The sequence below is a fragment of the Nonomuraea sp. NPDC049646 genome (genome assembly GCF_044465525.1).
Lineage (GTDB): Bacteria > Actinomycetota > Actinomycetes > Streptosporangiales > Streptosporangiaceae > Nonomuraea.
Genome location: NZ_JBITLU010000003.1, coordinates 335,497 through 445,263 on the forward strand (window position 1 = coordinate 335,497; position 109,767 = coordinate 445,263).

Annotated in this window: 113 protein-coding genes (1 of these 113 only partly in view); 55 read left to right on the top strand and 58 right to left on the bottom strand. The window is 72.7% G+C overall.

Going from position 1 to position 109,767, the window contains the following annotated elements; all coding sequences use genetic code 11:
- Positions 1 to 52: 52 nt before the first annotated feature.
- Together ACIBQ8_RS10510 and ACIBQ8_RS10515 are read left to right on the top strand one after the other, a co-directional pair.
- Entirely contained in the window at positions 53 to 1,507 is a 1,455-nt protein-coding gene (locus tag ACIBQ8_RS10510; RefSeq protein ID WP_397191778.1) for an LLM class flavin-dependent oxidoreductase, read from the top strand.
- 14 nt (positions 1,508 to 1,521) lie between these two features.
- Positions 1,522 to 2,706: a TerC family protein gene (locus ACIBQ8_RS10515; RefSeq protein WP_397176149.1), complete on the top strand. Its 1,185-nt coding sequence runs from the start codon at positions 1,522 to 1,524 to the stop codon at positions 2,704 to 2,706.
- Here the strand turns inward: ACIBQ8_RS10515 and ACIBQ8_RS10520 are convergent.
- Genes ACIBQ8_RS10520 through ACIBQ8_RS10530 form a run of 3 tightly spaced genes read right to left on the bottom strand, consistent with a single transcriptional unit; the run spans position 2,699 to position 7,957 of the window.
- The gene (locus tag ACIBQ8_RS10520; protein ID WP_397191779.1) at positions 2,699 to 4,159 is read right to left on the bottom strand and encodes an MFS transporter; all 1,461 of its coding nucleotides are present in this window, start codon (positions 4,157 to 4,159) and stop codon (positions 2,699 to 2,701) included. The two genes, ACIBQ8_RS10515 and ACIBQ8_RS10520, sit on opposite strands and share 8 nt — an antisense overlap.
- Positions 4,160 to 4,186: 27 nt before the next feature.
- Positions 4,187 to 7,270, bottom strand: coding sequence for an AAA family ATPase (locus ACIBQ8_RS10525; RefSeq protein ID WP_397191780.1), 3,084 nt, complete (start codon positions 7,268 to 7,270; stop codon positions 4,187 to 4,189).
- A gap of 9 nt (positions 7,271 to 7,279) precedes the next feature.
- Complete coding sequence (locus ACIBQ8_RS10530; protein WP_397176154.1) at positions 7,280 to 7,957, bottom strand: lipoprotein; 678 nt, start codon at positions 7,955 to 7,957, stop codon at positions 7,280 to 7,282.
- Positions 7,958 to 8,219: 262 nt separating this feature from the next.
- Between ACIBQ8_RS10530 and ACIBQ8_RS10535 the strand changes: the two genes are divergently transcribed.
- Entirely contained in the window at positions 8,220 to 8,555 is a 336-nt protein-coding gene (locus ACIBQ8_RS10535; protein WP_397176156.1) for a carboxymuconolactone decarboxylase family protein, read from the top strand.
- On the opposite strand, the gene ACIBQ8_RS10540 is transcribed toward ACIBQ8_RS10535, so the two are convergent.
- Positions 8,515 to 9,669, bottom strand: coding sequence for a PQQ-dependent sugar dehydrogenase (locus ACIBQ8_RS10540; protein ID WP_397176157.1), 1,155 nt, complete (start codon positions 9,667 to 9,669; stop codon positions 8,515 to 8,517). The genes ACIBQ8_RS10535 and ACIBQ8_RS10540 overlap by 41 nt on opposite strands.
- A gap of 46 nt (positions 9,670 to 9,715) precedes the next feature.
- Between ACIBQ8_RS10540 and ACIBQ8_RS10545 the strand changes: the two genes are divergently transcribed.
- The gene (locus ACIBQ8_RS10545; RefSeq protein WP_397191781.1) at positions 9,716 to 10,468 is read left to right on the top strand and encodes an SDR family NAD(P)-dependent oxidoreductase; all 753 of its coding nucleotides are present in this window, start codon (positions 9,716 to 9,718) and stop codon (positions 10,466 to 10,468) included.
- Between the two features lie 114 nt (positions 10,469 to 10,582).
- Here the strand turns inward: ACIBQ8_RS10545 and ACIBQ8_RS10550 are convergent, their stop codons facing one another.
- Positions 10,583 to 11,794: an ABC transporter ATP-binding protein gene (locus tag ACIBQ8_RS10550; RefSeq protein WP_397176160.1), complete on the bottom strand. Its 1,212-nt coding sequence runs from the start codon at positions 11,792 to 11,794 to the stop codon at positions 10,583 to 10,585.
- A 174-nt stretch (positions 11,795 to 11,968) separates the two neighbouring features.
- On the opposite strand from ACIBQ8_RS10550, the gene ACIBQ8_RS10555 reads away from it, so the two are divergent.
- Positions 11,969 to 13,051 carry a LacI family DNA-binding transcriptional regulator gene (locus ACIBQ8_RS10555; RefSeq protein WP_397176162.1) on the top strand — a complete coding sequence of 361 codons (1,083 nt, stop codon included), beginning with the start codon at positions 11,969 to 11,971 and terminating at the stop codon, positions 13,049 to 13,051.
- 5 nt (positions 13,052 to 13,056) lie between these two features.
- Here the strand turns inward: ACIBQ8_RS10555 and ACIBQ8_RS10560 are convergent, their stop codons facing one another.
- Positions 13,057 to 13,383 (bottom strand): hypothetical protein, encoded by a 327-nt coding sequence (locus tag ACIBQ8_RS10560; RefSeq protein WP_397191782.1) that lies wholly within the window; start codon positions 13,381 to 13,383, stop codon positions 13,057 to 13,059.
- 156 nt (positions 13,384 to 13,539) lie between these two features.
- On the opposite strand from ACIBQ8_RS10560, the gene ACIBQ8_RS10565 reads away from it, so the two are divergent.
- Both ACIBQ8_RS10565 and ACIBQ8_RS10570 read left to right on the top strand, forming a co-directional pair.
- Positions 13,540 to 14,415, top strand: coding sequence for an alpha/beta hydrolase (locus tag ACIBQ8_RS10565; protein ID WP_397191783.1), 876 nt, complete (start codon positions 13,540 to 13,542; stop codon positions 14,413 to 14,415).
- Positions 14,416 to 14,452: 37 nt separating this feature from the next.
- Positions 14,453 to 15,634 carry an acyltransferase gene (locus ACIBQ8_RS10570; RefSeq protein WP_397191784.1) on the top strand — a complete coding sequence of 394 codons (1,182 nt, stop codon included), beginning with the start codon at positions 14,453 to 14,455 and terminating at the stop codon, positions 15,632 to 15,634.
- On the opposite strand, the gene ACIBQ8_RS10575 is transcribed toward ACIBQ8_RS10570, so the two are convergent.
- Entirely contained in the window at positions 15,631 to 16,116 is a 486-nt protein-coding gene (locus ACIBQ8_RS10575) for a glutathione peroxidase (protein ID WP_397176168.1), read from the bottom strand. The two genes, ACIBQ8_RS10570 and ACIBQ8_RS10575, sit on opposite strands and share 4 nt — an antisense overlap.
- 187 nt (positions 16,117 to 16,303) lie before the next feature.
- Between ACIBQ8_RS10575 and ACIBQ8_RS10580 the strand changes: the two genes are divergently transcribed.
- Positions 16,304 to 16,699, top strand: a complete 396-nt coding sequence (locus tag ACIBQ8_RS10580; RefSeq protein WP_352324904.1) for a transglycosylase SLT domain-containing protein — start codon at positions 16,304 to 16,306, stop codon at positions 16,697 to 16,699.
- 334 nt (positions 16,700 to 17,033) lie between these two features.
- Entirely contained in the window at positions 17,034 to 17,489 is a 456-nt protein-coding gene (locus tag ACIBQ8_RS10585; RefSeq protein WP_397176170.1) for a transglycosylase SLT domain-containing protein, read from the top strand.
- A gap of 64 nt (positions 17,490 to 17,553) precedes the next feature.
- Here ACIBQ8_RS10585 and ACIBQ8_RS10590 read toward each other — a convergent pair whose 3' ends face one another.
- Positions 17,554 to 18,186 (bottom strand): TetR/AcrR family transcriptional regulator, encoded by a 633-nt coding sequence (locus ACIBQ8_RS10590; RefSeq protein WP_397191785.1) that lies wholly within the window; start codon positions 18,184 to 18,186, stop codon positions 17,554 to 17,556.
- Between the two features lie 89 nt (positions 18,187 to 18,275).
- Here ACIBQ8_RS10590 and ACIBQ8_RS10595 point away from each other — a divergent pair, with 89 nt between their 5' ends.
- Positions 18,276 to 19,394 (top strand): ferritin-like domain-containing protein, encoded by a 1,119-nt coding sequence (locus tag ACIBQ8_RS10595; protein WP_397191786.1) that lies wholly within the window; start codon positions 18,276 to 18,278, stop codon positions 19,392 to 19,394.
- 34 nt (positions 19,395 to 19,428) lie between these two features.
- On the opposite strand, the gene ACIBQ8_RS10600 is transcribed toward ACIBQ8_RS10595, so the two are convergent.
- Positions 19,429 to 19,908, bottom strand: a complete 480-nt coding sequence (locus ACIBQ8_RS10600) for a nucleoside deaminase (RefSeq protein ID WP_397176175.1) — start codon at positions 19,906 to 19,908, stop codon at positions 19,429 to 19,431.
- 221 nt (positions 19,909 to 20,129) lie between these two features.
- Here ACIBQ8_RS10600 and ACIBQ8_RS10605 point away from each other — a divergent pair, with 221 nt between their 5' ends.
- Both ACIBQ8_RS10605 and ACIBQ8_RS10610 read left to right on the top strand, forming a co-directional pair.
- On the top strand, positions 20,130 to 21,911 hold the full coding sequence (locus ACIBQ8_RS10605; RefSeq protein ID WP_397191787.1) for an ABC transporter ATP-binding protein: 1,782 nt from the start codon (positions 20,130 to 20,132) through the stop codon (positions 21,909 to 21,911).
- The gene (locus ACIBQ8_RS10610; protein ID WP_397191788.1) at positions 21,908 to 23,740 is read left to right on the top strand and encodes an ABC transporter ATP-binding protein; all 1,833 of its coding nucleotides are present in this window, start codon (positions 21,908 to 21,910) and stop codon (positions 23,738 to 23,740) included. The genes ACIBQ8_RS10605 and ACIBQ8_RS10610 overlap by 4 nt, the downstream gene beginning before the upstream one ends.
- Positions 23,741 to 23,759: 19 nt before the next feature.
- On the opposite strand, the gene ACIBQ8_RS10615 is transcribed toward ACIBQ8_RS10610, so the two are convergent.
- From ACIBQ8_RS10615 to ACIBQ8_RS10640, 6 genes are all read right to left on the bottom strand, one after another.
- Entirely contained in the window at positions 23,760 to 24,200 is a 441-nt protein-coding gene (locus ACIBQ8_RS10615) for a hypothetical protein (RefSeq protein ID WP_397176180.1), read from the bottom strand.
- Positions 24,201 to 24,366: 166 nt separating this feature from the next.
- Positions 24,367 to 24,672: a hypothetical protein gene (locus ACIBQ8_RS10620; RefSeq protein WP_358284985.1), complete on the bottom strand. Its 306-nt coding sequence runs from the start codon at positions 24,670 to 24,672 to the stop codon at positions 24,367 to 24,369.
- Between the two features lie 74 nt (positions 24,673 to 24,746).
- Positions 24,747 to 25,076, bottom strand: a complete 330-nt coding sequence (locus ACIBQ8_RS10625; protein WP_357964720.1) for a DUF202 domain-containing protein — start codon at positions 25,074 to 25,076, stop codon at positions 24,747 to 24,749.
- Positions 25,077 to 25,403, bottom strand: a complete 327-nt coding sequence (locus tag ACIBQ8_RS10630; RefSeq protein WP_352363977.1) for a DUF202 domain-containing protein — start codon at positions 25,401 to 25,403, stop codon at positions 25,077 to 25,079.
- Positions 25,404 to 25,450: 47 nt separating this feature from the next.
- Positions 25,451 to 25,837, bottom strand: coding sequence for a hypothetical protein (locus ACIBQ8_RS10635; RefSeq protein ID WP_352324105.1), 387 nt, complete (start codon positions 25,835 to 25,837; stop codon positions 25,451 to 25,453).
- A 45-nt stretch (positions 25,838 to 25,882) separates the two neighbouring features.
- Complete coding sequence (locus tag ACIBQ8_RS10640; protein ID WP_397176181.1) at positions 25,883 to 27,067, bottom strand: aminotransferase class I/II-fold pyridoxal phosphate-dependent enzyme; 1,185 nt, start codon at positions 27,065 to 27,067, stop codon at positions 25,883 to 25,885.
- Positions 27,068 to 27,240: 173 nt separating this feature from the next.
- Between ACIBQ8_RS10640 and ACIBQ8_RS10645 the strand changes: the two genes are divergently transcribed.
- Complete coding sequence (locus ACIBQ8_RS10645; protein ID WP_358284978.1) at positions 27,241 to 27,498, top strand: UBP-type zinc finger domain-containing protein; 258 nt, start codon at positions 27,241 to 27,243, stop codon at positions 27,496 to 27,498.
- Positions 27,499 to 27,553: 55 nt separating this feature from the next.
- Here the strand turns inward: ACIBQ8_RS10645 and ACIBQ8_RS10650 are convergent, their stop codons facing one another.
- The gene (locus tag ACIBQ8_RS10650) at positions 27,554 to 29,158 is read right to left on the bottom strand and encodes a Na+/H+ antiporter (RefSeq protein WP_397176182.1); all 1,605 of its coding nucleotides are present in this window, start codon (positions 29,156 to 29,158) and stop codon (positions 27,554 to 27,556) included.
- Positions 29,159 to 29,221: 63 nt separating this feature from the next.
- Positions 29,222 to 30,262, bottom strand: a complete 1,041-nt coding sequence (locus ACIBQ8_RS10655; RefSeq protein WP_397191789.1) for a hypothetical protein — start codon at positions 30,260 to 30,262, stop codon at positions 29,222 to 29,224.
- Positions 30,263 to 30,654: 392 nt separating this feature from the next.
- Between ACIBQ8_RS10655 and ACIBQ8_RS10660 the strand changes: the two genes are divergently transcribed.
- On the top strand, positions 30,655 to 32,628 hold the full coding sequence (locus ACIBQ8_RS10660; protein ID WP_397176184.1) for an ATP-dependent DNA helicase: 1,974 nt from the start codon (positions 30,655 to 30,657) through the stop codon (positions 32,626 to 32,628).
- A 218-nt stretch (positions 32,629 to 32,846) separates the two neighbouring features.
- On the opposite strand, the gene ACIBQ8_RS10665 is transcribed toward ACIBQ8_RS10660, so the two are convergent.
- From ACIBQ8_RS10665 to ACIBQ8_RS10690, 6 genes are read right to left on the bottom strand one after another with little or no spacing between them, the layout of a single operon-like run.
- Positions 32,847 to 33,599 carry an SGNH/GDSL hydrolase family protein gene (locus ACIBQ8_RS10665; RefSeq protein ID WP_397191790.1) on the bottom strand — a complete coding sequence of 251 codons (753 nt, stop codon included), beginning with the start codon at positions 33,597 to 33,599 and terminating at the stop codon, positions 32,847 to 32,849.
- A complete protein-coding gene (gene aroQ / locus ACIBQ8_RS10670; protein WP_352363963.1) occupies positions 33,596 to 34,030 on the bottom strand; it encodes a type II 3-dehydroquinate dehydratase in 435 nt (144 codons plus the stop codon). The genes ACIBQ8_RS10665 and aroQ overlap by 4 nt, the downstream gene beginning before the upstream one ends.
- Positions 34,027 to 35,097, bottom strand: a complete 1,071-nt coding sequence (gene aroB, locus ACIBQ8_RS10675; protein WP_397176186.1) for a 3-dehydroquinate synthase — start codon at positions 35,095 to 35,097, stop codon at positions 34,027 to 34,029. The genes aroQ and aroB overlap by 4 nt, the downstream gene beginning before the upstream one ends.
- Entirely contained in the window at positions 35,094 to 35,594 is a 501-nt protein-coding gene (locus ACIBQ8_RS10680) for a shikimate kinase (RefSeq protein ID WP_397176188.1), read from the bottom strand. The genes aroB and ACIBQ8_RS10680 overlap by 4 nt, the downstream gene beginning before the upstream one ends.
- Before the next feature lie 37 nt (positions 35,595 to 35,631).
- Positions 35,632 to 36,813 (bottom strand): chorismate synthase, encoded by a 1,182-nt coding sequence (aroC, locus tag ACIBQ8_RS10685; protein ID WP_358284964.1) that lies wholly within the window; start codon positions 36,811 to 36,813, stop codon positions 35,632 to 35,634.
- 43 nt (positions 36,814 to 36,856) lie between these two features.
- A complete protein-coding gene (locus ACIBQ8_RS10690; protein WP_397176189.1) occupies positions 36,857 to 37,438 on the bottom strand; it encodes a prepilin peptidase in 582 nt (193 codons plus the stop codon).
- A 266-nt stretch (positions 37,439 to 37,704) separates the two neighbouring features.
- Between ACIBQ8_RS10690 and ACIBQ8_RS10695 the strand changes: the two genes are divergently transcribed.
- Positions 37,705 to 38,088: a hypothetical protein gene (locus ACIBQ8_RS10695; protein ID WP_357992478.1), complete on the top strand. Its 384-nt coding sequence runs from the start codon at positions 37,705 to 37,707 to the stop codon at positions 38,086 to 38,088.
- Between the two features lie 23 nt (positions 38,089 to 38,111).
- Entirely contained in the window at positions 38,112 to 38,492 is a 381-nt protein-coding gene (locus ACIBQ8_RS10700) for a hypothetical protein (protein WP_397176191.1), read from the top strand.
- A 160-nt stretch (positions 38,493 to 38,652) separates the two neighbouring features.
- On the opposite strand, the gene ACIBQ8_RS10705 is transcribed toward ACIBQ8_RS10700, so the two are convergent.
- On the bottom strand, positions 38,653 to 39,189 hold the full coding sequence (locus ACIBQ8_RS10705) for an SseB family protein (protein ID WP_397176192.1): 537 nt from the start codon (positions 39,187 to 39,189) through the stop codon (positions 38,653 to 38,655).
- A 122-nt stretch (positions 39,190 to 39,311) separates the two neighbouring features.
- Here ACIBQ8_RS10705 and ACIBQ8_RS10710 point away from each other — a divergent pair, with 122 nt between their 5' ends.
- Positions 39,312 to 39,920, top strand: a complete 609-nt coding sequence (locus tag ACIBQ8_RS10710) for a nucleotidyltransferase family protein (RefSeq protein WP_397176193.1) — start codon at positions 39,312 to 39,314, stop codon at positions 39,918 to 39,920.
- Here the strand turns inward: ACIBQ8_RS10710 and ACIBQ8_RS10715 are convergent.
- Entirely contained in the window at positions 39,917 to 41,017 is a 1,101-nt protein-coding gene (locus ACIBQ8_RS10715) for a ring-opening amidohydrolase (RefSeq protein WP_397191791.1), read from the bottom strand. The genes ACIBQ8_RS10710 and ACIBQ8_RS10715 overlap by 4 nt on opposite strands.
- 180 nt (positions 41,018 to 41,197) lie before the next feature.
- On the opposite strand from ACIBQ8_RS10715, the gene ACIBQ8_RS10720 reads away from it, so the two are divergent.
- The 3 genes from ACIBQ8_RS10720 (at position 41,198) to ACIBQ8_RS10730 (ending at position 43,726) form a co-directional block, all read left to right on the top strand.
- The gene (locus ACIBQ8_RS10720; protein ID WP_397176196.1) at positions 41,198 to 41,866 is read left to right on the top strand and encodes an alpha/beta fold hydrolase; all 669 of its coding nucleotides are present in this window, start codon (positions 41,198 to 41,200) and stop codon (positions 41,864 to 41,866) included.
- 59 nt (positions 41,867 to 41,925) lie between these two features.
- Positions 41,926 to 42,606, top strand: coding sequence for a TMEM175 family protein (locus ACIBQ8_RS10725; protein WP_397191792.1), 681 nt, complete (start codon positions 41,926 to 41,928; stop codon positions 42,604 to 42,606).
- Between the two features lie 88 nt (positions 42,607 to 42,694).
- Positions 42,695 to 43,726, top strand: coding sequence for an aromatic acid exporter family protein (locus ACIBQ8_RS10730; RefSeq protein WP_397176200.1), 1,032 nt, complete (start codon positions 42,695 to 42,697; stop codon positions 43,724 to 43,726).
- A 139-nt stretch (positions 43,727 to 43,865) separates the two neighbouring features.
- On the opposite strand, the gene ACIBQ8_RS10735 is transcribed toward ACIBQ8_RS10730, so the two are convergent.
- Positions 43,866 to 44,402, bottom strand: coding sequence for a carboxymuconolactone decarboxylase family protein (locus ACIBQ8_RS10735; protein ID WP_352329931.1), 537 nt, complete (start codon positions 44,400 to 44,402; stop codon positions 43,866 to 43,868).
- Positions 44,399 to 44,950, bottom strand: coding sequence for a peroxiredoxin (locus tag ACIBQ8_RS10740; RefSeq protein ID WP_352329929.1), 552 nt, complete (start codon positions 44,948 to 44,950; stop codon positions 44,399 to 44,401). The genes ACIBQ8_RS10735 and ACIBQ8_RS10740 overlap by 4 nt, the downstream gene beginning before the upstream one ends.
- Positions 44,951 to 45,066: 116 nt before the next feature.
- Here ACIBQ8_RS10740 and ACIBQ8_RS10745 point away from each other — a divergent pair, with 116 nt between their 5' ends.
- Positions 45,067 to 45,990: a LysR substrate-binding domain-containing protein gene (locus tag ACIBQ8_RS10745; protein WP_397176202.1), complete on the top strand. Its 924-nt coding sequence runs from the start codon at positions 45,067 to 45,069 to the stop codon at positions 45,988 to 45,990.
- Between the two features lie 5 nt (positions 45,991 to 45,995).
- On the opposite strand, the gene ACIBQ8_RS10750 is transcribed toward ACIBQ8_RS10745, so the two are convergent.
- Positions 45,996 to 47,012, bottom strand: coding sequence for an aldo/keto reductase (locus ACIBQ8_RS10750; protein ID WP_397191793.1), 1,017 nt, complete (start codon positions 47,010 to 47,012; stop codon positions 45,996 to 45,998).
- A 147-nt stretch (positions 47,013 to 47,159) separates the two neighbouring features.
- On the opposite strand from ACIBQ8_RS10750, the gene ACIBQ8_RS10755 reads away from it, so the two are divergent.
- Positions 47,160 to 47,714, top strand: coding sequence for a TetR/AcrR family transcriptional regulator (locus ACIBQ8_RS10755; protein ID WP_397176205.1), 555 nt, complete (start codon positions 47,160 to 47,162; stop codon positions 47,712 to 47,714).
- A gap of 6 nt (positions 47,715 to 47,720) precedes the next feature.
- Here ACIBQ8_RS10755 and ACIBQ8_RS10760 read toward each other — a convergent pair whose 3' ends face one another.
- A complete protein-coding gene (locus ACIBQ8_RS10760; protein WP_397191794.1) occupies positions 47,721 to 48,890 on the bottom strand; it encodes a pyridoxal phosphate-dependent aminotransferase in 1,170 nt (389 codons plus the stop codon).
- Between the two features lie 40 nt (positions 48,891 to 48,930).
- Between ACIBQ8_RS10760 and ACIBQ8_RS10765 the strand changes: the two genes are divergently transcribed.
- From ACIBQ8_RS10765 to ACIBQ8_RS10785, 5 genes are read left to right on the top strand one after another with little or no spacing between them, the layout of a single operon-like run.
- Positions 48,931 to 50,637 (top strand): alpha/beta fold hydrolase, encoded by a 1,707-nt coding sequence (locus ACIBQ8_RS10765; protein WP_397191795.1) that lies wholly within the window; start codon positions 48,931 to 48,933, stop codon positions 50,635 to 50,637.
- A complete protein-coding gene (locus tag ACIBQ8_RS10770) occupies positions 50,634 to 51,575 on the top strand; it encodes a DUF418 domain-containing protein (protein ID WP_397176211.1) in 942 nt (313 codons plus the stop codon). Before ACIBQ8_RS10765 ends, ACIBQ8_RS10770 begins: the two co-directional genes overlap by 4 nt.
- On the top strand, positions 51,535 to 52,344 hold the full coding sequence (locus ACIBQ8_RS10775; protein WP_397191796.1) for a carbon-nitrogen hydrolase family protein: 810 nt from the start codon (positions 51,535 to 51,537) through the stop codon (positions 52,342 to 52,344). The genes ACIBQ8_RS10770 and ACIBQ8_RS10775 overlap by 41 nt, the downstream gene beginning before the upstream one ends.
- A gap of 4 nt (positions 52,345 to 52,348) precedes the next feature.
- Complete coding sequence (locus ACIBQ8_RS10780; protein ID WP_352322420.1) at positions 52,349 to 52,795, top strand: hypothetical protein; 447 nt, start codon at positions 52,349 to 52,351, stop codon at positions 52,793 to 52,795.
- Positions 52,792 to 53,187 carry a hypothetical protein gene (locus tag ACIBQ8_RS10785; RefSeq protein WP_397176214.1) on the top strand — a complete coding sequence of 132 codons (396 nt, stop codon included), beginning with the start codon at positions 52,792 to 52,794 and terminating at the stop codon, positions 53,185 to 53,187. Before ACIBQ8_RS10780 ends, ACIBQ8_RS10785 begins: the two co-directional genes overlap by 4 nt.
- A gap of 4 nt (positions 53,188 to 53,191) precedes the next feature.
- On the opposite strand, the gene ACIBQ8_RS10790 is transcribed toward ACIBQ8_RS10785, so the two are convergent.
- Together ACIBQ8_RS10790 and ACIBQ8_RS10795 are read right to left on the bottom strand one after the other, a co-directional pair.
- The gene (locus ACIBQ8_RS10790; RefSeq protein ID WP_397176216.1) at positions 53,192 to 54,676 is read right to left on the bottom strand and encodes a carboxyl transferase domain-containing protein; all 1,485 of its coding nucleotides are present in this window, start codon (positions 54,674 to 54,676) and stop codon (positions 53,192 to 53,194) included.
- Positions 54,677 to 54,749: 73 nt separating this feature from the next.
- Positions 54,750 to 55,907, bottom strand: a complete 1,158-nt coding sequence (locus ACIBQ8_RS10795) for a CaiB/BaiF CoA transferase family protein (protein WP_397191797.1) — start codon at positions 55,905 to 55,907, stop codon at positions 54,750 to 54,752.
- Positions 55,908 to 55,982: 75 nt separating this feature from the next.
- On the opposite strand from ACIBQ8_RS10795, the gene ACIBQ8_RS10800 reads away from it, so the two are divergent.
- The 3 genes from ACIBQ8_RS10800 to ACIBQ8_RS10810 are packed head-to-tail and all read left to right on the top strand — an operon-like array spanning position 55,983 to position 57,522.
- Positions 55,983 to 56,513, top strand: a complete 531-nt coding sequence (locus tag ACIBQ8_RS10800; RefSeq protein WP_397191798.1) for a uridine kinase — start codon at positions 55,983 to 55,985, stop codon at positions 56,511 to 56,513.
- A 47-nt stretch (positions 56,514 to 56,560) separates the two neighbouring features.
- Positions 56,561 to 57,076, top strand: coding sequence for an RNA polymerase sigma factor (locus ACIBQ8_RS10805; protein ID WP_397191799.1), 516 nt, complete (start codon positions 56,561 to 56,563; stop codon positions 57,074 to 57,076).
- Positions 57,073 to 57,522 carry a hypothetical protein gene (locus tag ACIBQ8_RS10810; RefSeq protein ID WP_397176222.1) on the top strand — a complete coding sequence of 150 codons (450 nt, stop codon included), beginning with the start codon at positions 57,073 to 57,075 and terminating at the stop codon, positions 57,520 to 57,522. Before ACIBQ8_RS10805 ends, ACIBQ8_RS10810 begins: the two co-directional genes overlap by 4 nt.
- On the opposite strand, the gene ACIBQ8_RS10815 is transcribed toward ACIBQ8_RS10810, so the two are convergent.
- The gene (locus tag ACIBQ8_RS10815; RefSeq protein ID WP_397191800.1) at positions 57,500 to 58,180 is read right to left on the bottom strand and encodes a histidine phosphatase family protein; all 681 of its coding nucleotides are present in this window, start codon (positions 58,178 to 58,180) and stop codon (positions 57,500 to 57,502) included. The two genes, ACIBQ8_RS10810 and ACIBQ8_RS10815, sit on opposite strands and share 23 nt — an antisense overlap.
- A 72-nt stretch (positions 58,181 to 58,252) precedes the next feature.
- Here ACIBQ8_RS10815 and ACIBQ8_RS10820 point away from each other — a divergent pair, with 72 nt between their 5' ends.
- A complete protein-coding gene (locus ACIBQ8_RS10820) occupies positions 58,253 to 59,122 on the top strand; it encodes an NAD(P)-dependent oxidoreductase (RefSeq protein ID WP_397191801.1) in 870 nt (289 codons plus the stop codon).
- A gap of 14 nt (positions 59,123 to 59,136) precedes the next feature.
- Here ACIBQ8_RS10820 and ACIBQ8_RS10825 read toward each other — a convergent pair whose 3' ends face one another.
- From ACIBQ8_RS10825 to ACIBQ8_RS10835, 3 genes are read right to left on the bottom strand one after another with little or no spacing between them, the layout of a single operon-like run.
- Positions 59,137 to 60,945 carry a hydantoinase B/oxoprolinase family protein gene (locus tag ACIBQ8_RS10825; protein WP_397176226.1) on the bottom strand — a complete coding sequence of 603 codons (1,809 nt, stop codon included), beginning with the start codon at positions 60,943 to 60,945 and terminating at the stop codon, positions 59,137 to 59,139.
- Positions 60,938 to 62,938 (bottom strand): hydantoinase/oxoprolinase family protein, encoded by a 2,001-nt coding sequence (locus tag ACIBQ8_RS10830; protein WP_397191802.1) that lies wholly within the window; start codon positions 62,936 to 62,938, stop codon positions 60,938 to 60,940. Before ACIBQ8_RS10830 ends, ACIBQ8_RS10825 begins: the two co-directional genes overlap by 8 nt.
- A gap of 6 nt (positions 62,939 to 62,944) precedes the next feature.
- Positions 62,945 to 63,283 carry a hypothetical protein gene (locus ACIBQ8_RS10835; RefSeq protein ID WP_397176228.1) on the bottom strand — a complete coding sequence of 113 codons (339 nt, stop codon included), beginning with the start codon at positions 63,281 to 63,283 and terminating at the stop codon, positions 62,945 to 62,947.
- A gap of 135 nt (positions 63,284 to 63,418) precedes the next feature.
- Here ACIBQ8_RS10835 and ACIBQ8_RS10840 point away from each other — a divergent pair, with 135 nt between their 5' ends.
- Positions 63,419 to 64,033, top strand: coding sequence for a thymidine kinase (locus ACIBQ8_RS10840; RefSeq protein WP_352322400.1), 615 nt, complete (start codon positions 63,419 to 63,421; stop codon positions 64,031 to 64,033).
- Positions 64,034 to 64,069: 36 nt separating this feature from the next.
- Here the strand turns inward: ACIBQ8_RS10840 and ACIBQ8_RS10845 are convergent, their stop codons facing one another.
- The 4 genes from ACIBQ8_RS10845 to ACIBQ8_RS10860 are packed head-to-tail and all read right to left on the bottom strand — an operon-like array spanning position 64,070 to position 66,854.
- Positions 64,070 to 64,474 (bottom strand): MarR family winged helix-turn-helix transcriptional regulator, encoded by a 405-nt coding sequence (locus tag ACIBQ8_RS10845; RefSeq protein WP_397191803.1) that lies wholly within the window; start codon positions 64,472 to 64,474, stop codon positions 64,070 to 64,072.
- Between the two features lie 34 nt (positions 64,475 to 64,508).
- The gene (locus ACIBQ8_RS10850) at positions 64,509 to 65,180 is read right to left on the bottom strand and encodes a DsbA family protein (protein ID WP_397191804.1); all 672 of its coding nucleotides are present in this window, start codon (positions 65,178 to 65,180) and stop codon (positions 64,509 to 64,511) included.
- A gap of 47 nt (positions 65,181 to 65,227) precedes the next feature.
- Positions 65,228 to 66,124 (bottom strand): hypothetical protein, encoded by an 897-nt coding sequence (locus ACIBQ8_RS10855; protein WP_397176232.1) that lies wholly within the window; start codon positions 66,122 to 66,124, stop codon positions 65,228 to 65,230.
- A 55-nt stretch (positions 66,125 to 66,179) separates the two neighbouring features.
- Positions 66,180 to 66,854, bottom strand: coding sequence for a carbon monoxide dehydrogenase subunit G (locus ACIBQ8_RS10860; RefSeq protein ID WP_397191805.1), 675 nt, complete (start codon positions 66,852 to 66,854; stop codon positions 66,180 to 66,182).
- Between the two features lie 96 nt (positions 66,855 to 66,950).
- On the opposite strand from ACIBQ8_RS10860, the gene ACIBQ8_RS10865 reads away from it, so the two are divergent.
- The 3 genes from ACIBQ8_RS10865 (at position 66,951) to cydB (ending at position 70,270) form a co-directional block, all read left to right on the top strand.
- Positions 66,951 to 67,862: a polysaccharide deacetylase family protein gene (locus ACIBQ8_RS10865; protein WP_397191806.1), complete on the top strand. Its 912-nt coding sequence runs from the start codon at positions 66,951 to 66,953 to the stop codon at positions 67,860 to 67,862.
- A gap of 170 nt (positions 67,863 to 68,032) precedes the next feature.
- Complete coding sequence (locus tag ACIBQ8_RS10870; RefSeq protein ID WP_397176238.1) at positions 68,033 to 69,376, top strand: cytochrome ubiquinol oxidase subunit I; 1,344 nt, start codon at positions 68,033 to 68,035, stop codon at positions 69,374 to 69,376.
- 12 nt (positions 69,377 to 69,388) lie between these two features.
- A complete protein-coding gene (gene cydB / locus ACIBQ8_RS10875; protein WP_397176240.1) occupies positions 69,389 to 70,270 on the top strand; it encodes a cytochrome d ubiquinol oxidase subunit II in 882 nt (293 codons plus the stop codon).
- 6 nt (positions 70,271 to 70,276) lie between these two features.
- Here the strand turns inward: cydB and ACIBQ8_RS10880 are convergent, their stop codons facing one another.
- The 9 genes from ACIBQ8_RS10880 to ACIBQ8_RS10920 form a co-directional block, all read right to left on the bottom strand.
- Entirely contained in the window at positions 70,277 to 70,702 is a 426-nt protein-coding gene (locus tag ACIBQ8_RS10880) for a hypothetical protein (RefSeq protein WP_397191807.1), read from the bottom strand.
- A gap of 56 nt (positions 70,703 to 70,758) precedes the next feature.
- Positions 70,759 to 71,769: a leucine-rich repeat domain-containing protein gene (locus ACIBQ8_RS10885; RefSeq protein WP_397191808.1), complete on the bottom strand. Its 1,011-nt coding sequence runs from the start codon at positions 71,767 to 71,769 to the stop codon at positions 70,759 to 70,761.
- Positions 71,770 to 71,777: 8 nt separating this feature from the next.
- Positions 71,778 to 74,129: an aerobic carbon-monoxide dehydrogenase large subunit gene (cutA, locus tag ACIBQ8_RS10890; protein ID WP_397191809.1), complete on the bottom strand. Its 2,352-nt coding sequence runs from the start codon at positions 74,127 to 74,129 to the stop codon at positions 71,778 to 71,780.
- A gap of 16 nt (positions 74,130 to 74,145) precedes the next feature.
- Complete coding sequence (locus ACIBQ8_RS10895; RefSeq protein WP_397191810.1) at positions 74,146 to 74,622, bottom strand: (2Fe-2S)-binding protein; 477 nt, start codon at positions 74,620 to 74,622, stop codon at positions 74,146 to 74,148.
- Positions 74,612 to 75,484, bottom strand: a complete 873-nt coding sequence (locus tag ACIBQ8_RS10900) for an FAD binding domain-containing protein (RefSeq protein ID WP_397191811.1) — start codon at positions 75,482 to 75,484, stop codon at positions 74,612 to 74,614. Before ACIBQ8_RS10900 ends, ACIBQ8_RS10895 begins: the two co-directional genes overlap by 11 nt.
- Positions 75,481 to 76,905 (bottom strand): uracil-xanthine permease family protein, encoded by a 1,425-nt coding sequence (locus ACIBQ8_RS10905; RefSeq protein ID WP_397176252.1) that lies wholly within the window; start codon positions 76,903 to 76,905, stop codon positions 75,481 to 75,483. Before ACIBQ8_RS10905 ends, ACIBQ8_RS10900 begins: the two co-directional genes overlap by 4 nt.
- A gap of 151 nt (positions 76,906 to 77,056) precedes the next feature.
- Positions 77,057 to 78,385 carry a uracil-xanthine permease family protein gene (locus ACIBQ8_RS10910; RefSeq protein WP_397176254.1) on the bottom strand — a complete coding sequence of 443 codons (1,329 nt, stop codon included), beginning with the start codon at positions 78,383 to 78,385 and terminating at the stop codon, positions 77,057 to 77,059.
- A gap of 103 nt (positions 78,386 to 78,488) precedes the next feature.
- Positions 78,489 to 78,698, bottom strand: a complete 210-nt coding sequence (locus tag ACIBQ8_RS10915; protein ID WP_352363868.1) for an RNA-binding S4 domain-containing protein — start codon at positions 78,696 to 78,698, stop codon at positions 78,489 to 78,491.
- A gap of 11 nt (positions 78,699 to 78,709) precedes the next feature.
- Entirely contained in the window at positions 78,710 to 80,320 is a 1,611-nt protein-coding gene (locus ACIBQ8_RS10920) for a PucR family transcriptional regulator ligand-binding domain-containing protein (RefSeq protein ID WP_397191812.1), read from the bottom strand.
- 130 nt (positions 80,321 to 80,450) lie between these two features.
- On the opposite strand from ACIBQ8_RS10920, the gene ACIBQ8_RS10925 reads away from it, so the two are divergent.
- From ACIBQ8_RS10925 to ACIBQ8_RS10960, 8 genes are all read left to right on the top strand, one after another.
- Positions 80,451 to 81,299 carry a DUF2877 domain-containing protein gene (locus tag ACIBQ8_RS10925; protein WP_397191813.1) on the top strand — a complete coding sequence of 283 codons (849 nt, stop codon included), beginning with the start codon at positions 80,451 to 80,453 and terminating at the stop codon, positions 81,297 to 81,299.
- Positions 81,296 to 82,636 (top strand): FdrA family protein, encoded by a 1,341-nt coding sequence (locus ACIBQ8_RS10930; RefSeq protein ID WP_397191814.1) that lies wholly within the window; start codon positions 81,296 to 81,298, stop codon positions 82,634 to 82,636. Before ACIBQ8_RS10925 ends, ACIBQ8_RS10930 begins: the two co-directional genes overlap by 4 nt.
- Positions 82,633 to 84,024 (top strand): DUF1116 domain-containing protein, encoded by a 1,392-nt coding sequence (locus ACIBQ8_RS10935; RefSeq protein WP_397191815.1) that lies wholly within the window; start codon positions 82,633 to 82,635, stop codon positions 84,022 to 84,024. The genes ACIBQ8_RS10930 and ACIBQ8_RS10935 overlap by 4 nt, the downstream gene beginning before the upstream one ends.
- Positions 84,025 to 84,226: 202 nt before the next feature.
- Complete coding sequence (locus ACIBQ8_RS10940) at positions 84,227 to 86,374, top strand: protein kinase (protein ID WP_397191816.1); 2,148 nt, start codon at positions 84,227 to 84,229, stop codon at positions 86,372 to 86,374.
- A 44-nt stretch (positions 86,375 to 86,418) separates the two neighbouring features.
- On the top strand, positions 86,419 to 86,991 hold the full coding sequence (locus ACIBQ8_RS10945; protein ID WP_397191817.1) for a TetR/AcrR family transcriptional regulator: 573 nt from the start codon (positions 86,419 to 86,421) through the stop codon (positions 86,989 to 86,991).
- A 65-nt stretch (positions 86,992 to 87,056) separates the two neighbouring features.
- Entirely contained in the window at positions 87,057 to 88,247 is a 1,191-nt protein-coding gene (locus ACIBQ8_RS10950) for a Cmx/CmrA family chloramphenicol efflux MFS transporter (RefSeq protein WP_397191818.1), read from the top strand.
- 15 nt (positions 88,248 to 88,262) lie between these two features.
- Entirely contained in the window at positions 88,263 to 89,078 is an 816-nt protein-coding gene (locus ACIBQ8_RS10955; protein WP_397191819.1) for an MOSC domain-containing protein, read from the top strand.
- 142 nt (positions 89,079 to 89,220) lie between these two features.
- A complete protein-coding gene (locus tag ACIBQ8_RS10960) occupies positions 89,221 to 90,429 on the top strand; it encodes an MFS transporter (protein ID WP_397176271.1) in 1,209 nt (402 codons plus the stop codon).
- A gap of 4 nt (positions 90,430 to 90,433) precedes the next feature.
- On the opposite strand, the gene ACIBQ8_RS10965 is transcribed toward ACIBQ8_RS10960, so the two are convergent.
- Positions 90,434 to 92,008: a bifunctional 3'-5' exonuclease/DNA polymerase gene (locus ACIBQ8_RS10965; RefSeq protein WP_397191820.1), complete on the bottom strand. Its 1,575-nt coding sequence runs from the start codon at positions 92,006 to 92,008 to the stop codon at positions 90,434 to 90,436.
- A 15-nt stretch (positions 92,009 to 92,023) separates the two neighbouring features.
- Entirely contained in the window at positions 92,024 to 93,511 is a 1,488-nt protein-coding gene (locus ACIBQ8_RS10970) for a metallophosphoesterase family protein (protein ID WP_397176274.1), read from the bottom strand.
- A 129-nt stretch (positions 93,512 to 93,640) separates the two neighbouring features.
- On the opposite strand from ACIBQ8_RS10970, the gene ACIBQ8_RS10975 reads away from it, so the two are divergent.
- Entirely contained in the window at positions 93,641 to 94,051 is a 411-nt protein-coding gene (locus ACIBQ8_RS10975) for a tetratricopeptide repeat protein (protein ID WP_397191821.1), read from the top strand.
- Here ACIBQ8_RS10975 and ACIBQ8_RS10980 read toward each other — a convergent pair.
- Positions 94,030 to 95,604, bottom strand: a complete 1,575-nt coding sequence (locus tag ACIBQ8_RS10980; RefSeq protein ID WP_397176602.1) for an FAD-binding oxidoreductase — start codon at positions 95,602 to 95,604, stop codon at positions 94,030 to 94,032. The genes ACIBQ8_RS10975 and ACIBQ8_RS10980 overlap by 22 nt on opposite strands.
- A 31-nt stretch (positions 95,605 to 95,635) precedes the next feature.
- Here ACIBQ8_RS10980 and ACIBQ8_RS10985 point away from each other — a divergent pair, with 31 nt between their 5' ends.
- The 6 genes from ACIBQ8_RS10985 to ACIBQ8_RS11010 all read left to right on the top strand — a co-directional run bounded on the left by ACIBQ8_RS10985 (position 95,636) and on the right by ACIBQ8_RS11010 (position 101,430).
- Positions 95,636 to 96,145 (top strand): TetR/AcrR family transcriptional regulator, encoded by a 510-nt coding sequence (locus ACIBQ8_RS10985; RefSeq protein ID WP_397176278.1) that lies wholly within the window; start codon positions 95,636 to 95,638, stop codon positions 96,143 to 96,145.
- Complete coding sequence (locus ACIBQ8_RS10990) at positions 96,138 to 97,625, top strand: glycerol-3-phosphate dehydrogenase/oxidase (protein ID WP_397191822.1); 1,488 nt, start codon at positions 96,138 to 96,140, stop codon at positions 97,623 to 97,625. Before ACIBQ8_RS10985 ends, ACIBQ8_RS10990 begins: the two co-directional genes overlap by 8 nt.
- A gap of 110 nt (positions 97,626 to 97,735) precedes the next feature.
- Complete coding sequence (locus tag ACIBQ8_RS10995) at positions 97,736 to 98,605, top strand: sucrase ferredoxin (protein WP_397191823.1); 870 nt, start codon at positions 97,736 to 97,738, stop codon at positions 98,603 to 98,605.
- 100 nt (positions 98,606 to 98,705) lie between these two features.
- The gene (locus ACIBQ8_RS11000) at positions 98,706 to 99,017 is read left to right on the top strand and encodes a WhiB family transcriptional regulator (protein WP_125634885.1); all 312 of its coding nucleotides are present in this window, start codon (positions 98,706 to 98,708) and stop codon (positions 99,015 to 99,017) included.
- Positions 99,018 to 99,344: 327 nt separating this feature from the next.
- Positions 99,345 to 100,565, top strand: coding sequence for an esterase-like activity of phytase family protein (locus ACIBQ8_RS11005; protein ID WP_397191824.1), 1,221 nt, complete (start codon positions 99,345 to 99,347; stop codon positions 100,563 to 100,565).
- A gap of 67 nt (positions 100,566 to 100,632) precedes the next feature.
- A complete protein-coding gene (locus tag ACIBQ8_RS11010) occupies positions 100,633 to 101,430 on the top strand; it encodes an alpha/beta fold hydrolase (protein WP_397191825.1) in 798 nt (265 codons plus the stop codon).
- A gap of 36 nt (positions 101,431 to 101,466) precedes the next feature.
- On the opposite strand, the gene ACIBQ8_RS11015 is transcribed toward ACIBQ8_RS11010, so the two are convergent.
- Complete coding sequence (locus ACIBQ8_RS11015) at positions 101,467 to 101,715, bottom strand: hypothetical protein (RefSeq protein ID WP_397191826.1); 249 nt, start codon at positions 101,713 to 101,715, stop codon at positions 101,467 to 101,469.
- 49 nt (positions 101,716 to 101,764) lie between these two features.
- Here ACIBQ8_RS11015 and ACIBQ8_RS11020 point away from each other — a divergent pair, with 49 nt between their 5' ends.
- The gene (locus tag ACIBQ8_RS11020; protein WP_397191827.1) at positions 101,765 to 102,397 is read left to right on the top strand and encodes a maleylpyruvate isomerase N-terminal domain-containing protein; all 633 of its coding nucleotides are present in this window, start codon (positions 101,765 to 101,767) and stop codon (positions 102,395 to 102,397) included.
- Positions 102,398 to 102,408: 11 nt separating this feature from the next.
- Here ACIBQ8_RS11020 and ACIBQ8_RS11025 read toward each other — a convergent pair whose 3' ends face one another.
- Together ACIBQ8_RS11025 and ACIBQ8_RS11030 are read right to left on the bottom strand one after the other, a co-directional pair.
- Entirely contained in the window at positions 102,409 to 102,642 is a 234-nt protein-coding gene (locus tag ACIBQ8_RS11025) for a DUF397 domain-containing protein (protein WP_352327185.1), read from the bottom strand.
- A 133-nt stretch (positions 102,643 to 102,775) separates the two neighbouring features.
- The gene (locus ACIBQ8_RS11030) at positions 102,776 to 103,657 is read right to left on the bottom strand and encodes a helix-turn-helix domain-containing protein (protein WP_397176290.1); all 882 of its coding nucleotides are present in this window, start codon (positions 103,655 to 103,657) and stop codon (positions 102,776 to 102,778) included.
- 231 nt (positions 103,658 to 103,888) lie between these two features.
- Between ACIBQ8_RS11030 and ACIBQ8_RS11035 the strand changes: the two genes are divergently transcribed.
- A complete protein-coding gene (locus tag ACIBQ8_RS11035; protein ID WP_397191828.1) occupies positions 103,889 to 104,260 on the top strand; it encodes an ATP-binding protein in 372 nt (123 codons plus the stop codon).
- 32 nt (positions 104,261 to 104,292) lie between these two features.
- Here ACIBQ8_RS11035 and ACIBQ8_RS11040 read toward each other — a convergent pair whose 3' ends face one another.
- Together ACIBQ8_RS11040 and rsgA are read right to left on the bottom strand one after the other, a co-directional pair.
- Positions 104,293 to 104,919 carry a phosphoribosyltransferase gene (locus ACIBQ8_RS11040; protein ID WP_397176293.1) on the bottom strand — a complete coding sequence of 209 codons (627 nt, stop codon included), beginning with the start codon at positions 104,917 to 104,919 and terminating at the stop codon, positions 104,293 to 104,295.
- Between the two features lie 89 nt (positions 104,920 to 105,008).
- A complete protein-coding gene (rsgA, locus tag ACIBQ8_RS11045; protein ID WP_397176295.1) occupies positions 105,009 to 106,106 on the bottom strand; it encodes a ribosome small subunit-dependent GTPase A in 1,098 nt (365 codons plus the stop codon).
- Positions 106,107 to 106,450: 344 nt separating this feature from the next.
- On the opposite strand from rsgA, the gene ACIBQ8_RS11050 reads away from it, so the two are divergent.
- Entirely contained in the window at positions 106,451 to 106,939 is a 489-nt protein-coding gene (locus ACIBQ8_RS11050) for a sigma-70 family RNA polymerase sigma factor (RefSeq protein WP_352363987.1), read from the top strand.
- Positions 106,936 to 107,655, top strand: a complete 720-nt coding sequence (locus tag ACIBQ8_RS11055) for an anti-sigma factor family protein (RefSeq protein ID WP_397176296.1) — start codon at positions 106,936 to 106,938, stop codon at positions 107,653 to 107,655. The genes ACIBQ8_RS11050 and ACIBQ8_RS11055 overlap by 4 nt, the downstream gene beginning before the upstream one ends.
- 54 nt (positions 107,656 to 107,709) lie before the next feature.
- Here the strand turns inward: ACIBQ8_RS11055 and ACIBQ8_RS11060 are convergent, their stop codons facing one another.
- A complete protein-coding gene (locus ACIBQ8_RS11060) occupies positions 107,710 to 108,033 on the bottom strand; it encodes an ArsR/SmtB family transcription factor (RefSeq protein WP_397176297.1) in 324 nt (107 codons plus the stop codon).
- An 87-nt stretch (positions 108,034 to 108,120) separates the two neighbouring features.
- On the opposite strand from ACIBQ8_RS11060, the gene ACIBQ8_RS11065 reads away from it, so the two are divergent.
- Positions 108,121 to 109,119, top strand: coding sequence for a zinc-dependent alcohol dehydrogenase family protein (locus ACIBQ8_RS11065; protein WP_397176298.1), 999 nt, complete (start codon positions 108,121 to 108,123; stop codon positions 109,117 to 109,119).
- Between the two features lie 55 nt (positions 109,120 to 109,174).
- Here the strand turns inward: ACIBQ8_RS11065 and glyA are convergent, their stop codons facing one another.
- A protein-coding gene (gene glyA / locus ACIBQ8_RS11070; RefSeq protein WP_352328178.1) for a serine hydroxymethyltransferase crosses the window boundary here: on the bottom strand, positions 109,175 to 109,767 show its 3' portion. The gene runs 661 nt beyond the window's last position; 593 of the gene's 1,254 nt are visible here — the last part of the coding sequence; its start codon lies off the right edge, out of view — the gene reads right to left on this strand; the stop codon is at positions 109,175 to 109,177.

Genomic DNA, 109,767 nt, shown 5'->3' on the forward strand with positions numbered 1-109,767 from the left:
GCCGTCCGGGGGACGGCGGCCGTACGACGATCGAGGCCGGGGGATGATGATCATGGAGGATGTCTGGTTCGGCGCGCTGCTCGCGCCCGAGGCGGCGGACGGCGACCGGGTCCTGCGGCACGCCGAGCTCGCCGACCGGCTCGGCCTGGACCTGGTCGGCGTCCAGGACCACCCCTACCAGGCGGGTTTCCTCGACTCCTGGACCCTGCTGGCCACCATCGCGCAGCGCACCGAGCGCGTCCGGCTGGTGCCCGACGTGGCCAACCTGCCGCTGCGCCCGCCCGCCGTGCTGGCCAGGGCCGCCGCCTCGCTGGACATCCTCAGCGGCGGCCGGGTGGAGCTGGGGCTCGGCGCGGGCGCGCTGTGGGACGCCATCGCCGCCATGGGCGGCCCCCGGCTCTCCCCCGGCGAGTCGGTCGAGGCGCTGGCCGAGGCGATCACCGTCATCCGGGCGCTGTGGACCCCGGGCGACCCGGTGACCTTCTCCGGCGGCCACCACCGGCTGGCGGGCGCGCGCCCCGGCCCGTTCCCGCCGCACCCGATCGGGATCTGGATCGGCGCGACCGGACGGCGGATGCTGGAGCTGACCGGCCGGACGGGCGACGGCTGGCTGACCTCGTCCTTCCACAGCCCGCCCGAGGCCGTGACCGCGCAGGCCAGGATCCTCGACGCGGCCGCCGCGGAGGCCGGGCGCGACCCGGCGGCGATCCGCAAGGTCTACAACCTCGGCGGCAGCCTGTCGCCGCTGCTCGGCGCGGGCTTCCTCGACGGTCCCGCCGCCCTGTGGGCCGAGCAGCTCACGGAGCTGGTGTTCGCGGCGGGCCTGAGCGGGTTCGTGCTGGCTCCGGGGGTGGAGGCCGAGCGGGACCTGCGGGTGTTCGCCGAGGAGGTCGCGCCCGCCGTACGGGCGGCCGTGGCGAGGGAGCGCGGCCGGCCCGCGCCCGAGCCGCCCCGCCGGCCGGTGACGATCCCCGACCTGGACGAGGCCGGCCGGCCCAGGGCGGCGGCCGGCGACCCCGCGCCCCTGGTCCCCGGCCAGGCCCGGCCGGGCCGCCGCCTGGTGGACGTGCACGACGGCTACCGCGCCCAGCTCCGCCAGGTCAGGGACGCGGTCGAGCAGGTGGCCGCCGAGACCGCGGCCCGGCGCCCGGACGGCGACCGGCTGGCGGTGCGCCAGAACCACTGGACGCTCGGCGCGTTCTGCGCGACCTTCCGCCGCCTGCTGACCGTGCACCACGACGTCGAGCACGGCACCACCTTCCCCGCCCTCACCGAGCGCGACCCCGCCCTGGAGCCGGTGGTCAAGAAGCTGGAGCAGGAGCACGAGGTCATCGCCGAGCTGCTGGCCCGCCTGGACCGGGCGTGCGCGGAGATGATCGCCGACCCGGCCAGGATCGACCGGGTCCGGGCCGGCGTCGAACGGCTCTCGCAGGCCCTGGCCTCGCACTTCGCCTACGAGGAGGAGGAACTGGCCGAGCCTGTCGGCCGCCTGGAGATCCGCCTCTAGCCCGAGGAGCGTTCGTGGACGTGCCCGCGCCCGTGTGGTGGCTGACGATCCTGGGGATCGCCGGCCTGCTGCTGTTCGACTTCTTCTTCCACGTGCGGCAGGCGCACGTCCCCGCGCTGCGCGAGGCGGCCGTCTGGTCGGCCCTGTACGTCGGGATCGCCCTGCTGTTCGGCGTGGGCGTGTGGGCGTTCGGCGGCGCCGAGCCGGGCGCGGAGTACTTCGCCGGGTACGTGACCGAGAAGGCGCTGTCGGTCGACAACCTGTTCGTCTTCCTCGTCATCATGGCCAGCTTCCGGGTGCCGCGCGCCGACCAGCAGAAGGCCCTGCTGTTCGGCATCGTCTTCTCGCTGATCGCCAGGACCGGGTTCATCCTCCTCGGCGCCGCGATGATCGAGACGTTCGCCTGGGTGTTCTACGTCTTCAGCCTGATCCTGCTGCTCACGGCGGGCAACCTGCTGCGCCCGGAGGGCGGCGAGGGCCACACCGACAACATCATGGTCCGCCTGGCCCGCAGGCTGTTCCGCGCCACGGAAACCTACGACGGCGACCGGCTGTTCACGGTGGTGGACGGCCGCCGGGTGATGACGCCGATGTTGCTGGTCATGATCGCCCTGGCCGGCACCGACGTGCTGTTCGCGCTCGACTCCATCCCGGCCATCTTCGGCCTCACCCAGAACGTCTACCTCGTCTTCACCGCCACCGCCTTCTCCCTGCTGGGGCTGCGGCAGCTCTACTTCCTCATCGACGGCCTGCTCGACCGGCTCATCTACCTCGCCTACGGGCTGGCGGTCATCCTGGCCTTCATCGGCGTCAAGCTCGGGCTGCACGCGCTGCACGAGAACAACGTGCCGTTCGTCAACGACGGCGAGCCGGTGAACGTCACCGAGATCAGCACCGGGCTGTCGCTGTCGGTGATCGTCGGCGTGCTGCTGGTCACCGTGGCCGCCTCGCTGGCCAGCCCCCGCGGCCGGGCGCAGAACGTGGTCTCGGCCGTCCGCCGGCACGCCCAGGACTACCTGGACGTCGAGAAGGACCCGGCGCGGCGCGAGGAGGTCTACCGCGACCTGCTCGCGGCCGAGGCGCGGCTGGGCGAGCTGCCGGAGCGGCAGCGGGCCGGCGTCGCCCGGGACGAGCGGCTGGCGGCCCTGGTGGCGCGGGCGCACGCCGAGCACGCGAGCGGGCCCGGCCCGGCTAGGTAGAGGTGGCCTGGCGGGAGGTCAGCGGGGCCGCGATGTGCTCCAGCGGCGTGCGCTCGGCCTTCACCCCGAAGACGATCTCCACCACCCCGGCCGCCACCATCATCCCGGCGCCGAAGCAGTAGCCCCAGAACAGCCGGGTCGGGTCGGGGTCGCGCTGGTCGCCGATGAGCGAGGCGAAGACCGTCGGCCCGAACGCCCCCGCGACCTGCCCGAGCGCGAAGAAGATCGCGATGGCCTGGGCCCGCAGCTCGATCGGGAAGATCTCGCTCACGGTCAGGTACGCCGAGCTGGCCGCCGCCGAGGCGATGAAGAAGATCACCGACCAGAGCACGGTCTGCGTGACCGCCGTCAGCATGCCCTCCTTGAACAGCCACCCGGTCACCGCCAGCAGCAGCCCCGAGGCGATGTACGTGGCCGAGATCATCTGCCTGCGCCCGACCGTGTCGAACAGCCTGCCCAGCAGCAGCGGCCCGAGCAGGTTCCCGGCCGCGAAGGCGAACATGTACTGCGGCACCGAGCCCGCCGGGACGCCGTAGAAGTGCGTCAGCACCAGCGAGTAGGTGAAGAACACCGCGTTGTAGAGGAACGACTGGCAGATCATCAGCGTCGCCCCCAGCACCGAGCGCTCCGGGTACGTGCGGAACAACGTCCTGGCGACCTGCGACAGCGGCGCGTGGTGCTCGGGGACGATCTCCAGCGCCTGCTCCTGCGGCACCGGCTCCAGCCTGACCCGGTCCTCCCGCTCGACCTCCCGCTCGATGCGGGCGACGACCCGCTCGGCCTCCTCCTCGCGGCCGTGCGTCATCAGCCAGCGCGGGCTCTCCGGCAGGTGCCGGCGCAGCCCCCAGATGGCCAGGCCGATCACCGGCCCGACCGCGAACCCGAGCCGCCAGGCCCAGTCGGGGTCCAGCGGCCCGCCGGGGTGCAGCAGCAGGAACGTGGCCGAGGTGGCCAGCAGCGACCCCAGCCAGTAGGTGCCGTTGATGGCCAGGTCGACGTGGCCCCGGTAGTGGGAGGGGATCATCTCGTCGATGGCGGAGTTGACGGCCGCGTACTCGCCGCCGATGCCCGCCCCCGCCACGAGACGCAGCACCAGGAAGCTCCACAGGTCCCACGACAGGGCGGTCAGGCCGCTGGCGACCAGGTAGATGCCGAGCGTGAGGATGAACAGCCTCCTGCGGCCGAGCCGGTCGGACAGCCAGCCGAAGTAGAGCGCGCCGGCCACCTGGCCGATCAGGTAGACGGTGGCCGACAGGCCCACCTCGGCGGAGGTGAAGCCGAGCGTGTCGGGGCGCTGCAGGAACGCCCCGACGTTGCTGGCGATGGTGATCTCCAGCCCGTCGAGCACCCAGGCCACGCCGAGCGCGATCACCAGCCGGGTGTGGAACGGCGCCCACGGCAGGCGGTCCATGCGGGCGGGGACCAGGCTGCGTACGACGCCGTCCTCGTTCATGCGTCCTTACTCTAAGTGATCATATGATCACCCATCGGCTCGGGTGCCGTTGCCGTTGCCCGTGCCGTCGTAGCCGAGCAGCCACATGGCCGTGTCCGGGTCCATGGCCGCGGCCAGCAGCTGGGCCCGCCGGTGAGCCTCGTCGCGCTCGCGTTCCGCCTTGGCCTGCGCCGTCCGTACGCCCCTGACCGCCACGAACGCGAGCCCGGCACCCACGATCACCCCGACGACCACGACGAACAGCAGGAGCAGCAGGGCCGGTGAGGCGAGCGCGGGAGCCGCCGCGACGTCGGCCCCCGCGCCGGGCACCGCGCCCGTCACCGCCAGCGCCGCGATCAGGGCCAGCGCGATCAGCCCGAGCAGGCTGGCCACGACCAGCCAGGCCCGTCCGGCGCGCCGGCGCGGCCGGGCCTCACCGACCGGGCCGCCGACCGCCCCGTCGACCGGCCCGCCGACCGGCCCGAAGCCCGCGTGCGGGACGGCGGCCGGAACCGCCGCCGCCACGGGGACCGGCACGGGAGCGGGCCTCGGGCCGGGCGCCCACGGCACGAACTCGGGCCGGTCACCGCCCTGGTCAACGCCCTGCCCGACGCCCTGCCCGACGCCCTGTTCGAGGCTCTGCGCGACGCCCTGGTCGATCCGGGTGACCTCGGCCGTGATCACCTGCGCCGCGGCGGCGGCGCCCGCGCCCGGGGCGGCGAAGGCGACCGCCCGCGGCGCGGCCTCCTCCTCCACCGGGCCGGGCAGCTCGCGCTCGATGCGGCTGTGCTCCTTGTGCGCCCTGGCCGCGTCGTGGTGGTAGTCCTCCAACTGCTCGTAGAGCTCGTCGGAGGCGTAGATCGTGCCGTCCACGAGCGGTCCGCGCTCGCCGCGGATGACGGCCACCACGTCGTCGCCGTTGAGCGTCTTGTGCGTCTCCAGGGCGTGCGCCAGGCACAGCACCTGCCTGCGGTGCTCCGCCAGCAGCCGCTCGGTCTGCTCCAGCAGCCGCACCAGGTTGAACTCGATGCGCTCGCCCAGCACGTCGGGGGTCAGGTCGGGCGCGGCGCGCACCGGATCGCGCTCGGTGATGCCGATGCCGCCTCCCCCGCCGCCCCGGCCGCGCATGGCCTTGCCGCCGTGGATCTCCAGCTCCTGGAGCGCGGGCAGCGACGTGACGCCGGAGCCCATCCCCCAGTACGACTCCATGAGCGCGGTGAGGAACGTGGCCGCGTGCAGGTCGCCGGAGACGCCGGAGGAGTTGTCCTCGCCGAAGAACATCCGCTCTCCGGCCAGCGAGGCCAGGGAGACCATGATGTCGGCCTCGTACTCGGACTTCCAGCGGGTGAACTGGTCCTCGGGCTTGATCGAGGCGACCATGCCCAGGTAGTCGGCGCCCTTCTCGATGGTGGCGATGTCGATCTCCAGATGGAACCGGGTCACGTACGCCACCACGGCGTGGCACGCCTCGTGCACGGCCACGGCGTGCCGCTCGCGCTCGATGTACTCGACGTCCTCGGGCGGGCCGAGCTGCTTGAGCCGCTTGGCGCGCAGCACGTCCGACCAGGTGATGACCTCCCGGCCGTCGCGGATGGCGGTGATCAGCGACTCGTTGACCAGGTCCTTGATCGTGGCCCCGGTGGCGTACGGCGTGATCGTGGCCAGCTTGTCGATCTGCTCCCCGGTGAGCTCGTGTTCGACCTTGTCGAAATAGCCCTGGTACGTCCGCACCCGCCCGGCCTTGGACGGGTAGCCGACCTTGTAGATGCGGTCGATGCGGCCCGGCCGCAGCAGCGCCTCGTCCAGCGCGTCGGGACGGTTGGTGGCCATCATGACGAGGATGCGGTATTTGGGCGGCGGCTTGGGCCGCATCCCGAGCAGCCGCCTGACCAGCCGGTTGAAGAAGCCGCGCGGCTTCTTGAGCCCGGACAGCTCGGTGAGCAGCGCCTGGAGGGTGCCGGGGTCGCCGCTGTTCATCATGCCGCCGCCGGCGAAGAAGCGCTCGCGCCAGGTGCCCGGCGGGCCGTCGGCGTCGGCGGCCGCGCGCCGGCCCTTGAAGGCCAGCACCGAGCGGCTCTCCTCCGACAGGTACGTCATCCCGTGGCAGCCGGAGTGCGCCGAGAAGCCGCCCTGCCCCGGCGGCCCCTGCTGGGCCAGCTTGCCGCGCTTGCCGAGCGAGTCGGCCTCGTCGAAGAAGACGATCACGCCGCCGTACCGCAGCGCCAGCTTGCGCAGCTTCCTGAACAGGCCCTTGACCTTCAGGATGCCGACGCCCATGAACATGTTCGTGAAGGCTCCCGGATCCACGAACACGTACGGCTTGCCGGTCTCCCCGGCCACGGCCTCGGCCATCAGGGTCTTGCCGGTGCCGGGCGGCCCCCACAGCAGCAGGCCGCTGGGCACGTACCCGCCGCGCCGCTCGATCTCGTCGGGCCGCTCCAGGAAGACGATGTTCTCCTGGACCCGCTCGACCACGTGGTCCTGGCCCCAGACGTCGGCGAAGCGGGTCTTGATGTCGTCGGGGAAGTACGTCTCCACGCCGCCCCTGGACAGGAACCAGAACAGGCCGACGAACTGGATGATGACGAAGAAGAACAGGAAGACGATCTGGAGCAGGAACGGCAGCGCCTGCCAGATCAGCGTCGGCGCCTGCAACAGGGCGACGAACGGGCTGACGTCCAGCACCGCCCCCGCCACGAGCGCGGTCAGCGTGACGAAGAAGGCGATCTTCAGGGCCCTGGAGATGCGGTACCTGGTCCAGTCGTCGAAGCGCCGGTGCGTCCACCGCTCGAACCCGCCGAAGACCTTCCGGCTCCAGAACCGGTGGTAGCCCGACCAGTGCTCGCTGACGAGGAAGTGCAGTTGCCGCAGGACCTCGGCGCCGAGCAGCCAGAAGATCCACTGGTACTCGTAGCCGATCTTCCAGGCCGCCTCGGGGAAGGTCACGACGCCCGTCCAGTCGGCCATCACCTTCCAGGTGAGGATCAGGTAGGCCAGGACCAGCGCGATGAGGAACTTGCTCCGGTCCCAGAACTGCATCTTCTTCCTGGTCACGGAGTCCGGGTCGGAGGGCCCGCTGCCGGGGGCGCGCAGCCCTTCGTGCTGAACGGTGCTCTTGTCTGGGGTGGTCACTGGCGCTCCCTATCCGGGCAGCCGGAGCAGCTTGAACGAACCCGCGATCTTGTCGAACTCGGCGCCGCGCTCGCGGTAGCAGGTCGCCCGGCAGCCGATGAGCATGACCGAGACCGTCGCGCCCTTCTCGTCGAGGATCGCGGTCTGGTCGAACGTCTGGACGTCGGCGCCGATCTGGTAGTTGAAGCGCACCCGTACGCCTCTGGCGCCGTTCTCCAGGGCGAGGACGTCGTCGCTGAGGAGCTCGAACTTGGCGAACATGGGCGGCCGGCCGGTGGTCATGGTCTGCTGCTCGTACAGCTCGCGCATCGGGTCCGTCACGGGCAGCACGAAGTCGCGCAGCCGGTTGAGCGAGATCGCGTCGCGCTGCTGCTCGGTGAGCTTGTGCACGGTGGCGTACACGAACGGGTCGGACGAGCTCAGCAGATGGTTGACCGACGGCTCGGCCGACTGGTCGAAGGCCGTGGACCAGACCCGCTGCGCGCGTGTCGCCGCGGCCAGCGAACCGGGCCGGTCACCCGTCAGATACAGTTCGATCGGAGTGGCGTTGAGCTGCTTGAACGAGGCGGGCACCTTGAAATAGGTGGTGCCTTCCCTGTCCCGTACGTAGGTGAACTCCGGCTGCCCGCACGCCTGCAGCAGGAAGACCGCGACCATGAGCGCGATCCAAGCCCGTGTCCTTTTCACCAGGGCTTACCTCCGCTTTACGGACCAACGCAGTTGTTGTGCCCGCTTTCATGCGGAATGAGGCCGGATGCACGGTGAGAAATCTTGACCAAATCTTGGCCATTGATTGGCTTTACTTGTTACAGATCACCAAATGATGGTATGGGCCAGGTCGCCACACTCTACGGTCGCCCGGGATACAACGTTCGTGCAACCCCCATTGGTAGACCACAGGAAGTAGCAAAGGATATGAGGACGCCCATCCCGAGCCCCGGAGCGCACCATGAAAGAACCCGCGATGGAGACCGTCGACTCCTTCGGCATGACGGCTGAGCGGCAGTTCGCCGACCTGTGGTCGAGGACCGCCCTGTCGGTCAAGGAGCGCCGGCTGCTCCTGCTCGGGCTGCTCGTCGGACAGGGGCTCGACGACCTGACCGCCGTACAGCTCGACGTCGCGCTGCGGGCGGGCGACCTGAGCGAGAGCGAGCTGCGCGAGGTGGTGGTCTTCCTGACCCACTACGCCGGCTGGACCCGCGGATCACGGCTCAACGACCAGGTCGAGGAGCTGATCGAGCGCGTCAGGCAGGCTCGATCCGGTAGAGCGGACCCCGCAGGCTGAGCGCGTAGAGCTCGCCGTCGAGCCCCTCCCCGAAGGAGGAGAGCTGCTCGACCCGGCCGATCTCGGCCGCCTTCGACGGCTCGGCCGCGGGCGCGGCCCTGACCCAGCCGGCGCAGAAGTCCCCGTACAGGAAGCTGCCGCGCAGCCAGGGCAGCGCGGCGCCGCGGTAGACGTACCCGGCGATCACCGAGCAGTTGCCGTCCTTGTGCAGGGGGTAGGTGATGACCGGCTCGGTCAGGCCGCGGCCCGTGCCGCCGCGGAAGGGCCGCCCGCCCTCGCGCAGGTTCCAGCCGTAGTTCTCGCCGCCCTTGGAGGCGGCCGGCTGGCGGTCGACCTCCTCCGCCTCGTCCTGGCCGACGTCGCCGATCCACAGGTCGCCGCTGTGCCGATCGAAGCCGAACCGCCAGGGGTTGCGCAGGCCGTAGGCCCAGATCTCCGGACGCGCGCCGTCCTTCCCGGCGAACGGGTTGTCCCGCGGCACCTTGTACGGCCTGCCGCGCGGGTCGATGCGCAGGATCTTGCCCAGCAGCGTGCCGAGGTCCTGGCCGTTGCCCTGCGGGTCGCCCGCGCTGCCGCCGTCGCCGAGCCCGACGTAGAGGTGGCCGTCGGGGCCGAAGGCGAGCTGGCCGCCGTTGTGGTTGGCGTACGGCTGGTCCTGGGTGAGCACGTCGCGCCGGCCGGTCGCGCGCCGGCCGTCGAAGGCCCATTCGGTGACGTGGGTGGCGCCGCGCGTGTCGGTCCAGTCGAGGTAGAGCCACCGGCCGGAGGGATGGAAGGCCACGCCGAGCAGGCCCTGCTCGTTGCCGCCGCTCACCTCGCCCGACAGGTCGACGAGGACGTCGCCGTCCGTGGCGCGCAGCCGGCCGCCCTGCTCGGCGACGTAGAGCCGGTCGTCGCCCTTGCGCACGGCCAGGGCGACCGGCCGTTCGAACCGGCCGAGCTCCCGGAAACGCACCTGGCCGCGCCCGGACGTGCGCTCCGGCCCGGCGCTCGCCGGCGTGGAGGCCGGAGCTGAGGACCCGGGGACGGGGGTCGCGGGGGCCGGGCCGGGCGGGGGCGAGGCGGCCGAGCAGGCGGTGAGGGCCAGGAGGAGCACGGCCGCGAGGGGGCGCACGCCGTCCATACTCGCACGCCCGACCGGGGACGTTAAGGTTCAGGACATGCCTACCGCATTGATCACTGGCGCCACCGCCGGCATCGGCGCCGCGTTCGCCCGCCGCCTGGCCGCCGACGCCTGCTCGCTCGTCCTGGTCGCGCGCGACGAGCAGCGGCTCGTCCAGGTCGCCGACCAGCTCAGGCTCAGGTACGGCGTGGACGTCGAGGTGCTGCCCGCCGACCTGGCCACCGAGGAGGGCCTGGCCAGGGTCGAGTCGAGACTCCGCGACGGAGTCGACCTGCTGGTGAACAACGCCGGCTTCGGCCACCCCGGCGACTTCCTCAAGGTGCCGGTCGAGGACGAGCTGCGCATGCTGAAGGTCCACTGCGAGGCCGTGCTGCGGCTCACCCTGGCGGCGCTGCCCGCGATGCGCAAGCGCGACCGGGGCGCGGTGATCAACGTGGCGTCGGTCGCGGCGTTCTTCTCCCGCGGCACCTACAGCGCCTCGAAGGCGTGGGTGGTCAACTTCAGCGAGTCCGCGGCCAACGACGTGCGCAACCCGCGGATCAAAATCATGGCGCTGTGCCCGGGTTTCGTGCGCACCGAGTTCCACCAGCGGGCGTCCATGGACACCTCGGGCATCCCGGGGTTCCTGTGGCTGAAGGCCGACAACGTGGTCAGGGAGGCCATGCGCGACCTCGCGCTCGGCAAGCGGGTCTCGGTGCCCGACCTGCGCTACAAGGCCATCGTGGCGATCGGCAGGCTGGTGCCGCACAACCTGGCCGGGCGCGTCTCGGCCAGGCTCGGCCGCCGCTGACCTCGGGGCGTACCACAACAAGGTGGGCCCCCGCCGCGGGAGGGGGTCGCGGTGGGGGCCCGGGACGGCCGTGAGGAACTCACGGCCGGGAACCGGCAGATCCGGCTGGACCTGCTAGCGGTTAGCCTCGTGGCCGATGGCCAGGCCGCTGGTCGGGTCGAAGAAGTGCATGTTGTGCGTGTCCAGGACCAGGTCGATGCGCTGGCCGGGGCGCACGTGGCTGCGGGCGTTGACGCGGGCGGTCCACAGGGACTTGTCGCCCACGAGCGGCAGCGCCGCCTCCTCGTCGTCGCCCGTGTCGGCGGCGGCGACGGTGTCCTTGTGCTCGACCGGCGGGGCGTCGATCAGGAACAGCACGTTGATCTCGGAGCCCAGCTCCTCGGTGACCTCCGCCTTGACGGGCAGGGTGGCCCAGCCGTTGGCGTGGTTGCCGGCCGAGTTGGCGTCCTCGAAGTCCGACGGGCGGATGCCGAGGATGACCTTCTTGCCGATGTACTGGTCGAGGCCCGGCTTCTCGGCGAACGCCGAGTCGGGGATCGGCAGGCTGATGTCGGCGAAGCGCACGGCCGCGCCGTTGTCGCGGACCAGCTCGGCGGTGACGAAGTTCATCGAGGGCGAGCCCATGAAGCCGGCGACGAACAGGTTGACCGGCTTGTCGAACAGGTTCTGCGGGGTGTCCACCTGCTGGAGCAGGCCGTCGCGCAGGACGCAGACGCGGTCGCCGAGGGTCATGGCCTCGACCTGGTCGTGGGTGACGTACACGGTGGTGACGCCGAGGCGCTCGTGCAGGGTGTTGAGCGAGGCGCGCATGGAGACGCGGAGCTTGGCGTCGAGGTTCGACAGCGGCTCGTCCATGAGGAAGGCCTGCGGCTCGCGGACGATGGCGCGGCCCATGGCGACACGCTGGCGCTGACCACCGGACAGAGCGGCCGGCTTGCGCTTGAGGTAGGTCTCCAGGCCGAGCATCTTGGCGGCCTCGTTGACTCGCTTCTGGATCTCCGGCTTGGGCATCTTGCGGAGCTTGAGGCCGAAGGCGAGGTTCTCCTCGACCGTCATGTGCGGGTAGAGCGCGTAGTTCTGGAAGACCATCGCGATGTCGCGGTCCTTGGGCGGCAGGTGGTTGACCACCTTGTCGCCGATGGCGATCTCGCCGCCGCTGATGTCCTCAAGGCCGGCGATCATCCGGAGCGCGGTCGACTTGCCGCAACCCGATGGGCCAACCAGCACCATGAACTCGCCGTCCTTGATCTCAAGGTTCAGCCCGTTCACGGCCTTCACGCCACCGGCGTAGATCTTGTCGACGTTCGTCAGAACGATGGATGCCATGACATTCCTTCGCGCTCCAGGGCGATCGGCCCGGACGTTGGTTCTCGGTTCCCGTGGATACGTTTTCACGTATCTCACCCGAAACGGACATCGGTGTCAAGGGGTACCGCGTGACCAGCCTTTGTAGGAGCGGCGCCCTTCCGGTGGCGTGGAATCCATGATGGAATCGTTTCCATGGAGAAGCGCGCGACGATCAAGGATGTGGCCGAGGCGGCGGGCGTCGGCGTCGCGACCGTGTCCCGGGTGCTGTCGGGCGGCTCGGCCAGCCCCAGCACCAGGGAACGGGTGCTGGCCGTCGCCGCCCAGCTCGACTACCGGCCCAGCGCGCTCGGCCGCAACCTGCGCCAGCGCCGCACCGGCGGCCTGGGCCTGCTGGTGCCCGACCTCACCGACACCTTCTACGGGCAGCTCTGCGAAGGCGTGCTCGCCTGCGCCCGGTCGGCGGGCGAGCCGGTGGTGCTGGGCTCGACGGCCGGCGACCCCGAGCAGGAGGCCGAGCTGATCGGCATGCTGCTGGAGCAGAGCGTCGACCGGGTCATCGCGGTGCCCTCCGGCGACGCCGAGACGTGGGCCCCCGCGCTCAGGGCGGGCATGACGGTGGTCTTCGCCGACCGCCTGCCGCCCGAGGCCGGGCGCGACGGCGACCGCGACCCCGCCGAGAGCGCCCTCGACGACCTCATGCTCCTCGACGGCGTGACGCCGCGCGGGCGCGTCCCCGAGGGCGCCGCGCGTCCGCTCGACGTGCCCGCCGTCCTGGCCGACGACCGCGCCGGCATCCGTACGGCCGTGCGCTACCTGCGCGGCCTCGGCCACCGGCGCATCGCCTTCCTCGGCGGCCCCGGCCACGACCGGCGGGCCGACGCCTTCCGCGAGGCCGTGGGCGCGCCGGTGGACGAGGAGCTGGTGGTGTTCGGCACCGGCAGCCGCGACTCGGCGTACGCCGCCGCCTCCGGCCTGTTCCAGAGCCGTCCCGACCTGTCGGCCGTCGTCGCGGGCGGGAACGTCCTGGGCGAGGCGGCCGTGCTGGCCGCCCGCGAGCTCGACCTGCGGGTGCCGAAGGACGTGTCGCTGGTGATGTACGACGACGTGCCCTGGGCCGAGCTGTGCGCCCCGCCGCTGACCGTGATCGCCCAGCCGGGCCGGGACATGGGCTACCGGGCGTGCGAGCTGGTGCTGCGCGAGGGCACCCGGCGGGCGCGCACGGTGGTGCTGCCCACCGAGCTGATCATCCGCGGGAGCTGCGGCCCCCGCCGGTGACCCTCTCAGCTCTGGCCGAGGACGTGCCGCGCGTGAGTCTCGATCACCTGGGCCACCTCCCGGGGCGCTCTCAGGCGCGCGCCGAGATGGGCGGGGCTGCGGTCGCCGCCGAGCAGCACCACCGGCGCGCGGATCGCCGCGTACGCCGCCCGCCGGTCGCCCAGGGCGTCGATCGCCGGCAGGTCGTCGATCTGCCGCGGCGCGCGCAGTCCTGCGACCTTGCCCCACCGGGTGCCGTCGTCGAGCCCCGCGTGCAGGACGAGGACGGCCGGGCCCCGCCCCTCCTCGACCACCTGGACGTCGGTCCCGTCGGCGGATGTCGCCGTGAGCATGGCGCCTCCTCAGCGCGGCCACTGTACGACTCCTGAGCCCGGTAGTACCTCAGAGCTACGCGAAAGGTGCATCCTCCAGGGGGAAGCCGACTACAACGCGTGATCCCTACCTTCGGTGCCGGAAGGAAGAACCGGCACGGAGGGGGACCACCCGCCATGGCATCGCTCAGGAAGCGCCTGCTCGCCGCGCTCGTCACCGCTTCGGTGGCGGTGCCCGCGTCCGGCGCCGGCGGGTCCGCGGGGGTGCCCGCGCCCGTCCCCGCCGCCGTCGCGCCGCTGCGTGCCGGAACCCCCGCCGCGCGGGGGCACCGCCTGCGGGCGGCGGCGCTGCGGGCCATGGCGGACCCGTCGCGCGCGTTCCTGTCCTTCGACGGGCGCGACGGCGGCCGGACCGTGGAGGTCTTCGGCGACCTGGCGACGGCCCGGCGGATCGCCGTCCTGGTGCCCGGCTCCGACACGAACCTCGACCGGTACGGCCTGCTGCGCGCCGGCGCGACACGGCTGCGCGAGGCCCTCGGCGACGGCTCGGCGGTCATCGCCTGGGCCGGGTACCGCACGCCCGGCACGCTCAGCCTGGAGGTGCTGACGCCCGCGCGGGCCGACGAGGCCGTGCCCGGCTTGCGGGCGTTCGTCCGGGAGGTGCGCGCGCTCAGGCCCGAAGCCCGGCTGTCGCTCGTGTGCCACTCCTACGGCTCGGTGGTGTGCGGACGGGCCGCGCCCGGCCTGGACGTGGCCGCCGTCGTCCTGATGGGCAGCCCCGGCGCGGGCGTCCCCGACGTCGCCGCCATGCGCACCCGCGCGGCCGTGTGGGCCGGGCGCGGCGGCGCCGACTGGATCGCCGGCGTGCCCCACGCGCTGGTCGAGCTGCCGTTCGTCACGGTCGGGCTGGGTGCCGACCCGGTCTCGCCCGGGTTCGGCGCCCGCGTCTTCGCGGCGGGCGACGGCGGCCACAGCGACTACCTGCGGCCCGGCTCCCCCGCCCTCACGGCCGTCGCCCGCATCGTCTCCGGAGAGGCCGACCGCGATGCCTGACCCCTCCCCCACATCGTCTCCGCAGAGGCCGACCGCGATGCCTGACCCCTCCCCCACATCGTCTCCGCAGAGGCCGACCGCGGCGCCCGGCTCCTCCCTCCGCACCCGCTCCGGCCCGCGGGGGCTGACCGCCCGCATCGAGGCCGGGACGCCGCCGGAGCGCGACCGGGCCCTGGACGCCCTGCGCGCCCTGGCCATCCTCGGGGTGGTGGCCGGACACTGGCTGGTCACCGCCGTGGTCAGCGACAGCGGCAGCCTGCGCGTCACCAGCCCGCTCAAGTACCTGCCGCAGCTCGCCCCGATGTCGTGGGCGTTCCAGATGCTGGCGATCTTCTTCCTCGTGGGCGGCCTGGTCGGGGCGAAGGGCCACCGGTCGGCGCGGGCGGCCGGCATCGGCTACCTCCCGTGGCTGCGCGGCCGGCTGGGACGGCTGTTCCGCCCGGTGGCGGTCGTCGTGGCGGTGTGGGCCGTCGCCGCGGTCGCGATGCTCGCCTCCGGGGTGCCGCTGGAGGACGTTCGGGTGCTGGTCAAGACGGTGACGGGGCCGATGTGGTTCCTGCTGGTGTTCGCCGCGCTGACGGCGGCCACGCCGCTGGCCGCCCGGCTGCACCCGGCCTGGCCGCTCGCGGCGGTGGCGGTCTCCGACGCGGTGCGGTTCGGGCCCGGCGGACCGGAGTGGTTGTGGTGGGTGAACCTGGCAGCCGGCTGGCTGGCGCCGTACTGCCTGGGCGCGGCCTGGGCCCGCAGGCGGCTGCGGAGCCGGGCCACCGGCTGGACGCTGCTGGCCGGCGGCGCGGCCACGGCCCTGGCGCTGGTGGCGTGGGGCGGCTACCCGGCGACCATGGTCGGGGTGCCGGGCGCCCCGGTCTCCAACCTGGACCCGCCCTCGCTCGCGGCCGTCGCCTTCGGGCTGGCCCAGTGCGGCGCGGCGCTGCTGCTGCTCGGCCCGCTGCGCCGGGTGCTGCGCCGCCCCGCCGTCTGGGCGCCCGTGGCCGTGGCGAACCTGGCCGCGATGACGATCTTCCTGTGGCACCAGACCGCGCTGATCGCGGTGACCGAGCTCGGCCTGCTGGCGAGCCGGGCGCTGCCCGGCCTGCACACCCCGCCCGAGGAGCTCGGATGGGTGGCGGCCCGGCTGGCCTGGCTGCCGGTGTTCGCGGCGGCGCTGCTGGTGTGCTGCGCCGCCTTCCACGCCCACGAACGCCGGCGGCCCCGCTAGAGCAGCTTCTCGATGGCCGCGACGACCGCCGGGTCGTCGGGGGCGGTGCGGGGACGGAAGCGGGCCACGACGTTGCCCTCGCGGTCGAGCAGGAACTTCTCGAAGTTCCACTGGACGTCGCCCGCCGCGCCCTCCTCGTCGGCCGTCTCGGTGAGCCGCGCGTAGAGCGGGTGCCGGCCGGGGCCGTTGACGTCGGCCTTGGCCAGCAGCGGGAAGTCGACGCCGTAGGTCGCCGAGCAGAACTCCTGGATCTCCTCCGCCGTGCCGGGCTCCTGGCCGGCGAACTGGTTGCAGGGCATGCCGACCACGCTGAAGCCGCGCGGGCCGAAGTCCTGCTGGAGCTTGACCAGGCCGGCGTACTGCGGGGTCAGGCCGCAGCGGGAGGCCACGTTGACCAAAAGCACGGCCTTGTCGCCGGCGAGGTCGCCGAGCGTGGTGGGGTCGTCGGCGAGAGTGCGGAGCGGGATGTCGCGAAGGCTCATGATCTGAAGCTTACAGAACGCCGCCCGCCGCAGATTGTGACCTATTCCTCATTTTTCCCGCAAAACCCCTGAATATCAATATGTCGTGATCTTGGAATTTCGTCTGATTTTTCATGGTCAATTAGGAAAGAAGGGCGTTTGTCAGGCAGGGTGACGCGGTCCCCGTCCCCTTCGAAAGGGAATCCGCATGCCCATGCTCCGCCGTACCGGTGTCCTGGTCCTCGCCGCCACGCTCGCGACGGTGACCGGCACCACGGCCGCACAGGCGCAGAGCTCCCAGAGCAGTGGCAGGAACAAAGCCATCGCCAAGTCCCTGGTCGCCCAGCGCGGCTGGGGCGCCGCCAGCTACGGCTGCCTGGTCAGGCTCTGGGCCAGAGAGAGCGGCTGGAACCACAGGGCCGGCAACCGGTCGGGCGCCTACGGCATCCCGCAGGCGCTTCCGGGCCACAAGATGGCCTCCTCGGGCGCCGACTGGCGCACCAACCCGCGCACCCAGATCCGGTGGGGTCTGGGCTACATCAAGCAGCGGTACGGCTCGCCGTGTCGCGCGTGGGCGCACTTCCAATCCCACAGTTGGTACTGAGCCAAACCCCAGGTACGTCCGCGTTTTTACTCAAGGACATGCCATATGGGCGGCGGGCCGGGCAATCCTGGTCCAGCGAGATCGCCCTTTATCCGAATTGAGCGCGCAAACACCTGTCCTTCGCGTGTCGAGATCGCGGCCCGCGGTCACGGCCCGTAATAGGAATCGTGCTTGAGGACACGTCGTGGCGCCTTCCGGGCCGTCCAGCACGATCGGGCGGTACAGGATCCCGGAAGGCCGCGCGGACCCTCCGCGTCCGAGCCACGGACGCCGGACCGGCAGGGCGCCCCCGAGGGGGCGCCCGTCCGCACGCGACCCGAAAGCAAGGATCGCCTTGGACAGCAAACGCGTGCTCAGCGGCACTCTTCTCACTATCAGCGCGTTCGGCGTCAGCACCGGCCCGGCCTGGGCGGAGTCCCGGCCTCCGGTGATCAAGATGCGGACCTGGACAACGTCAGCGCAACCGAAGATCGCGGCCGTACGGCCCGCCGGAAGAAACAAGAAGATCGCTCTGGGACAGGTCGTCCAGCGCGCGTGGAACTACCGGGAGTTCCGCTGCCTGGACAACCTGTGGACCAGAGAGAGCAATTGGAACCACCACGCGCTCAACCGGTCGTCGGGCGCCTACGGGATCCCGCAGGCGCTGCCCGCGGTCAAGATGAGCGGCGCAGGCAAGGACTGGCGGTCCAACCCCGAGACGCAGATCCGCTGGGGCCTGGCCTACATCAAGGGAAGGTACGGCAAGCCCTGCGGCGCCTGGGGGCACTGGAGATCGCACAACTGGTACTGATCTCCCGCCCGGGAGGGCATCCGGGCCCGCCCGGGAGGGCATCCGGGCCCGCCCGGATGCCCTCCTACTGCCCCGCGTGCACCGCGATGGCCTGGATGAGCAGCTCGACCCCGAACTCGAACTCCGCCTCGTGGTCGCACTCGGCCAGCAGCGGCGCCAGCGCGCTCACCTCGGGGAACAGCGCCGGATCGATCTCGGCGGCCTCGACCGTGCGGCTGTGGACGGGCGCGAACGTGGGCGTCACGCCGACCTCGCGCAGCAGCGAGCCCACGATGAAGGCGATGAACATGCGCAACATCCGGACGGCGTCGGGCCCGTCGAAGCCCGCGCCGCGCAGCGTGGCCAGCGCCCGCTCGACCGGCAGCAGCCCGGCGTGGGAGTGGAGCTGGCGGCTGACCACCACCATGGTCGAGCGCGGATGATGATGGGCGATCTGCCGGAAGGCCCGCGCCTGCGCCCGCACCCGGTCGGTCCAGTGGGCGTCGGGGTCGTCGGTGAACTCGATGCCGCTCAGCACGCTCTCGGCCACGCCGTTGAGCAGGGCGTCCTTGTTCGGCACGTGGTTGTAGAGGGACATCACGCCGACGCCGAGCTCGGCCGCGATGCGGCGCATGGAGACCGCGTCGGCGCCCTCGCGCTCGATGAGGTCGATGGCCGCGGCCACGATGCGGGGCCTGGACAGGGGCTCGGTGGTCATAGCTCATTCTATTGACGGACGTACACCGTACGTGCAAGGGTCGAGCCGTGGACGTACACCGTACGTAATCCCCCTCGCGGAGGTCCCCCATGTCGACGCACGATCTCTACACCCTCCCCGCCGAGCTCTCCACCTGGGACGTCGGCATGGCCGGCGCCAGCCGGTTCACCTGGGAGTACGACGAGGGCCGCGACCGCATGCTGGCCCTGTACCAGAAGGGCAAGGACAAGCAGTGGGACTCGGCCAAGCGCATCGACTGGGACCTGGAGGTGGACCCGTACAACGTGCTCGGGATCCCCGACAACACGATCGCCATCCACGACACCCCGCTGTGGCACCGGCTCGGCCCCCAGCAGCGCCAGGACGTGCGGCTGCACGGCGCGGCCTGGCAGTTCTCCCAGTTCCTGCACGGCGAGCAGGGCGCGATGATCTGCTCGGCCCGGATCGTCGAGTCGGTTCCCGACCTGGACTCCAAGTTCTACGCCGCCACCCAGACCATGGACGAGGCCCGCCACGCCGAGACCTACGCCCGATTCCTCCAGGAGAAGGTGGGCCTGGCGTACCCGATCAACGAGCACCTCAAGGCGCTGCTGGAGAGCACGCTCAGCGACTCCCGCTGGGACATGCCCTACCTCGGCATGCAGGTGCTCATCGAGGGCCTGGCCCTGGCCGCGTTCGGCGTCATGCGCGACATCACCACCAAGCCGCTGCCCAAGCAGATCCTCGCGTACGTGATGCAGGACGAGGCCCGGCACGTCGCCTTCGGCCGGATGGCGCTGCGCGACTACTACAAGAACCTGTCGGAGTCCGAGCTGCGCGAGCGCGAGGACTTCGTCATCGAGGGCTGCTACCTGATGCGCGACCGGCTGCGCGGCGCGGAGTCCTGGGAGCACCTGGGCCTGTCCAGGGCCGAGACCGACGAGGTCATGCGGGCCACCGACCAGTCGGAGTACCTGCGGCTGTTCCGCTCGCTGCTGTTCAGCAGGATCGTGCCGTGCGTCAAGGACATCGGGCTGTGGAGCCCCCGGCTGCAGCAGGCGTACGCCGACATGGGCGTGCTGGAGATGGCCGGCCAGTCGCTCGACGCCCTCATGAAGCAGGACGAGGACATCGCCGACAAGCTGGACGAGGCCCGCTTCGCCGCCGAGGAGGCCGAGCGGCACGCCGAGGTCGCCGACACGATCGCCCTCGGCACGTCCGCCTCCTGACCGGCCCGCCCGCCCGCCCCACCGGGCGGCGGTGTCAGCGTCCGCCGTGGAAGCGGCGGTGCAGTTCGTGCACCTGCCCGGCCAGCTCCGGGACGGGCCCGTCCACCCGGACGCCCGGCGCGACCGCGTTGACCGGCAGCGTGCTCACCGGCGGCGCCGGCACGCCCAGCTCCGCCAGCCAGCCGCCGAGCTGCTCCGACGACGCCACGTAGACGATGCGCCCGAGGCCCACCCAGGCGTGGGCCGCCGCGCACATCGGGCAGTGCTCGCCGGAGGTGTAGACGGTGGCCGCCGCCCGCTCCTGCGGGGTCAGGTTGGCCGCCGCCCACCGTGCCAGCTCGAACTCCGGGTGCCGGGTGCGGTCGCCCCCGGCCACCCGGTTGTGGTCCTCGGCCAGCACGGCGCCGTCCGCGGCGACCAGCACCGACCCGAAGGGCTCGTCGCCCGACTCCAGCGCCTCGGCGGCCAGCTCGACACAGCGCCGCAGGTACGGCAGTTCACTCTCGTCGATCATCGCGACTTCCCGTCCGGTGAGAAAACGTGAGCGGAAAGGACAGCTCCGCCTTGACCCGGGCCGCGCCCGAGCCGCAGGTGGACGTGTGCCCGGCCGCCCGGACGGCGGCGGGCGCGGGGTCGCCGGACGCGCCGTGAGGGTCTCGTTTCTGCCTGTAACCTGCAGAAACCCCCACATTTTCCGCAAAAAATGGGTTGATCCCACGTATTAACCTGGATGGGATGCCTCCCGATACTGACACACCTCGCCGTCCCCTGCTCTCCTCCAACTCCCTGTGGCGGATGAAGTCCTACCTCCGCCCGTACGCCGCCAGACTGGTGCTCATCTGGCTGGCCGCGATCCTCAGCATCGCCGCGAGCATCGCGCTCCCCCTGATCAGCGAGAAGGTCATCGACGGTCCCGTGACCCGGGGCGACTCCGACGGGCTGCTCCCGCTCGGTCTCATCGCCCTGGGCGTGGGCGTCGTGGAGGCCGGGCTGATCTTCCTGCGGCGCTGGACCCAGGTCAAACCCGTCCTCGGGCTGGAGACCGCGATCCGCGACGACCTCTACGAGCACCTCCAGCGCCTGCCGATGGGCTTCCACGGCGACTGGCAGTCGGGCCAGTTGCTGTCGCGGGCCACGACGGACCTGTCCACCATCCGCCGCTTCCTCGGCTTCGGCATGCTCTTCCTGGTGATGAACATCCTCCAGCTCATCACCGTGACCGTGCTCCTGCTGAACAAGTACTGGCCGCTCGGGCTGCTGGTGCTGGCCTCGGCCGTGCCGATCGTGTGGACGTCCCTGCGGTTCGAGAAGCGGTACATCAAGATCTCCCGCCAGGTCCAGGACGAGCAGGGCGACCTCGCCACGCTCGTCGAGGAGTCGGCCATCGGCATCCGTACGATCAAGGCGTTCGGCCGCCGCCACCACGTCTACGACCGCTACGACGAGGCGGCCCGCAAGGTGTACGGCAGCTCGGTCGACAAGGCCACCCTGTCGGCCCGGTTCTTCGCCTTCCTCGAAGTGATCCCCAACGTCACCCTCGCCCTGGTGCTGCTGCTCGGCGCCCTCGCGGTGGGCTCCGGCTCGATGACGCTGGGCACGCTGGTCGCCTTCACCACCCTGATGCTGCAGCTCGTCTGGCCGATCGCCAGCCTCGGCTACATCCTGGCCATGGCCCAGGAGGCGATGACCTCCGCCGACCGGGTCATGGAGGTCATGGACACCGTCCCGGCGATCGAGAGCGGCAGCCGCACGATCGAGCTGCCCCGGGGCCATCTGCGCTTCGAGGGCGTCGGGTTCGCCTTCCCCGGCGCGGCCGAGCCGGTGCTGCGCGACGTCTGGCTGGACGTGCGCCCCGGCGAGACGGTCGCGATCGTGGGCGCGACCGGCGCGGGCAAGACCACGCTGACCGCGCTGGTGCCCCGGCTGCTCGACGCCACCACGGGCCGCGTGACCATCGACGGCGAGGACGTGCGCGACCTCGACCTGACCACGCTGCGCTCGCTGGTGGCCACCGCGTTCGAGGAGCCGACGCTGTTCTCGATGAGCGTGCGCGAGAACCTGATGCTCGGCCGGCTCGACGCCACCGAGGAGGAGCTGGCCGACGCGATCGCCACCGCCCAGGCCGGCTTCGTGTACGACCTGCCCTGGGGCCTGGACACCCGCATCGGCGAGCAGGGCCTGTCGCTGTCCGGCGGGCAGCGGCAGCGGCTCGCCCTGGCGCGGGCGGTGCTGAGCAGGCCGCGGGTGCTCGTCCTCGACGACACCCTGTCCGCGCTCGACGTGGAGACCGAGGCGCTGGTGGAGGAGGCGCTGCGGCACGTCCTGCGCGAGGCGACCGGCATCGTGGTCGCCCACCGCGCCTCGACCGTGCTGCTGGCCGACAAGGTGGCGCTGCTGCGCGACGGCACCATCAGCCACGTCGGCCGCCACCACGAGCTGCTGGCCGACGTGCCCGAGTACCGCGAGCTGCTGGCCCAGGACGCCGACTTCGACCCCTCGGAAGGAGCCCTGCGATGACCGCCGCCCCCGTCTCCTCCTGGCGCGGCGTCGCCTCCGAGGAGCAGGACGAACTGCCGGAGAAGGTGTCGGTGCTGCTGCGGGAGCGCTCCCGCAGGCTGCTCGGCGACCTGCTGCGTCCCTACCGCAAGGCCATCGCGCTGCTCACCGCGATCATCGTCGTCTCGAACGCCGCGGCGCTGGCGATCCCGTACCTGGTCAAGGTGGGGATCGACGACGGCATCCCGCCGATGGCCCGCGGATCGGGGCCGTCGGTCCTGCTGATCGTGGTCGGCGTGATCCTGGTCGCGGCGGTCACGCAGGCCCTCACCCGGCAGGCGTTCCTGCGCCTGTCGGGGAAGATCGGCCAGAGCGTGCTGCTGGAGCTGCGCAGGCGGGTGTTCGACCACTTCCAGCGGCTGTCGCTGAGCTTCCACGAGAAGTACACCTCGGGCCGGGTCATCTCCCGGCTCACCTCCGACATCGAGGCCATCTCCGAGCTGCTCCAGTCGGGCTTCGACGGGCTGGTCAAGGCGGTGCTGACGATGTTCGGCACGGCCGCGCTGCTGCTCGTCCTCGACGTGCACCTCGGCCTGGTGGCGCTGGTCCCGCTGCCGCTGCTGCTGCTGTTCACGCGGTGGTTCCGGCGGCAGTCGGTGATCGTCTACCGGCGGACGCGGGAGACGGTCGCCCTGGTGATCGTGCACTTCGTGGAGTCGATGACCGGCATCCGCGCGGTCCAGGCCTTCCGCAGGGAGCCGCGCAACCAGGAGATCTTCGCCCAGCTCAACGACGACTACCGGGACGCCAACGCGCGCAGCATGGTCCTGGGCGCGGAGTTCATGTTCGGCATCAAGCTGATCGGCAACCTGACCGTGGGCGGCGTGCTGCTCTACGGCGGCTACCTGGCGATCGAGGGCGAGGTCACGGTCGGCGTGCTGGCCGCGTTCCTGCTGTACCTGCGGCAGTTCTACGAGCCGATGCAGGAGCTCAGCCAGTTCTACAACACGCTGCAGTCGGCGGGCGCGGCCCTGGAGAAGCTGTCGGGCGTGCTGGAGGAGGAGCCGGGCGTGCCGGAGCCGCGCCGGCCCGAGCCGCTGCCCCAGCAGGCCCGCGGCATGGTCCGCTTCGAGGACGTGCGCTTCGCCTACGTCGAGGAGATGCCGATCCTGCCCGGCCTCGACCTGACGATCCCCGGCGGGCAGAGCGTGGCGCTGGTCGGCGCGACCGGCGCGGGCAAGACGACGCTGGCCAAGCTGATCTCCCGCTTCTACGACCCGACCGCGGGCCGCGTGCTGCTCGACGGGGTCGATCTGCGCGACCTGGACGAGACGACGCTGCGCCAGGCCGTCGTCATGGTGACGCAGGAGAACTTCCTGTTCAGCGGCACGGTCGCGGACAACATCAGGTTCGGCCGGCCGGAGGCCACCGACCGGCAGGTCCGCGAGGCGGCCAAGGCGATCGGCGCGCACGAGTTCGTCGCCGGGCTGCCCGACGGCTACGACACCGAGGTCGGCAAGCGCGGCGGCCGCATGTCGGCGGGCCAGCGGCAGCTCATCGCGTTCGCCAGGGCTTTCCTCGCCGACCCGGCGGTGCTCATCCTCGACGAGGCCACCTCCAGCCTCGACGTGCCGAGCGAGCGGCTGGTGCAGCGGGCGCTGCGCACGATCCTGGCCGACCGCACGGCGCTGATCATCGCCCACCGGCTCTCGACCGTGGAGATCGCCGACCGGGTGCTGGTGATGGAGGCCGGCCAGGTCGTCGAGGACGGGCCGCCCGACCGGCTCATCGCCGCCTCGGGCCGCTTCGCCGGGCTGCACCGGGCCTGGTTGGAGAGCCTGAGCCAGTGACCGCGACCCCGCCCGCCCGCTAGTGGTGGGCGGGCGCGACGGCCACGAGGCTGCGGTACAGCTCGTACCCGACGAACAGGGCGACGGGCACCCCGACCGCGACGAGCAGCCGGCCGGCCAAAGGCGCCCCCGCCAGGGGCGCCTTCGGCTCCTCCAGCACCGGACCCGACACGGCGCCGAGCTCGGGCACGAGTTCCGGCAGCACCTCCGGGGCCGGCCGCAGCTCGGGGTGCCTGGCCAGGTAACCGCTGGGGAACGACGTCACGTGGTAGGCGCCGCATCCCGGGCAGCAGGTGCCCGACCAGGGGGGTTGCACGGCGATGCCGGAGCTGAGCCAGATCTCGACCTCATTGCCGTAGTCGTCGGCGAAATGCCGGACGACGAATTCCTCCTCCCAGACACGCAGACAGCGCAGGCACTCGAAGGGCCAGGTCTCGCGGGTCTCGAACCCGTCGCGCACGAGGATCACCCCCGGCTGGGATTCGGTGGTCTAGACCTGCAGTCTGCGCCTGACTCCGCGCGTACGCAAGACGCACCTTATGACACTTCAAGCTACGAAACGCTTACCAAGTGTCATGGTTTAGCGCCAAATTTCGGCACTTACCCGCCCGCGGTGGCGTCTCCCGTCAGTACGGACGCCGCGGCGGAACCGGGCTGAGCAGCGGCGTCGCGTCCGGCACGACGGGCTCGTCCGACCGGAACAGCTCCGGATGGCGGGCGAGATAACCGGCCGGGAACGTGGTGGTCTGCTGACAACCGCAGTGCGGGCAGATCACCCCGTACGACGGCGGCGGCACCACGAGCCCGTCCCTGAGCCAGATCTCGGCGGCGTTCCCGTGCTCGTCGTCGACGTGCCGGACGAGGTAGTCCTCTTCCCAGACGTGCCAGCAGCCGCGGCACTCGAAGGGCAGGGTCCTGCGTTCTTCCTCCACTGAGGTCACCCCCTCACTACGAGTGTCCGCCTCCCCTCCGGAACATCGCAAGCCGGGGGTCGCCGGACCGGGCGTCACCGGACCGTGAGCACGAAGGTGACCGCGCCGAGCACGACGCTGAGGGTGCCGAGCCAGGCGAACAGCGCGTCGAGGCCCGCGTCGATGGGCCGTCCGCCGTGCAGGGCCTCCTGGACCCGGCGGAAGCGCACCCCCGTCCTGATCAGCAGGACCGCGCCGCACAGCGCGGCCAGCGCGAACCCCGCGACGGCCACGGCGGGCAGGCCGTGGCGCACCGCGAGCCCGGCGGCGCCGAGCCCGCCCGTGGCCAGCGCCACGGCGGTGCGCACCCAGGCGAGCCGGGTGCGCTCGCTCTGCAGGCCCTCGTCCCAGATCTCCTGTGACATCTACACCGACAGGATGATGAGCACGAGGGCGACGACGGCCACGGTGGCGACGCCGTACCCGAAGACCGCGGCGAGGGCGGGCGGCGGGAGCGGCGCCTGGTTGCGCAGGGCGCGCTGGATGTTGCGCCAGCGCGGATAGGCCATGCCCGCCGCCAGCGCGGACAACGACACCAGCATGACCGCCAGCACCGTGCGGACCCACGGCACGAACACGTCGGAGGGCACCGCCGCCATGGCCACCCCGCCCGCGCTGAGCGCCAGCGCCGTGCTCAGCCACGTGAGAAAGGTGCGTTCGTTGGCCAAGGTGAAACGCGGGTCGGGCTCCATGCCTTATATGGTAATTCGTCCCCTTTTCCCCTAGAGAAGCCGGGATTTCAGCTGCACGCCTTGGCGACCTGCTGGGCGTAGTCGACCGCCTCGCTGCCCACCTTCTGGGCCGCGTCGACGGCGTCGTTGACGTTCTGCACGTCGATCCCGCCCAAAGTCTTGGCAAGGTCTTCGCTGGCCTGCTTGAGCGTGGTGTTGGCGGCCTTGTCGGCCACGTCGTTGAGCTTGCCCGCGGCGTCGTCGAGCGCCTTCTCCATGGCCTTGGGGTCGTCGGTGAGGTCCTTGACCTTGGCGGCCAGGTCGGTGACGATCTTCGGCGCCTCCAGGCACGCCTGGGCCTTGTCGATCGTGTCGTTGACCTCGCCGCACCCGGCGGCCAGGACGCATACGGCGAAGAGCGCCAGGGGCACGAACCGGCTCTTGATGAGTCGCATACCTCGACCTTACCCAGCGCCCCGCGCCCGCGGCGGCGCGCGCGATCAGTGAAGCAGCCCCGATCGGCGCCCGGCGGCGGCGAAGGCGGCCGCGATCCGGTCGAGCTGGGCGTCGGTGTGGGTGGCGGTGAGGCTGACCCGGATGAGCGCCTGCCCAGGCGGCACCCCCGGCGAGATCATGGCCGTGGTGAACACCCCTTCGTCGAACAGCTCCCGCCACAGCCGGAAGCACAGCAGGTCCTCCCCCACCGGCACGGCGATGACCGGACGGTCCGACGGCACGACGGCGTACCCCAGCCCGGCCAGCTCGCCGCTGAGCCGCCCGGCCGCCGCCCGCAACCGGCGCCGCCGCTCGGGCTCGGCGACGACGATCTCCAGGGCGGCCAGCGCGGCGGCGGCGCAGGCCGGTGCCAGCGCGGCGGTGAACACCATGGACCGCGCGTGGTGGCGCAGGTAGAGGATGATCTCCTCCGGCCCGGCGACCGCGCCGCCGACCGTGCCGAACGACTTGGAGAAGGTGACGGTCTGCACGTCCACGGCCTCCTCCAGGCCGTGCGCCTCGGCGGCGCCGCGACCGGCCTCCCCGAGCAGGCCGGCGTCGTGGGCGCTGTCCATCACGACGCGGGCTCCGTACGCGCGGGCGAGCTTGGCGATGCCCGGCAGGTCGCACACGTCCCCGGAGGTGGAGAACATGCCCTCGGTCACGATCATCCGGCCGGTGTCCGGGTCGCCCGCGGCCAGCAGGCGTTCCAGGTGGTCCATGTCGTTGTGCCGGTAGCGGCGTAAGCGCGCTCCGCCCAGGCGTACGGCGTCGATGAGGCACGCGTGCACCAGCCGGTCGCCGATCACCACGTCGCCGGGCCCCAGCAGCGCGCCCAGCGCGAGGTTGGCCAGGTAGCCGGCGCTGGTCACCATGACCGCCGGACGCCCGAGGAACTCCGCGAGCCGCGCCTCCAGCTCCTCGTGCAGCGCGAGGGAGCCGTTCGTCAGCCGCGAACCGCCGCTGCCCGCGCCGAGCCGCCGGATCGCCGCGACGGCGGCCTCCTTGACGCGGGGATCCCCCGAGAGCCCGAGATAGTCGTTGGACCCGGCCTGCACCAGCACCCGCCCGCCGACCACCACCTCCCCGTCGCCAGGCCGCTCCTGGATCGGGTGGTAGTAGGGATAGACGCCCAGCTCCTTGACCGGCTGGTACCCGGGCAGACGACACTTCGCGAACACATCGGCCATGCCTTCTCACTCCCCTGAGCGCGGACCCCCCCGGAAGAGTCTGGCCGACCACCCGGCCGGCCGCGCGGAACTGCCTCGCCGAAGGCCCGGCCCGCACAGCGTTCTCGCAGGTCAGTGCCCGGACAGGAGGTCTGGGCGGAAGGCGCCGGCGGCCGGGTCCTAGGATCTGATCCATGGCAATGTGCGAGCATCTTTCCCAGGCCGACGACCCGGCGGCGAAGACCCCAGAGGGCTGCGAGGAGTGCCTGGCCAGCGGCAGCCGGTGGGTGCACCTGCGGCGCTGCCTGGAGTGCGGCCACATCGGCTGCTGCGACTCCTCGCCCAACAAGCACGCGACCAAGCACTTCCACGCGACCACGCACCCGGTGATCCAGTCGTTCGAACCGGGCGAGAGCTGGCGCTGGTGCTTCGTGGACAACCAGATGGGCTGACCCGGCGGGCGCCCACGCGGACGGCGCCCTCGCGGACGGCGCCCGGCGGGCGGGGTCAGCGTTCGAGGATGGCCTCCTCGAAGTCGAGCTGGGCCATCACCTCGCGCAGCACCTCGTCGTCGAGGCGGCGCTCGTCGCGCAGGCGGACGAACACCTCGCGCTCGGCCGTGAGCATGTCACGGCGCAGCCGCCGGTAGATGCTGCTGGGCGTCTCGGCGCCGCCCTGCGCGGTGCCGCCGCCCAGGCGTTCCCACGCGGTCAGCGACCGCCGCCACGATTTCTCCCTGAGCTGGTCGATGACCTGCTTCTTGATCTCGTCGGGCTCGCCCTCCTGCTCGACCAGCCGTTCGAGCTCGGCCAGGCCCGCCTCCAGCGCGGCCTGCTGGGCGGCCGCCTCGGCCAGCGTGTCCTCGTAGCGCTCCTGCTCGCTCGACACGCGCAGCTTCCTGATCAGCGCGGGGAACGTCATGCCCTGGATCAGCAGGGTGCCGATCACCGTGGTGAACGTCAGGAACAGCAGCATGGCCCGGTCGCGGGCCGGGATCTCCGGCGGGATGGAGAACGCCGCCGCGAGCGACACCACGCCCCGCATGCCGGCCCAGCCCAGGATCACCGTCTGCTGCGGGCTGGGCGCCGGGCCCCGCCGGACGAGCTTGACCAGCGGGGTGAAGGCGAACACCCACACGAACCTGGACACGATCGTCACCGCGAGCACCGCCAGCGCGTAGCCGGCGACCTGCCAGGGGCCGTAACCGGTGATGCCCTTGACCACGGTCACGAGCTGCAGCCCGATGAGCGCGAAGACGATCGACTCCAGGAAGAAGTCGGTGACCTTCCACACCGCGTCGGACACCAGCCGGGTGCCGAACCCCCTCTGGTGCATGCGGTTGCCCAGGTAGAGGCCGACGACCACGACGGAGATCACGCCCGAGGCGTGCACCGGCTCGGGCCCGAGCCCGGAGACGTGCACGGACTCGGCCGCGAGATAGGCCGCGAACGGGATCAGCAGCATCAGCGTGTTCTCGACCAGCGAGTCACGCGTGTGCTGGAACACCCAGGCGAACACGAACGCCAGCGCCAGCCCGATCGCCACCCCGCCGAGCGCCGCGAACAGGAACTGCGCCACGCCCTGGAACAGGTCGATGCTGCCGCCCACGGCCGCCCCGATGGCCACCCGGTAGGCCGTCAGCGCCGTGGCGTCGTTGAACAGGCTCTCGCCGATGAGGATCGTCAGCGACTTGCGCGGCAGCCCGAGCCGCCGGCCCACGGCGACGGCCGCCACGGCGTCGGGCGGCGCGATGATCGCGCCGAGCGCGAAGGCGGCGGCCAGCGGGAGCTGCGGCAGCAGCAGGTGGACGACCAGCCCCACCACGGCCGTGGTGAACAGCACCAGGCCGATCGACAGCAGCGCCACGGCCCGCTTGACGTCACGCAGGCGCAGGTAGGAGCTGTCGAGCGCGGCCGAGTAGAGCAGCGGCGGCAGGAACACGAACAGCACCAGCTCCGGCTGCAACGGCACCGCCGGCACCAGCGGCGAGACCAGCAGGCCGGCCGCGACCAGCAACAGCGGCGCCGGCCAGCCCCGCCGGCGCGCCACCGCCGCGACCCCGACCGCGCCGCCGGCCATCAGCAGCAGTTGCAGGCCCATGGTCGGGTTCAACGACGCTCCTCCAGCTCGCCCGGGTGGATGCCGAGAGCGTACCCGGCGGGCCGGAGGAGGGTGTCACCACTCCCGGCGGTCGTGCCCGTCGCCGTAGTCCTGCTGCTGGTCGGGGCGCAGGCGTTCGCCGGTCGAGAACAGGGGGTCCGTCACGTACGGACGGCCCATGTTCGGGTCGGACGACTGCGGCGGGTACTCCTGGCGGCCGAGCGCCAGCAGCGGGTCCACCGGGTTGGGCGGCGCGGGCTGCTGGTAGCCCTGGTAGGCGTCGGCCGGGCGGTAGGGGTCCTGGGCGGGCGCGGGGTGGTGCCTGCGGCCGGCGCCGGGGATGCCGTGCATGGGCGTGCCGAGCCCGGCCGTGCTCGGCGGCTGCGCCTGAGGCTGCGGCTGGCTCTGGGGCTGGGGCTGGGACGGCGGCTGCTGGTAGGAGCCGTAGGAGTCCGGCGCGTACTGCTGGGCCGGCGGGAAGGGGTCGGCGGCCTGCGACGGGAAGCCGAGCGGGTCGGTGCTCAGCGGCGCCGGGCGGCGCTGGTCGGCGGGGAGCTGGTAGACGGGCTCGCCGCTGTCGACGTACTGGGGGCCGGTGAAGGGGTCGCCGGCGTACTGGGGGCCGCTCAGCGGGTCGCCGGTGTACTGCGGGCCGCTGAAGGCGTCCCCCGTGTACTGCGGGCCGCTCAGCGGGTCGCCCGTGTACTGCGGGCCGCTGAACGGGTCGCCGGTGTAGTGGGGGCCGCTGTGCGGGTCGCCGGGGTACTGGGCGGCGGGCTGCTCGACGTACTGGGGGCCGGTGAAGGGGGTGCGCTCGCCGTACGACGGCGTCTCCCGGGGGCCGGTGGTCTCGCTGTAGGAGGCCACCAGTTTGTCCTGCGGCGCCGGGCCGCGCGCGACCAGCACGTCGTTGGGCGACAGCGACGCGGTGGGCCGCTCGTCGAGCGCGGGCGGAGGCGGCTGCTGGGCGTGCTGGGGCGGCCGGTGGTACGTCCCGGTGCCCGGCATGACCTCGGTGCCCGGATCGTCCGCGGGCACCGCGGGCTGCTCGCCCGTGGCCTCGGCGTAGCCGTCGTCGAGCGTGTCGAGCAGCCTGCCGACGTCCTCCATCGGCATGCGGAAGCTCGCTGTGCACATCTCCCCTCGCCACAGGCTGAGGACGAGTGTGCCCTCATGCCACGTGACCCGGAGGCACCGCTCCTGACCTCGTGCATCGAAGAAGACTTCGCCGAACGACGGCAACGGGACAACTTCCGACATGGCAGACATACTGCTTTAACCAGCCTTTATTCGTCCACTCAACCCCGGAAAACCCTACCTAACCGCTCTCACCATCGAGACCGTGAACCCCGTCGATCACACCAGCAAGATCGTCCTGACCAGTCGGAGTTCCGCTCGACAGTGTGCCACGCGAGTCCGGCGAGGAGCCCGGGAACGCCGGGATGCGCATGACCGGACACAGGGCGTCCCGGCGCGTCGGCCCGGGATTGCGGGTACCGTTGACGACCGTGCCGGACTCCCATCTCCCGTCAGTGGACGAACTGCTCAACATCGCGGTCGGCGCTCTCGGAGGGAGCGAACGGCAGGGCCAGATCACCATGGTCAAGGCCGTCCAGAAGGCCATCGACGACGAGGAGCACCTGGCCGTCCAGGCGGGCACGGGCACCGGCAAGTCGCTGGCCTACCTGGTGCCCTCGATCCGGCACGCCATGGACAGCGACTCCCCCGTCGTGATCTCCACGGCCACCATCGCGCTGCAACGCCAGCTCGTCGACCGCGACCTGCCCCGGCTGGCCGAGGCGCTGGGCAAGGAGCTGCCGCACGAGCCGACGTTCGCCATGCTCAAGGGCCGGCGCAACTACCTGTGCCGCTACAAGGCGACGGCGGGCTGGCCCGAGGAGGACGAGCAGGACCAGCTCTTCGACCCGCGCGAGGTGAGCGCGACCGGCCGCATGGTCCAGCGCATCCAGGAGTGGGCCGAGGAGACCGAGACGGGCGACCGCGACGAGCTGGTGCCCGGCGTGAGCGAGCAGGCCTGGCGGCAGTTCTCGGTGAGCGCGCAGGAATGCCTGGGCGCCACCCGCTGCCCGAGCGGCCCCGAGTGCTTCGCCGAGCTGGCCAGGGCGCGCGCGGGCGAGGTCGACGTCGTGGTGACCAACCACGCGCTGCTGGCCATCGACGCCATGGGCGACCTGCCGGTGCTGCCCGAGCACGAGGTCGTGGTCGTCGACGAGGCCCACGAGCTGGTCGACCGGGTGACCTCGGTGGTCACCGCCGAGCTGTCGGAGGCGTCGGTGATGCTGGCCGTGCGCCGCGTCGGCCGGCTGATCGAGCAGCCGCTCGCCGACCAGCTCATGGAGGCCGGCGAAGACCTCAAGGCGCTGCTGGCCGCCGCGCCGCCCGGCCGCATCGACGAGCTGCCGCAGGTGCTCGGCCTGACGCTGCAGCTCATCCGCGACACGGCCTGGCGCTGCATCACCGCCATGGGCTCGCGCAACGCCGACAAGGACGATCCCGACAAGGCGGGCCAGCGCAAGGCCGCCTTCACCGCGCTCGACGAGGTGCACGACACCGCCGTGCGCATGCTCGACGCCTACGGCCACGCCTCCGAGGCCGACCGCGCCGAGGTGGTCTGGCTCGACGGCGCCACCGACCGCCGTCCGCCCATGTTGCGGGTCGCGCCGCTGAGCGTGAGCGGCATGCTGCGCGAGCGGCTGTTCGGCGAGCGCACGGTGGTGCTCACCTCCGCCACGCTCGCCCTCGGCGGCACGTTCGACGGGCTGGCCGCGCAGTGGGGGCTGGGCGACAGCAAGCGCTGGCAGGGCATCGACGTCGGCTCGCCGTTCGACCACCCGCGCGCCGGCATCCTCTACGTCGCCAAACACCTGCCCCAGCCGGGCCGCGACGGGCTGCCGCAGCAGTATCTCGACGAGATCACCGAGCTCATCGAGGCGGCCGGCGGGCGCACGCTGGGGCTGTTCTCCTCGATGCGCGCCGCCAAGGCCGCCACGGAGGCGCTGCGCGAACGGCTCGACGTGCCGCTGCTGTGCCAGGGCGACGACTCGACCATGCTGCTGGTCAAGCAGTTCGCCGAGGACGAGCCGACCTGCCTGTTCGGCACGTTGTCGCTGTGGCAGGGGGTCGACGTCCCCGGGCCGTCGCTGCGCCTGGTCATCATCGACCGGGTGCCGTTCCCACGCCCCGACGATCCGCTCACCTCGGCCCGGCAGCGGCACGTCGCGGCGCGCGGCGGCAACGGGTTCATGGCGGTGGCGGCCAACCACGCGGCCCTGCTGCTGGCCCAGGGCGCCGGCCGGCTGCTGCGCGCGCAGGACGACAAGGGCGTCATCGCGGTCCTCGACCCGCGCCTGGCCACGGCCCGGTACAGCGGTTTCCTGCTGGGGTCGTTGCCGCCGTTCTGGCGCACCACCGACCCGGCCGTCCCGCGCGCCGCGCTCAAGCGCCTGTCCACCGAGTCCTGACCGCCGCGGGCCCCCTCAGGCGACAGTCCTCTTCCTTACGGCTTCGCCTGGTCAGGCCACCCGCCATACGGGGCGGGCGGCCTTCCAGGAAACGCCCGCTGACCCTTCACCGGCGGGCCGCCGTCACGCGAGCCCGCCTTGCCCCGCTCCGTGGCCACCGTCGGCCGCGGGAACGGCCCCTGAGCGGGCCCGATCCGGGAACGGCCCGGCCAGACCGGCTAGAACGGGGTGAGGTCGGGGCGCTTCGGGGTGAGGCCGTCGCCGGAGGAGGTGCCGCGCAGGCGGCGGGACATCCACGGCACCAGGTGCTCGCGGATCCACTGGGCGTCCTCGCGGCGCCGCGCCCGCGGGTCGACCAGCCGCTCCGGCCACTCCTTGCGCCAGTCGTCGAACGGCACCCCCAGCACGTCGAGCACGCGGGCCGCCACCAGGCGGTGGCCGTCCTCGTTCATGTGCAGGCGGTCGGTGCTCCAGGCCCGCCAGTCGCGCAGCCCCTGCATCGACCACTGGTCGACCAGCCGGCAGCCGTAGAGGTCGGCGATGGAGCGGATGTGCAGGTAGAAGATGGCGAAACGGCCGCGCAGCCGCCGCATCAGCGGCGTGTCGCGCGGATCGACCCCGGTGAACAGCAGCACGTCGGCGCCCCCGGCCCGCAGGTCGCGCACCGCGCGGGCCAGGCGCTTGGCCATCACGTCGGGGTCGCTGCCCGGCCGCAGCAGGTCGTTGCCGCCCGCGCAGAAGCTGACCAGGTCGGGGCCCATCTCGATGGCCCGCGGCACCTGCTCGGCGATGATCTGGTCGAGCAGCTTGCCGCGGACGGCCAGGTTCGCGTACCGGAACGCCGGGTCGTCGGCGGCGAGCCGTTCGGCGACGCGGTCGGCCCAGCCGCGGTAGTGCCCGTCGGGGCCTGGATCGTTCAGTCCTTCGGTGAAACTGTCCCCGAGTGCGACGAAGGACTTGTATTGCCTCATGAGCTGCTGTTCATCTCCGCGATAGCGTGTAGCGCCAGGACGTAGGACTGTAGTCCGAATCCGGCGATCGTGCCCGTCGCCACCCCGGCGACGACCGAGGTGTGGCGAAACTCTTCCCTCGCCGCGGGGTTGCTGATGTGCACCTCGACGAGCGGCGCGGTGCGCTGGGCGATGGCGTCGCGCACGGCGTAGGAGTAGTGGGTGAAGGCGGCCGGGTTGAGCACGACGGGGATGCGGCCGTCGGCGGCCTCGTGCAGCCAGCCGATCAGCTCGGCCTCGTCGTCGGTCTGGCGCACCTCGACCTGCTCGCCGAGCTTGCGGCCGGTCTCGCGGCACAGCTCGGCGAGGTCCTCCAGCGTCTCGGCCCCGTAGACGTCGGGCTCGCGGGTGCCGAGCCGGCTCAGGTTGGGGCCGTTGAGCACGAGGATCATCGTGCGATCTCCTTGTAGGCGGCTTCGAGCAGCTCTTCGGCGGGGTCTTCGAGGCGCCCCGGCCTGGCCAGGTCGTCGAGGACGACGAAACGCTGCTTGGCGCCCCGGTTCTTCTTGTCCAGCCGCATGTGGTCGCGCAGCCGCGGCCAGGCGCCGGCGTGGTAGGAGACCGGCAGGCCCACGGAGGTGAGGATCGCGCGGGTGCGGGCGGCCAGGTCGGCGCGGCCGGACAGCCGGGACAGCTCGGCGGCGTAGACCATGCCGATGGCGACCGCCTCGCCGTGGCGGATCGTGTAGTGCTCGTCGCGCTCGATGGCGTGGGCCAGCGTGTGGCCGTAGTTGAGGATCTCGCGCAGGCCCTGCTCGCGCAGGTCGGCGCCCACGACGCCGGCCTTGACGCGGATCTTGCGCTCGATCAGCTCGCGGGTGTGGGGGCCGTCGGGTCTGGTGGCCCCCTCGGGGTCGGACTCGACCAGCGTGAGGATCTGCGGGTCGGCGATGAAGCCGCCCTTGATGATCTCGGCCAGCCCCGCCACGTAGTCGGCCTTCGGCATGCCGGGCAGCACGGCCAGGTCGCAGAGCACCCCGGCGGGCGGCAGGAACGTGCCCACCAGGTTCTTGCCCTCGGGGGTGTCGATGCCGTTCTTGCCGCCGACGGCGGCGTCGACCATGGCCAGCAGCGTCGTCGGCACGAGCACGACCTGCACGCCGCGCAGCCAGGTGCCGGCCACGAACCCGGCCAGGTCGGTCGTCGCGCCGCCGCCCACGCCCACGACGGCGTCGGAGCGGGTCAGGCCGTGGCGGCCGAGCGCGGACCACAGGCCGGCGGCCACCTCGGGCGTCTTGCACGCCTCGCCGTCGGGGACGGGCAGGTCGGCCACCTCGTAGCCGGCCTCGGCCAGCGCCGCGAGGACCGGGCGGGACAGCTCAGGCAGGCCCTGCGGCCGGACGACGGCGACCGTGCGCACGCCCGGCCGGAGCAGGCCGGGCAGCTCGGCCTGCACGCCGCTGCCCACCACGACGTCGTAGGGGCTGTCGCCGGGGACGGGGATCCGCGTCGCGGTCATGCGGGCAGGCCCTCCAGGATCTCGTCGGCGAGCTCGCCGGGGTCGCGCTTGTCGGTGGCGAGCGTGACCACGGCCAGGCGCTCGTAGACCGGCCGCCGCTCCTCCATCAGCTTCTTGAGCTGGCTGCGCGGGTTGAGCACGAGCAGCGGCCTGGCCGAGCCGAGCCCGACCCGCTGGACCGCGTCGGCCAGGCCCACCTGCAGGTAGACCACGTGGTGCCCGGCGAGCAGCGCCTGGGTCTCCTCGTTGAGCACGGCGCCGCCGCCGAGCGACAGGACGCCGTCGTGCTCGGCCAGGGCGCGGCGCACGGCCTGGTGCTCCAGCTCGCGGAAGCGGGCCTCGCCGTCCTCGACGAAGATGTCGGCGACCGGCTTGCCGGCCTCGGCCTCGACGTCGGCGTCGGTGTCGCGGAAGGCGACGCCGAGCCGTTCGGCCAGCAGCCGCCCGATCGTGGTCTTGCCGGATCCGGGCGGGCCGATGAGCACGGCTCTGGTCACTGGTCGCTCACCCCTTCTCGTGCGCTCGGCGCGGCCGTCACTTGATCACCATCGAGGAGAGGTAGCCGGACAGGTTGCGGGCGACCTCCTCCACCGAGTCGCCGCCGAACTTCTCCAGGGCCGCGTCGGCCAGCACCAGCGCGACCATGGCCTCGGCCACGATGCCCGCGGCCGGGACGGCGCACACGTCGGAGCGCTCGTGGTGGGCCTTGGCCGCCTCGCCGGTCTTGACGTCGATCGTGGCCAGGGCCCTCGGCACGGTGGAGATGGGCTTCATGGCGGCGCTGACCCGCAGGACCTCGCCGTTGGTCATGCCGCCCTCGACGCCGCCCGCGCGGTTGGTGACGCGCTTGACGCCGTTCTCGGCGGTGTACTCGATCTCGTCGTGGGCGCGCGAGCCGGGCCGGCGGGCGGTCTCGAAGCCGTCGCCGACCGCGACGCCCTTGATCGCCTGGATGCCCATGAGGGCCGCGGCGAGCCGGGAGTCGAGCCTGCGGTCCCAGTGGGTGTAGCTGCCCAGGCCGGGCGGCAGGCCGTAGGCGAGCACCTCGACGACGCCGCCGAGCGTGTCGCCTTCCTTGTGGGCCTGGTCGATGACGGCGACCATGGCGGCGCTGCCCTCGGGGTCGGAGCAGCGGACCGGGTCTTCGTCGATCCTGGCCAGGTCGCCGGGGCCGGGCAGCACCTCGGTGGGCGTCTGCGCGCCGCCGATGGAGGTGACGTGGCTGACGATGTCGACGCCGAGCGCCTGCTTCAGGAAGCGCCTGGCGACCTCGCCGAGCGCGACGCGGGCCGCGGTCTCGCGGGCGCTGGCCCGGTCGAGCACCTGGCGGGCGTCGTCGAAGCCGTACTTCTGCATGCCGGCCAGGTCGGCGTGGCCGGGGCGGGGACGGGACCGCGGCGCGTTGCGGGCCAGGCCCTCCAGCTCGGCCGGGTCGACCGGGTCGGCCGACATGACCTTCTCCCACTTGGGCCACTCGGTGTTGCCGACGCGGACGGCGACCGGGCTGCCCATGGTGCGGCCGTGGCGCACGCCGCCGACGATCGTCACCTGGTCCTGCTCGAACTTCATCCGCGCGCCGCGGCCGTAGCCGAGCCTGCGGCGGCGCAGGGCCTCGTCGATCGCGGCCGTGGTCACCTCGACCCCGGCGGGCAGTCCTTCGAGGATGGCAACGAGTTCGGGGCCGTGGGACTCTCCGGCCGTCAACCAGCGCAACATGACTCCAAGTCTTCCATGTGCGGCCGGGTGGGATGTCCGTCGTTCACCAGCCGAGACAGAGCGCCACGAAAGCACCGAGCAGCATGAACGGCCCGAAGGGGAACTGGGTGTGCCGGTCGCCCCGCCCGGTGAGCAGCAGCGCGACCGCGTACAGCGCGCCGAGCACCTGCCCGGCGAACGCCGCGGCCACCCACGTCTGCCAGCTCATCGCCGCCGCCGCCATGCCGATGAGCCCGGCCAGCTTGACGTCGCCGAGGCCCATCGCGGCCGGCCTGGCGAACCACAACAGGCCGTAGACGGCCGCCAGCGCCGCCGCGCCGAGCAGCGCGCGCGGCAGCTCCCCGGTGGGGAGCAGGGTCAGTGCGATGATCGGGTACGCGGGCAGCGTGATCGCGTCGGGCAGCAGGGTGGTGCGCCAGTCGATGACCGCCAGCGCCGTGCCGGCCAGCGCGAGCCCCGCGTACGGCGGCCCGGCGAGCCAGGCGGTCAGCGCCGTCACGGCGGCGGTCAGCAGTTCCACGCCGGGCGGCCAGGACGGCGGGGACGCGAGGTCGTCGTAGGCGTCGGCCAGCGCCCTGACCTGTCGTCCGGCGACCAGACCGAGCAGCGCCATGAGTGCGACCACGACCAGACCCTAATCCGGCGGCCGGGCGGCCGTCCCGCGATCGCGGCGGGCGGCCCGGGTATGGCGTGCGCCAAGAGCGAACCCGCGTCCCGGCGGGCCCCGGCGCCCCGGACGGAGGGCCGCGACGCACGCCGGCGGTCATGGGTTCGGGGGCGATCCCCCAAGGAACTTTGATCGTCCGGGACGGGGTGGCACGCGGCTGCGGGGGTGGTCAGGAACTTACTTTCTGTCGTGGCCCCCCGGAAGAGTGACCGAGAGGAAGACCCATGTTCCGTGGCATCCTGGCCGGCGGCCTCGCGCTGAGCGCCGCAAGCCTCATCATGACCGGCCCCGCCGCGTACGCCGACCTGCAGGCCCCTTACGCGCGGGCCGCGGCGATCGTCGACGCGGACGGCGAGCTGAACAACGGCAAGAACATCCTCAAGACGTGGCGGGCCTCGACCGGCCGCTACTGCGTGATGGTCGACAGGCACGTCACCACGTCCACCGCGGTGATCCAGATCACCCCGCGGGCGCCCCGCCGCCTGCCGTTCATCGCCTACCGGAACTCGTCGGCGACCTGCCACGAGTCCAACACCATCACCGTCGGCGTCTACGACACCAGCACCGGCCGGCTCGCCGACGGCGGCTTCGACCTGACCATCTCCTGACCGAGAACCGAGGGAGCACCCATATGAACATCATCCGGCGCGCCGCCGGCGTCGCGCTCGTCGCGGCGGCCGTCCTGACGCCCGCGGCGGCGTACGCGGACACGCCGTACGCCCAGGCCTCGGCCACCGTCCGGGCGGACGGCGTGGTGACCGACAGCAAGAACGTCGAGGAGGCCAAGCGCATGTTCCGCGGGACGTACTGCGTGATCCTCGGCGAGGACGTCGACTACGACGGCGACCTGGCGATCCACGTGACGCCGATCGGCCGGTCCACCTACCCGCGCTCGCTGTCGGTGCAGCGCGGGGCGGCGATCTGCGGCGGCCACTACCGGGCGATCGCGGTCTACAGCCAGCTCGCCGACGGCGTGGCGGCCGACACCGGGTTCTACCTGACCGTCTCCTGACGACCTGCCTCGCCGTCTCCTGACGACGTCCGGCGAACGCCCCCGGCCGGTGACCGACACCGGCCGGGGGCGTCGGCGCGTCCGGCTCGTGGGGAGAAGCGGCGCTCAGCCTTCCCGCGGGAGAAGCGGCGCTCAGCCGGTTCGGCTCGGGAAGCGGCGCTCAGCCGGTTCGGCGGGAGAACCAGCGGCGGCGGGGCGGGGCGGGCTCCATCCTGGCGACGGTGACGCCGCCGAGCTGGTCGACGGTGCCGGACTCGACCGCGGCCAGCGCCCTCAGCACCTCGCCCTCGATCACGAACTGCACCGGCCCGGCCACGTCGACCACGACCGCCGCGGCCTCCTCGTGCACGGCCGCCCGGCAGACCTGGAGCGTGCCGGTCTGGATCGGGCGGGCGTCCTTGCGCCATCTGGTCAGCGCGTCGGTGCCGGTGAAGGCGAGCACCGCGTGCCTGCCGTCGTGGCCGACGAGCTTGGGCAGCGCCATCTCGCTCTCCTTCTCCTGGCGCAGCCCGTGCTCACCGACCTCCGACTCGGTCAGCAGGGCGACCACCGGGACCAGCAGCCGCGCGCCGCTCAGCGCGGCCAGCACGTCGGCGGGGCCGCACGCGCCCGCCTCGTAGGCGGCCAGGGCGGCGGCCACGGCGGGGGCGGCGCTGCCGTCGTCGTCGGGGTCGAGTGGCTGTGGGATGGTCGGCACAACGAACGAGACTACCCGCGGGCGCCACCGCCCCCGCTCCGGGAGGCGCCCTGGAGACGTTCCGGCGGTGTTCGCCGGCGTTCCGGCGGTGTTCTGTCGGGGCGGGCTGTTAGACAGGTGGGGTGCGGATCTCCCGGCTTCCCCTCGACGAGCAGACCGCGGCCGTGCGGGCCGTGCTGGAGACCGACCCGGTGCTGGTCCGGGTGCTCGGCGGGGCCCGCGCGCTCGGCCTGCCCGGCTGGTGGCTGGCGGCGGGCGCGGTCGTCCAGGCGATCTGGAACCACGTGACCGGACGTCCGGCGGGCTACGGCGTCAAAGACTATGACCTCATCTATCACGATCCGTCCGACCTGTCGTGGGAGGCGGAGGACCGCGCGATCAGGGCCGGGCGCGAGCTGTTCGGCGACGTGCCGGTGGAGATCCGCAACGAGGCCCGCGTCCACCTGTGGTACGAGCGCCGCTTCGGCGTGCCGTGCCCGCCCTACGACAGCTCCGAGGCCGCGATCGACTCCTTCCCCAGCACCACGAGCGCGATCGGCGTCCGGCTCACCGCGTCGGGGGCGTGGCGGGTCTACGCCCCTTACGGCGTGGCCGACGCCTTCAACCTCGTGCTGCGTCCCAACCCCCGGCAGGCGCCGCGCGAGGTCTACGAGGCCAAGGCGGCACGCTGCGCCGAAGCCTGGCCCGAGCTCACCGTGCTCCCCTGGTGCCCGCCGGGGCCGTCCAGCTAGCTGAGGTCGGCGAGGTCGGCGATGGCCGCGACCGGCCCGCCGCCCGACGGCCCCTGGTGCACGGCGGCCACCGAGACGAACACCGCGGGGTCGCCGGTGACCGAGGCCGCCACCCCGCCGACGGCCGCCTTGATCTGCCGGTGCCAGTGCACGTCGGAGTCGTCCAGCATGATGTTGCGCCGCCCGCGCACCCGTCCCGACGGGTCGGCCTCGCACTTCATGAACACGTTGACCAGCCGCCCGCCGAGGTCGGCGGGGCGGGGGCGGTCCGGCAGCGGCAGCCCGGAGTCCCTGATGGCCGCCCAGATGCCGTCGGCGTCGAGCGCGTCCTTCATGACGCTGTGCCCGATGCGGTAGCGCCCGCCGATGCCGCGCACGTTGCCCACCAGCACGATCTGCGCCCGGTCCAGCTCCACCCCCGACGAGCACGAGGCCACCGACGAGTACAGCGACAGGTCCTTGTGGATCTGGTCGGCCCTGGGCATGTCGATCTCGCCGAGCGCGACGGCGATGCCGAGCGCGGTGGTGGAGTTGGACAGGTCCATCGACGGGCCGGTCTCCTCGATGGCGGTGTCCTGGCCGCGGCTCCTGGCCTCGGTGATGGTGGCCAAGGTGAGCAGCGGCGTCTTGGTCTGCACGTAGTGCACGTCGCGGGGGTCGTCGATGCCGGCGATCTTCATGGCCTCCCGCACCCCGGCGGCCACCTTCTCCACCATCGCCGGACGGCCGATGTCCTCGGGCAGGATCACCTCGCTCATCGCCACGCCCACCGACAGGCGCGGCTCGTCGCTGGGCGGCGCGTCCGCCGTGGTGGCGAAGACGGTGGCGTGCGGGCTGAGGACGCCGTCGGTGCCGCCCGACCACACCAGCGGCACGCTCTCGGGGGACGGGTGCCCGTGCTCGGCCAGCACCTCGCGGAAGGCCCGGTCGGCCAGGATGCGCGTGTAGTCGTTGACGCCGCCGTTGCCCTCGGTCTTGCCGATCACCGCGAGCACCCGCCGCGCCTCGATCACCCCGTCCTCGATGAGCCGGGACAGCCCGGAGGCGTCGGTCACGCTCTCGATCGGCACCTTTCGCACTTCAATCGGGTCCGGCATGCGTTGCCCCTTCTCCAGTACCGGCTTCCCCACCGTCGCGACGCTAGCCGAGCGGCCCGGCGGGGTTCATGGGCAATGTCTGCCCATGAACGGCCGCGGCGATGTCAAGGTGCGCTGGCCGGTCAAGCTCTCGGCGGAACCTTGAAGCAGACAAAAGGGCCGAAGGTAGTGTTCCTGGATGTGATTCGCGAAGCCCACGTCAACGGCATCAAGCTCGTCTACCGCGAGGAGGGCGACCCCGCCGCCCCGCCGCTGGTCCTCGTCCACGGCAGGACCGCGAACCACAACGACTGGAACGGCATCACCCGGCACTTCGCCGCCCGTCACCACGTCCTGGCCCCCGACCTGCGCGGCCACGGGGCCAGCGACCGTCCGGGCGAGTACGCGGTGAGCACGATGGCCGAGGACGTCGTGGCGCTCCTCGACCACCTGGGCCTCGACCGCGTCCGGCTGATCGGGCACTCGCTCGGCGGCATGGTCTCCTACCACGTGGCCATGCGCCACCCCGGGCGGGTCGAGCGGCTGGTGCTGGAGGACGTGCCGGCGCCGTACCCGATCGAGGGACGCCAGCCGCTCGTGGAGGACGACTCCACCGGCTTCGACTGGCGGATGATGCACCAGACCGAGCCGTACATCGCCGACCCCGACCCGGCGCTGGCCGCCGAGCTGGGGAAGATCACGGCGCCCACGCTGGTGGTCTCGGGCGGACGGCTGAGCCCGTTCGACGCCCCCGGGCTGGCCCGCCTGATCCCCGGCGCCGAGCTGGTCACGATCGAGGCCGGGCACCTCGTCCACGCCACGGAACGGGCCGCCTTCCTGGCCGCGGTGGACGCCTTCCTGGACCGGTGAGCCCGGGCAGGTCCGGACCTCTATGCTGGTCGTCCCCCCACGAGTCACGGAGACCCGCTGTGTCCAGCCCCCCACCGGCCCCCCGTCCCGGCATGACCCCGGAGCGGGTCGGGATGTTCAGCGACGCGGTCTTCGCGATTGCTATCACGCTGCTCGTCCTGGAGATCCCCCGTCCGGCGGAGGGCGACTTCCGTGACCTCGCGGGCTTCCTGAGCCATCACCAGGGCTCGTTCGCGGCGTTCGCGCTGGCCTTCCTCATGCTGTGGTTCAGCTGGCGGGCCCACCACACGCTCTTCGACCAGCTCCACCGGGTCTCCCAGCCGGTCCTGCTGCTGCACGTGCCGCTGCTGCTGTGCTCGGCGTTCCTGCCGTACACGATGAACCTGTGGAGCGAGATGTCGGCGGCCGACATCGACGTGCAGGCGTCCAAGGGGCTGGCGCTGGCGCTGTTCGCCGGGACGGAGGCCGTCCTGATGTTCTGCCAGGGCGCGCTGTTCACGCTGGCCCTGACGCAGGGGCTGCTCAACGCCGGCGCGAGCAGGCGGCGCATGGCCACCTCGGCCTGGGTGTACTGGGGCTGCGGCGTGCTGTGGGCGGTCAGCGCGGTCCTGGCCTTCGGCGTCGGGGAGAACTCCACGTTCCTGTGGATGGCCACGCCGGTCGTGGTCGCGGTCATCGTGCTCGTCCGCAGGCGGCTCGCGCCCGGCGCGGTTCAGCCGGATGTCACGGGGCAAACGTGACCTCAATGTCACAAAGATCCGCCAAGGTGAAAAGGTGCGAACGAGGCTCAGCGATCACGTAAGGGAACGACTGGGCACGTTCGGTCTCATGGCGCCCTCGATCGTGCAGTGCGCGGTGGGCGCGGCGCTGGCCTGGATCGTCGCCGTCGACCTGCTCGGGCACGCCCGGCCGTTCTTCGCCCCGATCTCCGTGCTGATCTGCGTCGGCGTGGGGCTCGGGCAGCGGCTGCGGCGCGTCGCCGAGCTGGTGGTGGGCGTGAGCCTCGGCGTCGGCGTCGGCGACCTGCTGGTGTCCTGGATCGGCTCGGGCCCCTGGCAGCTCGCGCTGGTCGTCGGGCTTGCCATGGCCGTCGCGCTGCTGCTCAACGGCGGGGCGCTGTTCGTCGCGCAGGCGGGCTCGTCGGCGGTGCTGGTGGCCACGCTGCTGCCCGGCGAGAACGCCGGCGGCCTCGACCGCATGGCCGACGCGCTCACCGGGGGCGTCATCGGCGTCGCGGCGGTCGCGCTCATGCCCGCCAGCCCGTTCACGATCGCCGCCAAACACCTGTCGGGGGTGCTGGACGCGCTGTCCACCGTCCTGGAGCAGGCGGCGGAGGCGATCGAGAAGCGGGACGTCGACCTGGCCGCCGAGGCGCTGGACGAGGCGCGGACGACGCAGGCCGCCGTCGAGGAGTTCGCGATGGCGCTGGAGACCAGCAAGGAGATCACCATGATCTCGCCGCTGCACTGGCATCGCCGGGCCGCCCTGGCCCGGTACGAGACCGCCGCCGTCCCCGTCGACCTGGCCCTGCGCAACGCCCGGGTGATGGTCCGCCGCACGCTGGCGGCGCTGGGCGAGGCGAGCCCGCCGCCCACGGCGCTGGCCGAGGCGATGCGGGAGGTCTCGGAGGCGGCGCTGCTGCTGCAACTGGAGCTGGCCGCCGGGCGCGATCCCCTGCTGGCGCGGCAGGCGCTGCTCGCGGTGGCCGGTCGCGAACGGCCCGAGCGGCTTGGCTTCTCGGCGCACGTCATCATCGCGCAGCTGCGGTCGATCGCGGTGGACCTGTTGCAGGCCACGGGCCTGGAGCACGAGCAGGCCAGCCAGGCGCTCACGCCGCTCGACGAACCCCGGAGCAGCTAGCACCCCCGCGCACGCCGAAGGCGGGCGCCCGTACGGGCGCCCGCCTTCGCGGTTCTTGCGGTCACGCGGTTCTTGCGGTCACGCGGTTCTTGCGGTCACGCGGTTCTGCGGTTCGCGTCTTCGCGGTTCCGCGGGGAGGTCAGACCGTCTGGAGCGCGGCCTCGGCCTCCAGGGTCGCGGCGGTGGCGTTGATCACGGCGGCCACCCGCAGCGCCTCCTGGACCTGCTCACGCGGCATCCCCGCGCCCCGCAGCACCTGCTCGTGCGACTCCAGGCAGCGGCCGCAGCCGTTGATCGCGGAGACCGCCAGGCACCACAGCTCGAAGTCCGTCTTGTCCACGCCCGGGTTGCCGATCACGGTCATCCGGAGCCTGGCCGGCAGCGTCGCGTACGTCTCGTCGCCGATCAGGTGGGTGGCGCGGTAGTAGACGTTGTTCATCGCCATGATCGACGCGGCCGCCTTGGCGGCGGTGAACGCCTCGGCCGACAGGTGGTCGGCGGCGTCCTGCGAGAGCTCGGCGATGACCCGCGCCGACCTGGTGGCCAGGGCGCACGCCAGGACGGTGCCCCAGAGCTGCTGGTCGGTCAGCGACGAGGTGGTCGTGACCGAGCCCAGGTTGAGCCTGGTGTCCTTGGCGTAGTCGGGCAGGAGCGACTTCAGGGTGTCGACGCTCACTGGGCCAGCAGCTTCTGGGCGTCGAGGCCGGCCTCGCCCTTGTTCCAGTTGCACGGGCACAGCTCGTCGGACTGCAGCGCGTCGAGGACCCGCAGGACCTCCTTGACGTTGCGGCCCACGGAACCGGCGGTCACCATCGAGAACTGGATCTCGTTGTTCTGGTCGACGATGAACGTGGCGCGCTGGGCGACGCCGTCCTGGCCGAGCACGCCGCAGGCCTGAGACAGCTCGCGCTTGATGTCGCTCAGCATCGGGAAGGGCAGGTCGCGCAGGTCCTCGTGGTTCTTGCGCCAGGCGTGGTGCACGAACTCGGAGTCGACCGAGACGCCGAGCACCTGCGCGTCACGGTCGGCGAACTCGCCGTTGAGACGGCCGAACTCGGCGATCTCGGTCGGGCAGACGAACGTGAAGTCCTTCGGCCAGAAGAACACCACGCGCCACTTGCCCTCGTAGGTCTTGTGGTTGATCTCAGCGAACGCCTTGTCGGGGTCGAGGTCGACGCAGGCGGTGAGTTCGTACTCGGGGAAGCGGTCACCGACGGTGAGCAAGTTCCTACTCCTTCGGAGGAAGTGCGGGTCAGGGCACCTACGTTGCCGCACCTACCATTGATTCGAGAAATCGAGTAGTTGGACCAATCTGAGAGGTGATTCCTATCAGTGAGCCCATGCCCACCCTCGCTCAGCTGCGCTCCTTCCTCGCCGTGGCCGAGCATCTCCACTTCAGGGAGGCGGCGACGGCACTGAAGATGAGCCAACCCACCCTGTCCGGAAATATCTCCTCATTGGAGGAGATATTGGACACACAGTTGCTGGAACGGACCACCCGGAAGGTGCTGCTCACCTCCGCCGGCGAGCGCGTGGCCGAGCACGCCTGGCGGGTGCTGGCCGCCGTGGAGGACCTGATGGGCGAGGCCGCCCAGAACCGCGAGCCCTTCAGCGGACCGGCCCACCTCGGCGTGATCCCCACCGTGGCGCCGTACGTGCTGCCCGCGCTGCTGCCCATGTTCGCCCAGCGCTTCCCGCAGCTCAAGCTGACCGTCCACGAGGCCAAGACGGACACGATCCTGGAGGAGGTCCGCGAGGGGCGGCTCGACCTGGTCCTGCTCGCCCTGCCGACGGACGTGGGCGGCCTGGTGGAGGCGCCGCTCTACGACGAGGAGTTCCTGCTGGCCCTCCCCCACGACCACCCCCTGGCCGCCGACTCCGCGCCGCTCGACCGCGACGCGCTCAAGGGCCTGGACATCGTGCTCCTCAACCAGGGCCACTGCCTGCGCGAACAGGCCATCGACGTGTGCCGCGAGGTGGGCGCGCGGGCCACCGCGACCACGTACGCGACCAGCCTGCCCACGTTGGTGCAGCTCGTGGCGGGCGGCCTCGGCGTGACGCTGCTGCCGGAGTCGGCCGTGCCGGTGGAGACCGGCAAGCGGGTACGCCTGGCGCTGCGCCGCTTCGCCGCCCCCGCCCCCGGCCGCACGATCGGCCTGGCCTACCGCGCCTCCTCGGCCCGCGTGGCCGAGTACGACCAGCTCGCCAAGGCCGTCCGCACCGCCATCCGCCAACGCCGCCTCCCCGTCAAGCTCACCTCGTGACCGCGTCAGCGGGGGACGAGGTGGAAGAAGGAGGCGTCGGCGGGGGTGGGGGTGGGGTCGGAGAGGTCGTCCAGGCGGGTGGTCGCCTCCGGGGGGAGGGTGAGGTCGAAGGCGGCCAGGTTCTCCCGTAGCTGCCGTACCGAGCGTGGCCCGAGCAGCACCGACGTGACGCCGGGACGTCCCGCGACCCAGGCCAGGGCGACCGCGGCCGGGTCGGCGCCCAGGCCGGCCGCGACCTCGGCCAGCCCCTCGGCGACGGCCAGGTTGCGGTCGTTGAGCAGCGACTGCGCCCAGCGGGCCGCGCCGGGCATCGCGGCGCCGAGCAGGCGGCCCATGCGGCTGTCCGGGTCGGGGATCTCGCCGCGCCGGTAGCGGCCGGTCAGGACGCCGCCGCCGAGCGCGCCGTACACCACCGCGCCGAGGCCGAAGCGGGCGCAGGCGGGCAGGATCTCGTCCTCGACGAGCCGCTGGAGCAGCGAGTACTGCGGTTGCAGGCTCACGAACGGCGTGCCGCCCACCCGCTCCGCGGCCCACTGCGCCTCGACGATCTGCGCGGCGGTGAAGTTGGAGCAGCCGAGGTAGCGCACCTTGCCCGAGCGGACGAAGCCGTCGAGGGTGGCCATCGTCTCCTCGATCGGCGTGCCCGGGTCCCACTGGTGGCACTGGTAGAGATCGATGTAGTCGGTGCCGAGGCGGCGCAGGCTGGCCTCCAGGGCGCGGGTGAGGTGCCGTCTGGACAGGCCCCGCCCCTCCGGGCCGACCGGCATGGCGCCCTTGGTGGCCAGCACGACCCACTCGCGCCTGCCGCGCAGCGCCCGGCCGACGATCTCCTCGGTCTCGCCCCGGTGGTAGAGGTCGGCGGTGTCGATGAAGTTGCCGCCCGCGTCGAGATAGGCGTCGATGACGCGGCCCGCCTCGGTCGCGTCGCCCGCGGCCAGGCCGTGCTCGGTGCCGAAGTTCATGGTGCCGAGGCAGGCGCGGGAGACGCGCAGCCCGGAACGTCCCATGGTGTGGAAGTGCACGAATGCCCCTAGAATCGGAATGACTGTTCCGCTTGGATGCCGGGAACGATACGGAACAACGGTTCCGGATGTCAACGCGAAGGATGTCAACGCGAAGGATGTCCGCGCGAAGGATGTCCCCGAAGGATGTCGACGTGAGGAGGGCCCATGCGTGCCGACGCCCGGCGCAACCGCGCCCGCGTGCTGGAGGCGGCCGAGGTCGTGCTGGCCCGCGACGGGCTCGACGCCTCGATGCGCGAGATCGCCGCGCTGGCCGGCGTGGGCGTGGGGACGATCTACCGCCAGTTCCCCACCAAGGAGGCCCTGTACGCGGCGATCGTGACCGACCGGCAGGAACGGCTGGCCGAGATGGCCGAGGAGCTGGCCGGCGCCGCCGACGCCGGAGCGGCCTTCTTCGAGTTCTTCGACCGCATCGTGGCCTACTCGACCGTCAAGAAGATCCTGGTGGACGCCCTGGCCAGCGCCGGCATCGACGCCAAGGCGGGCGCGCCCGACATCAGGGGCGCGATCGGCGCGCTGCTGGAACGGGCGCAGCGGGCGGGGGCGGTGCGCGCGGACGTGGGCATGGCGGAGCTGCTCGCCCTGCTCAGCGCCGCCTGCCTGGCGGCGCAGCACCACAACTGGAGCGACGACCTGCGGGCCAGGGCCCTGGCCGTGCTGTTCGACGGCCTGCGCGGGCCCGCTTCTGCGACAGGCGGCTGAGCCCGGCTACCCCTGCGACAGGCGCTTGAGCCGGGTCACCGCCTCGTCGATGACCTCGTCCTTCTTGCAGAAGGCGAAGCGGACGAAGTGCCGGCCGCGTTCGGGGTGCTCGTAGAAGACCTGCGTGGGGATGGCCACCACCCCGGCCAGCTCGGGCAGGCGGCGGGTGAGCTCCAGGCCGTCGGTGAAGCCCAGCGGCCGGATGTCGGTCTGCACGAAGTACGTGCCCGCCGGCCCGAACACCTCGAAGCCCGCCGCCGCCAGCCCGTCCATCAGCCGGTCGCGCTTGTCCTGGAGCCCGGCGCGCAGCGCGGCCACCCACTCCAGCTCGGTGCGCAGCCCGTACGCCACCGCGAGCTGCCAGGGCGCGCTCGCGGTGAAGGTGAGGAACTGCTTGACCGTGGAGACCGCCCGCACCAGCTCGGGCGGCGCGCACACCCAGCCGGTCTTCCAGCCCGTGACCGAGAACGTCTTGCCCGCCGAGGAGATCATGACCGTGCGCTCGCGCATGCCGGGCAGCGTGGCCAGCGGGACGTGCTCGACGCCGTCGAAGGTGAGGTGCTCGTAGACCTCGTCGGTGATCGCGATCAGGCCGTGCTCCTGGCACAGCTCGGCGATGACCGTCAGCTCGTCCCTGGTGAAGACCGTCCCTGTCGGGTTGTGCGGTGAGTTGACCAGGATCGCCCGGGTGCGCGGCGTGACGGCGGCGCGCAGCTCGCCGGGGTCGAAGGTGAAGCGGCCGTCCACCGGACGCAGCGTCACCGCCGCGAGCCTGGCCTGCGCCAGCGCGATCGAGGCCGCGTAGGAGTCGTAGTACGGCTCGAACGCGATCACCTCGTCGCCCGGCTCGCACAGCGCCAGCACGCTCGCCGCGATGGCCTCGGTGGCGCCCACGGTGACCAGCACCTCGCCCGCCGGGTCGTAGTCGAGCCGGTAGTGGGCCATCCGGTGCTCCGAGACCGCCTGCCGGAGCTCCAGCACGCCGGGCCCCGGCGGGTACTGGTTGGCGCCCGAGGTGATCGCCTGCACGGCGCGGTCGAGCATGGCGGCCGGGCCGTCGGTGTCAGGGAAGCCCTGTCCGAGGTTGATGGACCCGGTCTGCACGGCGAGCGCGCTCATCTCGGCGAAAATCGTCGTGCCGAAGGCGCGCATCCTGGAAACAAGTGGTTCGGTCACGCCCCCACACTATTAGTCTCGTCTCGTGATCATCCGGGTCGTGCTAGCCCTCGCCCTGAGCGTTCCCCTCGTCACGCCTGACACGCCCCCTCCCCTGGAGGCCGCGCCCTGCCCGGTCGTCGTGCCGGAGCACACCGTCTGCGGGTTCCTGCTGGTCCCCGAGCGCCGCGACACGCCGGGCCGGACCGTCAAGGTCGGGTACGCCGTGCACACCTCGACGGCCCCGGGCCGCAGACCCGACCCGATCGTCTACATGGGCGGCGGGCCGGCGTCGTCGTCGTTGCAGCTCACCGGCTTCCTGAGCCAGATGTTCCCCGACCGAGACGTGGTGACGATCGAGCAGCGCGGCGGGAAGTACTCCCGTCCGGTGCTGGGCTGCCCCGAGACGGCCGAGGCGCTGCTCGGACGGCTGCGCAGGCCGCCCGCCGACGTGGGCGCGGCGGCCCGGCGCTGCCGCGCCCGCCTCCAGGAGCAGGGCGTGGACCTGCGCGGCTACAACACCAAGGAGATCGCCGCCGACGTGGTCGCCCTGCGCCAGGCGCTCGGCCACCCCTCCTGGAACCTGTTCGGCGTCAGCTACTCCACCCGCGTCATGGCCGACGTCGCCGCGGCCGACCCGCAGGGCGTGCGGTCGGTCGTGCTGGACTCGTTCCTGCCCGAGTCCGTGGCCTGGTACGACGACGCCGACCGCAACCTGCGCGACACCGTGGCCGCGCTCGGCGCGGGCGACGCCTTCGACCGGCTGGTGGCCCGGCTCAACCGCTCGCCCGCCCGGGTGCCGACCACCGATCCGCTGCTCGGCCGGCCGTTCACGGCGACGATGTCCGGCGACGACGTGGCCACCGTGCTCGCCGAGGCGCTGCACGAGGCGGACGTGTCGGCCGTGGCCCCCGCGCTGGTCGGCGGGCTGGCCGAGGGGCACGACGAGCTGCTGCGGCCGCTGGCCGACGCGGTGGGCGAGGGGCTGGTGTCGCACGAGTTCGGGCTGTACCACGCGGTGCAGTGCCAGGACGAGGTGCCGTTCAACACCTTCACCACCAAGTCCCGACTTTTCACGGTAAATGCGGACAAGGCGGTGTGTGATGCGTGGCAACTTCCCAAATCCGTCCCCGTGAACGCCGTCCCCAAGGTCCCCGTCTACGTCGTCGGCGGCGACCAGGACCCCACCACCCCCGCCAGGACGGCCGGGCCCGCCGCCAGGGCCATCCCCGGCGCCCGGTTCGAGACGTTCCGCGGCAGCCACGCCGTCTTCCTCACCAGCGCGTGCGCCAGGAAGCACATCGCCGAGTTCGTCGAGGCCCCCGGCGGCGTGTCGCCGGGGGCGTGCGAGCCCGACCCGGCCCAGCCGCCCACGCTCCGGCTCGCCGACACGCACGTCACCGGCGCGCCTTACCGGATCTCGCAGGCGCCCTGGCTGGCCGCGCCGTTCGCGCTGTTCGCGCTCGTCGCGCTGGTCCAGCTCGGGGCCGGCGCGCTGCGCGGCAGGGCGGTGACCGCCTTCGCGGGGCTGGCCGGGGTGGCGTTCGCCGGGCTGACCGGCCAGGCCCTCTACGGGATGGCGAGCAGGAACGAGACGGCCCTGGCCGTCGGCGTCCCGGGCGCGGTCGCCGGTCTGTACACGTGGATCGCGGTGGCCTCGGCCGTGCTGAGCGTCGCGGCCCTGGTCCACGCGCGGCGGTGGCCGCACCTCGTGGCGGCGGTCGCCGGCGCCGGATTCCTCGTATGGTGGTTCACCTGGTTCCTGTGAGGCGCATCCGCGAGCTGGACGCCCTCCGCGGCTTCGCGGTGGGCGGCATCATGCTGGTCAACACCTGGCAGCACGCGAGCCACGTGCCCTACACCGGCATCGACCGCGCGATCGAGGCGCTGTTCCAGAGCCGCTTCTACCCGATCTTCTCGCTGCTGTTCGGCATCAGCTTCGTGCTGTTCCTCGACCGTTCGGGGAGCCGCTGGGCGCTGGCCCGCCGGCTGGCCTGGCTGGCCTGCTTCGGCCTGCTCCAGCACACCTTCTACGAGGGCGAGGTGCTGACCGACTACGCCCTCTACGGCCTGGCGGTGCTGCTGCCGGCCTCGTTCCTGCCGGGCGGCCTGCCGGTGCTGGCGCTCGGCGTCGTGGCGACCGTCTGGGCCGCCTGGCACGGCGCGGGCCCCTCGCTCATCCCCGGGCTGTTCCTGGTCGGCATGGGCCTGATGCGGCTGCGCCCGCCGCGGAGCCTGCTGGCCCCCGTGTTCGCGGCCTCGGCGCTGACCTCCCTGGTGCTGACGGTCACCTGGGCGGGCGTCGCGGAGACGCCGGGGGCGGGCGACTGGACCGTCTACAGCGTGGCCGCGCTGTCGGGGGCGGCGGCGTACGCCACCGGGCTGCTGCTGGCGCTGCGGCCGTGGTCGTCGGCCCTGCTGGAGCCGCTGGGCCGGATGGCGCTGACGAACTACGTCACCGGCACGGCGGTGATCGCGCTGTGCACGGTCCCGCTGAAGACCGGCGCGACCCGCTGGCCGGTCCTCGCGGTGGCGCTGACGACCGTGGTGGCGCAGACGTTGTTCAGCGGCTGGTGGCTCACCAGGTTTCGGTACGGCCCACTTGAGTGGATCTGGCGGTGCCTGACCTGGTTTCGACTGGTGCCCAACCGGTTAGAGTCGGGCCGTGACCACAATCGCCCTCTGCCAGATTCCGGTCTCTCCTGACCCGGCCACCAACCTCAAGAGGGCCGGGGAGGCGCTCGCCCGCGCCGAGGGGGCCGACCTGGCGATCTTCCCCGAGGCCACGCTCACCCGCTACGGCAGGCGCGTCACCGAGCTGGCCGAGCCGCTCGACGGCCCGTTCGTGTCGGGGCTGGCGGAGGCGGCCCGCACCCACGGCCTGGCGGTGATCGCCGGCGTGTTCGAGCCGGGCGAGGGCCCGGCCGGCGCCAAGGTGCACAACACGGCCGTGGCGATCGGCCCCGACGGCGAGATCAGGGCCGCCTACCGGAAGATCCACCTGTTCGACTCCTTCGGCTCCAAGGAGTCCGACATGGTGGCGCCGGGCGCCGAGCCGACCGTGGTCGAGCTGGCCGGGCTGCGCGTCGGGCTGGTCACCTGCTACGACATCCGCTTCCCCGAGCTGACCAGGGCGCTGGTCGACAAGGGCGCCGACCTGTTCGCGGTGATCGCCGCCTGGGGGTCGGGCCCGCTGAAGGAGGACCATTGGGTCACGCTGGTCCGCGCACGGGCCCTGGAGAACACGATGTGGACGGCCGCCGTCGGCCAGGCGCCCAACCCGGAGGAGTCGAAGGACGGGTTCGGCGTGGGCCGCAGCATGCTGGTCGACCCGCTCGGAGTGGTCCGGGCCGACCTCGGCACCGGTCCCGGGGTCCAGCTCGTCCGCCTCGACACCGAATGGACGGCCACCGCCAGGGCCATGCTCCCGTGTCTGGATCACCGGGTGCTCAAGGGTCAACCGACCGTAAAGTAGAGCCATGAGCGGAACGCAGATGCAGAAGGTCGTGCCGCCGCGTCTGCTCGTGCCGTACCTGTCGGGCAAGCGCACGGTGATCTCCGGCTACGTCTACCGGGTCCAGGACTGCGTCAGGCTGACCACGCCGGCGGCCCTCTACTACGGCCTCGACCTGTCCTTCGACGGCTCGGAGCTGTTCCCCGAGGTGCCCGAGCTCTACCTGATGCGCTGGCACGCCCGCGACGTCGACACCTACGCGGTGCCCTACGGCCCGCACATGGGAGGAGACTGGAGCGACGTGCCGCCGTTCGCCGGCAACGGGTTCACCACCTCGCCCGACCACGTGGTGCCACAGTTCCACACCGTGCCGATGCCGATCCCGGCGGGGGCGGAGATCGTCCACGTCACCGGCGAGGGCGAGCGGCCCTTCGCCGGCTACGACGGCCTGACCTGGCGGCCCGCCGCATGAGCGAGGAGATCACGCCGGTCGCCTCCGGCTTCGTGGCCCGCTTCGGCGAGCGTACGCTGCCGGCCGCGCTCGGCCCCGACAGCGACCAGGTCGTGCTGTTCAGCGAGGTGGAGCTCGACGGCTTCGAGCCCGCCTCGGGCTACTGGCGGCGGGTGGTGGCCAGGTCGCGGCTGGAGTGGCTGGTGCTCGTCCGCACCGTCGGCGCCTTCGGCGGCGAGCCGTGCATCGTCCTCGACGAGGACGACGACGGCCTGCACATCGCCTACACCGGCCACAGCGGCATGAAGGCCGAGGCGCTCGGCTACTGGATGGTCGACCACGGCGCGTACGAGGTGGTCGTGCCGCGCGAGGAGGTCTTCTCGATCCGGGTCGAACGCATCCCCGTGCCGTAGGCGGTCAGCCCAGGGCCCGGTAGCGGGCCAGGCGGGCCGCCAGGCGGTCGGCCGGGGGCACCGCCAGCAGCTTGGCGATCTCGTGCTCCAGCGCCCGCCCGACGCGCTCACAGAACTGCCTGGGCTCGTAGGCGGCGTCCGGCAGCTCGGGGATCACCCGGTCGACGATGCCGTCGCGCCGCAGGTCGGTGGCCCGGATGTGCTGGGCCTGGGCGATCTCGGGGGCGAAGTCGACCGACCGGTAGAGGATGGCCGAGGCGCCCTCCGGCGGCAGCGGCGACAGCCAGGCGTGCTGCGCGCACAGCACCCGGTCGGCCGGCAGCAGCGCCAGGGCCGCGCCGCCCGCGCCCTCGCCGAGCAGCAGGCACACCGTCGGCGCGTCGAGGGTGACCAGCTCGGCCAGGCAGCGGGCGATCTCGGCGGCCAGCCCGCCCTCCTCGGCCGACTTCGACAGGTCGGCCCCCGCCGTGTCGACCACGGTGACCAGCGGCAGCCCCAGCTCGGCCGCCAGGCGCATGCCGCGCCTGGCCACCCTGAGCCCGGCCGGGCCGAGCGGCGAGCGCCGGCGCTGTCTTCGCCGGTCCTGGCCGAGCACCACGGCGGGCGCCGACCCGAACCTGGCCAGCGCCAGCACGAGCCCCGGCTCGTTCTCGCCGGCGCCGCTGCCGCTGAGCGGCGTCACGTCGGTGGCGGCCAGCTTGAGCAGCGTGCGCACGCCCGGACGGTCGTCGCGGCGGGAGCGGGTGATCGCCTCCCACGCCTCCACCGGCCGCAGGTCTTCGGCGGGCGGCTCGCCCGCCACGACGCCGGCCGGCCCGGCGCACAGCACGGAAAGGGCCCTGATCGCGACCCGGCGGGCGTCGTCGGCCGACACGACGGCGTCGACCAGGCCGTGCTCGTAGAAGTTCTCGGCCACCTGGACGCCCTCGGGGAAGGGGTAGCCGTGCAGCGCCTCGAACACCCGCGGCCCGAGGAACCCGATCAGCGCCCCCGGCTCGGCCGCCGTGACGTGCCCGAGCGAGCCCCAGGAGGCCAGCACGCCGCCCGTCGTCGGGTGGCGCAGGTAGACGACGTACGGCAGCCCGGCCGCGCGGTGCTCCTGCACCGCGACGGTGATCCGGACCATCTGGACGAACGCCAGCGCGCCCTCCTGCATCCGGGTGCCGCCCGAGGCCGGGGCGGCCAGCAGCGGCAGCCGCTCACGCGTGGCGCGCTCGACCGCGGCCGCGATGCGGGTGGCCGCGGCGACCCCGACCGACCCCGCCATGAAGGAGAACTCGCAGACGACGACGGCGACCCTGCGGCCGTCGAGCAGCCCCTCGCCGGTGATCACCGACTCGTCGTAGCCGGACTTCACGCGGGCCGCGGCCAGCTCCTCGGCATAGGAGGAGCCGGGCTCCGCCGGATCGGCGGGCGGCGCGTCCCACGACTTCCACGACCCCCTGTCGAGGACCGCTTCGATCAGTGTGCGCGCGTCCGGACGGCTCACTATCGCTCCTAACGATCAACCGATGATGCCATGGTGACGCACGAGGGTACATGCCGGAGCCGGGAATTGCCGATCATCCCTCCCGCTCTTCGAGCCAGGCGAGCACGGCCTCGCCGTCCTGGCCGAGCGCGGGGGGCGCGGTGTGCTCGGCCGGGGGCAGGCCGTCGAAGCGCAGCGGCGGCCCGGGAAGCTCGATCGGGCCCAGCACGGGATGGTCCACCTCGACCAGGAGCCCCTGGGAGCGGGTCTGCTCCCAGGCGTAGACCTCGTCGATCGACCTGATCGCGCCCGCGGGCACGCCGGCCTCGCCCAGCCTGGCCAGCCAGTGGGCGCGGTCGTGGTCGGCCAGGGCCTTCTCCATGTCGGCGATCAGCTCGTCCCGGTGTGCGAATCTCTGCCTGTTGGTCGCATATTTCGCCACATCAGGGTCGATGTCGAGTAGTTTGGCCACCTTCTTCCACTGGCCGTCGTTCGCCACGGCGATCTGCAGCATGCCGTCGGCGCAGCGGAAGGCGCCGTAGGGGGCGATGGAGGCGTGGTGGTTGCCGTTGGCGCCGGGGACCTGGCCGCCGACCGTCCAGGCCGTGCCGTGGTAGGAGTGGACGCCGGTGACCGCGGCCAGCAGGGACGTGCGCACCACCCGGCCCCGGCCGGTGCGCTCGCGCTCGTACAGGGCCGCCGCCACGCCGTACGCGCCGTGGATGCCGGCCAGCAGGTCGGCGATCGAGGCGCCCACCCGGTACGGCTCCTCGCGCGAGGGCCCGGTCAGCGACATCAGCCCCGCCTCGCCCTGGGCGATCACGTCGTAGCCCGGCCGGCCGCCCTCGGGCCCGTCGTGGCCGAACCCGGTGATCGACAGGACGACCAGGCGCGGGTTGAGCTCGTGCAGGCGCTCGACGGGGAAGCCGAGCCGGTCGAGCACGCCGGTGCGGAAGTTCTCGATCAGCACGTCGCTCTGGCGGACGAGCCGCTCGACGAGCTCCTTGCCCTCGGCGGACTTGAGATCGACCGCGATGGACTGCTTGTTGCGGTTGGCCGCCAGGAAGTAGGTCGAGATGTCGTGATCGGGCCCGACGAAGGGCGGCCCCCATCCGCGCGAGTCGTCACCTCCGTCCGGATGCTCCACCTTGATCACCCGGGCGCCCAGGTCGCCGAGCATCTGCGCGGCGTGCGGCCCCGCGAGGGCCCTGGACAGATCGAGCACGACGACGTCGCCGAGGGGTCCGGGCAAGGTCAACCTCCAGCTTGCGTTGGGCCGGAAGAATATTCTCTCAGGCGGCCGTCCACCATCGCCTACCCTGGTCCGGTGAATTCCCTGGCCCGCCGCATCCAGGCACTGCCGCCCTCCTGCGGGCCCGTCCGCCTGGTGGCCGTCGACGGCCCGGCGGGCTCGGGCAAGACCACGTTCGCCGGCCGGCTCGGGGCGGCGCTCGGCTGCCAGGTGATCCACAGCGACGACTTCCCCGTCCACTGGGACGACGGCCCCGGCGCCTGGTTCCGTCTGCTGGACGAGGAGGTCCTGCAACCGCTGCGGCACGGCCGCCCGGCCGGTTTCCGCCGCTACGACTGGGTGCGCGAGCGCTACGCCGACCAGGTCGCCGTGCCGGCCGCGCCCGTGCTGGTCGTCGAGGGCGTCGGCACCGCCCGCCGGTCGGCCGCCCGCCTGCTGGCCTTCACCGTCTGGGTGGAGGCCCCCGAGGCGGTGCGGCTGCGGCGCGTCCTCGACCGCGACGGCCCCGAGCTCGAACCCCGCTGGCGGCAGTGGTTCGCCGCCGAGCGGGCCTGGTTCGCCGCCGACCGCACCCGCGAGCGCGCCGATCTCGTCGTCGAGACGTGAACCGGGTCGTCCTGCCGCCCGACTGGACAGGGTGACGGAAGGACGACATGACAGATGAGCTGCTCGTCGTACGCGCCCAGCTGGGCGAGCGCGCGGCGATCGCCGAACTCGTACGCCGCTGGCACACCCCGGTCTGGACCTACGTCCGGCGCATGCTGGACGCCGAGCGGGCCGACGACGTCGCCCAGGAGATCTGGGCGGCCGTCGTGCGCGGCCTGCCCCGGCTGCGCGCCCCGGGACGGTTCACGCCCTGGTTGTTCACCATCGCCCGCCGGGCGGTCACCGACCGCCTGCGCGAGGAGTACGCGCGGGCCGGGAGCGCGGCCGAGCCGGAGCCGGTGACCGGCGACCCGGCCGAAGCCGTCGTGGACCGGGCCGGCCTGGTCGCCGCCCTGTCCGCACTGCCCCTTCCCGAGCGGGAGATCCTCGTCCTGCACTACCTGGAGGACCTGCCGGTCGAGGAGTGCGCCCAGATCTGCGGCATCCCGGCGGGGACCGTCAAGTCCCGGCTCAGCCGCGCCCGCCGCCTCCTGCGCGACCACCTGAAGGAGATCGACCAATGACCGATGAGCCGCGCCTGACCGCCGACCAGATCATCGAGCGTCTCGAACCGTCGCTGTCGCCGTGGCGGCGCGTGCGCGCGCTGACCGCCCTGCTGGCCGGGGCCGCCGGGACGGTCTTCGTCTGCGCCCTGTGGTGGACCGAACCCGGCCCGCTGCCCGGCCGCACCCACCTGGCCTTTGCCGCCCTCACCGCGTTCTGCCTGGCCTGGGCCTGCTACGGCGGCTGGCTGAGCACCCGCAGGACGCCGCTGTTCGCCCGCGACCGGGTGATCGCCGGCTGGATCGCCCTGGCCGCCGCCCTGCTCACCACCGCGCTCGTCGCCGCCGTGGCCCCGGGCGCGCTGACGCTGGGGCTGGCGTTCGTGGCGGTGAGCGCCGCGCTGACCGGGCAGGCCCACGCGCGGCGGGCGCGGCTGCTGCGGCTCAGGCGGGATCTAGGTGGGTGACGTCGTTGAACGCCACCACCTCGAACCCCGCGCCCGCGGCCCGCCAGACCGACACCGACGCGTTCAGCACCGGCGCGAACCGCAGGACGTCGGCCAGGTCGGCGTCGTCCCGCCCGGCCATGACGTGCCGCAGGCCCAGCACCACCGAGTCGTGGGCGACGATCAGCACCCGCCGCCCGTCGGCCGCCGCGCGCAGCCCGTGCAGGAAGCTCTTCAGCCGGACGACCACGTCGGCCAGCGACTCGCCGCCGGGCGGACGGTAGGCGTAGGGGCCCTCGGCCCGCATCCGCCGCACCTCGCCGGGGAACCGCTCGCCGATGGCGGCCAGGTTGAACCGCGCGAAGTCGCCCGACTCCTGGTCTCTGAGCCGCTCGTCCACGGTGACCGGCAGCGCGCCGGCGCCCCAGGTCTCCTGGGCGGCCTTCCAGGTGTCCAGGGCCCGCAGGTAGGGGGAGCACCACACCTCCTCGGGCGCCTCGCCGGCGGGCAGGCCGGCCAGCCTCCGGCCGAGCGCCCGCGCCTGGAGCAGGCCGAGGTCGGTGAGCGTCACCTCGTGGTCGCCCCGCTCGTAGACCAGTGGCCGGTCGCCGGCCTGCGCGTGCGCCAGGTTCGCCTGGCTCTCCCCGTGGCGTACGGCGACGATCCGCGAAGGTCCCATGCCCGCCATCCTCGCATCCGGACGCCGTACCTCGCCGGAGCCGCCGGACCGGACCGTCGTAGGGTGATCCTCATGACTGAAGTCGCACTTCTGGGAACCGGGCTCATGGGCGCTCCCATGGCCCGCAACCTGCTCAAGGCCGGTCTGCCGGTCAGGGTGTGGAACCGCACGCGGGACAAGGCCGAGCCGCTGGCGGCCGACGGCGCCGTCGTCGCCGGCTCCCCCGCCGAGGCGGTCGAGGGCGCCGACGTGATCGTCACGATGCTCAGCGACGGCGACGCCGTGCATGACGCGATGACCGCCGCCGCGCCCGCGCTGCGCCCTGGCCAGGTGTGGGCGCAGATGAGCACGGTCGGCGTGGCGGCGGTCGGCCGCCTGGCCGCCCTGGCCGCCGAGCACGGGCTGACCTTCGCCGACGCGCCCGTCCAGGGCACCAAGCAGCCGGCCGAGCAGGGCACGCTGCTCATCCTGGCGGCCGCCCCCGAGCCGGCCAGGCAGGCGCTCGCCCCGGTGTTCGACGCCGTCGGCTCGCGCACCCTGTGGCTCGGCGAGGACGGCGCCCAGGGCACCGGCACCAAGCTCAAGATGGCCGCCGTCAGCTACGCGATCTCGATGACCGGCATCGTGGCCGAGGCCCTGGCCCTGGCCAAGGGGCTCGGCCTCGACCCCGGCCAGGTCCGCGAGGTGATCACCGGCGGCCCGCTGGACAACGTCTACTTCCAGGCCAAGTCGAAGGCCATCCTGGAGGGCGAGTTCGAGCCGTCCTTCACCGTGCACAACGCCGAGAAGGACACCCGGCTGATCACCCAGGCCGGCGAGTCGGCCGGGGTGCGGCTGGACATGGTGGCGGCGGCCGGCGAGCGCCTGCGCCGCGCCGAGGCGCAGGGGCACGGCGACCAGGACATGGTGGCCACCTACTTCGCCAGCTTCGACAAGGAGTAGTCCTCGCCGGTTCGCTAGAGTTCGTCCACCTCCGCGAACGTCCTGCCGCCGGACAGCCTCGGGTAGCCGGGGCCGCGGTCGAAGAAGCGGTCCGCGGGCGGGCGGAGGCGGGCGCGCAGCTCGGCGGTGCCGCGCTCGTCGATGCGGTCGCCGTCCAGGACCACGCCGTAGTCGCCCAGGGCGCCGGCGATCGAGACCTTGCCGTCGCGCACGTCGGCCGCCACGGCCCGCGGGTCGCGGTCGTAGGGGGATCCCCAGCCGCCGCCGCCCGTGGTGCGGATGCGGATCAGGTCGCCGGCCTGGACGGGGTGGTCGTCCACCAGGCCGTCCATCTCCTTGCCGGCGATCTCCACCCGGAACGGGCGTCCGGCCAGGCCGCCGTTGACGCCCCAGCACGACAGGATCGACCGGTCGGCGATCGACATGTAAGACGCGTCCCGCAGCATCCTGATGTGCTTGTCGTAGCCCAGGCCGCCGCGGAACATGCCGGGGCCGCCCGAGTCGCAGGCCAGCCCCAGCCGCTCCACCCGGAAGGGCCAGCGCGCCTCGGCGAACTCGACCGGGATGTTGCGCGAGTCCGGGACGACGTGGATGGTGTCCTCGCCGTCGGCGTACCAGCGGCCGCCCGAGCCGCCGCCCAGGACCTCGCGCATCAGGTACGGCGTGCCGTCCGCGTCGCTGCCGTACACGCCGGTGTAGCGGATGGTCTCCTGGTCGGCGGGCATGCGTCCGCCGGTGGCCTTGGCCAGCACCCCGGCCAGCACGCCGAGCAGGCGCAGGATGACGAACGTGCGGGCGTTGGTGGGCGCCGGGAAGACCGGGGTGAGCAGCGTGCCCTTCTCCGGGAAGACCATGTCGATCAGCGGCACGACGCCCTCGTTGACGTCGAGCTCGGCCATGCGCTCGGGCGTGTCGGCGAGGTTGCGCAGCACCGGCGCCAGCCACTTCTTCAGGAAGACGCCGTCGGCGTAGTCGCCCGCGTGGTTGATCGGGCCCTTGGCCTGGGGTGAGGTGCCGGTGAAGTCGATCGTGAGCGGCGCGTCGGCGGCGTGGTCGACGGTGAGCGTGATGCGCTGGGCGTGCAGGCGGGGCTCGTCGACGCCGTCGTGCTCGGCGTAGTCCTCCCAGACGTACGTGCCTTCGGGGATCTTGGCGAGCAGTTCCCTGCGGAAGGTCTCGGTGGTCTTGGAGACGATCGCGTCGAAGCACTCCTCGACGGCCTGCCTGCCGTACCGGTCGAACAGCTCGCCGAGGCGGCGGGCGCCCATGAGGCAGGCCGCGCACTCGGCGTCGAGGTCGCCGGCCAGCGAGTCGGGCATGCGGGAGTTGCGGGTCATGATGCGCAGCGCGGTCTCGTTCGGCACGCCCTGGTCCCACAGCTTGATCGGCGGGATCATCAGGCCCTCCTCGTACACCGAGCGGGCGTGCGAGGGCATCGAGCCGGGCACCGCGCCGCCGATGTCGTCGTGGTGGCCGAACGCCTGCACGAACGCCACCACGGCCCCGTCGTGGAAGACCGGCACGGTGACGCACAGGTCGGGCAGGTGGCCGATGCCGCCCTCGGACAGGTAGACGTCGTTGTGGAAGTAGACGTCGCCGGGCTTCATCGTCTCGATCGGGAAGTCGCGCACGATCGGCTGGACGAGCGCGCTGTAGGAGCGGCCGGTGAGCTTGCGCAGCCGGGCGTCGTGGATGCCGGCGCGGAAGTCGTGCGCGTCGCGGATCATCGGGGAGCGGGCCGTACGGGCGATGGCCGTCTCGACCTCCCGCTCGACGGAGGCCAGCGTGCCCTCGACGATCTCCACCAGGATCGGATCAATCACGTCGGATCTCCACATTTCCGTATTCGTCCACCTTCGCGGTGAAGCCCGGGTGCACGGGGATCGTCGATCCGTACTCCTCGATGACCGCCGGCCCCTGGACGGTGGCCCCCGGCCCGAGCGCGGCCCGCTGGTGGATCGGGGTGTCGCGGGTCTCCTCGAAGTGCACCGGACGGACCGCGGTGGCCCCCTCCCCCGGCTTGTCGAGCCGCCGGATCGCCGGACGGGTGATGGGACCGATGCCCGAGACGCGCAGGTTGACCCACTCGACGCCGTGGCGCGGGTCGTCGCGGTAGGCGTACCCGTACAGCTTCTCGTGGGCGTCGTGGAAGGCGTCGATCACCGTGCGCTTCCAGTCGTCGTCCAGCGGGCCCGCCGGGGCCGCGACGCGCACCTCGAACGCCTGCCCGTAATAGCGCAGGTCGGCGCTGCGCACGTACACCGGGTCGTCGAAGCCCTCGCGGTCGAGCGCCTCGGCGGCCTGGCCCTCCAGCTCCTGGAAGATCTGCGCGGCGGTCTTGAGCGCGAGGTCGCGGGTGACGTACGTGCGCACGTAGTCGTTCTTGACGTCGACGGTGAGCAGCCCGAACGCCGAGACGTTGCCCGGGTCGCGCGGCACGACGACGGCGGGCAGGCCCAGGATGTCGATCAGGCGGCAGGCCAGCAGCGGCCCCGACCCGCCGAACGTCACCAGCGGGAAGTCCCGGACGTCGAGGCCGCGCTTGACGGTGAGCTGCCGGATCGCGTTGCTCTGGTTGAACGCGCTGATCTCCAGGATGCCGGTCGCGGTGCGCTCGGGGGTGAGCCCGAGCTTGTCGGCCAGCGCCTCGATGCCCTGGCGGGCGGCGTCGGCGTCGAGCGGGATCTCGCCGCCCAGCAGGTGGGGCGGGATGCGGCCGAGGAACACGTGCGCGTCGGTGACCGTGACCTCCGAGCCGCCCTTGCCGTAGCACAGGGGCCCCGGATCGGCGCCGGCGGAGCGGGGGCCGACCTTCAGCGTGCCCTCGGGCGAGATCCAGGCCACCGAGCCGCCGCCCGCGCCGACCGTGACGATGTCGATCATCGGGATCTTGCACGGGTACCGGCCGACCGTGCCCTCGGTGGTCAGGGACGGCTCGCCGTCGATCACCACGGCCACGTCGGTCGAGGTGCCGCCGCCGTCGAGGGTGATCACCGACGGGTGCCCGGCGGTGGAGGCGATCAGCGCCGCGCCGAGCGCGCCCGCCGCCGGGCCCGACAGCACGGTGGTGATCGGCTGGTTGACGACCTCGCGCTCCGACAGCACGCCGCCGTTGGACTTCATCACCGAGAACGGCATGCCGAGCCGGTTGGACAGGCCGGCGATGTAGCCGCGCATGGCGGGCTTGACCGCGGCGTCCACCAGGGTGGTGATCGAGCGCTCGTACTCGCGGTACTCGCGCAGCACGTCGCTGGAGAGCGAGATCACCGCCTCCGGGTGCTCGCGCCAGAGGATCTCGCGCATGCGGCGCTCGTGCTCGGGGTTGGCGTAGGAGTGCAGGAAGCACACGCCGACCGCGGTGATGCCCTTCGACCTGAACCAGCGCGCCGCCTCGACGGCCTGCTCCTCGGAGAAGGGCCGCACCTCGTTGCCGAGGTGGTCGAGCCGGCCGCCGACCGTCCTGACGAGGTGCACGGGGACGATCCGCGGCGGTTTGACCCAGAAGTAGGAGTTGCCGTAGCCGTCCGGCACGCTCTGCCTGGCGATCTCCAGGATGAACTCGAAGCCCTCGGTGGTGATGAACCCGAGGTTCCCGATGCGGTCTTCGAGCAGCTGGTTCGTTGCGACGGTGGTGCCGTGGACGATGGAGGCGACGTCGAGCTCGCCCAGCTTCCCGATGCCCGCGACGAACCCGTCGGCCGGGTTCGCGGGCGTCGAGGGGGTCTTGGTGGTGACGATCTCACCGGTCTGCTCGTCCACCGCCACGACGTCGGTGAACGTGCCCCCGGTGTCCACTCCGATTCGGACGCTACGCATGGCTCCTCAGCTTCGGCGCCGGCCGAGAACTTCGTCGATGACCCGGGGCGCGTTCTGGGTGCCGACGTAGGCCGCCAGGCGCACCACCAGCTCTTGGGATTTCGCCAGCTCGGCCTCGACTCTGGCCTTCCCCGACTGGCCGGCCTGCACGCCGAAATAGGCGCCGATGATCGTGCCGACCACTCCTGCCACGCCCGCGAACAGCGCGGCGAACTCACGGGTGGCGAACACGGCGGCGCCGAAGGCGATCAGGATCGCGACGATGCCCGCCACGACGACCAGGAAGCCGTACCGCCAGCGGGTGGCGTCGGCCTGGGCGGCCGTCACGTCGTCCTGTGTCAGCATCGCGTCGAGCGTCGGTGGATTGTCGGTGACCACAGTTCCTCCTGAGAGTCCAGGGGAGAAATGTCCCACGAGGTCATGGGACAAGCCAAGCCGCTAAGCTGGCCTCCTGTGACCGAACTGTCTGCCTTGTCAGCCGTGCCATCCGGAGCCCGGGACGCCGTGCTGAAGTTCTACTTCGGCCCCATGGACTGCGGGAAGTCCACTCTGGCGCTCCAGATGAACTACAACCACGGCCGCCAGGGGCGGCGAGGGCTGGTCCTGACCAAGCACGACCGCTCCGGCGGCCCGAAGGTCACCAGCCGGATCGGGCTGGGCCTTGAGGCGATCGAGGTGGAGGACTCCCTCGACCTCGTCGGCCTGGTCACCTCGCACGAGCGCATCGACTACCTGATCTGCGACGAGGCCTGCTTCTACACGGTCGAGCAGATCGAGCAGCTCGCCGACCTGGTGGACGAGCACGGCATCGACGTCTACGCCTTCGGCCTGGCCTCCGACTTCCGGTCGGTCATGTTCCCCGGCGCGCAGCGCCTGTTCGAGCTGGCCGACGAGGTGTGCCGGCTGCAGGTCGAGGTGTTGTGCTGGTGCGGACGCCCCGGGCAGCTCAACGCGCGCGTGGTGGGCGGGGTGCTGGCGCGGACGGGCGAGCAGGTCGTGATCGGCGACACCGACGCCTCGCCGGTGCGCTACCAGGTGCTCTGCCGCCGCCACCACCGCTCCGGCCAGCTCGGCGAGGGCGGCGCCCCGGCCTGACCCGCGTGCCGGGGGCTGTGGCGTGAGCCAGGTGGCTCAGACCAGCCGGTCGAGGGCGTCGTGGAACAGGCGTCGCTCGTCCTGCGGCAGGGCGGACAGGAAGGCGCGCTCGGCCTCCTCCACGGCCGGCACCGCGAGGCGCATGGTCTCGCGGCCGCGCTCGGTCAGCTCCACCGCGTTCTTGCGGCGGTCGCCCGGATGCGGCCGCCGCGCCACCAGCCCCTTGCCCTCCAGCGCGTCGATCATGGCGACCATCGTCGTGCGGTCGATGCCGAGCCGCTGGGCGGCCTCCTGCTGCGACAGCGGCTCGGGGGCGTCGATCACCGACAGCACCCCGAGCTCCCGCCCGTCGATCCCGTAGGGCGCGAGGGCCGGGCCGGTGAACTCGGCCAGGCGCAGCGCGGCATGCTTGAGCAGGTAACCAAGGCGGCGGCTCGACACCTTCCGATTGTCCCACCGCCGCGGGCGAGGCCGTTCAGACCGCGCAGTAGCCGTCGTCGTCGCATCCGTCGGCGGGCGGGGCGAGCTGGGTGATCGGCGTCTGGCCGGTGCGCTCGGCGACCTCGTCGATCGCCGCCGCGAAGGCGTCCTCTGGCTGCGCGCCCGACACCGCGAACTTGCCCTCGAACAGGAACAGCGGCACTCCGCTGATCCCCAGCGCGCCGGCCCTGGCGAGCTGCTCGCGCACCTGCCCGGCGCCCTCGCCGGTGTCATGGACGCCGACCTCGCCGGCCAGGCGGCTCAGCACGCCGGGGTCGCCGACGTTCGTGCCCTCGCCGAAGTACGCGCGGAACAGCCGGTCGGCCATCTCCTTGCCGAGCCCCTGGGCGGTGGCGGCCTCGATGAGCCGGTGGGCCTCGAAGGTGTTGGCGTTGACGGCCCGCTCGTAGTCCATCTCCAGGCCCTCTTCGACGGCGACGGCCCTGACGCGCTCGGTCATCTGCCGCGCGCCCGGCCCGAACTTGCGCTCAAGGGCCGGGATCAGCGGCTCGCCCTCGACGGGGGCGTCGGGGTTGAGCTGGAACGGGCGCATGGTCACCTCGATCGTGCCGCCCTTGGCACGGAAGCGCTCGGCGGCGCGGGCGAACCTGACGTGCCCGATATAACACCAGGGGCACACGACATCGGAGAAAATCTCGACTTTCACCCCAGCGACAACCACGCGGCCCGCACGACGATTCCGCCGGCCGCGGGTCAGCCGGCGGCCAGCTCCTCCAGCCGGTACGGCAGGTAGGCCGAGTCGTCCACCAGGGCGGACGCGCCGCGCCACCAGCCGAACCACTCGCCGCTGCGCCACATCCAGTCGACCCGCTCGATGGCGGCCACCACGTCGCCGACGGTCGCCCAGCGCTCGCCCAGCTCCTCGCGGGTGACGCCGTGGCGCACGGCCCAGGCCCGCAGCACGCCCGCGGCGGCGGCCGGGATCTCGCGGGCGTACGGGTCGGGCTTCTCGCCGGGCAGCCGGTGGGGCCCGAGCCCGGCGGCCACCCCCCAGCTCCACTGGGCCTCGGCGGGCCTGGAGTAACGCAGCGACTGGAAGTCGAGGTTGGACCCCAGCTCGTCGTCGGGACGGCGGGCGACGACCGCGTCGAGCCGGCCGCCCGCGTCGAAGTGCACCACGAGCCGCCGGCCCGGCGTGACCCCCGGCGGCAGCTCGAAGCGGTCCTCGGCCTGCCAGGAGTTGAGGTCGACCTCGGCGACGGGCGGGCCCCAGAGCCGGTCGGCGGCGTCGTCGGCGATCCAGGCGGCCAGCATCTCCAGCGCGGTCAGGTCGGTCCACGGCTCGATCGCGACGGCCGTGCGCAGCACCTCGTCGGGCGGCGGCAGCTTGCCGCCCCTGGGCCGCGTCCACCAGCCGGGGCCCAGCTCGCGGGTGCCGACCAGGAGCGCGGCGATGGCGGCCAGTTCGGCCGATCGGCGGGTGAGCGAGGCGCCGAGCGCGAGCCCGAGCGCGCGGTCGGTCCGCTGGTCGCCGAATACCGGCCGCACCTCGGCGACCAGGGACTCGGCGGTGGGGCGCTCCTCCCCCAGCAGGTCGCGTACGATGCGCCTGGCTTCGTTCCGTGCGTCTTCAGCGTGTGCCTGCCGCATACCGCCACGCTACGCCTGGAGATCCTTTTCCGCGAGAGTCGTCGTGGCGCGTCCCTCAGCCGCGCCGGCCGCGCCCACCGCCGCCCGCCTCGCGGCCGAGCAGCCGGCCCACGGTGACGCCGGCGAGCGCGGCGGCCGCGCCCATGCCGAAGGCGGCCAGCAGCGCCCACGGGCGGGGCTCGGCGTGCCGCGCGGGCGGCCGTTCGTAGACCGCCGGGGCGGCCTCACGGGCGGCCTCACGGGCGGCCTCATGGGCGGCCTCCGGCGCGGTCTGCGCCGCCGGGAGCGGGGGCGGGGCGCTGAGGTGGCCCTCGACGGCGGAGAAGAACTCGCCGGCCGTGCGCTTGGCGACCGAGCCGAGCATGCGCTGCCCGACGCCGCCGATCATCCCGCCGATCACCGCGTCGGCGTCGTAGTCCACGCGGGTGCCGCCGTCGATCTCGCTCAGCCGCACCAGGACGGTGGCCTCGACCGTGCCCGGCGCGCCCTGGCCGCGCGCCCGCAGCGTGAAGCTCTCGGGCGCGCGCGGCTCGGCCAGCGCGACCTCCCCCTGGTAGACGCCCTTGATGGACGCCACGCCCGCGTTGACCGTCATCCTGTAGGTGTCCGGCCCGGTCTCCTCCAGGCGCTCGCAGCCCGGGATGGTGCGCACGAGCACCGCCGGGTCCTGGAGCGCGGCCCACACTCGATCACGTTGTACGCCGATCACGGCGCTGCCCGCCACCTTCATGCGGCCACTCTAGGCACCGGTGACGGGCTGGTTAAGGGCAAGACCTGCCAGTCGGGCGACGCGTCGTGCGGATCAGGGCTGGCAAGATGGTGCTCCATGTGCTGGGGGCGTGGAACGGTCAGGGGCGGGGCCGGGCGTGGCGGGCTGGGGCCGGCCGTGCTCACCGGGGTGCTGGTGGCGCTGGCCGCCGGATGCGGCACGGGCGGCGACGCCGGCGGCACCGGCGGGGTCGTGACCGGGCCGTCGGCGAAGCCGTCCGCGACCGGCGTCCCCTCGTCCCGGCCCACGCCGCAGGGCCCGCCGGGGGCGCTGCCGCGCGCCGGCGAGGTGGGCCCGATCAGCGGGGAGGACGGCCTGCCCCCGGTGATCAGCTCGATCCCCACCAAGCGCAAGGTCGTCTTCCTGACCATCGACGACGGCTGGGAGCAGGACCCCGGCTTCGTCAAACTGGTACGCGACCGGCGCGTCCCCATCACCGCCTTCGCCATGCGCGACGCGGTCGAGGCCAAGGGCAGCCCCGACCCGGCGGGCGGACCCGGACGCTATGTGGGCGCCGGCAAGTGGGGATATTTCCGGCAGCTCCGCGACGTCCACGTGCCCGTCGAGAACCACACCCTGACCCATCCCGACCTGCGCCGCCTGCCGCTCGACGGGCAGCGCCGGGAGATCTGCGGCGCGGCCCAGGTGGTCGGCAAGGAGATCGGGACCCGGCCGACCTTGTTCCGGCCGCCGTTCGGCAGCTACAACACCGACACGCTGCGGGCCGCCCGGCGGTGCGGGGTGAAGGCCGTGCTGCTGTGGACCGCCACCGTGCAGCCGGGCGGCAAGATCGCCTACCAGGTGCCCGACAAGCGCCTGCGTCCGGGCGACATCCTGCTCCTGCACTTCCGGCCCGATTTGGCGGCCGACTTCCGGGTGCTGATCGACAAGATCAAGCGGCGCGGCTTCGAGCTGGGCAATCTGCGGGCCTACCTCGACGCCGCGGGCGGGGTCCGCCGGGCGGGGTAGCCCGCAATCCGCCCGGCGGGTGACGCGCCGGGACGTACCCGTACGGGATCCTCGAAAAGTAGGCAGAACTGGGGGATGTGACCAACGTCGCATCGCGTTGCTCTACGGCCTGTAGTACTACTACAGGTAGAAGTACTACAGCTTGTAGAGCTATGAGCGGGTGGGGATTGATGGACGCGCTTGACCTGGCACGGTGGCAGTTCGGGGTGACCACCGTGTACCACTTCTTGTTCGTGCCCCTGACCATCGGTCTGGGCATCTTCGTCGCGGGCCTCCAGACGGCCTGGCACCGCACGGGCAAGGAGCACTACCTCAAGCTCACGAAGTTCTTCGGGAAGCTGTTTCTGATCAACTTCGCCATGGGCGTGGTCACCGGCATCGTGCAGGAGTTCCAGTTCGGCATGAACTGGAGTGAGTACTCCACGTTCGTCGGTGACGTCTTCGGCGCCCCGCTGGCCATGGAGGCGCTGCTGGCCTTCTTCATGGAGTCCACGTTCCTCGGCCTGTGGATCTTCGGCTGGGACCGGCTGCCGAAGAAGGCGCACCTGGCCAGCATCTGGGCCGCAGCCATCGGCTCCAACCTGTCGGCCTACTTCATCCTCGCGGCCAACGCCTGGATGAAGCACCCGGTCGGCTACGAGGTCGTGGACGGCAAGGCCAGGATGACCGACCTGTGGGCCGTGCTGACCAACTCCACGGCGGTCGCGCAGGTGCCGCACGTCATCGGGGCCGCGTTCATCGTGGCGGGCGGGTTCGTGCTGGCGGTGAGCGGCTACTGGCTGCTGCGGACGCGCGCGCCGATGTGGCGCAGCGCCGCGCGCGGCGCGCTGGTCATGACGGCGATCGCGGGGGCGGTCGTCGCGGGCACCGGCGACATGTCGGCCAAGCTGATGTACGAGCAGCAGCCCATGAAGCTGGCCGCGGCCGAGGGCCTGGAGCGCGACACCGCGGGCGCGGCCTTCTCCCTCGCGCCCGGCATCGAGATCCCCAAGGTGCTCAGCTTCCTGGCCACCAACGACTTCGACGCCACCGTCCAGGGCACCGAGGACCTGCAGCGGCGTTTCGAGCGGCAGTTCGGCCCCGGCGACTACCGGCCCGACCAGACGATCGTGTTCTGGTCGTTCCGCGTGATGATCGTGTTCGGCATGGCCACCGCGGGGCTCGCGCTGCTCGGCCTCTGGCTGACCCGGCGCAGGCGCGAGGTGCCGTCCTGGCTGGCGCGGGCGCTGCTGCCGGCCCTGCCGCTGCCGTTCGCGGCGGTGATCGCGGGCTGGCTGCTGAGCGAGATCGGCCGGCAGCCCTGGACGGTCGCCGGCGAGCTGCTGACCGCCGCCAGCGTCTCGCCCGGCGTGAGCCTGTCCGAGGTCGCCATCTCGCTGACCGTCTTCACGCTCCTGTACGGCGGCCTGGCCGTGGCCGAGGTCGTCCTGCTGGCCAAGCACGTGCGCAAGGGCGTCGAGGAGCGGCAGCCCGCTCCCGAGGCGCAGCCGCTCGAACCGTCGCTGATGTACTAGAGGGACCAGACCATGATCAACCTGTGGTTCGTCATCATCGCCTTCCTCTGGACCGGGTACTTCGTCCTCGAAGGCTTCGACTTCGGCGTCGGCCTGCTGGCGCCGCTCCTGAGCAGGAACGCCGCCGAGCAGCGCCAGAGCCTGCAGACCATCGGCCCGGTCTGGGACGGCAACGAGGTGTGGCTGATCACGGCGGTCGGCGCCATGTTCGCCGCCTTCCCCGCCTGGTACTCCGGCCTGTTCAGCGCGTTCTACCTGCCCGTCACGCTCATCCTGGTCGGCCTGATCGTGCGCGGCGTCGGGCTGGAATGGCGCGGCAAGGTCGCCAACCCGATCTGGTGCGACCTCGGCATCCTGGTCGGCAGCGGCCTCCCGGCCTTCCTGTGGGGCGCGATCTTCGCCGACGTGCTGTTCGACAGCGGCCCGGCGGCCCTGCTCGGCGGCGCGTTCACGCTGACGCTCTGCGTGCTGCACGGCGCGGTCTTCCTCGCGCTGCGCACCACCGGCCCGGTGCGCCGCCGGGCCAGGACCGCCGCCATGGCCGCGGCGGCGGTGGCCATCCCGGTGGCCGTGCTGGCCCTGTCGAACCTGGGCTCGCCGCCCGCACTGGCCGCCATGGCCGCGCTGGCCGCCGCGGCGGCGCTGATCTGGCGGCGCAGGGAGGGCTGGGCGTTCGGCGCGACCGCCGCGGGCATCGTGCTGGCCACGCTGGCGGTCTTCATGGAGCTGCGCCTCGCGCCGCTGCCCGGACTGACCCTGGCGCAGGCCGCCTCGGGGCCGTACACGCTGACGATGCTGAGCTGGATCGGGCTGATCACGCTGCCGTTCGTGCTGGTCTACCAGGGCTGGACGTACTGGGTGTTCCGCAAGCGGGTCATGCTGGCGGCGGCGTAGGGCGCCTCAGCCGACCGTGCGCATCCGGTTCGTGCGGTGGTCCTTCAGGTGGAGGTCGCCGCCGAGCCGCTCCTTCAGCAGCTCCAGCACCTTGCGGCTGGACAGCACGGTCCACAGGTTGCCGACCAGGTGCGGGTTGTACTCGGGGGCGGCGTCCATCCAGGCGTCCTTGCCGGACTGGCTGGCGAACGTCGTGACGAAGAACTGGCCGTCGGCGGTCCGGCAGTAGCCCGTACGGATCTCGGCGGCGTCGACCTGCATGCGCGGCTTGCAGCCGACCTTGGCGGCGAGCTGCTCGACCGTCTGGGGCGCCGCCGCCCGCGCGGCGTTCCGGCCGGCCGCCGCCGGGGCTCCGGAGCCGCCGCCGGCGGAGCAGGCGGCGACCAGCCCGGCCAGCAGCGCGAGGACGGCCAGACGTGGAAGTGTCGTCATGTGCGGAGGTACGCACGGCCGCCCGCGCCGGTTCAGCACCGGTTCGGCACATCGGTTCAGCGCAGGACGGCGCAGCCCCGGGCGCGCAGCAGATCGAGCACCGGCGGGTCGTCGTAGAGCTTGTTCCAGCGCAGGTCGAGCTTGCGCAGGCCGGTCAGCTCCGCGACCGCGGCGGGCAGCTCGCGCAGCCGGTTGTTGCGCAGGTCGAGATGGGTCAGGCCGGACGGCAGCGCGGGCAGCTCGCTCAGGTGGTTGTCGCGCAGGTCGAGCACGCGCAGCTCGGTCAGCGCCGCGAGGGCGGGCAGCCGGGTCAGCCGGTTGCCCTGCAGGTGCAGCTCGCGCAGCCGGCCGAGCCCGCCGACGGTCTCGGGCAGCGTCTCCAGCCGGTTGTTGTACAGGCGCAGCTCCACCAGCGAGGCCATCGACCCGAGCGCGTCCGGGAGCCTGGTCAGCCGGTTGTCGGTGAGGTTGAGGTAGGCCAGCCGGTCGAGGCGGCCGAGCGCGGCCGGGACGTCGGTGAGGCCGTTGTCGCTCAGGTAGAGGTAGTCGGTGAGCGGCAGGTCGCCGACCTCGGGCGGGATCGAGGCGAGCCGGTTGTGGCCGAGGTCGAGCATGCGCAGCCGGGTCAGGCCGCCGATGGCCGCGGGGATCTCGGTGAGGGCGTTCTCGGCGAGGTTGAGGGACTCCAGCGCGGTCAGCTTCCACAGCGCGGCGGGCACGGAGGTCAGCCGGTTGCCGCCGAGCGCGAGGTGGCGCAGGCGAGGGGCGAGGTCGCCGGGCAGGCGCTCGATCCGGTTGCCGTAGAGGAAGAGGGTCTCCAGGCCGGGCGGGCAGGCGGGGACCTCGCTCAGCTCGTTGCCGTCGAGGTGCAGGGCGCGCAGCGCGGTCAGGCCGGACAGGCGGGGCAGCTCGCGCAGCCGGTTGCCGTCGAGCCGCAGCTCCTCCAGCGCGGCCAGCCCGCCCACCCTGCCGGGCACGTGCGTGAGCTCGTTCCAGGCCAGGTCGATCGTGCGCACGTCGTCGGGGACGTCGGGGAAGCGGGTCAGGCCGGCGCCGGGAGCGAGCATGGCGCCGATCATCGCATACGCAGCTCGAACAGGTCCGACGGCGAGATGGGCATGCGGTCGATCTCGATGCCCTCGGCGTCCTCGATCGCCGAGGCGATGACCGCCGACACCGGGATCACGCCGGCCTCGCCCGCGCCCTTGATGCCGAGCGGGTTGAGCGGCGAGGGCGTCTCCAGGTGGGCGGTCTCGATCGGGGGGATCTCGGTGGCGTACGGCATGAGGAAGTCCATGAACGAGGCGTTGACGAGCTGGCCGTGGACGTCGTACTCCATGCGCTCGTACAGGGCGCCGCCGATGCCCTGGGCCACTCCCCCGTGGATCTGGCCCTCCACGATCATCGGGTTGATCAGCCGGCCGCAGTCGTGCACGACGGCGTACCGGACGACTTTGATCTCGGCGGTGTCCGGGTCGGTCTCCACGACGGCCGCGTGCATGCCGGAGGCGAAGGTGGACCTGATCGGCGAGTAGAACTCGCGCCCCTCCAGGCCCGGCTCGTCGCCCTCGGCCACCGGCGGGCGGGCCGGGTCGGCCGCGCCGGAGAACTGGGTCGCCCTGGCCGTCTCCTCGTCGAAGGCGTAGCGCAGCGGGTTGGCCAGCACCGCCACCGTCGAGAGCGGGATCGCGGCGGTCGGCGCGCCCACGACGTGCACCAGGCCGTCGTCGATCTCCAGGTCGGCCGGGTCGGCCTCCAGGGCGTCGGCCGCGATGCGCAGCGCCTTCTCCTTGACCTTCCGGCAGGCCAGGGCGATGGCGTTGCCGCTGACGACGGCGGCGCGGGAGGCGAAGGTGCCCACCGCGTACCCGAACCTGCGGGTGTCGCCGGTGACCACGCTGACGCGTTCGATGGGCACGCCCAGCTCGGCGGCGGCGATCTGGGCGAAGGCGGTCTCGTGGCCCTGCCCCTGGGAGGTCAGGCCGGTCGAGACGTGCACCCGGCCGTCGGAGGTGATCTGCACGTGCCCGCCCTCGTACGGGCCGACGCCCGTGCCCTCGACGTAGCAGCCGATGCCGATCCCCCGGCCGGGACGCCGCTCGAAGGAGTCCCAGCCGATCAGCTCCTTGAGCATGCGGAGCATCTCCGGGTAGTTCCCGCTGTCGTAGATGAGCGGGCGGCCGTCCTGGAACGTCATCCCCTGGTCGTAGGGGAACTCCTCGGGCCGGATGAAGTTGGCCGCGCGCACCTCGGTGCGGTCCTTGCCCAGGTAGCGGGCGATCTTGTCCATGGTCCGCTCCATGCAGAACACGCCCTGCGGCCGGCCGGCCCCGCGGTACGGCGTCACCTGCACGGTGTTGGTGTAGACCGCGGTGAACTCGACCCGGTAGGCCCCCGGCTTGTACGGCCCCAGCAACTGCGTGGAGGTGACGATGGGCACGATGATCCCGTACGGCGTGTAGGCGCCGTGGTCGTGCAGGATCGTCACGTCCAGGCCCAGGACGCGGCCGTCGTCGTCGAAGCCGACGCGTACGTGGTGGATCTGGGCGCGTTCGTGCGCGGAGGAGATGAAGTGTTCCCTGCGGTCCTCGGTCCACTTGATCTCGCGGCCGAGCGTCATCGCGGCCCACGGCACCAGGATCTCCTCCGGCCACGGGTGCACGATCTTGACGCCGAAGCCGCCGCCGACGTCCGGGGCGATCACCTCGACCTGCGGCAGCGGCAGCCCGAGCGCGGCGGCGACGGCCATGCGCACGCTGGTGGAGGTCTGGGTGCTGGAGTGGACGCGCAGGTCGCGGCCGTCCCAGCGGGCGTGCACGCCGCGTCCCTCCAGCGGCATGCTGGCGCTGCGCTCGATGTCGAGCCGGAAGGCCAGCGTGTGCGGCGCGCTCTCGACGGCCTCGCGCGCGCCCCTGCCGTCGGCCCCCCGCACCTCCTGGACGAGGTGCGCCCCCACGTTCCCCGGCACGTCCTCGTGCACGAGCCGGACGCCCTGCACCGCCTCGGCCAGGCCGACGACCGGCTTGAGCGGCTCGTAGGCGACCTCGATGAGCGCGCAGGCGTCCTCGGCGGCGTACCTGTCGGCGGCCACGACCATGACCACGGGCTCGCCGACGTGCCGGACGACCTCCCTGGCCAGCGGGTACGCCGTGCGCCCGTGGGTGAGCGCCGGGTGCGGGATCAGCAGCGGCAGCGGCCGGCCCACCCGCTCGGGCAGGTCCTCCCAGGTGTAGATCGCGACCAGGCCCGGCACGTCGAGCGCGGCGGAGACGTCGATGTCGCCGATGCGCGCGTGGGCGTGCGGCGACCGGACGAACGCGGCGGCGAGCGCGTCGGGGCCCAGGTCGTCGAGGAAGCGGCCCTGGCCGGTGAGCAGCCGCGGGTCCTCCCGCCGCCGCACCGGCTCGCCGAACATCCTGGTCGTCATGACTCCCCCAGCAAGCTCACGACTCCTCCGCCAGCAGCTCGGCGGCGCGGTGGACGGCCTTGACGATGTTCTGGTAGCCGGTGCACCGGCACAGGTTGCCGGACACGCCTTCGAGCACCTCCTCGTGGGTGGGCGCCGGGTTGTCGGCCAGCAGGGCGGTCACCGTGCACAGGAAGCCCGGGGTGCAGAAGCCGCACTGCAGGCCGTGGCACTCGGCGAAGGCCCGCTGCACCGGTGAGAGCCCGTCCGGGCCGGCCAGGCCCTCGACCGTGGTGATGTCGTGCCCGTCCACGGTGACCGCGAAGGTCAGGCACGACCGGACCGGCTCGCCGTCGAGCAGCACCGTGCAGCAGCCGCAGACGCCGTGCTCGCAGCCGACGTGCGTGCCGGTCAGGCCGAGGTCGTGGCGCAGGCAGTCGGACAGCAGGCGGCGGGCGGGGACGCTGACCCGTCTGGCCGTGCCGTTCACGGTCAGCGTGATCTCATGTTCCACCGGTCGCCGTCCCCTCTCGCGCCGCCTGGCGCAGCGCCCGTTCGGCCAGCACGCCCACCAGGTGCCGCCGGTAGGCGGCGGTGGCGTGGATGTCCCCCTCGGGGTCGGTCCCCTCCCGCACGGTCCGCGCGACGGCCGGCCAGTCGACGCCGTCGGGCGGCCGGTGGCCGCAGGCGTCCGTCACGTCCGTCAGGACGGGGACCGGGCCCACGCCGACGCAGGCGACCCTGGCCGCGGCGACGCGCAGTTCGTCGTCGAGCGTGACCACGGCGCAGACGCCGGCCAGGGCGTAGTCGCCGTGCCGCCGGGACACCTCCTCGAACGCCGTCCCGGCCCGTCCGCCGAGCGCGGGGAAGTACGCCGACACGGCCAGCTCGTCCGGCCGGACGGCGGACTCCAGGGGCCCGACGAAGAACTCCTCCGCCGGCACGTCCCGCTCGGCGATCCCGGCGGGGGTCCAGCGGGCCAGCCGCACCGAGCCGCCCAGGACGGCCAGCACCGCGGGCAGCTCGGCGGCGGGATCGGCGTGCACCAGGCTCCCGACGACCGTGCCCCGGTTGCGGATCACGGGGTGGGCGACCAGCCGCAGCGCCTTCGTCAGCAGCGGGTGCGCGCCGGACCTGGCCACCCGCGAGTGCCGGGCCAGCGCCCCCACCCGCACCCCGTCGCCGCCCGCCTCGACCGTGTCCAGGGCGGTCAGGCGGTTGATGTCGACGATGTGCTCGGGCGCGGCCAGCCGCATGTTGAGCATGGGGATCAGGCTCTGGCCGCCGGCCAGCACCTTGCCGTGCACCTCGGCGAGCGTCCGCAGCGCCGCGCCCAGGTCGCGGGGGGCGTGGTGGGTGAACGGCGGCGGCTTCACCCGGCCTCGCCGGGAGCGGGGTTCGGGGCGGGTCTCGAAGGGCGCCCGGCTATGACGCGCAGCAGGTGGTAGCCGCCCACCACCACGACGGTGCCGAGCGCGATGCCCTCCAGGGAGAAGTCTCCGCCGATCATGTGCGTCACCGGTCCGATCGCCAGGATGATGCCCGCGCCGATCGGGACCATGTTCACCGGGTCGGCGAAATCCACCCGGTTCTCGATCCAGATCTTGGCGCCGAGTAGTCCGATCATGCCGTACAGGATGACGGTGACGCCGCCGAGCACGCCGCCCGGCGTGGCGGCGACCAGCGCCCCGAACTTCGGGCACAGGCCGAACAGGATCGCGATCAGGCCGGCGATGTAGTAGGCGGCCGTGGAGTAGACCTTGGTGGCCGCCATGACGCCGATGTTCTCGGCGTAGGTGGTGGTGGGCGAGCCGCCGACGGCGCTGGTGACGACGGTGGCGGCGCCGTCGGCGATGATCGCCCGGCCGATGTAGGGGTCGACGTCGGTGCCGGTCATCTCGCCGACGGCCTTGACGTGGCCGACGTTCTCGGCGATGAGCGCGATCACCGCGGGCAGCACGAGCAGCACGGCGGAGAACCGGAAGTCGGGGGCGTGGAAGTCCGGCAGCCCGAACCAGTCGGCCCTGGCGACGGCGTCGAAGCTGACCCGGTCGTGCGGGAAGGCCGTGGCCACGCAGTACGTGCCCTCGGCCGGGCAGGCGGCGCCGGCCGCGTCGCGCAGGTTCTGGCCGGGCAGCACGGAGGTGACCGGCCCCGCCACCCGGTCCAGCACCCAGGACAGCGCGAACCCGGTGACCAGCCCGATGAGCACGCCGACGCGCCCGGCGAACCCCTTGAACGCCACGATCACCACGAACGTCACCAGCATCGTGACCAGCGCCACCCACTGGTCCTGCCCCCAGTAGACGTCGGCGACCACGTACGCCAGCCCGAACCCGATGAGCATCACCACCGCGCCGGTGACGACGGGCGGGAAGACCCGGTGGATGATCTGCACCCCGAGCACGTGCACGGCCAGCCCCGCCAGCGCCAGCACGAGCCCGGCCACCAGGATCGAGCCGGTCACGATGGCGTCGGCGATGCTCTGGTCGGTGCCGACGGCGGCCCTGATGGCGAACACGCCGCCGACGAACGACGCGCTGGTGCCCAGGTAGCTGGGCACCTTGCCCTTCACGATCAGCAGGAACATGATCGTCGCGACGCCGGACATCATCACGGCGACGTTCGGGTCGAGCCCCATCACCAGCGGGAACACGAACGTGGCGCCGAACATCGCGATCACGTGCTGGGCGCCGAAGCCGACCATGCGCGGCCAGCTCAGCCGCTCGTCGGGCCTGACCACCTCGCCGGGCGCCAGATGCCTGCCGTCACCGTGTCTGGTCCATCCGAAAACCATCTGCGCCCTCTCTTCCGGGCCGGCGACCGTGCCTTTGCGGGCACATTAGGACCGCTGGGATGCGGCTACACGGGCATGATCTGCCAAATATCCCGCGGTCACCAGAGCGAACCTCCGTACGGAGGAAGTCGCCGGCCGGTCAGAGAGGGGGTTATCGGCCTGTTTCGGGCACCGGTTCGCGGCGCGTGGCGCGCAGCAGGTGGTAGCCGACGAGCAGCACGATCGTGCCGAGCGCGATGCCGCTGAGGGAGAACGTGCTGGTGATCGGGAACGCGACCGGCCCGATGGCGATGATGATGCCCGCGCCCACCGGGACCAGGTTGACCGGGTCGGACAGGTTCACCTTGTTCTCGATCCAGATGCGGGCGCCGAGCAGGCCGATCATGCCGTAGAGGATGGTCGTGACGCCGCCGAGCACGCCGTCGGGGGTCGCGGCCACGAGCGCGCCGAACTTGGGGCACAGGCCGAACAGGATCGCGATGACCGCGGCGATGTAGTAGGCGGCCGTGGAGTAGACCTTGGTGGCCGCCATGACGCCGATGTTCTCGGCGTACGTGGTGGTGGCCGGGCCGCCGACCGAGGTGGCGACCACGGTGCCGACGCCGTCGGCCATGATGGCGCGGCCCATGTAACCGTCGACGTCCGCGCCGGTCATCTCGCCGACCGCCTTGACGTGGCCGACGTTCTCGGCGATGAGCGCGATCACGACCGGCAGCACCAGCACGATCGCCGACACCTCGAACACCGGCCCGTGCAGCGACGGCAGGCCGATCCAGTCGGCCTTGGCGACGCCCTGGAGGTCGACGCGGAAGTGCTCGGTCACCTTGCCGGTGGCGTCGGGGGCCAGGATCCTGCCGCCCACCACGTCCCAGACCCACGACAGGACGAACCCGAAGACCAGGCCGAGCAGCACGCCGATCCGGCCGAGGAAGCCCTTGAAGACCCCGATGAACACGAACGTGGCCGCCATCGTGAGCAGCGCCACCCACGGGTCCTTGGGCCAGTAGACGTCGGCCGCGACGTAGGCCATGCCGAAGCCGATCAGCATCACCACGCCGCCGGTGACGATCGGCGGGAAGACGCGGTGGATGATCCGCACGCCGAGCAGGTGGATGGCCAGCCCGCAGCCGGCCAGCACGACGCCGACGGCCAGCAGCGCGCCGGTGACGGTCGCGTCGCCGCCCCCGGCCGCCCTGATCGCCACCACGGCCCCCACGAAGGACGCGCTCGACCCGACGTAGCTGGGGATCTTGCCCTTCACGATGAGCAGGAACAGGATCGTCGCGACGCCGGACATCATCACGGCCAGGTTCGCGTCGAGCCCCATGACCAGCGGGAACACGAACGTCGCGCCGAACATGGCGATGACGTGCTGGGCGCCGATGCCGACCATCCGGGGCCAGGAGAGCCGCTCGTCAGGCTTGACGACCTCTCCCGGCGTCAGATGCTTGCCGTCGCCGTGCAGCTTCCACCCGAACACCGCGAACCCACCTCAATCTTCCGCCTGAGCAGCGGCGACGTCTTCCGAACCATGTCGGAGAGCACAATAAGGGGTGTCGCGACCATCCGGATACGGCGGGCCGTTATTGCACGTGAATCGTGAACCCGTCGCCGCTCACCACCTGGCCGGTACGGATCTTCGCCGTCTTCCGCAGCTCGACCTCGCCGTCGACCTGGACCAGGCCCTCGGCGATGAGGTGTTTGGCCATGCCGCCGGTCTCGGTGACCCCGCAGTACTTCAGCAGGTCGCACAGCGGGATGTACTCGGAACGCAGTTCGAAATCCAGATCCACGAGCCCCAAGCCTAGATGCCGCGCATGCGCAGCACGTGCAGGGCCAGGGTGAGGTTGAGCCGCAGGTGGGGGTCGTCGGTGAAGTTGCCGAGCAGGCGTTCCAGCTTCCCGATGCGGTAGCGCAGCGTGTTGTAGTGGAAGTGCAGCCGGCGGGCGGTCTCGGCGACGTTGAGGTTGGTCTCCAGGAGCACCTGGAGCGTGCGCCGCAGGTCGGCGTTCTCGGCGTCCTCGTCCCAGGCCAGCGGGCCCAGCGTCTCGCGGACGAACGCGTGCAGCTCGCCGGTGTCGTTCACCAGCGACAGCAGCCGGTAGACGCCGAGCTGGTCGAAGTGGGCGACCGCGCCCGGCCCGTGGAGCTGCCGGCCCACCCGGGCCGCCTTCAGCGCCTGCGCGTACGCCTCCGGCAGCGTCCCGGCCCCGGGGCTCGGCCGCGAGGTGCCGGTCGAGAACGTCGCGGGCGGCATGTCGGCGAACGCCGAGGCGGCGTCCTTGGCCACCCTGGCGGCGTCCAGCGAGGCGTCCACGACGGCGACGACCTCGTGCGAGAACCCGGCCACCGCGCCGCGCGGGTCGTGCCGCCGCACGGCCGCCGTCCAGCAGGACACCAGCCGGTCCTGGGCGCTGCGCTCGTCGCCGTCGGGGTCGAGCTCGGCCACCAGCACGATCACCGGCCGCGCCAGGTCCCAGCCGAACGCCCTGGCCCTGGCGTCGACCCGCTCGGGCGTGCCGGCCCGGCCGGTGAGCACGTCGCGCAGGAAGTCGGCCCGGTACTTGCTCTCGACCGCGTTGACCGCCTCCTGCCGGGTCACGACCAGCGCGGCGACGGTGGCGGCGCGTTCGAGGATGCCGATGTCGCTGTCCCGGATCGCGCCGGTGGCGCTGTAGGCGACGATCCGGCCGTGGTGGTGGCCGCCGGCCAGCACGGGGGCCGAGGCGAACGCCCTGCCGCGGCCCGGCGTCTCGGCGGTCCGCGCGGGCGGCGGGCCCTCGCGGGAGATCGACTCGCGCAGCGCGGCGACGTGCTCGGCCGCCCCCGCGGTGGCCAGGACCTGGCCGGAGCCGTCCACGGCGGCCACGGCCACGTCGAGGAGCTGGGCCACCTCGGCGGCGACCTCGTCGAGCCCGCCGCCGGCCAGCACCACGTGGACCAGCGCCCGGTGCGCCTCCTCGGCGCGGGCCAGCACGGCGGCCTGGCGGTTGAGTATGTCGGTGAGCACCTGGTTGAGGATGTCGTCGAAGCCGACGTCGTTGGGCAGCAGGATGAGCGGGAAGCCGAGCCGGTCGGCCTGCTCGGTCATCTCGGCGGGCAGCTCGTCCACGTACCGGCCGAGCTTGATCGCCAGGGCGGCCAGGCCGCGTTCGTCCAGGTCGGCGACCAGCCGGCCGAGCGACTGCGGCGTGTTGCGCAGCGGGTAGCCGGTGGTCAGCAGCAGCTCGTGCGGCTTGACCCAGGCCAGGATGTCGGGCACCTCCATCACGTTGAGCCGCTGCACGATGCGCCCGAGCCCGCTCTCCCCCGCGATCAGCCTGGCCTCGGCCAGCGTCGAGACGCCGAGCACCTCTCCGACGGAGACGCCGTGGATGATCGTTCCGGTGCTGGCCAGACGCACGGGGGGCTCCATGTGGTGATTGTGACTCCCCAGGTGGTCTGTCAGGAAGAGCCAACCTTCCCGCTGACTGTTGGCAAATTTCTCCGTACGGAGGGTTCCCCGGCCGTTCTACGGTCAGGACCAGGGTCCGATGGGAGGTTCGGTGACCGTCAGTACTCATGCGCGGCGTACCCGGGTCCGCGTGACGGGCGCGGCGAGCACCGCCGTGCGTCCCGTGCTGGAGGCCCCGCGCAGCCCCGCCCGGGTGCTCGCGGCGTTCTCGGCGGGGATATATCTGGAGGTCAGGACCGAGTGCGAGCCTTCGGTGATCGCCCTCATCACCGGCGAGGCGGCCCGGCTGCCCAACTCGGTGCTGCTGGCCACGCCGCTGCCGCAGGTCACCGTGGGTGACGACGCCTCCGTCGGCGACCGCGGCATCGAGCTGGGCTCGCTGAGCCTCGGCGTGCGCCGCTGGTGGGACCCGGCTCCGGCGCTGGGCCCGGTCGACCCGCTGAGCCTGGCCGGCGTCGTCCTGGACGGCCCCGGACGGCCCGGCCTGGCCGGGAACGACGCGGTCGAGCTGCTGGCGCGCAGTTGCGCGCAGGCCCGGCTGCTGGGCGCGGTGACGGCGGCGGAACGGCTCGTGGGACTCGGCCCCGGGCTCACGCCGAGCGGCGACGACGTGCTGGCCGGACTGCTGGTGACGTTGAGACACCTCGGCACGGCGACCGGCACGCGGCGGGCGGTCTGGCTGGCCGACTGGCTGGCGGCGACCGTCACCTACGACGCGCGCACCCGTACGACGCCGATCTCGGCGACGTTGCTGCACTGCGCGGCCAGGGGCGAGGCCAGCCCGGAGGTGACCGGCGTGCTGCGCGGCATCGCCGGCCGGCAGGCGCTCGAACCGGCGCTGCGGCGCCTGCACCGGCTCGGCCACACCTCGGGCGCCGACCTCGCCCAGGGCATCTCGATCGGGCTGGCCTCGGTCCGGGCGTTGAGCGGGCGCCCGTGAGCGACGACCTGATCCAGCTCAGAAAAGGGACGTACCACGACTCCGTCACCTTGATGCGAATAAGTCGGGCGCTGACCGAAATGCCGGGCGTGGAGGTGGCGATGGTGGCCATGGCCACCGAGCTCAACCTCGCCATCGTCCGCGACCTCGGCTTCGAGCCCCCGCCCGCGGGCCCCGGCGACCTGGTCATCGCCCTGCGCGGCGCCGACCCCGCGCGGGCCGTCGAGGAGCTGGACGCCCGTCTGACCGCGCGGGCCGCCACCGCCGCGGCCGCGGGGTCCGGCGAGCAGCCGCCGCTCACCACCCGCTCGGCCGCCAGGACGCCGGCCGACCTGGTCCTGGTGTCCGTGCCCGGCGAGCACGCCTTCTGCGAGGCGTACGACGCCGTCGAGGCCGGGCTGCCGGTGATGATCTTCAGCGACGGCGTGCCCCTGGCCCAGGAGCGGTGGCTCAAGGAGCTGGCCGAGGAGCGCGGCGTCCTGGTCATGGGGCCCGACTGCGGCACCGCCTCGATCGCCGGCGTCGGGCTCGGCTTCGCCAACGTGCTGCGGCCGGGGCCGGTCGGCCTGGTCGCCGCCTCCGGCACGGGCGCCCAGCAGGTGTCCTGCCTGCTCGACTGGGCCGAGGCCGGGGTCAGCCACATCCTCGGCGTGGGCGGCAGGGACCTGTCGGCCGAGGTCGGCGGGCTGGCCACGGCGCGCGCCCTGCGGCTGCTCGACGACGACCCGGCCACCGAGCTGATCGTGCTGGTCGGCAAGCCGCCCGGCCCGGGCGTGGCGGAGGCCGTCCGGGAGGTGGCCGCCGGGCTGCGCACGCCGGTGGTGGAGGCGGTGCTGCCGGAGACCGACCTCACCGAGGCGGCCGGGCGGGCGCTGCGGGCGCTGGGCCGCGGCGTGCCCGGATGGCCGTCGTGGCCGGGCGCGCTGCGCGGGGAGCCGCGGAGCGTCAGGGGCCTGTACGCGGGCGGCACGCTCTGCGCGGAGGCCGCCGCCCTGGCCGGGCCCGGCGAGTTCACCGACTTCGGGGACGACGCCTACACCAGGGGCAGGGCGCATCCGATGATCGATCCGACACTGCGCCTCGAGGCCCTGTCACGGGTCCGGGCCGACGAGGTGGTGCTCATGGACGTCGTGCTCGGCCACGCCGCCGACCCCGACCCGGCGGCCTGGCTCGCGCCGGCGCTCGCCCGTACGCCGGCCACCGTCGTGGTGGCGCTGGTCGGCAGCGCGGGCGACCCCCAGGACCTGCACCGGCAGGCGGCGGCGCTGCGCGGGGCCGGGGCGGCCGTGTTCGTCTCCAACGCCGAGGCCGCCCGCCACGCCCGGAGCCTCCTGTGACCCCGCCCGCCCCGGCGTCGAGCCTGTTGTCGGGGCCACCGCGGGTGATCACCGTCGGCGCGGGGCTGCTCGACGAGGCGCTGGCGGCCCAGGCCGTGCCGACGACGCCGGTGGCCTGGCGTCCGCCGCTGCCCGGCACCGCCGGCGCCCTGGCCAAGGTGCTGGCCGACCCGCGCAGGACGGCCGCCAACGAGCTGGCCGTGCGCAGGCTGACCGGCGCGCGGCCGTACCTGGTGGGCCTGCGGCGGGCCGCCGAGGTGCTGCCCGCGGGGACGTTCCTGCACGCCGGGCCGCCGATCGAGTGGGAGCGCGCCTCGGGCCCGATGCGCGGCGCGCTGATCGGCGCGATGCTGCTGGAGGGCCGGGCGGGCGACGAGCGGGAGGCCGAGGCCCGGCTGGCCGCGGGCGCGGTCGCGCTGCGGCCCTGCCACGAGCACGCCACGGTGGGCCCGATGGCGGGCGTGGTGAGCCCGTCGATGTGGCTGCTCGAGGTACGCGACGAGGAGCACGGCGGCACCGCCTACTGCTCGCTCAACGAGGGCCTGGGCAAGGTGCTCAGGTACGGCGCGTACGGCCCCGAGGTGCTCGACCGGCTGCGCTGGATGGAGGAGGTGCTCGGCCCGGTCCTCGCCGCGACGCTGGCCCGTACCGGCCCGATCGACCTGCGCTCGCTGATCGCGCAGGCCCTGCAGATGGGCGACGAGCTGCACAACCGCAACCGCGCGGCCACCTCGCTGCTGCTGCGCGAGCTGGCCCCGGCCCTCGTGGAGGCCGCGCCCGCGCAGGCGGCGCAGGTGCTGCGCTTCGTCAACGGCAACGACCACTTCTTCCTCAACGCGGGCATGGCCGCGGGCAAGGTGAGCGCGGACGCCGCCCGCGACGTCCCCGGCTCCTCGCTGGTCGTGGCCATGGCCAGGAACGGCACCGACTTCGGCGTGCAGGTCTCCGGGCTCGGCGGACGCTGGTTCACCGGCCCCGCCGGGGTGCCGGACGGCCTCTACCTCGGCGCGTACGGCCCCAAGGACGCCAACCCCGACATCGGCGACTCCACGATCACCGAGACCTCCGGGCTTGGCGGCTTCGCGATGGCCGCCGCGCCCGCGATCGTGCGCTTCGTCGGCGGCGAGGTGGCCGACGCGGTCCGGGCCACCCGCTCGATGTACGAGATCACGCTCGCCGAGCATCCCGCGTACCAGATTCCCGGGCTCGGATTCCGCGGCACGCCCGTCGGCATCGACGTGACGCTCGTCGCCAGGACGGGCATTCTGCCGGTCGTCAACACCGGCATCGCGGGGCGCGTGGCGGGCACCGGTCAGGTCGGCGCGGGCCTGGTGGAGCCGCCCGCGCAGGCGTTCACCAGCGCCTTGATCGCACTCGCCGCTGAGTAAGTGATCAGTTTGAAAAGCCGTATATCTGCAGGTCAGAGCGGCTGTAAAGGCTCTTCGCCTTCCATTACCGATTTTCCGCCGATATCGTGGCGAACCTCATAATGTGCAAGTAGCGCATGGCGCACGGTGACGCGTACGGCGATCCACCGCACGAAGTGGTCACGCTCTGATGTGACGGATGAGGCTGAATGGGGGCGGCAAGATGGCAGCCGACCGCTTGCTCGGCGGGCCCGGCCCGGACCAGGGTGCGCCGGGGGGTGACCCGCAGAGCCAGGGGCGTCTGGTCGGCAGGCGTTACCGGCTGATGTCGCCGGTCGGCAGGGGCGGCATGGGGATGGTGTGGCACGCCCACGACGTGCTGCTCGACCGGGACGTCGCGGTCAAGGAGCTGATCCTGCCGTACGGGCTGGATCAGGCGGGCAAGCAGATGGCCCACCGGCGCATGCTGCGCGAGGCCAGGTCGGCGGCCCGGCTGACGCATCCGGGCATCGTCACCGTCCACGACGTCGTCGAGGAGGACGGCCGGCCGTGGATCGTGATGGAGCTGGTCCGCGCCTGGTCGCTGGAGCAGGCCGTGCGGCAGAGCGGCCCGCTGCCGGTGATCCAGGCCGCCGAGATCGGCATCCGCGTGCTCGACGCGCTCCGGCACGCGCACGCCGCCGGCATCCTGCACCGCGACATCAAGCCGGGCAACGTGCTGCTGACCTCCGACCGCGTGGTGCTGACCGACTTCGGCATCGCCGCCATCGAGGGCGACGTGACGATCACGCAGACCGGGCTGCTCATGGGCTCGCCCGCGTACGTGCCGCCGGAGCGGCTGTCCGGGCAGCCGATCGGGCAGGCGGCCGACCTGTGGTCCTTCGGCGCGACCCTGTACGCGGCCGTGGAGGGGCGGCCGCCGTACGAGGGGCCGGACGCGATCGCGGTGCTGGGCGCGGTGCTCACCCAGGAGCCGATCAGGCCGCAGCGGGCCGGGGCGCTGCTGCCGGTGATCGAGGGCCTGCTGCGCAAGAACCCGGCCGAGCGGCTCACCGCGGAGCAGGTCGCCGACCTGCTGGAAGCGGTGCTGCGCGCGCACGGCTCGGCCCGTCCGCGCCCGCCCGAGACGCTGCCGGCCGAGTCGGAGCCGACGCCGCTGGGGATGCTGCCGCCGCTGGAGCACCCGTCCGGGCCGATGCCGTCGCGCATCGTGGAGACCCCCTCCGGGCCGGTGCGGGTGCCGTACGACCCGCTGGCCGGCCCGGCCGGCGGGTACGCGATGCCGCCCTACGACGGCCTGTCGAGCCCGTCGGGCAGCCATCGCACCGAGCGGCTCCCGTCCCCGGCCGACGGCTTCGACGCCTTCGGCGGCCCGTCCGGCCCGCACCGGATGGAACCGCCCGCCGCGGACCTCGACGACCTCGACGACCTCGGCGCGCCCGTCCCGCCCGCGCCGCAGCCGATCCTGCCGCTGACCACGGACAGCAGGGCGGCCGCCGTCCCGGCCCCGTGGCCGCTGGCCTCGGCCGACGAGCTGCGCGAGCACTCGCGCGACCTGTCGCACGACATCAGCCACAGCCGTCTGGCGACCCTGCCCGGCTCCGGCGCCGGGGCGCGCACCGGCCCGTCCGGCACCGGCTCCACCCGGGCCGGCTCCTCGCGCACCGGCTCCACCCGGACCGGTTCCCCGCGCGGCGGCCCCTCGCGCAACGGCCCCTCGCGGGCGGGCACGAGCCGCCGCAGGGTCCAGGAGGGCGACGGGCCCTGGATGCGCGGAGGCCGGCCCACGCCGTTGCTGATCGCCGGCGCGGTCGCGGGCGTGGCCGTGGTGATCGGCGCGATCGTGGTCATCCTGTCCGGCGGCGCGCCGCAGGTCTCGCCCGGCACGCAGTCGGCCGCCGCCACCAGCCAGGCGCCGCGGAAGAGCGGGCCGTCGCCGGTGCCCGACGGCTACAAGGAGCACACCCCGCCCGGCTTCGCGGCGGCGGTCCCGGACGGCTGGAAGCTGGCCGCCTCGGGCGACGCGGCCACCTTCACCGGCCCCAAGGACTCCGGCACCCGGATCGTCGTCGAGCAGGCCGCCCCGCAGGCCGACGCCCTGGCCGAGCTGAGCCGGCGCGAGGCCGACGGCGGCGTGGAGGGCTACATCCAGGTGCAGCTCCAGGCCACCGACTACCGGGGCTGGAAGGCCGCCGACTGGGAGTACACCTACACCTCCAAGGACGGCGTCCCGATGCACGCCCTGACCCGGTACGTCACGCTCGACGACAAGACCGCCTTCACGATCTCGTTCGACATGCCCGAGCTGAAGTGGGACGACCAGGCCGGGGCCCGCAAGACGTTCCTGGACACCTTCCGCCAGACCACCTGACCTATATTGCACTGATCATTCCAAAACGTGCTAGCGTGCTCGTCATGGCACGACCACGGACGTTCGAGGAGGACCGCGCCGTCGAGGCCGCCATGCGCGCGTTCTGGGACGCGGGTTACGAAGGCACCTCGACCCAGGACCTGTGCCAGGCCACCGGCCTCGGCCGCAGCAGCATCTACAACACCTTCGCGAGCAAGCGCGACCTCTACGAGCGGGCCCTGCGCCGCTACCAGGAGGAGCGCACGTCCGCGCTGATCGAGCTCATGGCCTCCGGCCTGCCCGCCATGGAGAAGATCCGGACCGTGCTGTGGCAGGCGGTCGACCCCGAGGCCGGCGACCCGGCCGGCTGCCTGGTGGTCAACGCCCTGGTGGAGCTGGCTCCGCACGATGCGGAGATCGCCGTCCTGCTGCGCCGCGACGGCGAGCGGCGGGTGGAGGCGCTGCGGGGCGCGATCGAGCGCGGGCAGGCCCTCGGCGAGATCGGCGCGGACAAGGACGCCCTGGCGCTCGCGCACTTCGTCGTGGCCACGGTCAGCGGCCTGCGCGTCGCGGCCCGGGGCGGGGCGGGCCGGGCGGTGCTCGAATCCATCGCGACGACGGCGCTGACCGCTTTCTGACCCTTCCCGGCCCCCTTTTCGTGTCCGAATTTTGTACTGAGCGTTCTAAAACTGGAGGAGTTCTCATGCCATTGGCGGTGTTCATCCTGGGGCTGGCGATCTTCGCCCAGGGCACCTCGGAGCTCATGCTGGCCGGACTGCTGCCGGAGATGGCCGCCGACCTGGGCGTGTCCGTCCCCGACGCGGGGCTGCTGATCTCGGCGTTCGCGATCGGGATGCTGGCAGGAGCGCCGGTCCTGGCCGTCGTGACGATGCGCTGGCCGCGCCGGACCGCGCTGCTGACGTTCATGGCGGTCTTCGCGCTGACCCACGTCGCCGGGGCCCTGACCACCAGCTACGGCCTGCTGTTCGCCACCCGCGTGGCGGGCGCCTTCGTCTACGCCGGGTTCTGGGCGGTCGCGGCGTCCACGGCGGTGGGCCTGGTGCCGCCGAACGCCAGGGGGAAGGCGATGAGCATCGTGGCGGGCGGGCTGACCGTGGCCACCGTCGTCGGGCTGTCCCTCGGCACGGTCATCGGCCAGCACCTCGGCTGGCGCGCCGCGTTCTGGGCCGTGGCCGCGCTGTCGGCGCTGGCGGCCGTGGGCGTGCTGGCCACGATCCCCGGCGGCCGGCCCGAGCGGGAGGCCGCGCCGGGCGTCGCCGAGCAGCTCCGCTCGATGCTGAGCCCGCGCCTGTGGCTCGCCTTCACCACCACCGCCGTGGCGACCGGCGCCCTGCTGGTCTCCTTCAGCTACCTGAGCGCGATGCTCGTGGACACGACCGGCATGCGGGCCGCCTGGGTGCCCGCCGTCCTGGCGCTGTACGGGGTCGGCGCGGTGATCGGCATCACGATCGGCGGGCGCACCGCCGACGCGCGCCCCTTCCCGACCCTGTACGCGGGCATCGCCGGGCTGGTCGTGACCTCGGTCCTGCTGGCGCTCGCCGCGCCGGTCGCGGTGCTGGCCGTGCCGCTGGTCCTGCTGCTCGGCGGGTTCGGCTTCGCCACCAACCCGACGCTGAACACCCGCGTCTTCACCCTGGCCAAGGACGCCCCCACGATGGCCGCCGCGATGAACGTCTGCGCCTTCAACGTCGGCATCACCGTCGGCCCGTGGCTCGGCGGGCTGGCCATCGGGGCGGGCGCCGGATACCCGTCCGTCGGCTGGATCGGCGCCGTGCTCGGCGTGGCGGCCCTGGGCGTGGTGGCCCTGTCCGCCCGTCCGGGGCGGGAGCCGGTCGCCACGGCCCACCGGGCCGAAGCCGTCCCGAGGGCGTGAGGTACGGTCCTGGCCATGGAACTGGCGAGCATCCACTTCTATCCCGTCAAGTCCACCGCCGGGCATGACGTCCATGAGGCCGAGGTGCAGCCGTGGGGGCTGGCCGGCGACCGGCGTTACCTGGTGACCGACGGCCAGGGCGGCCAGCTGACCGCCCGCGAGCACCCCTTGCTGCTGAGCTGCGTGGCGCAGCTCGACGGCGACGTCCTCACGCTGACCGGCCCGCACGCGCCCCCGCTGCGGGTCACCCCCACCACCACCAGGACCGTCGTGGACGTCTGGCGCACGCCGGTCGAGCTCACCGACTGCGGCGACGACGCGGCACGCTGGCTGTCGGAGCTGATCGGCCGCCCGGCGCGGCTGGCCTGGCTCGACGACCCGACCCGCCGTCCGGTCAACCCCGAGTACGGCCTGCCCGGCGACCGGGTGAGCCTGGCCGACGGCTACCCGCTGCTGCTGACCACGACCGCCTCACTCGGCCGGCTCAACGACTGGATCGCCGAGACGGCGGCCGAACGCGGCGAGGAGGTCCCCGCGCCGCTGCCCATGCACCGCTTCCGGCCCAGCGTGGTGATCGGCGGGGTGGAGCGGCCGTTCGCCGAGGACGAGTGGAAGCGGCTGCGCATCGGCGGGGTCGCCTTCCGGGTGACCAAGGGCTGCGACCGCTGCGTGCTGACCACGATCGACACCGCGACCTACACCAAGGGCAAGGAGCCCATCAGGACGCTGTCCCGCCACCGCAAGTGGGACGGCAAGGTCTGGTTCGGCATCAACCTGATCCCGGACGCCCCCGGCACGATCACCGTGGGGGATTCCGTCACCATCCTCTAAAAAAGGCACCTTTCCCAATAGAAATGGATGCCTGTCCTCTTTGGGGGGATGTCGGGGGCTATGCGAGACTTCACAGGTGACCAGCGCCCCCACGAAAACCCCCGTCTCCCTGCCTGACCTCGTCAGCGTCCAGCGTCGAACCTTGCTCGTCCTGTCCGCCGCGCAGATCGTGGGCGGCGTGGGGGTGGCCGTCGGGCTGGCGCTCAGCTCGGTGGTCGTGGACGAGCTGTCCGGCTCGACCGTGATCAGCGGGTTCGCCGGGACCGCGACCGTGCTCGGGGCGGCGCTGCTCGCGCTGCCGACCGCGCGGCTGTCGAGCCTGGGAGGCCGCCGGGCGGGCCTGTCGCTGGCCTACCTGGCCGCGCTGGCGGGCTGCGCGATCTCGGTGGCCGCGATCAGCCTGGGCAACTGGCCGCTGCTGCTGGCCGGGCTGGTGCTGGTCGGCGGCGGCAGCGCGGGCAGCCTGGCGGCCCGCTACTCGGCCACCGACCTGTCGCCCCAGGGCCACTCGGCCCGGCACCTGTCGCTGGTGGTGTGGGCCTCGACCGTCGGCTCGGTCGCCGGGCCCAACCTGGCCGAGCCCGCCGACCGGATGGGGATCGGGGCCGGGCTGGCGGCCAAGGCGGGGCCGTTCGCGTTCGCCGCGCTGGCGTTCGCCGTGGCGCTGGTGATCATCATCGGCGGCCTGCGCCCGGACCCGCTCAAGCTGGCCCGCGAGCTGGACGGCGCCCCCGAGCCCGGCCCCGGCCGCCAGCGCACGATCAGGACGGGCCTGCGCACGCTGCGCGAGACCCCCATGGCCCGCCGCGCGCTCGTCATGATCGCGGTGGCCCACACCGCGATGGTCTCGATCATGTCGATGACCCCCGTCAAGCTCCACCACGACGGCTCGAACCTGAACGTCATCGGCCTGGTGATCAGCCTGCACATCGCCGGCATGTACATGTTCTCGCCGGTCGTGGGCTGGCTGGCCGACCGGGCGGGCAAGGTGCCGGTGCTGGTGCTCGGCTCGGCGCTGCTGCTGGCCGCCGCCGTCCTGGCGGGCACGGCGGGGCACCGGGTGTGGCAGGTGACGACGGCCCTGGTCGTGCTCGGGCTCGGCTGGTCGTGCGGGCTGGTCGCCGGGTCGGCGCTGGTCACCGAGTCGGTGCCGATCGACCGCCGGCCCGCCGTGCAGGGCCTGTCGGACCTGCTGATGAACGTCTGCGGCGCCACCGGGACGATCATCGCGGGCGCCATCGTCGGCATCCTGTCCTACGGCGTGCTCGGCCTGGTCGTCGGCGTCATGGTCACCCTGGCCGGGCTCTGGCTGGTCTCGGCCCGGTACCGAGACCGCGCCGTCGCGGCCTGAACGCTCACTTCGCGTCGGCGTAGCACCCCACGGCGACCGTCTCCATCGGGAAGCGCACGGGGGTCGAGCCGAACAGCAGCCTGCTCGCCTCGGCCGCCGCCGCCGTCACCGCCGCGCCGACCTCCTGCGCCTGCTCCAGCGGGCAGTGCACCATGACCTCGTCGTGCTGGAAGAACACCAGCCTGGCGGGCTCGGGCAGCAGCCCGCGCAGCACCGCCAGCAACGCCAGCGCCCATTCGGCGGCCGTGCCCTGCACCACGAAGTTCCTGGTGAACCTGCCCCGGTCGCGGGCCGCCCGGCCGCCCTCCGGGCCGGACACCAGTTCCTTCCACCGCCCGGACGGCGGCGGGCTGGTCCGCCCGAGCCACGACCGCACCAGCCGGCCCTCCTCCCCGGCCTTGGCCGCGTCCTCCACGAACTGGTACGCCTTGGGGAAGCGCTGACGCATGACGGCCAGCAGCTTGGAGGCGTCGCCGCTGGTGCCGCCGTACATGGCGGACAGCATCGCGATCTTGGCGTTGTCACGCTCGCCGCCGAACGACTGCGCCAGCGCCGAGTACAGGTCGATCTCCCCCGCCGCCCTGGCCAGCCCGCCGTCGCCGGCCATCGCGGCCAGCACCCGCGGCTCCAGCTGGGCCGCGTCGGCGACGACCAGCGTCCATCCCTCGTCGGCCACCACGACCCGGCGCATCACCTTGGGGATCTGCAGCGCGCCGCCGCCGCTGGTCGCCCACCGGCCGGACACCACGCCGCCGACGACGTACTCGGGGCGGAAGCGCCCGCCGCGCACCCACTGGTCGGCCCAGACCCAGCCGTGGAAGCTGTAGAGCCGGGCCAGCTCCTTGTAGGCCAGCAGCGGCGCGACGGCGGGATGGTCGATCTTCTTCAGCTCCCACGACCGGGTCGTCTTCAGCGCCACCCCCGCGCCCTTGAACGCCTTGACCAGCTGCTGCACCGAGTCGGGGTTGACCGGGCGCCCGAAGGCCGCCGCCACCTCGTCGGCCAGCGCCTGGAGCTTGACCGGGCGCATGCCGTGCACGGGCCGCGGGCCGAGCATGTCCGTGAGCAGCGCGTCGTGCACGTCCCGGCGCCAGGGCATGCCCTCGTGCGACATCTCGGCCGCGACCAGCGCGCCCGCGGACTCGGCGGCGACCAGCAGCCGGAAGCGGCCCGGCTCGGGCAGCTCCTCGATCCGGCGGAGCTGGTCGGCCAGCACCTCGGCCACCGCCTCGGCCCCCAGCGGCTCCGGCGCGAACAGCGTGCCGGGCACGCTCGGCTGGTCGTCGGGCACCGGCAGGCCATGCAGCCGGGCGTGGGCGGCCCGCGCCGAGCGCGGCTCGCCGTAGCGGCCCTCGTGGGCGAGCAGCAGCCCCTCGGTGAGCGCGAGGTCGTGGCAGCGCGCGACGCGCACGCCCTGCTCCAGCAGCGGCGGGTACGTCTCCCGCGTGTCGGCCCAGACCCACCGCGGCCCGCCCCCGGCCTCCAGCTCCCGCACCGCGGACGCCGGATCGGCCGCGCGCCGGGCCGTTCCTCCGACGGGGAGCACCGTCTCCCCCGCTACCACGACATACACGCACATAAGGGTGCCAAACGACTACGACAAATCGATGTGCACCTCGTCCTCCAGCGGCGGCCGGAGCTCCTGCTCCAGGCAGCCGGTGGCGGCGAAGCAGCGCAGGGTCAGCCGGCCGGGGGTGACCGACGCGTGCAGGAACTGCTTGAAGAACGGCGGCTGGTCCCAGTCGGACAGCTCCGACAGGAAGCGGTGGAACACCTTGTCCACCGGCAGCCGGAACGGCCACGGCCAGGCCCCGAGCAGCCGCGCCGCCCAGCGCATCCGCCGGGTGACCGTGACCGCGCCCTCGACCGGCCGGGCCGGGCGGTTGCCGATCTGGCTGGACATGATGCACACCGCCTCGTCGGGGGTGAGGCAGAGCCACTTCATCCGCAGGCGGCGGGCGTAGAGCTGGCTGTAGAAGGACAGCGAGTCGCCGCGCAGCGGGTAGCACTTGAAGTCGTCCTCGGCCACGCCTGCGACGTCCACCCTGCCGATGATGTGGGTGGCGTGCATGAAGGCGCCGCCGCCGCCGGTCACGATGTACTGGATCACCCGGTCGCCCACCTTGACCGGATAGCGCTGGTAGTTGTGCACGTCTCCGCCGATGGCCGCGACGTACCGGTGGGCCGGGTCGCGCACGATGTCATCGATCGTGCCGCCTTCCTCCAGCGGTGACGGCTTGTGGACGTTGCCGGTGTAGATGGGCTTCCCGGTCACCAGGATCTTCGGCCGCGGGTCGAGCGAGACGCGGCGCAGCCAGGCCGTCTGGGCCTTGTCGATCACGTTCTTGATGCCGGTGTCCACGCCCACGATCAGCAGGCTGTCGCTCTCGATCGCCCAGTACGGCGCCGGCTGCGCGGCCTGCTGGGCCGGCCGCCCCCGGAGCCTGCGCGCCTCGGCCAGCCTGCCCTCGTCGATCGTCTCCGGCCTGCGCCACAGCAGCCCGCGCAGCCCGCGGTCCGGCTTCGGCTTGAGCGGCGGGGCGTCGCAGAAGACCCGCATGAAGCCGCCGAGCCCGTCGTACCAGTCGTGGTTGCCGGGGATCGCGTAGATCGGCGCGTCGTAGTCCTTGTACGGGCGGAAGAACTTGTCCCCGTACTCGTTGCCCGACCCCGTCGGGTAGATGACGTCGCTGGCGATGACCGCGAACGAGGTGTCCTGCCCGAGCCTCAGCATCCCGGGGACGACGGCGTACTGGGAGGCGTCGCCCTCGCCGGTGTCGCCCAGAATGAGGAAATTGAAATTTCCCCCGACGCCGGGCTTGATGCGAAATTCCGGATCTATCCCGCGGGCTTCCTGAGCCGCGATCCACCGTTTCCGCACCTCCCCCGAAGGGTCGCCGAACAAGCTCGCCAGGATCTCGTTCCTGGACAACCAGAGCGTGCCTAAATTCAGCCAGGTGAATCCGCCCTTGTCCGGTCTGAGCTGGGCGAACGTCCCCGGTTGCGCACAGGACCAGCCGGCCCCCGCCTCCGACACCCGTGACGAATGCTGCTTCCCGCGCTCGGCCGCGACTTCCACCATGACCACATCTTTACCGGCATCCACCATTCGCGCACACTCCACGCTCCGTACTCCCGGAAACACAGATGGTGCGGCATGGTGTAACCTCACGTCCCCAAGCAAGCCCTTGGGACGCGGAGGTGGGCTGCCATGAACCGGAACGGCCCGGACGACGCGACCCGGATGGGCAGCCCCGACGCGGCGGCCGTGCAGGCGTTACTCGCCTACGCCCTCACCCTCCCCCGGCGGGGCGGCCGGGGCGTCGACCGGGCGCTGGAAGCCGTCGCCCAGAGCCGGGCGCTGGCCGCCCGCTCCCCCGCCGAGCACACCGGCCTGCTGACCCACTGCCTGCGCACCACGGCCAGGCTGCTGCTCGACCGCTCCCGCGCCACCGAGGCGCTGCCCATGGCGCAGGAGGCGGTGGCGCTCAGCCGCGGGCTCGGCGGCGGCCACCTCGCGGTCTCCCTCTACCGGCTGGCCGAGGCGTACGAGGCCCTCCACCGTTACAGCGACGCCGCCGAGACGCTGGCGGAGGCCGATCAGATCCCCGGCGGCGACTGAGGGACGAGCACCCCCGGGTTGAGGATCCCGGCCGGGTCCAGCCGCTCCTTGACGGCCTGGAGCACGCCCACGCCCAGCGGGCCCAGCTCCGCGCCGTAGGCGTCCCGGTGGTCGCGGCCCACCCCGTGGTGGTGCGAGATCGTCCCGCCGGCCTCGACGATCGCCGCGTTCACCGCCTCCTTGGCCCGCTGCCACTGCTCGACCGGGTCGCCCTGCTGCGGGGTCACGACGGTGAAGTACAGCGAGGCGCCGGTCTCGTACACGTGCGAGACGTGGCACATGACCAGCGGCGAGCCGAGCGCGCCGAGCAGCGCCAGCCGGACGGCGTCGTACAGGCGCGGCAGGTTCGACCAGAAGCCGGCCGTCTCCAGGGTCTCCACGGTGGCGCCCGCGCCGAGCAGCGAGTCGCGCAGGTAGGGCGCGGAGAAGCGGCCGTGCTCCCACGCCTGGCCGGGCTCGGGCCCCAGCGGCTCGCCGCCGTGCCGGGCCAGGACCGCGGCCGCCGCGGCGTGCCGGTGGCCGATCCAGTCGCCCTCGACGCCGAGGATCACCAGGCAGCCGGAGCCGCCGCCGCCGATCGCGTCCGGCCGGGCCAGGCCGATCATGGTCTCGGTCTCGTCGGAGAGCCGCAGCACGGTGGGAAGCGGGCCTTCCTGGGCGAGTGCCCGCACGGCGGCCGTCCCCGCTCCGAACGACTCGAACCGCCAGCCCTCGTAGCGGCGTTCGGCCGGCCGCCTGCGCACCCGCAGGCGCAGCGACGTGATGACGCCGAAGGCCCCCTCCGAGCCCAGGACGAGCTGGCGCAGGTCGGGCCCGGCCGCGGACTTGGGCGCGCGGCCCAGCTCCAGCGTCCCGGACGGCGTGGCCAGGGTGAGGCCGACGACCATGTCGTCGAAGCGCCCGTACCCGGCCGAGGCCTGGCCGCTGGAGCGGGCCGCGGCGAAGCCGCCGAGCGTGGCGTACTCGAAGGACTGGGGGAAGTGCCCCAGCGTGAGGCCGTGCTCGGCGAGCAGCCGCTCGGCCTCGGGGGCGCGCACGCCCGGCTCGAAGTCGGCCACCATCGACTCGGCGTCGACCGAGCGCAGCCGGTCGAGCCTGCCCAGGTCGAGCGCGATCACGCCGGTGAAGCCGGCCCGCGCGGCCACCAGCCCGCCGACGACGGAGGTGCCGCCGCCGAACGGCACGACCGCGACCCGCTCGGCCGCGCACAGCCGCAGCAGCTCCGCCACCTCCTCGTGCGAGCCGGGCAGCACGACCGCGTCGGGGGCGTCGGAGCCGTCTCCCGCGCGCATCCGCAGCAGGTCGGGCGTGGACTTGCCGCGCGTGTGCCGCAGCCTGGCCTCGTGGGAGGTCAGCACGTGGGCGGGCCCGGTGACGGCCGCGAGCGCGGCCAGCACCGGCTCGGGCAGCGCGACCGGCGGCAGCCGGACCTCGTCGATGGCGGCGGCCGGACTGTCGGGCGCGCGCACGCCGAGCAGGTCGTGCAGCAGCTTGCGGATCTGTTCGGGCAGCTCGCGGGCCTTGGCGGGGTCGCCCCAGCCACACCACAGCATGGGTTCACCGGTCACGCATACACTGTGACACATGACGTCGAACCGTCACAACGAGGGTGTACTGGACGCGGCCCGCGCGTGCGTGCTGGCCTACGGCGTGCGCAGGACCACGCTCACGGACGTGGCCAGGCGGGCGGGCGTGTCGCGGATGACGATCTACCGCCGCTGGCCGGACGTGCGCTCGCTGGTCGCCGACCTGATGACGCGGGAGTGGGTCGCGGTCGTGTCGGGGCTCGACCTGGCCGATCCGGTGCCCGCGATCGTGGCGGGCGTGCGCGGGCTGCGCGGGCACCCGCTGTGGCGCAAGATCGTGGAGGCGGACCCCGAGCTGCTGCTGCCCTATCTGCTGGACCGGCGGGGAGCGAGCCACGAGGCGGTGCTGGCCCTGCTGGAGCCGGCCGTCGGCGGGCCGGCCAGGGCGCGGGCCGTGCTGCTGGTCGCCCAGTCGTTCCTGCTGTCGGCCCCCACGATGCTCGACCCCGTGACGCTCGACGACCTGGACGCCGAACTCGCCGCCCTGCTGGAGGCCTACCTTGGATAGCTCGCTGAACGCCCGCAGAAGGTCGTACGAACTGGGCGTGGTCGCCGCCGAGCGGCTGGACGTGCTGGTGGTGGGGCTCGGCGCGACGGGAGCCGGCGCGGCCCTCGACGCCGCCTCCCGCGGGCTGAGCGTAGCGGCGATCGACGCGCACGACCTGGCTTTCGGCACGTCGAGGTGGAGCTCCAAGATGGTCCACGGCGGGCTGCGCTATCTGGCCAAGGGCCAGGTGGACGTGGCCTACGAGAGCGCGGTCGAGCGCGGCATCCTGCTCAGGACGACGGCCCCGCACCTGGTCAAGGCCCATCCGTACCTGCTGCCGCTGACGCCGGCGGTCTCCCCGCGCCAGGCCGCCCTGGTGATGACCGGCTACCGGCTCGGCGACGGGCTGCGGACCGCCGCGCGCACGCCGCGCCGCCTGCTGCCCGGCCCCACGCGGCTCGGCGCGGCGCGCGCCCACACGCTCGCGCCGGTCCTGGCCCGCGACGGCCTGCGCGGCGGCCTGCTGTCGTGGGACGGCCGGCTGCTCGACGACGCCCGCCTGGTCGTGGCGCTGGCCAGGACCGCCGCCGGTCACGGCGCCCGCGTCCTGACCCGCTGCCGCGCCCTGCGGCTCACGGACGAGGGCGCCGAGGTGCGCGACGAGCTGACCGGCGAGCGGTTCACCATCCGGGCCAGGGCGGTGGTCAACGCGACCGGCGTGTGGGCGGGGCAACTCGACCCGGCGGTGCGGCTGCGGCCGTCCCGGGGCAGCCACCTGGTGCTGGACGCCGGGACGCTGCCGGGGCTGATCGCCGGCATGCACGTGCCCATTCCCGGAGAGAGCAACCGATTCGCGCTCGTACTCCCCCAGGGCGACGGCCGCGTCTACGTCGGGCTGACCGACGAGCCGGTGGACGGGCCGGTGCCCGACGTCCCCGAGGTGCCCGCCGAGGACGTCACGGCGCTCCTGGAGGTGCTGAACGGCATTCTGGAGACTCCAGTGACCCCTGAGGCGGTCGCGGGCGCGTACGCGGGCCTGAGGCCGCTCCTGGCCGCCGACGGCCGCACGTCCGACCTCTCGCGCCGGCACGCGGTCCTGTCGGACGGCGGCGTGGTCACGGTCGTCGGGGGCAAGCTCACGACGTACCGGCGCATGGCCGAGGACGCCGTCGACCGGGCGATCTCCCTCAAAGACCTCAGCGCCGGACCGAGCCGGACGAGGCAGATCCCCCTGGTCGGCGCGGGGCCCCAGCCGGACGGCGTGCCGCCCCGGCTGGCCGAGCGGTACGGCAGCGAGGCCGCGGCGGCGTACGAGCTGGTCAAGGCCCACCCCGAGGAGGTCGGGCTCGGCCTGACCAAGGGCGACCTGCTCTGGTCGGTCCGGCACGAGGGGGCGCTCGACGAGGCCGACCTGCTGGACCGCAGGACCAGGATCGGCCTGGTCGCCGCCGACCGCGACCGGGCGCTGCCCCCGACACGCGACGTGCTCGGGATCGGGTGACCCCGGCCCCAAACCCGCCGATGCGTTAGGTTATCCTTACCTAATTCTTCGGGAAGGGGGAGGCGTTGGCGAGGGGATGCGAGCATCCGGCGGGCTGCCACACGGGAGCCATGCCCACCCTGGCCAGCGCCACCGCGGGAGCCCGGCTCTGGCTGCTCGTCGAGTACGCCGGCCCGTGGCCGTCCCACCTGGAAAACTTGCAACTTCCTGAAGAAATCTCCGAACTCGTGCGCGGAGCGCTCGAACGCGGTATCAGGCCCCAGCTCATCCGGCGTCCGGGCAGGCGAACCCGCCAGCGGGACCAGGGCATCCGTGTGCTATTGGCCTACGCGGCGGGCGACCGCCCCTGGTTGGCCAGTGGCGTCGTCGCAGGTCCGGACGATCTTGACCTGGACGCCTTCGTGGCCGGAGTGCTCCCGGAGTCCTGCATACTTGAAGACGAGCCGGTATTTCTGGTCTGCACGCACGCCAAGCGCAATGCGTGCTGCGCCCGCATTGGACTACCCCTCGCTCGGTCGCTGGCCGAATCTTTGCCGGACAGAGTGTGGGAAACGTCACACGTTGGCGGCGATCGCTACGCCGCCAACCTCGTGTGCTTGCCACACGGAATTTTCTACGGCAGCATGTCTCAGGCTGCTGCACTGGCAGCGGCTAACGCGTACCGGTCGGGCGAGGTCATTCTCGACCGTCTCCGGGGGCGCGCAGGCATCCCTGAGCCATTGCAAGCCGTCGAGCATTTTGCCCGAGCCCATACGGGAGAGTGCTCCGTCGGCGCAGTGGCCGTGGAATCCTCCAGGTCGGACGGCGACGTCACCGAAGCAGTCGTGCGCTGCGGAGACGTCCGGTTCCAGGTTGTGGTTGAGCCATCGGCGTTCACAGCGCCGTGTGGTACGGCTTGCGCCGAGACGATCACCACCTACCGGCTGGTTTCGCTGGACAGGCTCACGCCTGTGCGGTACGCCACGCCCGCCCTCGCCTGACTAGGGAACATCACGGCCCGTCCTTGCGTTGGAACAGTGACGCCAAAAGCGTCCAATGCGGCTCAATTACCGAAATACCTCTCACGAAGGTGGTTTTCTCATGTCTCAGGTACGTCGGCAGCTCGCCCGCCCGCGCCCCAGCTGGGGTTGGCAGGATGATGCCGCGTGCCGGGGTGAGGATCTCGTGCTCTTCTTCGGCCCCGACGGGGAGCGGCAGCCCGAGCGTGACGTACGTGAGCGGAAGGCCAAGGCGATCTGCGCCGGGTGCCCTGTCCGCAACGAGTGCCTAGACTACGCGCTGTCCCGGCCGGAGAAGTACGGCACGTGGGGCGGTCTCAACGAGGACGAGCGCGCCAGCGAGCGTCGCCGTCGCATGCGCCGCGCCGCCAGCGCCGGCATCTCCGCCGCCTGACACACCTCGGCAGCATCAACGATCATCGCGTGATCACTCAGTTGTCCCGATGAACCGGAGCCTGGCCTTCCATGCCCAGGCTCTGGCGAACCCGGTCGGGGCAACTGCCTGATCAGGCCCGAGATCGTCATCCCGCACAAAGCATCGCCCGGCCACCCCCGCCCGATCCAGGGCAGGGGTGGCCGTCGCGTTTCCTGCGGTGCACGCTTTTCGTCTGGGAATGTGCGCAGGTCACCCGGTTCGGGCCTGTCCGATTCCTCCGTGAGCGTCCCTAAAGGTCGTCTCATGTTCGGAATGCCGTCATGTGCCGCCTCTAGCGTGCCCGCCATGAGACGCATCACCACCCTGACGTGCGCGGCGGCCATGGCGCTCGCCCTCGCCGCCCCGGCCACCGCCGCCACGGCGGACCCCGCCCGGCCGCAGGACCGCGGTCCCGCCGCCTTCGGCCGCGCCACGCTGACCGGCTTCGCCGCGCTGCCCGCGCAGACCTACGTGCCCGGCAGCGAGCCGTCGGGCTCCCTCCTCGGCGCCGCGCCGGTCAACGGCGTCACCCCGCCCTTCCCCGGCCAGCCCGTGCAGGGCTTCAGCGGCATCGCCCGCCGCCACGACGGCACCTTCGACGTGCTGTCCGACAACGGCTTCGGCAACAAGGCCAACAGCGCCGACTTCCTCCTGCGCGTGCACCGCGTCAAGCCGGACTTCGCCGCCAGGACGGTCGAGGTGCTCGGCGGCTTCAACCTGACCGACCCGCGGGGGCTCGTCCCCTTCGCCCTGACCCGCCAGGACCGTACGCTGACGGGCTCCGACTTCGACGTCGAGTCGATCGTGCGCGCGACGGACGGCACGTACTGGATCGGCGACGAGTTCGGCCCGTTCCTGCTGCACTTCGACCGCAAGGGCCGGCTGCTCGACGCCCCGATCGAGCTGCCCGGCGTCAAGGCCCCCGAGAACCCCTGGCTGAACGGCGCCCAGCCCAACCTGGCCAGTTCCAAGGGCTTCGAGGGCATGGCCAGGTCGGTGGACGGCCGCCGGCTCTACCCGCTGCTCGAAGGCACGGTGACCGGCGACCCCGCGGGCACTCTGCGGATGAACGAGTTCGACCTGCGCAAGCGCACATACACCGGGCGCACGTGGACGTACCGGCTGGAGGACCCGTCGCACTCCATCGGCGACGCCGTCGCCGTGGACGCCGACCGCTTCCTGATCATCGAGCGGGACAACCTCCAGGGCGACGCGGCCAAGGTCAAGCGCGTCTACCTGGCCGACACGCGCGACCGCGACCACGACGGCGCCCTGGACAAGACGCAGGTGGCCGACCTGCTCGACCTGGCCGACCCGCGCGGCCTCGGCGGCACGTCCGGCACGTTCAGGTTCCCGTTCCAGACCATCGAGGACGTCGTCGTCCTCGACGACCGCACCCTGGGCCTCCTGGACGACAACAACTTCCCCTTCTCCAGCGGCCGCACGCCAGGCCGTCCCGACGACAACGAGTTCATCACCGTCCGGCTCTCGCGCGGCCTTCAGGCTGATCCGCGAATTTTCCGGTAGAAGCATGTAGAGAAGCGTGGGACGGCTCCGACCTCCTGCTGACAAGAGCCCGCAGAAGGAGTTCGACATGCAGTCCACGCTTCAGACCGTCACCTCGGCCGACGGCACCCGCATCGCGTTCGAGAGCAGCGGCGAGGGCCACCCGGTGATCCTGGTGGGCGGTGCCTTCAACGACCGCACCACCGTCGCCGCCCTGGCCGCCGCGCTCGCCCCCGGCTTCCGCGCGATCGCCCACGACCGCCGCGGCCGGGGCGGCAGCGGCGACGCGCCCGCCTACGCCGTGGAGCGCGAGATCGAGGACCTCGCCGCGCTGATCGAGCACGCGGGCGGCTCGGCGAGCGTCTTCGGCCACTCCTCCGGCGCCGTCCTCGCGCTGGAGGCCGCCGCGTACGGGCTGCCGATCGCCCGCCTGGCCGTCTACGAGCCGCCGTACGTCGTGGACGGCGCGCGCACCGCGCCCGGCGGCGACTTCGCCGAGCGCCTGCGCGCCCTGGTCGAGGGCGACCGCCGCGACGAGGCCGTGGCGCTGTTCCTGACCGAGGGCGCCGACGTGCCCGCCGAGGTGGTGGCCGGCATGCGCTCGGAGCCCGTGTGGGGCTGGTTCACCAGCCTGGCGCACACGCTCGCCTACGACGCCGCCGTGTGCGGCCCGGGGCAGTCGCTGCCGGTCGAGCGGCTGTCCCGCGTCACCGTGCCCACCCTGGCGATCGGCGGCGACCAGTCCCCGAAGTGGATGCTGGACGCCGTGCGGGCCGTCGCCGACGCCGTGCCGGGCGCGCGGCACGTGGTGCTGCCGGGCGAGGACCACGGCGTGCTCGGCCGGCCTGAGGCGCTGCTTCCGACGCTGACGGACTTCCTGTCCTGAGAGGATCCGTCCGCAAAGAACCCATCCTGAGCGGGATCATCCGTGTCCGGGGGGCTTGGCGAGGGCGTCCCGGAGCCCCGCCGCCGCTTCCGGGGTCAGCAAGGGGTGGGAGTAGAGGTCGAGCAGGGTGAGCGCGAGCGGGTGGGCGCCCTCGGGGCTGAACACGTCCACGCCGAAGCCGTGCTCGCCGAAGTGCAGCGGCGCCGCCTGCCTGATGCGGGCGCGCGCGGTGAGGTCCTCGGGGCCGGTCATGCGGTACGGCTCCCGTCCGGACGTGCGGACCATGACGACCTACACGCGGGCGCACGAAGCGGACGGCGGTAAGGTGCCCTGCATGCCGGATTCAGCGCTCGTGACCGCGGACGACCTCGACCAGGCCGTCGCCCTCGCCGTCGACACGCTGCGGGACGCGCCGCCGCAGGCGTGGGAGGCGAAGGCGGGCACCCTGGAGTGGACCTGCTGGGAGACCGTCGAGCACCTCGCCGACGACCTGTTCGCCTACGCCGCCCAGCTCGGGCTCAACGTGCCGCCGCTGGACACGTACGTGCCCTTCGCGCTGGAGCGGCGCAGGCCCGGCGGCCCGAACAACACCATCCACGCCGACCGCGCGGCCGGGCCCACCGGGCTGCTGCAGGTGCTCCAGGCCTCCGGCGCGCTGCTGTCGGCCATGGTCCGCACCGCGCCGCCGCAGGCGCGCGGTCATCACGTTTTCGGCATGGCGGACGCGTCGGCGACCGCCGCGATGGGCCTGGTGGAAACGCTCGTGCATATGCACGACGTGGCCGAGGGGCTGGGGCTGGCCTGGGAGCCGCCCGCGGACCTGTGCTCGCGGGTGCTGGCCCGCCTGTTCCCCGACGCCCCCGTGGACACCGCCCCCTGGGCCACGCTGCTGTGGGCGACCGGCCGCGGTGAGCTGCCCGGACGGCCGCGCCGGACCCGGTGGCGCTGGCACAACGAACCCCGCTGATCAGACGGGGATCAGACGATCAGGTCGTCGAACTCCCCGTCCTTGGCCCCCAGGACGAACGCGCTGATCTCGGCCTGCGTGTAGACCAGCGCGGGGCCGTCGGGGAAGCGGGAGTTGCGCATGGCGATCTCACCCGTGGGCAGGCCCGCGACCTCGACGCAGTTGCCGTTGGGATTGCTTCGCCTGCTCTTGCGCCACACGACGGGGAGGTGACCGGCGGGGGTTCCGTTCCGGAACTCGTGCATGGGGGAAGCTCCTAGCGATCTTACGGATGCACGTGCATCCGCGTTTGCGCTGACCATACGACAGCACGACAGACTCCATATACCGGATGACCAAAAATCCGACTATGGAGTGGATCACAGGAGTTTCAGCAGCTCATCCGGAAATGAGCTGTTCCAGAAAGCGTCGCGTCTGCTTCGGCTCCAGGGCCTGGATGCTCAGCCGGTCCATGACCTCCATGTAGTGGTCGGAGTCGGCCGGCTTGTCCAGATAGAGGGCGCTGGTGAGCTGCTCCATGTAGACCACGTCGGGCAGCTCGCGCTCGGGGAAGCGCAGGATGCTGAACGAACCGCCGGCCGCCGCGTGCCCGCCGCTCTCGAACGGCATCACCTGGACGGTGACGTTGCGCTCCTCGGTGGCGTCGAGCAGGTGGCGGATCTGCTCCCGCATGACCTCGGCCCCGCCGAGCCCCCGCCGCAGGACGGCCTCGTCGATCACGGCCCACAGCTTGAGCCCGTTCTCCAGCCGCCGCTGCCGGGTGGTGCGCAGGGTGACGCGGCGGTCGAGCTCGGGGTCGAGCGCCTTCTCGTTGCCGAGCCGGATCACGGCCTTGGCGTACGCGGGCGTCTGCAGCAGGCCGGGGACGAACTGGTTCTCGAACGTGCGGATGGCCGAGGCGGCCCCCTCCAGCCCGATGTAGACCTCGAACCAGCCGGGCAGCAGGTCGCCGTACTTGTGCCACCAGCCCGGCGCGTTGGCCTGCCGGGCCAGGGCGAGCAGCGGCTCGCGGTCCTCGGGGGCGGTGACGCCGTAGAGGGTGAGCAGGTCGGCGACGTCGCGCTGCTTGAAACTGACCTGACCCAGCTCAAGTCGGCTGATCTTCGCATGAGATGCGCGAATGGAGTACCCGGCATCCTCTCGGGAGATACCCTTCTCGGTACGGAGCCTGCGCAGTTGCGTACCCAGCAGGATCCGCAGCACCGTCGGGCTTCCCGGCGTGTAGCTGAGAAGCTTTCCCTCCGCGCTCTGTGCGCTCACTCGACCGCTCCTAGATCATCTGCACGTGCAGATGGTATTCGCATCGGTAAAACACGAAAAGTCTTGCATCACTACCCACACCCCGTAAAGATGGGCACTGGATCACCAGACCGCGCTTCGGGGGCCAGAATGACGACTTTCGACGCTCGGCCGCAAGCCGCCATCGGTTCCCGGCCACCAGGGTGGCTCGCCACCATTCTGGTGGATGGGCGCGCCGGAGAGTGCGACGCGGTGTTCCCCTTCCACGAACGCACCGCGGTCGAACCGGCGTGCGTGGCGATGGCCCGGCGATTCGTGGACCAGACGCTCACCTCGTGGGCCGCCGCCGACCTGGCCTACGACGTGCAACTGGTGGTCTCCGAGCTGGTCACGAACGCGATGCGGCACGGCGGCGGAGCCGTGCAGCTCCGGCTGCTCTTCCGCCGGCCCGAGCTGGCCTGCGTGGTGACCGACCACAGCGAGACCGTCCCGGTGGCGGCGCCGGCCGACGTGTTCGCCGAGTTCGGGCGCGGGCTTCGGCTGGTCGACGCGCTGTGCAGCGCGTGGGGCTGGTTCGCCCCCGGCGGCTCACGGAAGCTGGTCTGGGCGGTCCTGTCCGCATAGACACCGGTACGAGCGGCGCCGTCCGGTGAAGGTCACCTCCGCTCCAGGAGGTCGAGCACGTCGTCGTCGTCGAGCTGGTCGAAGTGCTCGTACCACTGGCCGACCGCCCTGAAGTCGACCGGGGTCAGCAGCACCACCACCTCGTCGGCCTCCGCACGCATCATCTCGACGGTCTCCGCGGCGCCGACCGGCACGGCCAGCGTCACCCTGGCGGGGCCGGCCGCGGCCACCGCGCGCAGGGCGGCCCGCGCCGTCACGCCCGTGGCCAGGCCGTCGTCCACGACGATCACCTCGCGTCCGGCCAGCGAGGGCAGGGGCCGGTCACCCCGGTAGGCCCGTACGCGCCTGGCCAGCTCGTGCCGCTCCCGCTCGACCACGTCGGCCACGTCCTCGGGCGTCAGGCCCAGCCGGTCGAGCATCGTCAGGTCGAACACCGGCTCGCCGCCCTCGGCGATCGCCCCCACGCCCAGCTCGGGAGCGGGCGGGTAGCCGATCTTCCGGGTGACGAGCACATCCAGCTCGCCGCCGAGCCGGCGGACGACCGGCACGGCCACGGCGACCCCGCCGCGCGGCAACGCCAGCACGACGGGGTCGGGCACCTCCGGCAGCCGCTCGGCCAGCAACGCCCCGGCCTCGGCCCGATCCGCGAACACCTGCATGACCTGTGCATACCCGCACAACCGGCGCTACTCGCCTCCCTCCTGCACCAGGCAGGAGGAAGGCGGGAGAGCCGGCGCCGCCGGGACGGTCAGGGGCGGTTGCGGCTGGAGCGGCGCATCTCCTTGTGGATGATCTTCCACTTGTTCTGCTGCTCCTTGCGCAGCCGCGCATCCGTGCGGGAGGCCATCCACGCGGCCTCGCGCTGCAGCTTGCGCCAGCTCTGCAGCCGGCGTTCGGGCAGCTCGCCGTTCTCCATGGCGTCGAGGACGGCGCAGCCCGGCTCGCTCACGTGCCCGCAGTCGGCGAAGCGGCACCGCTCGGCCAGCAGCTCGATGTCGGCGAAGACGAGATCGACGCCCTCGCCGATGTCGTAGAGGCCGATCCGGCGGATGCCCGGGGTGTCGATGATCAGGCCGCCGCCGGGCAGCGGGATCAGCTCCCGGTGGACGGTGGTGTGCCGCCCGCGCCCGTCGGCCGCGCGCACTTGCTGGGTGTCCATCACGCCCGTCTCGGCCAGCGCGTTGACCAGGGTGGACTTGCCCGCGCCGGAGGGCCCGAGCACGACCGCCGTACGGGAGCCGTGCAGGTAGCTCGCGGCCAGCGAGACCCCCTCCCCCAGCACGGAGGAGACGGCGTGCACGTCGACGCCCGGCGCGGCGGCGCGCACGTCGGCCATCAGCTCGTCGAGGCCCGCCTCGAACAGGTCGGACTTGGTGACCAGCACGACCGGCGTGCCGCCCGACTCCCAGGCCAGCGCCACCAGGCGCTCGATGCGGCCGAGGTCGGCGAAGTCGGTCGAGTGCATGGACGGCTCGGCCACGAAGACGACGTCGACGTTGGCCGCCAGCACCTGGCCCTGGCCGTCGCCGGACAGGCCGCCGGTCGAGTGGCGGCTCACGCCGCCCCGGATGAACGCGGTGGTCCTGGACAGGACCTGGTCGAGCTCGTACCGGCCTTCGGGCAGCCATCTGAGCGCGACCCAGTCGCCGACGCACGGCAGGGCCACCGGGTCGTCGGCGGAGGAACGGCGCACGCGGGCGCCGTAGCGGACGTGGTGCTGACCGTCGGCGGCGATCACCTCGGCGGCGCCGCGGTCGACGCGGGCCACCCGCGCCGGAACGGTGTCAGCGGGGAGCTCGGCGGCGCGCAGTGCGGTCCAGCCGAGCAGGGAAAGATCGTAAGACAAGACGGTGAAACCTTTGATCGAGAAGGAACGGGCAGCTCAGACGAGCCCCCGGAGGTAGACGGACGACAGGCGGAACAGAACGACCCGCATAGCCCCTCACCTCCTCGATCGGTTACGCATGCGACTCTAACCACCCTGTCCCGGCGGATGCAATCGCATTATGTTTCGGCGATCCGTTGAACCCCGCCAGGGCGGCCGAGCGTACTCCCTCCCGACGGACGCGAGAAAGGGGAATGATGCGGATCAGCACGTATCCCCCGCCCTCGGCCGAGGGGACGGCCCCGGCGGGCAGGCCGCGCTTACGCCACCTGATCCGGCGGGTGCGACCGGACGACGAGGTGGTCGTGTCCGCGCTCTACCGGGAGTACCACCGGCCGCTGCTGGCCTTCGTGGTACGCCTGACGGCGGGCGACCGGCAGTGGGCGGAAGACGTGGTGCAGGAGACGATGATCCGGGCCTGGCGCAGCGCGGAGCGGCTGGACCCCGACTCGGTCTCGCTCATGCCCTGGCTCGCCACGGTGGCCAGACGCATCGTGATCGACGACCGGCGGCGCAGGGAGGCGCGCCCGCCCGAATCGGGCGACGCAGCGCTGGACAGCGTGCCGGTGCCGGACGAGCTGGAGGGGCTGCTGCGCCAGGTGGTCGTGTCAGAGGCGCTGAAGGCGTTGTCGCCGGCGCACCGAGAGATCCTGAACGAGACGATCCTGCGGGACCGGTCGGTCAACGACGCCGCCGCGGCGCTCGGCATCCCGGTGGGCACCGTGAAGTCGCGGGTCTACTACGCGGTCCGCGCGCTGCGGGTCGCGCTGGAGGAGCGGGGGGTGACGGCGTGACCTCGCAAGTCGAGCACACCGACGTGGGCGCATACGCCCTCGGCCTGCTGGAGGAGGACGACCGGCTGGCCTTCGAGGCCCACCTGCGCACCTGCCCGTCCTGCCGCTTCGAGCTGTCGGACCTGGCGCCGGTCGCCGGCGTGCTGCACGGCCTCGGCCCGCTGGAGGACGCCGGCCCTCCTCCCCGTGAGGGGCAGGCCGGCGTGGTCGACCTGCTCCACCGCAAGAAGGCGGCCGACCGGCGGGCCCGCAGGGGGACGTTCCTGCTCGGGATGGCCGCGGCGGTCGCCCTGGTGACCGGCGGGCTGACCGTCGGCACGCAGCTCGCCGGCGGCGAGCCGCCGCAGGCGATGGCCGGGCGCGCCGACCACATGGGCCCGGCCGAGCAGTTCTACGCCGACGGCACGCCGATCGCGGGCAAGGGCGTCGGCGGGGTGTCGGGCGGGCTGGTGGTGGAGTCGAAGGGCTGGGGCACGCACGCGGCGCTCAAGCTGTCGGGGGTGAAGGGGCCGCTGGAGTGCGAGCTGGTGTCGGTGGGCAAGTCGGGCGAGCGGCGGGTGATGACCGGGTGGTCGGTGCCGGCGCCGGGCTACGGCGTGCCGGGCTCGCCGGCCCCGCTCTACATGCACGGCGGCAGCGCGACGCCCCTGGCCGACATCGACCGCTTCGAGGTGGTCACCAGGACGGGCACGACCCTGCTCACCGTCAGGACCTGAGGCCGCCGGCCCGCGCGAGGCCCTTCCGCCGCCGGCGGGAGGGCCTCGCCGCGTTCACCCGGAGGCGCGGTCGGCGGTGACGACGGCGTCGAGCAGGCCGGGGAACGCCTGGTCGAACTCGGCCCTGCGCAGGGTGTTCAGGCGGGAGGTGCCGGCGTAGTGCTGCCGGATGAGGCCGGCCTCGCGCAGCACCCGGAAGTGGTGGGTGGCGGTGGACTTGCTCACCGAGATGTCGAACCCGCCGCAGCTGATGTCCTCGGCGGCGGTGGCGAGCTGGGTGACGATGCTGCGCCGGACCGGGTCGACGAGGGCTTCGAGAACCCGCTGCAGGGTGACTTCGCGCAGGTCGGGATGGTTCGGGGTGCGGTCGGCGTCCATGGGCCCATAGTACGACATCCGTCGAAGTTTGACGGCAGTCGTACTTCGGCGGTTGAATGGCGGCCTCTGACACGGAAGGACGATGTGATGACCAGGACGGTGCTGTTCCACGAGCTCGGCGGGCCCGAGGTGCTGGAGCCGGCGGACGTGGCGGCCGGCGAGCCGGGGCCGGGCGAGGTGCGGATCCGGGTGGACGCGATCGGCCTCAACCGGGCCGAGGCGCTGTTCCGCAGCGGCCACTACATCGAGCCCGTCCGGAGTTTCCCCGCCCGGCTGGGCACCGAGGCCGCCGGGGTGGTCGAGGCGGTGGGCCCGGGCGTCACCGGATTGCGGACCGGCCAGCCGGTGAGCACGGTGCCGGCGTTCTCGCAGAACGACTACGGCGTGTACGCCCAGCGGGCGGTCGTGCCGGCGGCGGCGGTGCTGCCCCGCCCCGAGGGGGTGGGCCCGGTGGAGGGCGCGGCCGTGTGGATGCCGTACGTGACGGCCTACGGCGCGCTGGTGGAGGTGGGCGGGATGCGTCCCGGGGACACGGTGGTGCTGAACGCCGCCTCCAGCAGCGTGGGCCTGGCCGCCATCCGGGTCGCCGACCGCATGGGCGCCACGCCGATCGCGCTCACCCGCACCGCGGCCAAGAAGGAGGCCCTGCTGAAGGAGGGCGCGGCCGAGGTGATCGTCACCGAGGAGGAGGACGTGACCGAGCGGGTGCTGGCGGCCACCGGCGGCCGCGGGGCGGAGTTCGTCTTCGACGCCGTGGCCGGTCCGGGCGTGACGGACCTGGCCAGGGTGGTCGCCCCCGAGGGGCTGCTGCTGGTGTACGGCGCGCTGAGCGGCGAGCCGACGCCCTATCCGGGGATCGACCTCGGCATGCCGGCGCTGAACATGCGGACGTACACCATGCACGAGACCACGCGGGTGCCCGAACGGCTGCGCCGGGCGGCGGCGTTCGTGTCCTCCGGACTGCGCTCGGGGGCGTTCCGGGCGGTGGTGGACCGCACGTTCGACCTGGAGGAGATCGTGCCGGCCCACCGGCACCTTGAGTCGAACGCGCAGTTCGGCAAGATCGTGGTGACCGTGCGGCACTGACCGTCCGGCCGCCCGCCGCGAGGGGCGGGACGGGCCGGACGGGCGGGCCGCGGGATCAGGACAGGCCGGGGGCGGGGAACTGGGCGGTCAGCTCGCTGACCTCGTGGTGGACGCGGGTGATGACGTCCTCGGCGTCGCCCTTGGCCAGGGCCGTGACGACCTCGTCCATCCAGGCGCCGATCTGCCGCATCTCGGCCTCGCCCATGCCGCGCGAGGTGACCGACGGGGTGCCGATGCGGATGCCCGAGGGGTCGAACGGCTTGCGGGTGTCGAACGGCACCGCGTTGTAGTTGGTCTCCAGGCCGGCCCGGTCGAGCGCCTGGGCGGCGGGCTTGCCGCCGATGCCCTTGGGCGTCAGGTCGAGCAGGATCAGGTGGTTGTCGGTGCCGCCGGAGACCAGGTCGAAGCCCCGGCTGGACAGCTCCTCGGCCAGCGCCTTGGCGTTGGCGACGACCTGGTGGGCGTAGTCGCGGAAGGACGGCTGGGCGGCCTCGTGCAGCGCGACGGCGATGGCGGCGGTGGTGTGGTTGTGGGGGCCGCCCTGGAGGCCGGGGAAGACGGCCTTGTTGAGCGCGGTGGCGTGCTCGTCGCTGGTGGCCATGAGCATCGCGCCGCGCGGGCCGCGCAGCGTCTTGTGGGTGGTCGTGG

Coding starts and splice junctions, on each gene's coding strand:
- ACIBQ8_RS10510 (WP_397191778.1), top strand. CDS start 53: ATGGAGGATGTCTGGTTCGGCGCGCTGCTCGCGCCCGAGGCGGCGGAC.
- ACIBQ8_RS10520 (WP_397191779.1), bottom strand. CDS start 4,159: ATGAACGAGGACGGCGTCGTACGCAGCCTGGTCCCCGCCCGCATGGAC.
- ACIBQ8_RS10535 (WP_397176156.1), top strand. CDS start 8,220: ATGAAAGAACCCGCGATGGAGACCGTCGACTCCTTCGGCATGACGGCT.
- ACIBQ8_RS10545 (WP_397191781.1), top strand. CDS start 9,716: ATGCCTACCGCATTGATCACTGGCGCCACCGCCGGCATCGGCGCCGCG.
- ACIBQ8_RS10550 (WP_397176160.1), bottom strand. CDS start 11,794: ATGGCATCCATCGTTCTGACGAACGTCGACAAGATCTACGCCGGTGGC.
- ACIBQ8_RS10555 (WP_397176162.1), top strand. CDS start 11,969: ATGGAGAAGCGCGCGACGATCAAGGATGTGGCCGAGGCGGCGGGCGTC.
- ACIBQ8_RS10560 (WP_397191782.1), bottom strand. CDS start 13,383: ATGCTCACGGCGACATCCGCCGACGGGACCGACGTCCAGGTGGTCGAG.
- ACIBQ8_RS10565 (WP_397191783.1), top strand. CDS start 13,540: ATGGCATCGCTCAGGAAGCGCCTGCTCGCCGCGCTCGTCACCGCTTCG.
- ACIBQ8_RS10570 (WP_397191784.1), top strand. CDS start 14,453: ATGCCTGACCCCTCCCCCACATCGTCTCCGCAGAGGCCGACCGCGGCG.
- ACIBQ8_RS10575 (WP_397176168.1), bottom strand. CDS start 16,116: ATGAGCCTTCGCGACATCCCGCTCCGCACTCTCGCCGACGACCCCACC.
- ACIBQ8_RS10580 (WP_352324904.1), top strand. CDS start 16,304: ATGCCCATGCTCCGCCGTACCGGTGTCCTGGTCCTCGCCGCCACGCTC.
- ACIBQ8_RS10590 (WP_397191785.1), bottom strand. CDS start 18,186: ATGACCACCGAGCCCCTGTCCAGGCCCCGCATCGTGGCCGCGGCCATC.
- ACIBQ8_RS10595 (WP_397191786.1), top strand. CDS start 18,276: ATGTCGACGCACGATCTCTACACCCTCCCCGCCGAGCTCTCCACCTGG.
- ACIBQ8_RS10600 (WP_397176175.1), bottom strand. CDS start 19,908: ATGATCGACGAGAGTGAACTGCCGTACCTGCGGCGCTGTGTCGAGCTG.
- ACIBQ8_RS10605 (WP_397191787.1), top strand. CDS start 20,130: ATGCCTCCCGATACTGACACACCTCGCCGTCCCCTGCTCTCCTCCAAC.
- ACIBQ8_RS10610 (WP_397191788.1), top strand. CDS start 21,908: ATGACCGCCGCCCCCGTCTCCTCCTGGCGCGGCGTCGCCTCCGAGGAG.
- ACIBQ8_RS10625 (WP_357964720.1), bottom strand. CDS start 25,076: ATGTCACAGGAGATCTGGGACGAGGGCCTGCAGAGCGAGCGCACCCGG.
- ACIBQ8_RS10630 (WP_352363977.1), bottom strand. CDS start 25,403: ATGGAGCCCGACCCGCGTTTCACCTTGGCCAACGAACGCACCTTTCTC.
- ACIBQ8_RS10635 (WP_352324105.1), bottom strand. CDS start 25,837: ATGCGACTCATCAAGAGCCGGTTCGTGCCCCTGGCGCTCTTCGCCGTA.
- ACIBQ8_RS10640 (WP_397176181.1), bottom strand. CDS start 27,067: ATGGCCGATGTGTTCGCGAAGTGTCGTCTGCCCGGGTACCAGCCGGTC.
- ACIBQ8_RS10645 (WP_358284978.1), top strand. CDS start 27,241: ATGGCAATGTGCGAGCATCTTTCCCAGGCCGACGACCCGGCGGCGAAG.
- ACIBQ8_RS10655 (WP_397191789.1), bottom strand. CDS start 30,262: ATGCCGATGGAGGACGTCGGCAGGCTGCTCGACACGCTCGACGACGGC.
- ACIBQ8_RS10665 (WP_397191790.1), bottom strand. CDS start 33,599: ATGAGGCAATACAAGTCCTTCGTCGCACTCGGGGACAGTTTCACCGAA.
- aroQ (WP_352363963.1), bottom strand. CDS start 34,030: ATGATCCTCGTGCTCAACGGCCCCAACCTGAGCCGGCTCGGCACCCGC.
- aroB (WP_397176186.1), bottom strand. CDS start 35,097: ATGACCGCGACGCGGATCCCCGTCCCCGGCGACAGCCCCTACGACGTC.
- aroC (WP_358284964.1), bottom strand. CDS start 36,813: ATGTTGCGCTGGTTGACGGCCGGAGAGTCCCACGGCCCCGAACTCGTT.
- ACIBQ8_RS10695 (WP_357992478.1), top strand. CDS start 37,705: ATGTTCCGTGGCATCCTGGCCGGCGGCCTCGCGCTGAGCGCCGCAAGC.
- ACIBQ8_RS10700 (WP_397176191.1), top strand. CDS start 38,112: ATGAACATCATCCGGCGCGCCGCCGGCGTCGCGCTCGTCGCGGCGGCC.
- ACIBQ8_RS10715 (WP_397191791.1), bottom strand. CDS start 41,017: ATGCCGGACCCGATTGAAGTGCGAAAGGTGCCGATCGAGAGCGTGACC.
- ACIBQ8_RS10730 (WP_397176200.1), top strand. CDS start 42,695: ATGGCGCCCTCGATCGTGCAGTGCGCGGTGGGCGCGGCGCTGGCCTGG.
- ACIBQ8_RS10745 (WP_397176202.1), top strand. CDS start 45,067: ATGCCCACCCTCGCTCAGCTGCGCTCCTTCCTCGCCGTGGCCGAGCAT.
- ACIBQ8_RS10755 (WP_397176205.1), top strand. CDS start 47,160: ATGCGTGCCGACGCCCGGCGCAACCGCGCCCGCGTGCTGGAGGCGGCC.
- ACIBQ8_RS10780 (WP_352322420.1), top strand. CDS start 52,349: ATGAGCGGAACGCAGATGCAGAAGGTCGTGCCGCCGCGTCTGCTCGTG.
- ACIBQ8_RS10785 (WP_397176214.1), top strand. CDS start 52,792: ATGAGCGAGGAGATCACGCCGGTCGCCTCCGGCTTCGTGGCCCGCTTC.
- ACIBQ8_RS10805 (WP_397191799.1), top strand. CDS start 56,561: ATGACAGATGAGCTGCTCGTCGTACGCGCCCAGCTGGGCGAGCGCGCG.
- ACIBQ8_RS10810 (WP_397176222.1), top strand. CDS start 57,073: ATGACCGATGAGCCGCGCCTGACCGCCGACCAGATCATCGAGCGTCTC.
- ACIBQ8_RS10815 (WP_397191800.1), bottom strand. CDS start 58,180: ATGGGACCTTCGCGGATCGTCGCCGTACGCCACGGGGAGAGCCAGGCG.
- ACIBQ8_RS10820 (WP_397191801.1), top strand. CDS start 58,253: ATGACTGAAGTCGCACTTCTGGGAACCGGGCTCATGGGCGCTCCCATG.
- ACIBQ8_RS10830 (WP_397191802.1), bottom strand. CDS start 62,938: ATGCGTAGCGTCCGAATCGGAGTGGACACCGGGGGCACGTTCACCGAC.
- ACIBQ8_RS10835 (WP_397176228.1), bottom strand. CDS start 63,283: ATGCTGACACAGGACGACGTGACGGCCGCCCAGGCCGACGCCACCCGC.
- ACIBQ8_RS10855 (WP_397176232.1), bottom strand. CDS start 66,124: ATGCGGCAGGCACACGCTGAAGACGCACGGAACGAAGCCAGGCGCATC.
- ACIBQ8_RS10860 (WP_397191805.1), bottom strand. CDS start 66,854: ATGAAGGTGGCGGGCAGCGCCGTGATCGGCGTACAACGTGATCGAGTG.
- ACIBQ8_RS10865 (WP_397191806.1), top strand. CDS start 66,951: ATGTGCTGGGGGCGTGGAACGGTCAGGGGCGGGGCCGGGCGTGGCGGG.
- ACIBQ8_RS10870 (WP_397176238.1), top strand. CDS start 68,033: ATGGACGCGCTTGACCTGGCACGGTGGCAGTTCGGGGTGACCACCGTG.
- cydB (WP_397176240.1), top strand. CDS start 69,389: ATGATCAACCTGTGGTTCGTCATCATCGCCTTCCTCTGGACCGGGTAC.
- ACIBQ8_RS10880 (WP_397191807.1), bottom strand. CDS start 70,702: ATGACGACACTTCCACGTCTGGCCGTCCTCGCGCTGCTGGCCGGGCTG.
- ACIBQ8_RS10885 (WP_397191808.1), bottom strand. CDS start 71,769: ATGCTCGCTCCCGGCGCCGGCCTGACCCGCTTCCCCGACGTCCCCGAC.
- cutA (WP_397191809.1), bottom strand. CDS start 74,129: ATGACGACCAGGATGTTCGGCGAGCCGGTGCGGCGGCGGGAGGACCCG.
- ACIBQ8_RS10905 (WP_397176252.1), bottom strand. CDS start 76,905: ATGGTTTTCGGATGGACCAGACACGGTGACGGCAGGCATCTGGCGCCC.
- ACIBQ8_RS10920 (WP_397191812.1), bottom strand. CDS start 80,320: ATGGAGCCCCCCGTGCGTCTGGCCAGCACCGGAACGATCATCCACGGC.
- ACIBQ8_RS10940 (WP_397191816.1), top strand. CDS start 84,227: ATGGCAGCCGACCGCTTGCTCGGCGGGCCCGGCCCGGACCAGGGTGCG.
- ACIBQ8_RS10945 (WP_397191817.1), top strand. CDS start 86,419: ATGGCACGACCACGGACGTTCGAGGAGGACCGCGCCGTCGAGGCCGCC.
- ACIBQ8_RS10950 (WP_397191818.1), top strand. CDS start 87,057: ATGCCATTGGCGGTGTTCATCCTGGGGCTGGCGATCTTCGCCCAGGGC.
- ACIBQ8_RS10955 (WP_397191819.1), top strand. CDS start 88,263: ATGGAACTGGCGAGCATCCACTTCTATCCCGTCAAGTCCACCGCCGGG.
- ACIBQ8_RS10965 (WP_397191820.1), bottom strand. CDS start 92,008: ATGTGCGTGTATGTCGTGGTAGCGGGGGAGACGGTGCTCCCCGTCGGA.
- ACIBQ8_RS10970 (WP_397176274.1), bottom strand. CDS start 93,511: ATGGTGGAAGTCGCGGCCGAGCGCGGGAAGCAGCATTCGTCACGGGTG.
- ACIBQ8_RS10975 (WP_397191821.1), top strand. CDS start 93,641: ATGAACCGGAACGGCCCGGACGACGCGACCCGGATGGGCAGCCCCGAC.
- ACIBQ8_RS10980 (WP_397176602.1), bottom strand. CDS start 95,604: ATGCTGTGGTGTGGCTGGGGCGACCCCGCCAAGGCCCGCGAGCTGCCC.
- ACIBQ8_RS10985 (WP_397176278.1), top strand. CDS start 95,636: ATGACGTCGAACCGTCACAACGAGGGTGTACTGGACGCGGCCCGCGCG.
- ACIBQ8_RS10995 (WP_397191823.1), top strand. CDS start 97,736: ATGCCCACCCTGGCCAGCGCCACCGCGGGAGCCCGGCTCTGGCTGCTC.
- ACIBQ8_RS11000 (WP_125634885.1), top strand. CDS start 98,706: ATGTCTCAGGTACGTCGGCAGCTCGCCCGCCCGCGCCCCAGCTGGGGT.
- ACIBQ8_RS11005 (WP_397191824.1), top strand. CDS start 99,345: ATGAGACGCATCACCACCCTGACGTGCGCGGCGGCCATGGCGCTCGCC.
- ACIBQ8_RS11010 (WP_397191825.1), top strand. CDS start 100,633: ATGCAGTCCACGCTTCAGACCGTCACCTCGGCCGACGGCACCCGCATC.
- ACIBQ8_RS11015 (WP_397191826.1), bottom strand. CDS start 101,715: ATGGTCCGCACGTCCGGACGGGAGCCGTACCGCATGACCGGCCCCGAG.
- ACIBQ8_RS11020 (WP_397191827.1), top strand. CDS start 101,765: ATGCCGGATTCAGCGCTCGTGACCGCGGACGACCTCGACCAGGCCGTC.
- ACIBQ8_RS11025 (WP_352327185.1), bottom strand. CDS start 102,642: ATGCACGAGTTCCGGAACGGAACCCCCGCCGGTCACCTCCCCGTCGTG.
- ACIBQ8_RS11040 (WP_397176293.1), bottom strand. CDS start 104,919: ATGCAGGTGTTCGCGGATCGGGCCGAGGCCGGGGCGTTGCTGGCCGAG.
- ACIBQ8_RS11060 (WP_397176297.1), bottom strand. CDS start 108,033: ATGGACGCCGACCGCACCCCGAACCATCCCGACCTGCGCGAAGTCACC.
- ACIBQ8_RS11065 (WP_397176298.1), top strand. CDS start 108,121: ATGACCAGGACGGTGCTGTTCCACGAGCTCGGCGGGCCCGAGGTGCTG.